Raw genomic sequence first — 115,343 nt, 5'->3', positions numbered from 1 at the left:
TGCAAGAGATTGAATTCTTCATTCTCATATACAATCTTCTTACTCATATTGTACGAGTTGAGCGGTTTACCTCGTAAACTAAAAACCGCCTGGGTATTTACATCTCGGGATTTTGTAATAGACCCTGATGCCGAATCTCCCTCGGTTATAAATAATGTGCTCTCCAGATTGCGCTCCTTCTTACTGTCTGTTAAATGTACGCGGCAATCTCTTAGTTTTTTGTTGTGTAAGCTTGCCTTTTTAGCACGCTCTTTTGCCAGTTTTCTAATTCCGCTTAGCTCGGTACGCTCCCGCTCTGCCTGTAGAATTTTGCGCTGAAGTTTTTCGGCGGTTTCCGGGTTTTTATGCAGATAGTTATCCAGTTTGGTCTTGAGAAAGTCATTGACATAGGTACGTACCGTAGGCAAATCTCCTCCCATATCAGTAGAACCTAATTTGGTTTTGGTCTGTGACTCAAAAACCGGCTCCATGACTTTAATACTTATTGCCGAAACAATAGACTTACGTATATCTGAAGCATCATAATTTTTATTGTAAAACTCACGTATAGTCTTAACCACGGCTTCTCTAAAAGCCGCCTGATGCGTACCTCCTTGTGTGGTATTCTGACCATTCACAAACGAGTGATATTCTTCAGAATACTGCGTGCGGCTGTGGGTAAGCGCTACTTCAATATCGTCACCGCGTAAGTGAATAATTGGATACAGCACATCATTCTCGGCGATACGGTCGCCCAAAAGATCTTTCAGTCCATTTTCTGAATAGAATTTTTCCCCATTAAAAACTATGGTCAATCCCGGATTGAGGTAAACATAGTTTTTAAGCATTCGCGAAACATACTCATTTCTAAATTTGTAATTCTTAAAAATGGTATCATCCGGCACAAAAGTCACTTTAGTACCCTTGCGGCGTGAGGTTTCTTCCAGAAACTCTTGATCTTTTAAAGTACCGCGTTCAAATTCTGCGGAAGCAGATTGCCCGTCACGGGTAGATTCTACTCTAAAATATTCAGAAAGTGCATTTACCGCTTTGGTACCTACACCATTTAATCCCACCGATTTTTTAAAGGCACGAGAATCATACTTACCACCGGTATTCATTTTTGAAACCACATCAACCACCTTCCCTAGCGGGATCCCACGGCCATAATCACGAATGATCACGCGTGTTCCTTGAATACTAACTTCAATGGTTTTACCGGAGCCCATTACAAACTCATCAATTGAGTTGTCTAAAACCTCTTTTAAAAGAATGTAAATTCCATCGTCTGCACTAGATCCATCGCCCAGTTTCCCGATGTACATCCCCGGACGCATACGTATATGTTCTTTCCAGTCAAGGGATCTAATATTGTCCTCGGTGTATTTTGTTTCTTCAGCCATAAAATAAAAGGGATGTCCGCTAATATAGCATTTCACAGAGGTTTTTTAAAGCCTCAAAAGTCATTTTAATTAACAAAGTTTTTAAGAATCTGGATCAAAAAGCTAACTCTTTGAAAGCTAGAGAATAGATTCTCCGTTTAAATCTGTTGTCAAAACTTCGCTCATATAATCAAAAAACGGCAACAACAGCTTAAAGTGTTGTAATAAGGTTTGCTGAAAATCTTCTGCGAGGACTTCGGCATCTGTGTATTGGTGCGTGACAAAAAAGTTTTTATTCTTGATCAGATCAATATTAGGGTCGTCTTTGCTAAAACCTTTTGGAGCTGTTTTTACCTGACTTTCAGTATTAAATCCGCCGTAGACCGACTTAAATTCTTTTTGATTTAAAATAGATCGTATGGGGTCTGCGTCAAACTCAAACTCCTTGCGTATTCTAAGCAAATCAGCCGATTCTGGCTTAAAGAAACCACCTCCGGCAAAACTGGCACCGGGCGCCATCTGAAAATAAAAACTACCTCTTCGCTGCACGCCAGATCTAGAAAAAATAGCTCCTCTGTTGGTTTTATACGGATTTTTATTCTTGCTAAAACGTATATCTCTGTTGATCCTAAATACTTTTGCGCGCTCAATCTCTTCAAAATTGTTCAACTGACTCTTGGTGTCTTCACAAAATTGCTTGAACTGTTTTTCAAGGATTTTATATTCATCCTTATGCGCATCCATCCACTCTTTATGGTTGTTTTCTTTAAGTTCGTTTAAAAACGGAAAATAGGCTGCGGGGAGTTTAGTTGACATTAAAATAGCTTTTACAATGCAGTTAGAATTAATCTAGATTACAGGTCTAAAAGTCGAACTTTCTAAAAAATTATTACTTTAGATTATCGAAATTTTATACCCGATACCCGATCATTTTTGAAATTTAAAATTAACCAATTATGACTTCAAGTAAACCTAATCGTACGTTTTGGATAATCACCACTTTAGCAATTATTTGGAATTTAATGGGCGTTTTTGCCTTTATGGGTCAGACCTTTGTTAGTAGTGCTGCTCTTGCTGAATTACCAGCAGATCAAGCCGAACTTATTCAAAGCACACCGCAATGGCTTAAGGGAATTTTTGCTATTGCGACGATTACCGGTTTTATAGGAAGCTTGCTTTTATTACTGCGCAGAACTTCTGCAGTCACCTTGTTTTTGATTTCTTTGGTGGGGGTTCTGATTCAAATGGGATATTCCTTTTTTGCAACGCCGGCGATTGAAGTCTACGGAATGGTACAAGGTTTACTGATGCCTCTGATCGTGATCTTTATTGCAGTCTACCTTTATTTCTTCAGTAAACGCAGCCTTAAACAAGGCTTTTTAAAGAATTAAAATGGTTACTTACAGCCATTTTTTCCGTTTGAAATAGTACAGCAATCCTAAAAACACAAGGATCATTGCTGCCCATAAATAATAGTACCCGTATTTTAGATGCAACTCGGGGATATATTCAAAATTCATCCCATAAATACCTGCCATAAACGTAAGCGGAATAAAAATACTGGCCATAATAGTCAATACTTTCATCACCTCGTTCATCTTGTTGCTTATGGTGGTCATATACATATCCATCAGGCCCCAGGTCATTTCTCGATAAATATCAATACTATCAGTCACTTGTGTCACGTGATCATACAAGTCGCGTATGTACGTAATCGTGCGTTCATCAATAAGCTGACTGTCTATCTTTTCCAACCTGTTGACCACTTCTCTAAACGGAAAGACAGCTTTTCGCAAACGCAAAACCTCCCGCTTCAACTCTTGAATATCTTGTGTGATATCTTGATCTGCAGCATTAGAAAATAAAATATCTTCTAACGATTCTATGCGATCGCTCATCGTTTCAATTAAAGTGAAATAGTGATCCACTACCGCATCCATAATAGCAAACATCAAATAGTCTGCACCTGCATTGCGCACTCGCCCTTTGGCATTGGCGATGCGCTGTCGCAACGAGTCAAACACATCCCCGTCAGCTTCTTGAAATGTGATCAGGTAATTTTCGCCCAAAACAAGACTAATGTGTTCATTCATAAAAACACCCTCACTGTTATAATAGAGCATTTTAAACACAATAAATAAATAATCTGGGTACTCATCAATCTTGGGCCGTTGGCTGGTATCTACGATATCTTCTAATATAAGCGGATGCAATTTATAGTGATCCCCCAGTTTTTCTATTTGATCAATATCGCTCAGCCCATTGACATTGATCCAGCTAATTTCTTCCGGATGCTTTTTATTGAATGCCTGCGAAACATCATCAACCGTGATATTTTTATGTGTAGAAGGAGAATAATCAATAAGCTCAACCGTCACGTGCTTCTGTTCCTTACTACCCGTATAGGTAAGTGTTCCGGGCACATCGTTTTGTATCTTCTTGTGCGCCAGCTTTATTTTTGGAATTTTAGGGATTCTCGGCTTCTTAATCTTTATTCTCTTTGACATCCATTACAATTTAGTAGGTTAAAAATAGAAAAAGTCCGCCATACGACGGACTTTTAAAATCTGATTATCTAGAAATCAAGGTCAACTTATGCGTGTTGTAAGTCGTGCTTACCTTCATTAATTTCCTCAATTACTTTAGCATTAAATGCCGGTAAATCGTTAGGGTTTCTACTAGTTACTAACGCTTCGTCTACCACAACTTCTTTATCTACCCACAGTGCACCTGCGTTTTCCAGATCTTTTTTGATTGATGAGAATGAAGTTAACGTTCTTCCTTCGACTACATCAGCGCTGATCAATAATTGAGGTGCGTGGCAAATTGCAGCCACAGGTTTATGCTGTTTAAAGAAATCTCTAATAAATACAAGCGCATTTTCATTTCTTCTCAGCTGATCCGGATTAATCACTCCACCCGGCAATACTAAAGCATTATAATCTTTTGCTGAAACTTCGTCTAAGGTCTTATCAACATCATAATCTTTCCCCCAGTCGGTTTCTGCCCACGCTTTAATTGTTCCTTTTTTTTCGCTTACAATATCAACTTGAAAGCCTTCTTTTTTCATTGCTTCTAATGGAGAAGTTAATTCACTTTCTTCAAATCCGTTAGTTGCTAAAATTGCTACCTTTTTCATAGTATATTGTTTTTGTTGGTTATAAAATCAATTCACTTACAAAGATAGCCAGCAGGTATGCGCTGCCGGGTTAAGACCGGGTTAAAGCTTTATTCATAAGGGTTAAGCTTTGTTAAGCTCTGGCAGATTTAACTTAAATTAAGTCAATGTTCCTCAAGATTGATCTCTTGCAGGATAAGACCAGATGCTTGAGCGATGTGTGTAAGTTTATAAGAGATGCTTCCGTCTAGACTCTTCTCAAAAGCCTCCCAGGAAAGAATTCCGCTTCCTAGATCAAAAAGCGCGCCCATCATTAAGCGCACCTGATGTCGCTTAAAACCGGCACCCACAACTTTGAACACATAGGAATGCTTCGGAAAAAAACTAGCTGTGTACAAAGTATTTTCTTCAATAACTGAAGATTCAATCGTCATAAGCGTTTGCGTTTCGGCGGTAGCCTTGTAAGCATAATTTCGATAATCGTGCGTTCCCTGCATTAGGCTTGCACCGCGCTGCATGAGAGAAATATCAAGCGCTCCTTTTACATTTACCATATACGGTGCGCAGAACGGATGATTTTTTTCGCCAAAAGAAAATAGATAAATATACTCTTTGAGTTTGGGAGCTTGAATGATGTTAGTTTGTTTAGGCTTTTCTATCACTTCTAAAAGCCGAATATCCTGCGGAAGGTTGTCATTGAAGACTTTAAAAAAATCATTGACCGCTAAGGGTTCGTCTTGAAGTATGAGTTCTACATAGGTTGCATTAACCGAAACTTTAGCATCTGTCCGACCAGCTGCAATGAATTTAAAGTTATTACGACCCAATACATATTTTAATGTACGTTGCATCATACGTTCTACGGTAAGCAGATCTGGTTGCTTTTGCCAACCGTGATATCTAAAACCGAGATACTGAATTTTAAAAAGGTAGAAGAATTCTTTTTTAAACATAGCCCAAAAATAGAATTTTACTATCATTCCAGACGTTGTGCAAATACATTTCAATACATTTGAATGAATTAAATAGCCTATGATCAATAAAGAGAACATCATAAGTCAGATACGCGCTCATAAGCAAAACGCCAATCTTAATTTCAAATTAAAAACAGATACACATCGTTTTACTAAAGAGCTTTTTGCAACCTTATTCAACTTTCCTAATGATCTTGATGAAGATTTAGATCGATTAGAACGCTTGTTTGAGAATCTAGTTGAGCTTGCCTGCTGGGAAATCGATAAGAAATGCAGCAAGGTTTGGGACGATTATGTGGCCCAGCTACCTGAGATTTTGCGAAAACTAAATCTTGATGCCGAAGCTATTTTTGAAAACGATCCTGCAGCGACGAGTATTGAAGAAGTATATCTGGCCTATCCCGGTTTTCACGCGATAGCTATTTACCGCTTAAGTCATGCACTTCACCAAAAGGGATTTCCTATTGTACCGCGTTTAATGACAGAATATGCGCATCACATCACCGGTGTTGATATCAATCCGGGAGCAGTTATTGGAGAGTACTTTTTTATGGATCACGCCACCGGAATTGTAATTGGAGAAACGGCAGTTATCAAAGATCACGTAAAACTTTATCAAGGGGTTACGCTAGGCGCACTGAGTGTTGCTAAAGATCTGAGCGCTGTAAAAAGGCACCCTACCATTGAGGACAACGTGACCATCTATGCCAATGCCACCATTTTAGGTGGTGATACTGTCATTGGAGCCAATAGTATCATTGGCGGTAATGTGTGGTTAACCAAATCGGTCCCGCCCTACTCTTTAGTTTCGCATAAACCCGAAATCTTGATCAGAGAACTGGAGAAAAAAGAATAGCGGGTATTTAAAAAAACAATTCATGAATTATTCTATAGAACGCCTTATAGGCAATACGCCTCTTGTTGAATCTAAGGTTTTACAGAAAAACCCTAAGGTAAAATTACTTTTTAAGCTCGAAGGGCAAAATCCCGGAGGAAGCGTCAAAGATCGTGCAGCATTTAATATGATAACCGCAGCTATGGAGCGTGGTGAAATCACTAAAGAATCTAAGTTGATCGAAGCTACAAGCGGAAATACAGGTATTGCCTTAGCAATGATCGCCTCAATGTATGGCCTGGATTTAGAAATTGTAATGCCCGAAAATGCAACTAAAGAACGCGTACAAACTATGCGTGCTTATGGTGCCAAGGTCATTCTCACTTCAAAAGATATCGGTATTGAAGGTGCTCGAGATTTCGCCGAAGCAAAAGTAAAAGAAGAAGGTTATTTTATGTTTAACCAGTTTTCTAATCCCGACAACTGGAAGGCGCATTACAAAACTACCGGCCCGGAAATTTGGAATGATACACAAGGTAAGGTAACGCATTTTGTATCTTCTATGGGTACAACGGGAACGATTATGGGAACTTCAACTTATCTAAAAGAGCAAAATAGTGCTGTACAAATTGTAGGCGTACAACCTACCGATGATTCCAGCATTCCCGGAATACGCAAATGGCCGCAAGAATATTTACCTAAAATCTTTGATGCCTCTAAAGTGGATCAAGTTCTTGAAGTTAGCGAAGCAGATGCGCGCGCAATGGCTAAAAGATTAGCTAAGGAAGAAGGTATTTTTAGTGGAATGAGCAGCGGAGGCGCTACAGTTGCGGCACTGCGCTTGTGTGAGCAACTAGAAGAAGGCGTTGTAGTTTCTATTATTTGTGATCGCGGAGACCGCTATTTATCATCAGATTTGTTTGACTAATATTAACCTGCAACATCAATTTCAAGGATTTATAGATACGCCTCAAATCGATCTGTCCTCAGAGATTTTAGGCGTATCTAATTTTGATTTCAAACCTGCTAATTTAGAATTACCCGAAGATTTTGAAATGCCTCAATCTATACGACTTGGTCAGCGTATGGAGTATTTTATGCAGATGTATCTTACCGCCCGTGGTTACAAGGTTCTTGCTCAGAATCTACAAGTCATAGCAAACAAGTTGACCTTAGGCGAACTCGATTTTATCATCGAAAATCAAACCGGTCTACGTATTCATTTAGAAATGGTTTACAAATTTTACCTCTATCGCCCGGAACTCGAAGGCAACTGGATTGAACGATTAATAGGTCCAAACGCAAAAGATGCGCTTACAGAAAAGGTTAAAAAATTAAGCACACATCAGTTCCCGATGCTACAGCATCCAGAAACTGAAAAAATGCTTCACGCCTTAGATATCCTGCCTACTTCATTAAAACAACAATTAAGTTTTAAAGCTCAGGTTTACATTCCGTTAGGGTTGCAGCTGCAACACCTTGAGATATCGCATCAATTGATTGCCGGATACTATTACAATTTAGATCAGCTGTTGCAATTAAAAGATGAAGAAACAACCTTCTATATTCCGTCTAAGAATGATTGGGTTGGTGCTCCCACATCTGTTCAGCGTTTATCATTTGATCATTTCTTTGATTCAGCTAAAATACGATTGACACAATCCCGCTCATTCAAATTTTGGATTTTTAAGTCGGATAGCGTTTTGAACGCTTTTGCTACTTGGTGGTAATTCTATATTTACTTTTTGTTTAACGCATTTTGCCATTTAAAACAGTATGAGTCATTTATACGGTTTACAACAAACTATCATTAAGCAGAGCAAATAATATTAAATTTTAAGCATAAATACTTTATATTTGAAAGTTTTTTCCTACAAATAATAAATTAAATATTTAATTATTATTTAATAAACCACTTTTTATATACTTTTACCCTATTATAAAAGTCACCCAATTGAAACATTTTTACCCAAATCTTCAACTTGTTGCTTTTACAATCTTTTTCCTTTCTATTGTTCCTGTTTTAGGACAAACGACTGGAGTAGGAATTGGTACCACAAATCCAAGGGTCAAATTAGAGGTTGCAGGGGATGCACGCGTACAGAATACTGTAACCATAAGCACTATCAACGATTTAAAAGATGATGATACTAGCACATTCTTAATTCAAGATGGTAATAGTAAGATCAAATCTCTGGATGTTAGCAACCCAACCGGAGCCGCTCTAGGCTATATTCAGATATATGAATTATATGATCCTCAAGAAGATTGGGTTTTTGATTTTGATACTAGAGTAGATGCAAATGAATTTGTGCTTAATACTTTATCAGCATCATACGATCGTGAACTGGATATAAACAGTAATGCAACAATACCCTTTTACAGTGCATTTATTAAAGACGGTACTTGGCATATTACTGCAGATTTTCCTGCTGCAAATAATTTAAACCCAAATGAAAAAGGTACTTGGACTATCACCACACTGATATATTCAAAAGATTTATCAAAACAATTTGGACGCATACCTGTAGCTATGGAAGAAGCTAGTACGCAGTCGGCCACAAATCCCTTTATAGACTAATGTATAAAAAGTTTACATTTTCCTTTGTATTAAGTATTTTCTGTGTTGTACAGTTATTCGCACAAGTGGGAGTGGGGACTACCAATCCGGAATCAGATTTGCATATAGTAGGTTCGATGGCCGTACAAAAACAATTTGAACTAGGTACTTTAGGAACGGTTACTAATACTGATGAAGATTTTAAACTTTTAACAAGGCGCACTGATTCTACAGCTTTAAATGGAGAAATTACCAAACTTAATGTAGATGAGTTAACTGTTGCACCAATCAATGTTTTGAAATATTATTTCCATAATCTAAGTTATGATAATATTGTTGATTTAAATCTAAGTTTTGAAACTTCAAGATATATAGTAGGACTAGCTGATATTCGTTATATAGGAGCGCCAGTAAACAAAAGACTTATAGATGGAGGTGATGATTCTATAGGAACATTTGTTGCTCGAACATTTGAAAGTAATGGCACTTGGCATTTAGAGATTAGAAACCGATTTCTTGATACCACTAATCGGCGAAATGCCGTACATTATGAATGCACTTTTATTATTTATGACACCTCTTTTTATCGCAAACTTCCGGTAATCAGAACTGACCTAGGAGGCAACCGTAATGGTTCGGCCTCAGCAATCCCAGATTTATATTAAAGATGAAATTACTTATAACTTCAATAGTAATTTTTATTTCTTGCTTGACATCTAAAGCACAAGTTGGAATAAATACAAATACTCCACGGGACCTTCTCGATGTAAATGGTGATACCAGAATTGATGGTAAACTTTTTCTAGAGGACCCTGGTAATTCTAATCAAATTCGAGGATCCAAACTCATCATTGAACGTCAAGATTTATCCATTGTTCAGTATGATATTGACATCAGTAAATATGGCCCCATAAATTATGCAGAATTAGTTTTCGAAAACACTTCGAATCGTGGTGTTGAAAATTACAATACTAAAATAAGTATCGAGGACTACGTTGTAACTGTGCAGGGTTACTATTTTATTGAACATGATACTGGTAATACAAGCGTAATCACGGAAAGTTACGCCGGAAATGATGTCGTGGAAGGTTTTCAGGTACATGCTTACAAAAACACTGATGAAGGTACTTGGTTCATTAGAGGCTTTGCTAATAACGGTTTTTTTAGAACCGGAAATACAGATATTACTATCGACCTCCATATGAATCTTATCATTTATAGGAAAGGCTTTATTGCCAAAGATGCGCCTGGAACTTATTCCATTAACATGCAGCAATTCACAAATGCGACATTACTAAAACCTCCAGGCTTCTAATCAAACCATAATCTATTCTGATTTTTCGTGTTCTTCCAGATCTTTTCTCAGATCTAATTTTCTGAATTTAGGTGAAATAATCCCTGTAGCCAAGACAGTGATCAACGTCATACTTCCACCAAAAACTACTGCGGTCACTGTGCCCATCAATTTTGCTGTCAATCCACTTTCAAAAGCACCTAATTCATTTGAACTACCTACAAACATAGAATTTACCGAAGCGACCCTGCCGCGCATATGATCTGGAGTTTTTAGTTGAAGAATGGTTTGTCTGATGATCATTGAGATTCCATCGGTCACCCCGCTCATAAACAGCGCTAGAACAGAAAGCCAAAAGGATGTTGAAAGTCCGAATACAATAATAGAAACACCAAATCCAAAAACTGCAGCTAGTAATTTTATCCCTGCTTTTTTATACAATGGAAAATACGCAGAGGTAAACATTGTGATCAATGCACCCACCGCCGGAGCTGCCCGTAAAATCCCAAATCCTTGTGGACCTACTTTTAAAATATCTTGAGCATAAATGGGCAGCAGCGCTACTGCTCCACCAAACAGAACAGCGATCATATCTAATGTAAGTGCTCCTAAAACAGCTTTGCTATTTCTAACAAAGAGAATGCCTTCTTTAAGACTTTGCATCACCGGCTCCCCAATTTTAGGATTCATTATTGGTTTTTTCTTGATTTGTGACAAGCAGATCAAAGCAAACAGTGAAAAGCCAAAAATCACGCACATAGACCAGTGCACACCTATTAAATGTATGGTAAAACCACCTGCAGCCGGACCAACCACAGCTCCCATCTGCCACACCGAACTACTCCACGTAGCCGCGTTAGGATACACCTTCTTAGGAACAATTAAAGCAAATAAAGAAAAAATAGTAGGGCCCAAAAAGGCACGAACGATACCTCCACAAAACACCAAGAAATAAATAGCATATAATGTTAAAGAGGTGCTTAAATGCTCAGTTACTCGTGGCCAAGTAAGCAAAAACAAACCTATACTAACAAAAGAAAACCCAAAAAGACATTTAAATAAAAGTCCCCGTTTCTCACTCTGATCAACAATATGACCTGCAAACAAAGCTAAGGAGACCGCAGGTATGACTTCCATAAGACCTATAATACCCAGCGAAAGCGCATTTTTTGTAATACTATATACTTGCCATTCGATCACCACAAATTGCATTGACCAGGCAAAAACCATAGCAAAACGTAACATTAAAAAAACATTAAACTCTCTGAACCTTAAGGCTGCATAGGGATCATTTTTTGCCATAGTTTTCTTTTATCCACAACAAAAGTAGTCTACACAATTTTAGAATTGCGTATTCCCGCACTAAAAATTAAATACAGCAACTGCTGCCCGGTAAGCTGGGATCTGAAGCTGCTTTCATCAAAGGTGTAGTTTGCTGATTCTTAACGGTTTTATTATTAGAAACAGAGGTATTATCGAGAGCTATCAGTTTAAAGTAGGGGTCGCCAATTTGCAATGTGAACCAAGTGGTTCCGTGGTCAAGCAAGGCTATTTCAATGGGTAAATCAGACAAGTTTAAGCCTTGTTTTGCTTTATCTAAAAACCCTTGTAAATCGCTCGGGTTTCTTCTGTGATTGTTTTGGGAAGACGCAGTTAAGTGGATCTCGATGACTTCATTTTTTTTAGTGCTTCCATTGGGTAGCATTTGATGTTCCTTTTTAAGACTTACTTTTGACCAATAGAAATGACTTGGAAGTAATTTTCCGTTAGGCAATTCAAAACCAATCTTATAAACTTTTTTGAGTACAGCCTGTAATTCGGATAATTTCATAGCTCTAGATCCATTCAAATTCGCGCTTAATTAAAGTAATTATTTAAAAACGAACTGTTAAGCTAATGCAAATTTTAACAAAAGCGAAAAAGATTTAAAAAAGGATACTTACATTTACGAGTGCTTTGATATCAAGGCCTAACACAGTATTTACGATAAGAACACACATAAAATGAACGCTGAAAAACAGAAACTGAATTTAGAACTAACCGAAACACTTCAAAAATTATTGGTCAAAAATTACGATGCAGAGAAAGGCTTTATTAAGGCTATGCAAGAAATTGAACATACCGAATTGAGAGGGTTTATGCAGCGGCAAGCAGTAAAGCGTAATCATTTTGCAAATCAGTTGGATAAAGAATTACACGCCTTAAACGCACGCCCCGAAGGTGATGGCAGTCTAGCAGCAGATTTGCACAGAATTTGGATCGATGTAAAGAGCATTATAAGCAAAGATGATATTTCTTCGGTTTTAGAAGAATGTATGCGCGGTGAAAAAATGAGTGCCGAAGAATATGAAAATGCTTTGAAGGAGCACGATTTTCCTCAGCATTTGCGCACTGTTTTAAATAATCAGCTTTCTCAAATTTACCATACGATCGAAGATTTGCAACAGTTAGATGATATTGCTAAATTGAGATAGATTTAAGTTAGACTACGTTCGCAATAATCCGTTTCGGTTGAAAATCAATCAAAACGGATTATTTTTTTGTCTTTATTCTTACTTATTGCTTTGAAGTCATTGAAAGATTGCTAGTGAAACCTACTTTCCATTGTCAATTCGATATTTAAAACGCTGTTTTTTATCAACTTAAATGTCAATATGCAGTGGTGTTTTTTTAAATTTAAAAGAATTACAAACTAACACTATCTAAGCATGAGCACATCAAATCTTCACAGGAGAGATTGGTTAAAAAAAATGGCACTTTCTGTAGGTGCAGTAGCGGTAGCGCCCACTGCATTATGGGCTGCAACCGTAGAAGAAGCACAAAAAAACAATCAAAAGTTTTTATACAGAAATACTTCTTTTGACGAATTCACTCCGCCGCGTATGCCAGATCTAAGCACGGTTAAGGCGCGCTTGGTTTGGAATGAAAACCCACACGGTCCATCTAAACTTGCAGCTAAAGCTTTTCAAGAAGCTGTATGGGATGGTAATCATTATTCTTGGTCCACTCTTGGTCAATTGGTCCAGAAAATTGCAGATAAAGAAGGGGTTACTCCTGATAACATTATGATGGGTCCGGGTTCCTCAGATTTACTAGAAAAAACAGCTTTGGTTTATTTTAGAGAAGGCGGAAACGTGGTAAGCGCAGACCCCAGTTATATGTCTCTTGTAAGCGTAGCTAAAGCTTCTGGAGGTTCGTGGAAAGCGGTAAAATTAACCGAAGATTATCAACACGATCTCAAAGCTATGGAGGCGGCGATTGACGTAGATACAAAATTGGTTTACATCACCAATCCTAATAATCCAACAGCTACGCAAACCGATACTGAAGATCTCAAGGATTTTTGTAGACGCGTTTCAAAAAAGGTTCCGGTTTTTATTGATGAGGCTTATCTAGAGCTCGCTCCGGAAGGAATGGACGCAAGTATGGCACCATTAGTTGCTGAAGGTTATAATGTATTTGTAGCCCGTACTTTTTCAAAAATACACGGAATGGCCGGCTTACGTATGGGATATATGTTGGGCAAAAAAGAATCTCTAGAAGCCATCAACGATATCACGCGTGGCGGAATGGGAATCGCGGGACCAACCATTGCTGCTGCTTCAGCAAGTATGGATGATGAAGCCTACCTGACAGACTGTAAAGATAAGATTAAAGAAGCTAGAGATTACACCACCTCCTACTTAGAGTCTCGAGGATTTGATTATATGCCTTCTTCTACAAATTTTGTGATCTTCCCGATCCCTATGGAAGGAGATGCATTTCTTGAAAAGATTTACGATAAAAAAGTGGTCGTTCGGGCGTTTCGTTTTTGGGATCAAAACTGGTGCCGCGTGAGTATGGGAGCCATGGAAGAAATGAAATACTTTACCGATGCGATTGAAGAAATCCTCGTCTAATTATGGATATTAATCTTCAAAAAACCTTACTCTTTCTACTCTTTATAGGAATTGGTATCCTATTAAAAGTAAAACTCAAGAATAAATCTGAGCTAGCCGGCATTAAAGTTATTATACTCAATTTAGCATTACCGGCTACAATTTTCATTGCATTGATTGGTGTCAATATTGAAGCCTCGCTTCTACTTTTGCCCATCATTGCGCTTTTACTCAATGTAGTTCTATTTTTTGCGACGCCTTTAGTCTTTCCTTTATTAGGGATCAAAAAAGGAAGTCCTAATTACAGAACAGGACAATTACTGCTGTCATCACTGGCACCGGGACTAAGTTGTTTTCCTTTTATTTTAGAATACTTGGGAGATAGCTACCTGGCAAAAGCAGCAATGGCCGATTTAGGAAATAAAGTTTTTGTATTACTTGTTCTTTATCTGGTGGCAATGCGCTGGCATTATAAAACACAAGAAATCGAGAACACTTCTAATAGGGCCAAATTTAAAAGCCTTTGTATAGCAATGGTTTCAGAACCTGTTAATCTGTTTATCATCGCAGCTTTGATCTTATTGTCCTTCGGTTTTCATATGAACAATTTGCCTTTTATTGTAAGTGAAAGCTTGAGCAGGCTCAGTTTATTAATGACACCTTTAGTATTGTTATTTATCGGTCTTTCCGTAAAAATTAAAAAAAGACAATTTGCTCAAATTATTTCAATGCTGCTTTTAAGAGCTGGTATTGTTGTGATTCTGGGAATAGCATTAATTACTGCTGTACAAATTAACGTTGCTCAAGATCGGCTGTTATTGTTGGCTTTTGGGCTTAGTGCTTGTAGTTTTTGGCCGTTTGCGCACATCGCTGCAGTAGACGCTCAAGAAAAGCGTGTTTTAAACTTCAAGAAGACGTTTAACCAAAACTTTGCGATCAACATTCTGGCTGTATCCTTCCCACTTTCTGTGGTGCTTATTTTAGGGATTCTTTCTGCCGGAACTTTGTTTGCTTCAATAAAAACTATGGTTTTGCTTGCAGGTATTTTGATTGCAAGCGGATTGATCTATCCGGCGTTTATGCTTGTTGTAAAAAAGAAGACAATCGCTCAAATACAATCTCTGGATACTGAAACCGGCGATTCTTATAAACTGAAGCGTGTAAGTGAAAATTAAAAAGTCTCTTCTAAACAAAAAAAGACCGGCTCAATGCCGGTCTTTCTATTTAAAAATAATTCAATCTTAAGTTGAATCGTTTTGATTATCTGGGATCAAGAATAAGATCTATACGCTCCATTAAATCCTGTAAGTGGTAACGGCTTAAAGCATCACCGGTTCTACCAATTGCGCTGCGTACGCTACGCTTTAAGGTATTTAATTCGGCACGCGCTATCGCTCTAATATCAGATTGACTAACATTAACACTCGTTGCATTACGGCGACCGCTTTGCTCTTCAGTTAGAAGGTATTTTAGGCGTTCTACATAAGCGCGTTGTAAATTACGTCTGTAGGTATCAATTTTCTTACCTGAACGCAATTCGCTGAATATTCCTGAACGTAGGTCGTTCATCATTTCAGTTAGCGTATAAGCTTCCTTGCCGTTTAGCGTTTCGTTTTCGATCATACGACCAAGACGGCCAAAATCTAATACATTTTCTAATGTACGAACCTGTAAACCGCGTATGCGTTCCACATTTCCGTTATTCTCAATTTTATTCAAGATGTTGTTATCAATCATCCATTCTGGAGTTGTGAATAATTGATCTTGTAAAAATTGCATACTTTCTTCCTGACGCTCTTTAGGTACAGGAATAAATACAGCTCCTTCTTGATCATAGGTTTTGTTGTATTGATATACACCACCAATATTATTACTCACGTGACCCATATAACGATTAAACTGCGTTAAAACCTGGCCATACAAGGTTTCAAGATCATCATAATCCTTACCATCTTCTGAAGTCCAGCTGATAAGGTTAGGAATGATACGCTTTAGGTTTTCGATACCATAATTACTCGCTTTTACAGCGTCATCACCTAAATCTTCCGTTTGCGAACTTGGGTCAACAACACTCCATTGTTGTGCTCCAAAACGATATAAAGGATCTCCTGCGTGCTCTAAAATCCACTGATCAAGAATTGGTTTTTCTTCCATCCCTTCTTTATCTAAAATAGGACGATATCCCCACTTGATAGAGTATTTATCGTAAACTCCAATATTAGGCATCATAGAAACGTCACCATCTCCCGGTTGAGCCACGTAGTTAAAACGTGCATAATCCATAATAGATGGTGCAGTCCCGTAATTATCTGTAAAGCTCTTAGAACGTAATGAATCTACAGGATACGCAACGCTACTTCCCATATTATGCGGTAAACCGAGCGTATGTCCAACTTCGTGTGAAGAAACAAAACGAATTAAACGTCCCATAATTTTGTCTTTAAACGCTACTCCTCTAGCTTCAGGGTTTTTAGCAGCAGTTTGAACAAAATACCAGTTACGCAATAACGTCATAACATTGTGATACCAGTTGATGTCTGATTCTAAAATCTCACCACTACGTGGGTCGCTTACGTGAGGCCCATTTGCATTAGGAATTGGCGATGCTAAGTAACGTACTGTTGAGTAACGTACATCTTCAGGAGACCAGTCTGGGTCTTCTTCTTTCGTTGGAGCTTCTTTAGCGATGATAGCATTTTTAAAACCTGCAGCCTCAAAAGCCACCTGCCAATCTTCTATACCTTCCTTGATAAACGGAATCCATTTTTTAGGAGTCGCGCGGTCAATGTAGTAAACGATCTGCTTTTTAGGCTCAACAAGTTCGCCTGCTTTAAACTTAGCCTCGTCTTCCGGTTTAACTTCTAATCTCCATCTATCTAAATAACGCACTGTTTTACTTTCTTGAGCGTCCAGACCATAATCTACCTGCCCGCGAGCAAACCAGCCTACTCTTCGGTCAAAATAACGACGCTCCATAGGAACTTTTGGTAACAAAACCATACTGTTGCTCATCTCTACTGTGATAGAACCTACACTTTCGTTACTTGGCGGATTTCCGGCGTTATAGGTTTTTACGTGGCGTGATTCAATATTTAATGGAAAACTCTTTAAGCTTTCTATATAGCCTCTGCCCTTATCTACGTTACGCACTTTGTATGATTCCCTGTAATAGCCAGGCAATCCTAAAGCTTGCACATCATCAGAAAACAGGTCGTTTACCTGAACAACAGTCGCAGTAGAATCTTTGTTGATGGTTTTTACATCAAAAGAAAATAGAACCGGCTCAAAATTAGAATTGCTCACCGCTTCGTGAATAGGTAAAGAATCTGCGGCAAAAATCTCATGTGAAACTACACGTAACAAAACCTTTTTGTTCTTCTTTTCCCAGCGTAAAACCTGTGTATTGGCTTTTCCTCCACCAAAACCTATTCCGGTTGCGGTTTTAGCGATTCGGGTAACCATTAACATTTCACGATTAAAAAGACTGTCAGGAATTTCGTAGAAATAGTCATCTTCTACTTTGTGAACGGTAAACAAACCTGAGTCTGAGACCGCTTCTTTTGTAATTACTTTGTCATAAGCTTTGAGATCGCTTTTAGACTTTTCTTGTTTTTCTTCGGTGGCTGTACTCGCATTTTTTTTCTTTTGCTTGGTACTCGCACAATTCACCGTCAACATCGCGAGCATAAATGTCGCAATGGGGTAAAGTTTTAATTTCATTATTACATTTTAGAGTTGCGCCAAATTAACACTCCTTAACAACATATGCTGTTAAGAATATCTTAACAAGATTTCTTAAAATGTAGTGAAATTCAGTATTTGTAAGATATTTGGAAATTTTTTAGCGTTTTACACCTTCTGAATAACAAAATTTATAAAGCAAAAGTGCACAAGAATATTCACAGCGTGAAGCTCAGAATTTACAATAATAGGCTAGAATAGCTTTATGTCCATAGTAAAAGACATCTAAGCACTCGCTTGATTTAAAAGCGCTAAGGCATCTTCATCCAATTGAAGTTTTAATGCTTCATCAAAAGCGGTTAAATGATTTTCTTTAGTCGCGCTGACTATAGGAGCAGTGACACCCGGTTGGTGTAGCGTCCACGCAATGCTTAAGGCGGCCGGTGAACAGTCATAACGCTTCGCTAGAGTTTCTAAGGCGTTTAAGACTTCAAAACCTTTTGGAGTGAAGTATTTTTTAACAAAACGCTCGCGTGCTTTTCCTGAAGCTTCTTCCGCCGTTTTATATTTTCCGGTAAGGAAACCGCTCGCTAAGGTAAAATAGCTGGTGACACTCAGGTTTTCTTCTATACAAAATTCTTGATACGCACCTTCAAAACCTTCACGTTCCATTAAATTATAGTGCGGTTGTATAAATTGATATTTGGGTAAGCTTTCCGTTTTTGATAATTCTAGTGCTTCACGCAGTACCGCTAGCGGAAAATTTGAAGCTCCTATTTCACGTACTTTACCCGCATCGATTAGATGTTTATAGGCTGCAAGCGTTTCGCGCTGCTCAACACTGTCATCATATTTATGACTAAAATATACATCTACATAATCAGTTTGTAACCGCTGTAAACTAAGATCTATTTGCTCTTTTATATAACTCGCAGATAAATTATTAGATTCATCGCCTATAGGACTGCCCACCTTGGTTGCAATGATCACTTGATCGCGGTTTTTCCGCTCTTTAAGCCAGGCACCGATCATTGCTTCACTTTCACCTCCAGAATTCCCTTCGCCCCAATAAGAATATACATTTGCAGAATCAATAAAGTTGAGACCGCGTTCTAATAAGGCATCTAACAGGTAAAACGACATTTTTTTATCAGCCGTCCAGCCAAAAACATTTCCTCCAAAAACCAATGAAGGAACTTTAATTTGAGATTGAGATTTTCTTGATGCAGCCATAAGTCTATTTTTACATTTAAATTTACAAAAGCCCGTGAGCCTTGCTTATGCTTTGTGTTTAAAGTATTGTTAATCTGTACGAATCACAGCTGCACATCGTTAAATGATAGTAACTTAGCGAACTAGCTAACCAATTCAATACTTATGAAAAAATTACTTAGAGCCCTTCTTGCAGGATATGGAGCAAAAAAAATTGGCGGCGGTCGTTGTGGATGTATTGGTACCATTGTGGTTTTTATCATTTTATACTGGCTTTTAGGCTTTGTTTTTGACGTTCTTTAAGCACACGCTCCCTAAAAATTGAAAGAGGCTTTACACGATTGTAAAGCTTTTTTTGTGTAGTAAACTGTTGGAATACATCGGGCTTTTAAGCATTTTATAACTTTAAGGAATAAAGAAATGTTCCTAAATTAGATGCTTGATTCATCTTCTATGGCTGTTAACAAAACAGATGCTTACGAGAAAAAAAAGTACAATGATTTTGGTCTTGGCGAGAAAGCTACCTCAGGGCATTATCGGGTGATCAATAAAGATGGTACGTTCAACATCAAAAAGAATAACGTACCGCTTTTAGAAAAGATCAACTTTTTTCATGCGTTGGTTTCTATGTCCTGGAGTAAGTTTTTACTCTTGGTTTTAGCAACATATTTCTGCGTCAATCTGCTTTTTGCAAGTATCTATATCCTCATAGGAATTGAAAACCTTACCGGAATTTACGGCACTACAACACTTGAACAATTTATTGAAGCCTTCTTCTTTAGTGCGCAGACCATCACCACATTAGGATATGGTCAAGTGGCGCCTACCGGCATTTTAGCCAATATTGTGGCAGCCACAGAATCTATGCTTGGTTTATTGGGTTTTGCGTTAGCAACCGGTATGGTATATGGGCGTTTTTCTAAACCTGCCGCAAAACTCAAATACAGCAAAAGTGCAGTGATTGCTCCATATAAAGATATTAATGGTTTTATGTTTAGAGTGGTCAACCCGCACGGCAATCAACTTCTAGAGCTTGAAGCTACCGTTGCTTTGTCTATGCTGCGCGAAAATTCTAATCTACGTAATTTCTTTCCGTTAGAGTTAGAGCGATCTCAAGTGGTCTTTTTACCTGCCGCCTGGACGATCGTGCACCCAATAACAGAAACCAGCCCTTTTTATAGGTTGTCAAAAGAAGAATTAATGATTAAAGATGCAGAGATCATCGTTACGCTTAAAGCTTTTGACGATACCTTCTCGCAATCTGTTTATTCACGAACTTCCTACAAATATTCTGAAATTGAATGGGGTGCTAAATTCACCTATCTCATTACGCATGAAGGCGGAAAAATTTCAATTGATGTAAGCGGCATCGATAATACCGAAGCGGCACAACTCAATCACTATTAAAGTTTTAATAAAGCACCCCGCTAGGCCGTTAGAGATCAATATGTTTGTAAAAAGTGCGCTTTAACTGACTTTATGAGACAATCACTCTATCTATTTATTCTAAAATTACGCAACCTGCTTGCCCAAAAGTTCAAGCAATATGACGCCAAACTACCGTATTTAATTACTGTTTTCATCGCGCTGATCATTGTAGTTTTAGGCGTAAATGTTTTTATTGAATTGACAGATACCCTAGAGTCAGATATGCTAAATGAATGGGATTCTAAAATTACAACATACGTGATTTCACACCGAAACCCAGCGCTCACCAAGTATTTTATGTTTGTGACAGACGTAGGTGATCTTTATGGCTACTTGATAGTTATGGGGCTTTTTGTTGGGATTTCTTACTTCATTTTTAAACGTTGGAAATACGTTGCTCAAACCGCATTGGTCCTTCTTCTCGCTTCTATTTCTAACGTGATTTTAAAGCGCTTTATTGATCGCGCACGGCCAAGTATTGAGCATTTAGTTTCGGTAGAAACGTTGAGTTATCCTAGTGGTCACGCAATGAGCGCCATGGCATTTTATGGGTTCCTGATCTATCTCACCACTCAATTTAAGATCAATAAATGGGCTAAAATAGCGGCTATTACTTTTCTTGCATTCATTCTGCTGAGTATTGGCATAAGTCGAATTTACCTAGGGGTACACTTTCCGTCAGATATTGCAGGCGGATTTATAGCTGGTTTTATCTGGGTAATATTTTGTATCCTTCTTTTTAATGTTATCGAACTTTTCAGAAGAGATCCCAGAACACATTAGTCTAGAACGGGTATCCAATCGCGAAGTTTAAGATAGGATTTTCGAGATCCCAAGACCAACGTGATCCTTCGGCTAAACTCGGATCGTGAAACGGCGCTGCGAGATCTAGTCTGATCACAAAATTCTGAATATCTACACGCATTCCGAAGCCGCCTCCAATACCCAGTTGCTTCATAAAGTCACTTCCAAAAGTATCGCCCTCAAGAGCTTCGTTATCTGTGGTGTTCCAGACGTTACCGGCATCTACAAAAAATGCGCCTTGCAGTAAACTCACGAGTGGAAACCGGTATTCTAAATTGGCCTCTAGTCGCAAATTTCCTGTTTGATCGTAATAGCTAAACGTCTCGCTATCTTCTGGTTGATAAGTCCCCGGACCCAATGAACGTGTTCTAAACGCTCTCACACTATACGGCCCTCCGGAAAAGTATTGTTTGGTATACGGCACCACATCTGAATTTCCGTAAGGAATACCTACTCCGGCAAACAATCGGGTAGCAATGGTTTGCTTTTCGGTGAGTTTAAAGTGGTATCTAAAATCAGCATCTACACGTGCAAATTGGGCATAATCTAAACCGAAGATATTTTGTGGTTTTTCTCCGCTTGCAATTAAACTTAAGCTATTACCGGCTGTTTCAAAATTAGCATTGAGATAAATTTGATGTTGACGTTGAGTATCGATCATTCCGTTGTAAATAAAAGAATAGGTCAAACCGGAGATGAACTGCTGATCAAAACTCGTACGTAAAAATGGATTTTCATCCAAAATCTGTTCAAATTCGTCTGTGGTATTGGCTAAGGAAACATAATTGATCGCCACCGGATTGATCTCGTGCGTAACATATTTATTGGCTTGCCATACATAACCAAATTTTGCTTCAACAGAACCTAAAGTAAACAACTGCGTTCGGTTCAAATAAGAAATCCCCATCTCGATCTTCGTTTTGGGAATATCATACTTGAAATAATTTTTAGAGATTTCAATAGGGAAAAGCATTCGCGGAAAGATCAATTTTCCGCTTAAACCTAATTGTAAACTTGTAGAACCACTATTACTTCCAGAACCACCTGCTTGTACCTCGTAAGCTCCATCAAGAGAAATATTGAGGCTTTCCCCACCTTTAAACAAATTGCGATTAATAAAGGTCAATCCCAACCCCGGACCTGAAAAACCATTTGATTTGGTTACGCCTTTTACCTCTGCCCTAACCGCTCGTTTATTTAATGGGGATAAATAAATATTGGCTTCTAAAAGTCCTAAACTGTCCTCGGCATCGGTATCCATTTCTTGGTAGCGAATGTTCACAAACTTATAGGCACCTATTGACCCCAGACGTCTTCCGGTCGCTTTTGATTTTGACGGACTATATAATTCTCCTTCTTCAATCAAAACAAAGGGGTCTAAACGTTTGGGTTTAAAATAAACTTCGTCCTGAATGAAATTCTTATTTGCAAATTGGGTGGTGTCTAAAGTTGTGCTATCTATATCCACACGATTATTAGGGAAGATATTCACTTTCCCTATTTGATATGGAATAATCGCTTTTGAGGGAACATCTTTCTTTAAACGTAAATACTGATCAAAGCGCTTATTTTTATATTGATTGGTATCGGTCTCAAAAATCAAAAAAGCACCATTAAAGTTATAATAGCCTTCACCTTTTAAATAGGTGTCTATGCGCTCGCGTTCAGCTTTCATAGCACTTAAATTGAACGGCATATCCTTTTTTAAAAGGGTTTCATTCATCGAATTTTGAATCTTAGCATACACCGGAAGCGTATCAGTATCCAATTGATACGTTTTCAGTCGGTAAGGCTTTGTAAGTCGAAGCGAGTAGATTGCTTCGGCCTCTTTACTGCTAGTGTCTCTTACGATCTCAGAACTTACGGTGCTATAGAAAAACCCTTTGTTCTCTAAACGATTAAGCAAAATTTGCTCCATCTCGTAAGTTTCAATATCGGTATCATATACCGGCTCTTTTCCAAATTTTCTATTCAAGAATTTATTTAGAAATCCAGGTTTTTCACGTTGAGCTTTGTAATGGTAGTAAAGTCCCGGGTATCCGCCCAAAAATGAACCTACAGGTTCTGGTCGCAAAGCCGCTTTCAAATCGGTTTTAATAGCATCCAGATTTTCTACCACAGAATCCGGTGTAATATTGACGGTCTCTTTTGTATAAAGATATTTCCCCTCTGGAATATAGCGATCTACCGAACATCCGTAGCACACAAGCATGAGGAATAGCACCGCAAGCAGGTTTTTATTCATTTTCATTAAAACTGTTGACTTACTCATTAGTATCTTCCTCTTCTTCGGTTTTAGCAGGAAACATCGACTGCCATAATTCGGTAAACTTGTTGAACTCACGCGTAAACTGTAGCGAAATACCGTTTACGATGATCTGACCATCAATAATATTTTCAAACTGACTGCTGCGATATCCGCGTAAGCGATAGCGCCCATCTTCGGTTAACAGATATTCTATACTCACGTTGCCTACCACAGGCGCGTTTCCGCTATCAGTATTTCCGCTGCCTTGCAGATCAACAGCGCTCCCCACACTTACCACTACCCGATCGTTAAATAAACTTTTCTGAGCTGCAATATCTAATGTAGTACGATCAGTAGGCGCGCTTCCTTGATAATCCGTATAGCTATCTAAACCAAAATTTAGATTAAAGCCGGTGTCGCCTAATAGTTTATCTGAAAACATATTCAACTGGTCTGAGATCGCGTCGTTTAAGTTGTCACGTGCAATAGCTGCAGTACCACCGCTGCTTCCGTCTGATGAAGAAGTGGGGAAAAAGCGATTAAGTACCAGAAGTGAGAATACCTGTTTATTCAATTCATTCTCCTGTTGATTCAACTGCTGCACACGGCTATACACCTGGCCGCCAACTGCCCCGCGACTACCCTCAGGAATATCTAGATTAAAACTGATAATAGGCTGCATCAGTTCGCCATTGATATTAATATACACCTGAAACGGTACTTCCTGACGGTATTGCATTTGTGTACTGATATCTGCTCCGCTAGTTTGAGAAGCCATCAGTCCGCTGGCCGAAGTTTCTACGCTGTAATAGGCCTTGATGTCAAGATCAGCATCAAAAGGATCGCCTGACCAGGTGATACGGCTGTCAGGAGCGAGTTCAAAACGGCGGTTAACAAGATTGTACAGGCTCATTTCGTAGTGCCCATCTGTCACGTCGTAGCGACCGCTAAGCGTCATTCTTCCGTTAGGATACATATCAAATTCAAAATCCCCGGTACCGCTCACTTGAAAATTATCTCCGGTTTGCTCATCGATCACAAGATTAAAAACCGCACCTTTTTCAATACCAAAATTCGCATCAATTGTAAAGCCCGAAACCGTATACGAGTCTTCCTCATTATTGGTTAAAATCGCATCCGGATTTTCTTTATTCACAAATAGCACAACGCCTTCTTTAGATTCAATTTGCACTTCTGATGGTGGAAGTACATAAGTCACATCAGTATTTGAATTTACGGTGAGATCAAGTGTTACTTTAGGTAAATTAAGATCTCCCGTGATTTGAGCATCAGCGTCAAAAACGGCAGTTCCGTAAACCAAATCAAAATCATCTTTAGTTGAATTGATCGCTTTAAAGTTGGTTGCTTTAAGATCAAGATCGAAAGTTGGATTCACAAAACTTTCGGTTCCAATGCTTCCATTAACAACTATTGGATTAGCATTCTCATCTTCTACTCTAAGATTATTAAAAGTGACTCCCTCATTGTTCAAATTCAGCTCTTCATTTTTGAGAAGGAACGATGCATTGAGTTTGGTCACTTCAAACTTTGCATTATCAAATTGAAAGGCGCCTTCATATCTGGGTTCTGCAGTGGTACCAGCTAATTTCATCGCTCCGCTGATCGTTCCTTCTGCATTTGATAGTTCCCCAAAAGATAATTTTTCAAGCGCAGCCACGTCAAAGCGATTGAGATCCAAGTTAAGATCAATTTGGGCAGCCATTTCATTTGCGGTGTAATTCCCTTTAAGGTCCAGATCTGCCACACCCTCTTTGATCGCCATTTGAAAATCATATCCTGAATTACTTATAGAATTTCCTTGTGCGGTAAGAACCCCCATATTTGTTTCTAGTACTTCAAAGTCTTTAATATTGAGGTCTAAAACCATACCCGGACTGGTATATGGATCTTCAACAGCAAATTGACCGCTAAGTTTACCACGAGCCAACGCAGCATCAGGATTGAGCAAACTCATAATATTAGCGAGTTTAAAATTCTCAAAATTGATCCCCAAATGTTCTTTAGAAATACCTTGTAAATTATTCCCGGCGGTTATGCGCTGGTTGTTGTACGACATTTCAAAATCTTCAAAAATCGTATTGGTCTTGGTTAAAGTCACCGAATTATTCGGGTTGATCTCCCACGGCTTTTTATTCAGAATAAAATCGTCAGGATCGATTTGAATTTTAATATTGTCTTCTTCCAAAGCGATTTTATAAAGCACGTGCACCAGCTTTTCCTTATCATGCATAGAAAGAAAATCAATGTACATTTTACTGTTGGTCACCCTTCCGCCAATGCGTGTATCTTGCATATCTACCGGTCCTGCGATAAGTTCTTTCAGCCCAAAACCAAAGTCCATATTCTCTTTGTTAGACACCATTTTTAGTGCAAGACTGTCTATCGTATAGCCGTTATAATTGATATAAGGCAATTGAATATCTGCATTAAGCGTGCGCTTATATTCATCAAAATCAACCGATATATCAACCGTATCTAACTCTCTAAGATTAGGAATGAATACTTCGCCTAAAATGGGTGCTTGATGCACAGTCCCTGTAATTTTCATCAACACGGGATCCTGAATAGAGTCTAGAACGGGGTTTTTCTGCAAATAGCGTTTAAAGTGATTTTGTACCGAAGTGATCACCTGCTGCGGATTTGCATTAGATTCTAGATCCAGATTGAGAATTCTGTTGCTGATGGCTAACGAAGTCGTATCAGGCTTTACATACGCCGAAATATCAAGATCACCCAACTGATAAGCCCGGTCATCATAAACCGCTACCCCTTCATTGATCTGCGTTTGAATCTCATAATCTTCGGGATCCCCTTTAAAAGTTCCCTGAAGCGTTAAAGCTGCTTTTATATTTTGTTCGGTAAGACCTAAAGCCTGCAAATCAGCTCCTATGAGATCCAGGTTTATTGCAGCTTGAGACGCAACAGAATCTAAAATTACCCGCGCATCTAAGGTCATATTTAGATTTTCATCTTTATAAGCCGTTTTTAAATCCCCGGTTCCTGACTTGAACGCACCGTTGATCCCGAGATCTTTAAAGGTGTAATTATTCAGTTGAATACTGTCAATGGTGGCATTTACTGTGGCATCAAGCGTGTTTATGCTATTCCCGGCACCTTCTGCCTGCAGTTGTAGTTCAACAAAACCCAATTGCTCATTTTGCAGCAACTTGCCTAGATTGACCTGCTGCGCGCTAACGTCGCCCTTAAACTCAAGCGTATCGCCAAAACTGGCATTTCCATCAAGCCTCACAATACCATCTGTAGTGGTTAAAACACTTTTTGTAGCAGCTCGGGTTGTAGTACCTTTTAACGATCCTTGCAAAGTAACTTTTTCCGGAAATTGTACACCTAATGCTTGCTCATCCACAAATCTTCCTAAATCTTGTTTAGCGCTTTTTACTGTGTATACCGGTAGGTTATATGACAAATTCTCTGGAGTAGAAGCGTTGTAAATACTTCCTTGTACTGCAAGACTTGTTTGATTTCCCCAATTAATACGTGTAGGTTTTAGATCAATAGCATCAAGTTTCCCCGAGAGATTTAAGCTTCCGCGTAGTGGTCGTTTACTTAGGGTCGCCAGATACTCATTAGCACGTAATTCCGGTGAAAATTTAAACAGCGTGTTTAAATTTAGGGTCAATTGCGGTATGTTTAATTTAAGCGCTGCGGAACCGGGTTCTTCAATAAACGCATTTAGGCTGCTATAATCCAGTTGAAGCGTTCCTGCTAATGCATTCTGATTAAGTTGAAAAGCGATATTATCCAGATCTAAACGTGTATCGCTTACATGTAGGTCAAACGCCAACTCATCTAAATTCATCCCAGAAACTTCCTTAAAATCTGCACGAGTTACGTGTGCTTCTAAATTCTGGTCTTTCAAGTTTATGCCCTCTAAGTTTAGATTTAAAGCAGAAAGTACTATCGCATTCGGATTGAAACGTCCCGCACTCGGTTGCGCCCCATCAAGCGTATACTGAATTGCATTATTCTCTAAATTTATTTCGCCAACAGCAACTGTAAAAGGCGGCCAGAGTTCCTGAGAGGTTTCCGGTAATGTTTCAGCTGGCGCCTCTTGTTTTACAACAGTTTGTAAAGCCAAGTTTACCACGGAGTTTTTCAGCAGAAAATCTTCAACCTCAATAACTTTGTTTTTGAGATCTATTTGAGGAATATGCGTCTCTAATACTGCAAGCGTGCCATCGGCAGCAATTCCGTCTGGTGTTGAGGCGTAATCAAAGGTTACATCTTCGACCACTAATTCCCCAATACGCAAAATTGGCAAAGGGACTTCAGTAGTATCGGCTGATGGCGCGATGGGTTTTGTTTGTTTATAAACGACTTTAGTATTGGCTAATCGTACATCACCAATATCTAAAAGCATGTCGTCAAGATTGGTTTCTCGCATTTGAACCTCAAGCGCTCCTAAATTGAGATTAGCCTGCATACCGGTAACTTGATCTGCGTAATTTAATTGGATATCCTTAAAGTCAAACGTACCCAGATTTAACTGAAGCGCTGTGGTATCTTGCGCTGTTGGTGTGGGTTGTACACTAGTAGTATCTGTCGCGGCAAAGGCATCTATCAAAAATTGATAATTATAACCAGTTATGGAATCCTTGCGTACAACATTTGCCCTTACTCCTTCCCAAGTGACATCATCCACACTAATGGGACCGCCGGTAATTACAGACCATAAAGGGATTTCTGCTTCTAGATGTTTGCTAAACACCAAAGTATCTCCCTGGGTATCTTCGAGATACAAACCATCTAAAGAAATGTTTCCATTAAAGGTGACAAAAAGCTTATCTATACGAACTTCTGTATTGATTTTATCCTTTACATAATTTACAGCTTTGTCAACGATGATTCCTTGTCCCCACGGACTACGAACAAAAAGCACTAAGAGTATAACCAAAAGCAAAAGCACTCCTATAATTTTTCCTAAGATCTTGAGGATTTTTAAAAGGATTTTCTTGCTTTTTTTGCTCATAAAGTGGGAAATACTTGGGCTAAATTGTTTTAGCTTCAAAAAGCTAAAATACTATTAATACCAGTGTTGACCGTACCTACAAGTATTAAAACCTTGTTATAGTTTTCAGTAGAAGCAGTTAAAACCAATTTGATAACGTTTTAGAATTTTTAAATTCTAGAAAAATTGAAAACTATGAGTACTAAAGAAAAAAGTAAAACAGATTATAATGCAGATCTTACCAAAGAAGATTTAGATCTTTTGAATCAAAAAAATCTACATAAAGATGGCGGTGTTGATGAGCAGCTACGCGATCGTGAAAAACCTGTAGATTTTACCGGCAAAGATCTGGATATCCCAACCGGAGAAGACCGTTCAAATATGAAGGACGAGGAAAACAAATTGTACAGTCAAGGAGGTTCCAGAAACAACAACCTCGAGGAGCAGAAAGGAGAATTATAAAATTGAAAAAAGCGAGTCTATCTTGAGACTCGCTTTTTTAATATATTTTTCAATCGCTTACTCTTCCTTAACGATCATAATGTTAGCTTTCACTCCGGTCAGTAAATTCCATTCGTTAGAGCTAATAACGTTTCCTGAATCATCATAGACCGTAAAAGAAGCGGTGTTGGGTCCTGAAGAGCCTTGATTCAAAGCTTTAAAAGATATTCGGTTGAATCCCCTTTTTAAAGGAAGATAAAAACTAGACCAGGTCTCGGTTAACCAAATACTAGGAACAACAACTTCGTCGTTCATTAATACAGCCACGCGGTCCCCATCTACAAATTGATAATCTCTACATACAATTTTCACTTGCTGTGCGCCACTGTGAAAAGTTCCCAGATCTTGATCTGATTGATGTGCAGGTGTATCAGATTTATCGCTTTTTCTATTTGCTTCACGCTCATTCATCATATCTGTATAGCGCTGCCCGCTATCAGCAAAATCTTCTCGCTTAAGCATATAAAATTCGGCAGATTCCGGTGCACGCAGTTGCGGGCGCTCGGTAAGCTTTCCGTCAGGACCTATACTTAAACCACCTCGTGAAAGCGGGATATCTGGTTGAGCTTCTGAATCTAATGGAACCGGCGTGGGTGTTCCTGCAGTATCTACCACAGCCGGAATTTTAAAAGAACCTTTTCGGCTATCTATCTGCGCTTGAACCATAGAAAATGACAATACAAACGCACCGACCAAAATATATTTTAATCGAAAAGGGGTATTAAAGCGAAGTTCGTTGCTCATCAAGTTCAAAACGTTGTTATTCTTAAATACGTATTTATGCTGAATGTGTTGCAAATAGATTTACAAAGTTACAGCTATTCTAAAGAACAGAAATCGTGCCAACTGCATTTTTAGACGCATTTCAATCCTTAAATAATTCGTAATTATTCGTATCTTCAGTGGGTAAATAATCAGTTTTAGCTATGATAAATTATAGATATACAAAATATCACATTTTCAGAGGGAGTTTACTCCTACTCCTAATGTTTTTAATTCAGCCTTATTTAGGGTTAAAAGTCTATGCGCAGGATACACAGAAAATTGTGGAATATAAAGGGACAGTAGTTGATGCACAAACCGGAGACGCGTTGCCTTTTGTAAATCTTGAAATTGCTGGTACCAACATTGCCACCGTGACCAATAGCGAGGGAAATTTTTCTCTAAAACTTGACGAGGCTATGCCCAACGCAAAAGTTGCGATCACTTACCCCGGTTATAAGAAGCTTTTGGTCATCTTAAAAGATCTCGCAAAAACAAATAATGAAATAGCTTTGAGCGCACAACGCTTTGAATTGGATGAAGTCAGCATCAGCCGACCAAAAGATGCGTATACTTTAGTAGCTAAAGTTTTTTCAAATCGAAATCAAAATTATTTAGATACCGAAACCTATATGACTGCTTTTTACAGAGAAGCGATCAATAAGCGCAACCGAAGCGCATCACTCGCCGAAGCTGTAGTTGCGATTAAAAAACGCCCATATACCAATGCAGGTTCAGACTTGGTGGGCGTCTATAAAGCGCGAAAAAGTACCAATTACAATCGTTTAGATACCTTGGCGATTAAATTACAAGGCGGACCGCTCAATGCGCTTTATGCCGATCTGATCAAATATCCTGAATATTTTATGACGCCTGCAACCTTATCTAATTACGACTTTTCATTTGGCGAACCACTTATCAATGATAGCAAAATGGTTTATGTGGTAAACTTTAAACAGAAAGAAAACATATTAGATCCGTTATATTATGGCAAACTCTACATTGAAGCAGAAACATTTGCGCTAACCAATGCGATCTATAATATGAATGTGGAAAATCGCAAACGTGCATCAGAACTTTTTGTAAAGAAAAAACCCAACCGTGTAAAGGTTTATCCTTCCGAAATTAGTTATCGGGTAGATTATCGCAATACAGATGGTAAATGGTATTATAGTTATAGTAATGTACAGTTGGAATTTGTGGTAAACTGGAAACGCAAACTTTTTAATAACAAGTATCGAATAAAAAGTGAGATGCTTATAACCGATTGGGAAGAAGAATTAGGCGCACAAAACATTACCAATAAAACTAAATTTAAGAGCAATACGATTCTAGCTGATGAGGTTTCAGGATTTAGAGATCCTGATTTTTGGGGATCTTACAACGTGATTGAACCTGAGAAATCCATTCAACAGGCTATTGATAAAATACAGCGACAAATACGTAGAGAATAACTGATAAGAAAACATACGTAACAAATAGAAGCTTATTCTAAAGTAAGTCTCTGCTATTGATATCTGTAAATGGCCTTTTAAAAAATAGGCACAATAATTGATAAGTTTTCAAATATTCACTTAAAAACTTATCATTATGCGAAATTCTACTTCCATTCATGCAGGATCAATGGCAGATATTGCCTTTTTAATGCTCATTTTTTTTCTTACCACCACGACCATCAATACGGATCAAGGTCTTGATCAAACGCTACCGGAAGATTGTAAGACCGAAGACTGCGCAACCAAACTGCTAGAGCGAAACATTTTTGAAATTCACTTAAACGATCAGGGTACCTGCTTAATTCAAAATAAAATTTCGTCTAAAGAAGAACTCGCAAATCAACTTATTGATTTCGTTGGAAACCAAAGCGGTAGTACGATCGCTCCAGAAAATCCAGCAGAGGCGGTAATTCGGCTTGAGGTTTCTCGTACCAATTCCTATAAAGATTATGTATCAATAATGGATGAAATTAAAGCGGCCTACTTACACATGCGAACGCAGTACAGTCTAGAAAAATTCAGTAAAAATTTTAGTGATTTGAATGCAATTGAGCGTAAGCTCGTGCTGAAGCATTATCCTCTTCAACTTTCTGAAGCAACCAAGTAGTTAAAGTCCGGCACCGAGTAAGCTATCTTTTTTGAGCTCTTTTGCTATAACTTTTGAGAACTGGCTAAGGTTATACGGTTTGGTGATCACGTCATTCATTCCGCTTTCCTTAGCTTTTTGTTTGATATAATTAGCTTCGGCAGCCGTAAGCGCAATAATCGGAATGGTTTTGTCAAACACCCTGATCTCTTTTGTAGTTTCATAACCATTCATACCCGGCATATTGATATCCATCAATATTAGGTCGAAATGATGCTTACGCACGCGCTCTAAGGCTTCTTCGCCGTTTTGAGCCTCAAATACCTGAGCATTTTGCTTTTCTAGAACACGGCGCGTAACCATTCGGTTGATCTTATTATCATCTACGATAAGAATACGCTGATTGGTTAAATCGGTTAAAACTTCCTCCTCTTCAGCTTCTCCTTTTTTACGCTTTCCTATAACTTCTAAAAGCGTTGCTTCCTTAAAGGTAATGGTAAAGCTAAACGTACTTCCCTTGCCCGGTGCACTTACAAGATGAATATCTGAGCCCATTTTGAGCAATAATTTTCGTACGATAGGTAGGCCAAGACCCGTTCCTTTATTCACGGTGTTTACGTGATCAATCTGACTAAATTCATCAAAGATCGATTTGTGCATCGCTGCCGGAATTCCAATACCATTGTCCTCTACTTCAAAATAAATGGCGTGTTTGCCATTAGCCAAATGATTACTGCGCAAGCGTAATGCAATAACACCCTTCGGCGTAAACTTTACTGCATTGCCAAGAATATTGAGTAGTATTTGTGAAATACGTCGTGAATCTCCTACCACATAATTTGGAATAGAAGAATCAACATCACAAATGATTTTACAATCAGAATTTTTAAGACTATTCTGATCAAAACTATTGGCCAATTCTTCTGCAAGCAATTTAAGATTGAAAGGCTTCTCAATAAATTTAAAACTTTCATCTTCTAACTTTGAAAGGTCTAAAAGGTCATTTATGATCTCAAGCAAGTGGTCTGCACTAAATTTTAGCGAACCTATTTCTTCCTTATATTCTTTAAAAGCTTCACTTTTTTCTAGCAACGCCACAATACCCGTAACACCATAAAGCGGAGTTCGCATCTCGTGACTTAAATTGGAAAAGAATTTGGTCTTTGCTCGTTCACTCCTTTCGGCACTTTCTTTAGCCTGCTTAAGGTGTTTATTATTGACTTTAAGATTGCGAATTAACCCCAAACGTAATTTCTCGCTATAAAATAGATACGCTAAAAAGAGCACCATTAAACCGATTATCGATCCCAATAAAACCGACTGGGTTTTCTTTCGCTTAAGGTCTTGATCCAAAATCTCTTGTTTTAATTCGGCATCATTGCGCTCTCGTCTGAGTTCTTCAGCTTCTAAACGCGCTTGTGCCAGCTGAACCGTCTCTTTGGTTTTAGTGAGCTCTTTATTCTGATAGTAATCAAAGTACTTTTGATGCACCTCGTACGCTGCTTCGGGCCGATTATTTTCAGCTAAAAATTGAGCGTATTTGTTATAAAAATTAAGGGCCAGATAAGACATTTCAAAGCGCTCTATAATATCATAAGCACTTTGATAATAGCTCAAAGCTTTATTATTAAAGTCTAATCCTCTGTAGTAATCACCCCATAAAATATCTAGATAAGCCTTAGGATCATCGTACCTTAAAGTATCTGATTTATAGGATTTTTGAGCCTCTTTAAGATAAGGATACATCATCGTGTAGTTTTCCTCATCTCTATAAATTTCAGCAATATTTAAAGCCGCATCATTAAATTGATCGCTATTAAGCCTACGCTGAATCACTAAAGATTCCTTATACAATTTAAGCGCATCGCTTCTTCGGTCTGGAAAATAGGATAAACTGGCAGCGAGATTGTTTAATCCCCAAGATATCAGCGTATCATTTTTAGAAAGCTTCGCATAATGCAATGCTTTTTCTGCATAATCAAGCGCAGGAATAGTATCACTTAACTGATCGTATGTAAGACTGAGATAATTATAACCGTGAAAAAGAAAACCATTTTCACCCTTTTTAGAAGCTTGATTAATTAAAGTAGATGCAACTTCAATAACACGATCATATTCGTGTTGCTTATTAAGTTGACGCAACTCACGCAACTGCTTCTGGAGAGGAAGCTTTTGAGTTGAGTCTACATCATGAGCCACAATAGCCGGACGTACAATGCTAAAGCAGAACAAGAAAGCAACAAATATAAAAGTTGGGTGTAGGTTTTTCAATTACATCATTTAAGTAACCAGGGCAAAAGTACAATTTTTATCGATTAAAAACACTTTTAAAAACAATTTTAATTCTTCAACTATCTAATTTCCATTAGTTAAGTATAAAAATTACACTATAAGGGTTTTTGGTTTCAATTAGTAAGAATTAAGCTACTTTAAGATAGCGTGTACTCCTACAATTACAGAGAAATTACCAGAATTAATTGGTCTATATTTGCACTCATAAAAATTGCCAGTAATGAATATCGTTCTGAATCCTACTTATTTTCCTGATATAATTACCACTGCTGCCCTGGTACAAGCAACTGAGGTTCGTTTAGAGGTTTGCGACAATTATCAAAAACAGAGTTATCGTAATCGCATGTATATAAGTACTTCTAACGGCACGCTACTTTTAAATATCCCAATCAAGCATACTAAGACTGAAGGGCATAAAAAGACCACAGACGCATTGATAGAAAACAACTTTTTATGGCAGCGTCAACACTGGCGTTCTATTGTTATCGCCTATCGTACTTCTCCCTTTTTTGAATTCTATGAAGATGATCTTTATCCTATTTTTCACACACCTTATGAGAATCTGCTGGAACTAAACAAAGCTACAATAGCGTGTATTTTAGAAATGCTTGATATTGAAATAGATTTTACCACCACCGCAGAATATAAGAAGGAATTTAATGATCAGACTGATTTACGCTTTTTAGCAAACGCAAAGCGCAAAAACCGATTAGTTATTCCTGAATATCGTCAGGTATTTAGTGAAGAAAATGGTTTTACGCCGCATTTGACGGTTCTTGACCTTATATTTAACTTAGGTCCTGAAGCGTTACCCTATCTTCAAAGTCTGGACTTAAAGTTCTAAAATAGCCATTATAGGAAAGTGATCTGAATAGGTCACGTCAAAATTCTCAAATGCACGCACCTTAAATTCCGGATCTGAAAGTATAAAATCTATACGCAGCGGTATAATATCAAAAATAAAGGTTTGGCCAAAACCGCTTCCCTGCTCTGCAAAAGCATCGGTTTTTTCTCCGTTTATCTTATTATAGGTATACGAGAAAACGGTGTTGTTAAAATCTCCCGCAACGATCTTTTTGTAAGGGCAAGCTGCTTGATGCTCCAGAAACAATTCCACTTGATCTTCCTGCTTTTTAAAAGCCCTACCCAGACGTCCAACCAATGATTTTGTATTTTCTTGCTCGAGGGCTCCTAATTCAGGTGTGAGCGCCAAAGATTGCATATGCATATTGTAGATACGTAGGGTATCTTGCTTTTTTACAATATCCACAAAAATGGCATTGTTAAAAGTACTTTCAAAATCCAACGAACCTTGATTGATTATCTTATACTTTGAATAAATAGCCTGAAGACTACTTCGGGTATTTGCATTAACACCAAAATAGTGATACGGATAATTTAAATCAGGTGCGCCGTGATTTGAAAATTCCTGATAGCATACGATATCAGGATTTGCTTGTGAAACAAGTGCTTCGTTTCCCGCCTGAATCGTATCTCTGCTGAAAGACTCACTTCTGAAAACATGCGCATTATACGTTAGAAGACTGATTTGATGTTCTGAAGATTCAAGCTCCGCCGGAAGGGTTCCCGACTCAATTTTATACAATGTGGTGTTATGCAACATCCACAATCCCAAAACCAAAATAGACAGTAGCATTTGTCTTTTAAAAAGCAGCAACCAATATACTGCAAAAGCTAAATTAACGGCAATAAGCACCGGTATAATGAGTGTAAGCACTGCTATAGGTGGAAAAATCTTTGGTGGATAATACGGAAGTAAATAACCTACTAGAAGAAGTAACGCAAAGACACTGTTAATGAGAAAAACAAATTTATTCCAGAGGTTTAAGTTTTTCATCAATTGTCTTTTCCGGCCTTAAATAAGAAATCTTTTTCTGCTTTAGAGAGGCTATCATAACCACTTTTGCTTATTTTATCAAGAATAGCATCTATTTGGGCTTGCTGTTCATTTTTTGAAACCCGAGAGCCCGAACGATACGTGCGTTTTTGTGCATTGGTCTGATTCTTATAAACCGTTTTCATATTGGCTTTTTTAGCCGACTTAGGCTTCGATTTAAACAGATTTACAACACGGTCAGCTAGACGCTCCCACCAGAGACCAATGTCATTACCTTTACTCAATTGCTGTGCATACACATAGCCAAAAATAGCTCCACCCACGTGTGCCAATAGTCCGCCTGCGTTACCTGAACTTGGTATTTGGATCAAATCTGTAAGTACCACAAAAACACCGATATGCCATAGTTTGACATTGAAAAATATCACACGGACTTCAGTATTTGGAGTATATGCGGCAATAAAGATCATTATGGCTCTTACCGCTGCGCTTGCACCTACGAGATACGCACTTGAAGTAATTAAAACCGGAAACAAATTATAAGCCAATACAAAGAGCACACCTCCGGCCAATGCGCCTAACAAATAAATAGTTAGAAAACGCTTTTCAGTAAAAAGATTGAGCACAATCTGACCAAACCAATACAGGATAAGCATATTCCAGAAAATATGCCAAAAACCTGCGTGCAAAAAGGCATACGTTAACAAAGACCACGGCTGAATGAGCAATCGGCTTAAGTCTGTAGGTAAACTAAACCATTGACTAAAAATAGATCCTGAATTCAGCATCCATTCTAAAAGCATAAAACCTATCCAGACCAACACGTTGATCACGATAAGTTTTACGACAATATTAGCCGTTTTGTATTGATAACTTAAGCTTGGTCCTGCCATAGATTAATACCAGCGTTTATCGTTAAAACTATTTTTTTTCCAATACCACATCATTATAAATCCAAATATCGCTCCACCAATATGCGCAAAATTGGCAATGTTTGCACCAAATATTGAAAAACCGGTCACTCCCGAAAACAAATCGAGCAAGATCAATCCCGGGATAAAAAACTTAGCTTTTATTGGAATTGGTAAGAAAATTAAGAATAATTCAGCATTAGGTAATAACATTCCAAAGGCCACTAAAACACCATAAATTGCTCCTGAAGCACCCACCGCCGAAGTCGAAAATGCTTCGATCATTCCTCTCACTTTGTCCGGCTCATTAATATTAGGATAACTGTACTGACCAGATTGTTGAATACTCGTAAATGCTTTATTTACGGTATCACTAATTTCTGAAGGCGTTAAGCCTGCATTGATCAAAGCCTCATACCCCGCTTGATAATGGTAATAGCCCACAAGTGTATGAATCAAAGCTGCACCCAATCCTGCTGAAAAATAAAAGAAAATAAACTTATTACGTCCCAAGGATTGTTCAACCGGCCCACCAAAAGCCCAAAGCGCATACATATTAAATAGAATATGAAAAATACTACTCTGATCGTGCATAAACATATGCGTAACCGGCTGCCAGAAATGGAAATTAGGATTTTCAGGGAACCACAGTCCAAACAGTTGCACTGCGTTAGGTATTAAAAACTGTGACCCCAGAAAAAAGATCACATTGATGATTAAAAGTACTTTTACAGTTTCGGTTATTCTACCCATTAATCTGGTTTGAAATGTTTAAACGCTCACAAGCGCTTTTAATTATGCGTTAAATTTACGATCCAGCTCGTCTATTGTAAGCGTAATAAACGTTTTTTTAAGAAAAGGAGATAAGGTTGGCTCTGTACACGCAAAAAGTTTATTTACTAAATGCTCTCTAGAAAGCTCATCTAACTTTTCACCGGTTTTCACCGCCATACTTTTTGCCATACTCTTGGCAAGCACATCCGTCTGGCTAAAACCGGTATCCGGAACCTCTTGTTCCACGTCGCTTAAAAGTTGCTCTAACACTATAGAAACCTCACTTTCTTGAATACTCGCAGGAATTCCTGAAACTTCTAAAACGCCGGCCTCAGGCATACTTAAGGCGAAGCCTGTATTTTCTAAAGAATCTTTCAATTCTTTTAAAATATCAATTTCTGAAGCTGAAAAATCTAAACGCAGCGGAAACAACAACTGCTGACTTACCGATTCTTTTACGGTAATATTCCGAAGGAATTCTTCATACAATACCCGCTGATGCGCTCGACTCTGGTCTATGAGCATCATCCCACTTTTAATCGCGCTTACAATATATTTATTGTGTAATTGATAGGTGTTTGCCGAATCACTTTCGGTCTCCTTAGCCTCACTAAAGCCTTTACTTTCCTGTTCTACAAAAAGCGATTCGGCCTCCGGCTCGTTTTCAATTTCAACGTGACTAAAATTGCTGGTGTCGTTTTTTCTATCAAGTCCGGCATACAAATTTTCCCAGCCGGCAGCACTTTTCTTTTCGTAAGTTGGCGCACTGCTAAAACCGCTCGTCTTCACTTTCTGCTCTTGCTCAAATGGATTAAAATGACGATCCACTTCGACTTTAGGCACTTGAGCTTCCTTGTTCTTGTACGAGTATGGTGTATCCATATTTGACTCTCGATTAAAATCAAGAATCGGCGCGATATTAAACTGCCCCAGACTGTGCTTAACGGCAGCTCTTAAAAGAGTATAGATCGCTTGCTCATCTTCAAACTTCACCTCAGTTTTAGTAGGGTGAATATTGATATCAATGGTTTTAGGATTTACTTTTAAATAGATAAAATAACTCGCACGAGCGCGATCAGGAAGCAAACCATCAAACGCCGCACTAACCGAATGGTTAAGATAAGGATGCTTAATAAAGCGATCGTTTACAAAGAAAAACTGCTCTCCTTTGGTTTTTTTTGAAAACTCAGGTTTAATGATAAACCCGTCGATATTTACAATTTCTGTTTCTTCAGAAACAGGAACCAATTTCTCATTTGTTTTAGGGCCGAAAACTCCCACGATACGCTGACGCTTATTCGTTTTAGGAAGGTTGAAGAGTTCGCTATCATTGTGATACAGCACAAATGCAATCGCCTCGTGTGCCAAGGCTACGCGCTGAAATTCGTCAATCACATGCCGTAATTCAACAGCATCTGATTTTAAAAAATTCCGCCTTGCGGGAATATTAAAAAACAAATTTTTTACCGCTATCGAAGTTCCTTTAGGCGCTGCACAGACCTCTTGATTTTTTATCGTACTTCCTTCAATCTCAATACGCGTTCCTACCTCTTCATCTTCGGGCTTGGTTTTGAGATCTACGTGTGCTACCGCAGCGATGGAAGCTAAGGCTTCCCCTCTAAACCCTTTAGTGCTTAACGCAAAGAGATCATCTGCAGCAATGATTTTTGAAGTAGCATGACGCTCAAAACTCAAACGAGCATCTGTGGGACTCATACCCTTTCCGTCGTCAATGACCTGTATTAAGGTTCTTCCGGCATCTTTAACCACTAATTTAATGGTGGTTGCCCCTGCATCTATGGCGTTTTCTAATAACTCTTTTACCACCGAGGCCGGCCGCTGCACTACTTCTCCAGCAGCAATCTGGTTGGCAACGTGATCAGGTAAAAGTTTTATGATATCAGACATCTGGTAGTTTTACATAAACACCCATAAACGTTCAGCAAAATAAAGCTGACGGAAATGGGTGTGGAAAATTTTTAATCGATACGGTTTATGGGAAGCAACAACTAGCCAAAAAATATACTTAGATCAAAGTCGATGATGTATAAAAAGAGAAATACAAGAACCATTAAGATGATCAACGTAATCTTGTTTGCCCGTTCATCTTTATTGTATTTAAAGTCGTCCAAGGCCGTAGTGAACTTTTTCTTAAGACCTTTATTCTCTAAGGTAGCCTTACGGTACTGATCAAATTTTGACTCTAATTTAAACGGACTCCCTTCTCCCTCGTAATAGCGAGGACTGTAGCTGTATTTCTTGTTTTTGCGTGTTTTTAAAACTCCCATAATTCCTAAATTTCAAAGTTACAATAAAAGGAAAGCGTATAAAAACAACTTTCTCTTAGATGTGAAATACAAAAAGCATTCCAACTAAGAATATAGAGAATTCTTTTTAAAAACGGGCGTCTTTGCGCAGTTGCGCCATTTTGATCGCAGCCACAGCAGCCTCAACTCCTTTATTTCCGTGCTGACCACCACTACGGTCTACAGCCTGCTGCATCGTGTTATCAGTAAGTACGCAGAAAATCACAGGAATATCACTTTGAATATTGAGATCTTTGATCCCTTGCGTTACGCCTTCACAAACAAAATCAAAATGCTTGGTCTGCCCTTGAATCACGCTTCCAACTGCGATAACAGCATCAAGCATATCGTAACTCTGTTGCATTTTTTTGCAACCATAGATCAATTCAAAACTTCCGGGAACATTCCATCTTACGATGTTTTCCTTTTTTACACCGCAGTCTATAAACGTGTCAAAAGCACCTTGAAAAAGACCTTCGGTGATTTTATCATTCCATTCTGAAACAACAATCCCAAACCGAAAATCTTTCGCATTTGGGATTGTTGCTTTATCGTAAACAGACAAGTCTGTTGTAGCCATATTTATATTTTTAATTATTCAGCACCTGCAACGCCTAACAAAAGAGGTACTTCACCAGCTTCTGCAGATTCGCTATAATCTTCTTCAATTCTATTTAAGAAAGAAACAGCTTTATCATTTTCATCTAAAGAAATAGCAACCTTTGCTGCTTTTAATAAGAAACGCGGTGCAACAAAGTTATTTTCACTTTTAGATGCTGCTTCTTCATAATAAGACAAGGCTTCTTCAGGTTGATCAAGCTGCATAAATGCATCACCGATCGCTCCTTTAGCTAGAGGCGCTAACATCGCATCTTCGCTTTCAAAAGCATCTAATTGATCTATTGCCTCTTGATACTTATTTGTATTCAGATACGCCATCCCCGCATAATAATGTGCAAGGTTCCCTGCTTTTGTGCTTCCGTAGTTATCAATAATATCTAAGAATCCATATTTACCTTCACCTCCAGAAAGCGCAAGATTGAAAAGAGAATCTTTTGCTACGCTACCTTCTACAGCTTCGTTAAAATAGTTTTGTGCTTGATACATCTCGTTTGACGCTTCAAGTTCTTTAGGCTCTTGAATGAATTTTTCAAACGCCAAGTAACCTAAAACGGCAACAACGATAACAGCAATACCAATAAAAATTGGCTTCTGGTTATTTTCTACCCAAGCTTCGGTTTTTGAAGCACCTTCATCTAGTGATTCAAAAACTTCTGCAGTTGTGCTTTCTTCTTGCACATGCTCCTCTACTTCTTCTTTAGTCTTGGGTTTATAACCTCTTTTTTGATATGTTGCCATACTTTAACTTTTGTTGGGCGCAAAAATAAAATTTTTATTGAATATTAATAGCGTATTGTTTTGTTATTTTTCAATAATTTGCAAGCGCTACCACACCAGAACAAACCTTTATTTATCAAGGGTTTAGCGCGTTTCAAACCTCATTTTTGACTATGATTCTTAAAGCCTTATCGCTTATTAACTATAAAAATTTTGAATCTGCATCCTTTACATTAGATGCTAAAATTAACTGTTTTGTGGGTAATAATGGCGTAGGAAAAACTAATGTGCTTGATGCGATTTACCATTTAAGCTTTGGCAAAAGCTATTTTAATCCAATTACTACTCAGAATATTAATCACCAAGCTGATTTTTTTGTGATCGACGGTATTTATGACAAAAACGATCGGGATGAAAAAGTAATCGTAAGTGCCAAGCGTGGGCAAAAAAAAGTGATCAAACGCAACGGCAAGATCTATGAGCGATTTTCAGACCATATTGGTTTTTTACCTTTAGTGATAATTTCGCCTGCAGATCGGGATTTGATCATCGAAGGAAGTGAAACCCGCCGGAAATTTATGGATGGTGTGATCTCTCAAAGTGATAAAGCCTATTTAGATACTCTTATAAAGTATAACAAAACACTTTCTCAACGGAATGCGTTACTCAAATACTTTAACGCTAATCATACGTTCAATGCTGATACACTTTCTATTTACAATCAACAAATGCACGAATTGGGAACGGTGCTGCACAAAAAGCGCACGAAGTTCTTAGAAGACTTTACTCCCATATTTAAAAAGCGATATGCAGCAATAAGCGGAGATAAAGAGGCGGTAAAACTGAAATACAAAAGTCAGCTTAACGATGCTCCTTTAAGTCAATTATTTGAAGAAAACCTCAAGAAAGACCGTGCCTTACAATATACAAGTGTAGGCACACACCGCGACGATCTGAGTTTTAAAATTGAAAGCCATCCTATTAAGAAATTTGGTAGTCAGGGCCAGCAAAAATCATATCTCATTGCATTAAAACTAGCACAATTTGATTTTATCAAAGCACAAAGCAATACGACCCCAATCTTATTACTAGATGATATTTTTGATAAATTAGACGAAAGCAGGGTGACGCAAATTATCGACTTGGTTAATGATGATAATTTTGGCCAACTCTTTATAAGTGATACGCACGCTGATCGTACTGAAGCTATTGTAAAAGAAATTCATCAAACCTATAAACTTTTTAAACTTTGAAGAAAATCGGATTCTTTATACTTGTAATACTTACTTTAATTTCCTGTGAAAAAAACGATCCTAAGGCGCAATTGCAACATCTGAATGGCTATTGGGAAATTGAAAAGGTTGAAACGCCGTATGGCGAGGATAGAGGCTACAAATTTAACGAGCGCGTAGACTATATTGAGATTGAGGATTCTGTAGGATTTAGGACCAAAGTGCTTCCGCGTATTGACGGGACTTTTGTAAACAGTGAAACACAAGAAAAAATAACAGTTAGAATAATAGATGACTCCCTACGTTTAAACTACAGCACCCCTTTTGCTGAATGGACAGAGACGGTTCTGGAAGCAAACGGCGAACGTCTTAAAGTTAAAAACGATCGCGGAATGATCTATTCTTATAAAAAATTTGAAAAAATAAATATTACCGATTAATGGCACAACGTGACGCAGATCCTAAATCTATAAAAGATGTACTTGGAGCATTTGTTGAAACTAATAAACTACAAAAAGGCTTTGATAAAGTCAATGTCGCCGATGCGTGGCGCGATGTGATGGGCCCGGCAATAGCAAAATACACCACACAGATCAAGCTGGATAACGACCGACTCATAGTGCAATTAAGTTCGTCTGTATTGCGCGAAGAACTGAGTTATGGGAAAGAAAAAATTATGCGCAATCTTAATGAAGAATTGGGCAAAGAAATTATTACAAAACTTGTTTTAAGGTAGTTCTAGACCATAAAAAAAGCGGCTCACTGAGCCACTTTTTTTATTGACACCGCCAAAGAGATTAACCTATCTAGGCTTGCCTAAAATTTGAAATTTATTACTAGCAATAGCTCAAGTGCTCTGCCTTGAGTAAATATTTCAAATTCTAATTGTATTAGAACATCTCTCTTCCTGAAAAGTGAAATGCACCTTCAATTGCTGCATTTTCATCGCTGTCACTTCCGTGAACTGCGTTTTCTCCTACAGACTTAGCATACATTTTTCTGATTGTTCCTTCTGCAGCATCAGCAGGGTTAGTAGCACCTATAAGGGTTCTAAAATCTTCAACTGCATTTTCTTTTTCTAAGATAGCCGCAACAATAGGACCTCTGCTCATAAACTCAACAAGCTCTCCGTAAAAAGGACGCTCACTGTGTACTGCGTAGAATTCTTGCGCATCTGCTACAGTCATTTGAGTTAATTTTAAAGCTACGATACGAAATCCTGAAGCTGTAATTTTTTCTAGTATTGCTCCAATGTGTCCATCTTCAACAGCATCGGGCTTAATCATGGTAAACGTTCTGTTTGTTGCCATTTTTTGTGTTTTAATAATTTCGCTAAAGCGGAATTTTCTGTTTTTAAAATCGCTGCAAAAGTAATTCTTTTAATTACAATAGCTAAAGGCTTAACGATTATTAATAGTCTTGTTGTAATTCACCTAAGATTTCACCCCCTACTCCTATGATTTTCATAGCAATACGATTCGATTCTAAGTCAATATTTACCATTCCATAACTGCGGGTGCTTACTACGTTACCTACGCGATACCTATTAGGTTCCCCATCATATTCAGTATACGAGTGCGTAAGTCCGCTAGATGTAAAGTCGATCAAAGGGTAATCCAGACCTTTAACTTTTTTCCTTGAGAATTCAGAAATATGACGGTCACCACTCAAAACCAAAACAGCCTGCGCCTTTGATTTATTCAAGGCCTTTTCAAAACGTTTCACCTCTTTAGGCAGATTTCCCCAAGTTTCAAAACCATGTTGAGCGCTCAGCAGCTGAATGCTACTCATTATAATAGTAAAATCTGTGGGCTCAGCGAGCTCCTCCTTAAACCACTCCCATTGCGTTTCACCTAAAATGGTTCCTCTTTTAATTTTTCGATACCGCTTTTCGGGATTGATTGAAGGTGCTAAGTCGGTTCTAAAATACCGAGTATCAAGTACAATAATTTTGATGGTTTTACCGGCCTTAACAAAGGTTCTGGCGGCATATACGCCTTCTCTCCTACGCGCAGGAGCATCTTTAGCAGTTCCTATAAAATCTAAGAACAACTGCTGACTTTGCTGCTTTTTAGCATAGGCTGCTCCACCATCATTAATGCCATAATCGTGATCATCCCACGTGCCCATAACCGGTAGCTCTTCAATAAAATTGCGGTACGCGGTATTGGCTAATTGTTCAGCATACATTGCTTTCATTTTATCCATATCTTCAGTATCTGCATAGATCACATCGCCGCCCCAAATAAAAAGGTCAGCGTTGCGAGCCGTCATATCTTCCCAAAACGGATTAGGCAAATCAACCTTATTACACGAACCAAATAGAATTTTAAAATTAGTGCTCGTTTGTGCCAAAAGCGCGCTGTACAAATTGAAGCACAGTATCAAAGCAAAAAATGCTTTTATTTTCAATCTCATAATATTTGTGTTTGGCCCAAAAATAAGGCATCTCACATTAAGCCTAGATGAAGAAATTGTATATTCGCCTCCTATGAAAGCATCAGAATTAGCTGTTCTTAAAGAGCTATTGGCTACGCCAAAAAAAATTGTGATTGTTCCCCATAAAAATCCAGACGGTGATGCTATGGGATCTACACTGGCACTCTATCAATATTTAGTAAAAACAGGACACAAAGCACACGTGGTCTCGCCTAACGATTATCCTAAATTTTTAAAATGGCTCCCGTACGAGGATACGGTAGTCAAATTTGATCTTCAGAATAAAAAGGCGGTACGCCTCATCAACGAGGCTGACCTTATATTCACATTAGATTTCAATGCGCTTTCACGAGTTGCCGAAATGGAACCTGCCTTACAAAACGCAAGTGCCCAATTTGTAATGATCGATCATCATCAGCAACCTGATGATTATGCTGTTGTTACTTATAGTGATACCAGTGTTTGCGCTACCTGCCAGATGGTTTACCATACCTTTGAGATGCTTGAAGTGACTGATCTGATCGATGCTGATATGGCCACGTGTTTATACACAGGAATTATGACCGATACAGGCTCGTTTAGATTTCGTTCTACCACGGCTACAACGCATCAGGTGATCGCTGCTCTTATCGCTAAAGGCGCAGATAATGCATTGATCCACGAGAAGATATATGACGCCAATAATTTCTCCCGAATGCAATTGCTGGGAACTGCTTTGACAAACCTGCATCGTCTTGAAGAATACCGTGCGGCCTATATCACGTTGTCGCAAGAAGAACTCGACGCGCACGATTTTCAAAAAGGAGATACCGAAGGTTTTGTAAACTACGGCTTGTCGCTTGAAAACACGGTGTTAGCATTAATCTTTATCGAAAATAAGCAAGAGGGAATAATTAAGATCTCTTTACGTTCTAAAGGTGATTTCTCAGTGAATTTAATGGCACGTGAACATTTTGAAGGTGGTGGGCATACCAATGCCGCCGGTGGTAAAAGTGATCGCTCATTAGAAGATACTGTTGCTTATTTTATTAGTATATTACCTCAATACAAAGAAGCTCTTAATGAATAGATCAATATGCGCACTACTGCTGATTCTTTTTGTGATCAGTTGTAAAACTCCAGAAGCCAGGAGACCGGTAAGTCATTCTTCAGGCTCCTATATTGACGCTTCTATTGCGCGCAACAAAAAATTGAACAAAGCAGAAGAAACGGCTATCAAAGAGTTGATGGCTCAAAATCCTGAAGTTGAATATTTCGCTTCTGATAAAGGCTTTTGGTATTATTACAACACCAGAGATACCACCGCTTTGCCCACTGCGCAAACCGGAGATTTGGTAACTTTTGATTATGAGATCAATGCACTTAACGGTGCTTCTATTGTTTCTAAGGCAGAATTAGGCACGCAGACTTACCAAATAGAACAAAGCAATCAAGAACTTATTTCAGGCCTTAAAGACGGTTTAAAGCTTATGAAAGAAGGTGAGACTGTGACTTTTTTGCTTCCATCGCATAAAGCTTTTGGGTACTATGGTTTTGAAGATAGAATAGGTTCAAACCTTCCTATTCAAACCACTGTTACCCTAAATGATATTAAACCCGGAAATTCTGAAAATTAATTATGAGAAAAGCCCTTCTTTTTACATTCTTAATTCTTTTTGCGCTTGTTTCTTGTTCTGATGAGCAATACCCAGATCTTGATAACGGTTTGTATGCCGAAATCAAAACCAATAAAGGTACTATGGTCGTTCAGCTTTTTTATGATCAGGTGCCGGCAGCAGTGGCTAACTTTGTATCTCTTGCTGAAGGAAACAATCCGCTTGCTGATTCTATTTACAAAGGGAAACCCTATTATGATGGCATCAAGTTTCACCGAATCATTAAAGATTTTATGATTCAAGGCGGAGATCCCAACGGAACCGGTAGTGGCGGTCCCGGATACAAATTTCACGACGAATTTAGTCCTGAACTTAAACACGATACCATCGGAGTTTTATCTATGGCCAACTCGGGCTACGGTACCAACGGAAGTCAGTTTTTTATCACAGACGCCCCTACTCCACACCTTGATGGTTATGATGCTGAAAATAATCTTAAGAATTGCGAGAATCCTCAAATAGGCTGTCATACGGTATTTGGACAACTTGTACTTGGTTTTGATGTTTTAAAAGCGATCACCGAAGTTGAAATGAAAGATGCGCGCCGCGGAAAACCTATGCGTCCCGTCACGATGGAATCGGTACGTATCATTCGGAAAGGGAAAGACGCGAGACACTTTGAAGCTCCTGAAGTTTTTACGGAAGAAATTGATAAACGCGCCAAAGAACTTGCCGAAGCCGCACGAGCTAAGGAGCAATTAAAAGAAGAACAACGCGCCCTTTTTGAAGAACAGCGTCAACAGGCGGATACCTTAGAAAGTGGACTAGCGATCTTTATTTCCGAAAAAGGAAGTGATGAAAAACCCAAACGTTCGCAAATGGTCAAAGTAAATTATGCAGGGTATTTTGAGGATGGCGAACTCTTTGACAGCAGTATGAAAGCTTACGCTGAAAAATGGGATATGCAAACTCGCCCTAAAGAAGAAATGTACGGTCCTACTGAAATTCCGTATGGTCCAGAAGCTCAGATGATCGCCGGTTTTAAAGAGGGTGTGCAACAGCTCAACTACGGGGACAAAGCCACATTGTTTATTCCTTATTATTTGGGCTATGGTGAACGCGGCTACCGTATTATTCCGCCAAGAACCAATCTGGTGTTTGAGATCGAGTTGGTTGATGATCGCGAAACTGAAACTGAATAAAGAAAAACCGCCTGAATTGGCGGTTTTTTATGGATACTATCCATAATTATCACATCGCAAAACCGTTCACTTTCCCTCCAAATGTTAATACAAGAGGTGCTTTCTGTTAAGCTCTTCTAAAAAACCAGCTTCTTTTCCTTAAATGCGATGAATTGGCAACACCTTTGCCTATACTTGTTTGTTCATATAAAAAGAAACAACAATGATTACATTCAAAAAGAATATTATAACTCTAGCATTAACCGGAGCGCTTGTAGGTGGTCTAAGTACCGCTGCAAAAGCACAACAATTACCGGCTGCTGCTACTGCTCAAGCGCAAACCACAATTAGTACCGCTGAGCTTACTAAATTTGCTGATGCATTTCAAGAAGTACAGGTAGAAAACCAAGCTGCACAACAGGAAATGATGGGCATTATAAAAACTGAAGGTTTAGATGTGCAACGTTTTACCGAAATTCAAAAAGCACAAATGAATCCGGAAACTGAGGTAGAAGCAACAGATGAAGAGTTGAAAAAACACGCTGCTGTAGTTGCCGAATTAAAAAAGATGCAACCTGCATTAGAGACTAAAATGGCCGGCATCATTGAAGAGCACGGACTAACTTTAGATCGTTACAAAGCTGTAGCAATGGCACTTCAACAGGATAAAGAACTTCAGAAGAAGTTTCAAGGAATTATGATGAAGAAACAAACAGAAGGATAAATTCTGAACTGTATAAAATGAAAAGGGAGCTGAAATTCAGCTCCCTTTTTTTATCTCAAAATTTCCGACTAATTCTTCACCGGAATATCTTTTAAAATTTCCTGCACAAACACCCAGAATTTCTGTACTGAAGAAATACTTGCACGTTCATCAGGCGAGTGCGCTCCGCGTATGGTAGGACCAAAAGAAATCATATCCATCTCCGGATAATTTTGCCCTAAAATTCCACATTCTAAGCCGGCGTGACAGGCGGCAACGTGAGGAGCTTCGTTATTTAAATTTGTGTATTTTTCAACCAAAACCTTTAAAATCGGACTGTCCATATTAGGCTTCCACCCCGGATATTCTCCTGACAATTCCACCTCGCATCCTATAAGTTCAAATACGCTACGAATGGTATTGGCAAGATCTGTACGCGAAGATTCTACAGACGATCGCGTCAAACATAAAACTTCTATTTTTCCATCCTTTACATTTACGCGCGCTACATTATTTGATGTTTCTACCAGACCCTCAATATCAGGACTCATACGGTAAACACCGTTCCAGGCCGCTCGTAAAGCTTTTAACAAACCTTCTTGAACACCAAGATTCATAACGGTTTGGGGTAACTCTTGAGCTTCTAAAGTAACAGTTAAATTAGGTTCTAAGGTTTTATATTCCTCTTTAAGGGTTTCGGTAAATTCTGCAATATCTGCTTTAAACGCTTCGGTATGAATTTCATCAATACAAAATACAGCGATGCTTTCCCTAGGGATTGCATTACGCAGCCCACCACCGTTTATTTCAGTAATCTGCAATCCATAGTTCTCAAAACCGTCAAGCAAAAACCGATTCATAAATTTATTGGCATTGCCCAGACCTTTAATGATATCCATCCCAGAGTGGCCGCCTTGCAATCCATCAACCGTTAATTTAAAAGCTGTTTTTCCTTTGGCAACCTTTTCTTCGCTATACGTTCGCGTAGCGGTAATATCAACTCCTCCGGCACAACCTACGCCAATTTCGTCATCTTCTTCGGTATCTAAATTGAGTAAAATATCACCTTGCAATACACCCGCTTTAAGGCCCATCGCTCCGGTCATTCCAGTTTCTTCATCAATCGTGAATAACGCTTCAAGCGCAGGGTGTGGGATATCGGTGCTTTCTAAAATAGCCATAATAGTCGCAACACCTAAACCATTGTCGGCACCTAGTGTAGTACCTTCAGCCTTAACCCAATCACCTTCTACTTTCATCTTGATTCCTTCGGTATCAAAATCAAACTGCGTCGCATTATTTTTTTGATGCACCATATCAAGATGCGATTGCATCACCACCGTCTGCCGACCTTCAAGTCCGGCTGTAGCAGGCTTTCTGATGATCACATTTCCCACTTCGTCAACAAGGGTTTCCAAGTTCAATCCTTCGCCAAAAGACTGCATAAATGCGATCACACGAGCCTCTTTTTTGGACGCTCGGGGCACGGCATTAAGGTCTGCAAACTTCTGCCAGACTGCCTGTGGCTCTAGCTGGCGTATATCTTTATTTGTCATAATAATCTGTTTTTGCAAAGGTACAGGATAAGCATTCTTCCGCTTTTAAATTCTGCTGGTTTTTAAGCTAAGTTTTAAACGTTAATCTTGGTTAAATCCTTTAGCAGCGCGTAAACTCTAATTAACTTTTACCAACTAAAATTTATACCGATGAAAAAATTAGATGAACGAAGCATAAAAGAGCGCTTAGACAAATTAGATGGTTGGGATTATAAAGATAATGCCATTCATACCTCTTTTGAATTTGAGAATTTTAAAGAAGCCTTTGCGACAATGACCCGCATCGCTTTTGAAGCAGAATTACAACAGCATCACCCAGAATGGACAAACGTTTACAACACTTTAAACATATCGCTTTCTACCCACGATGCCGGCGGACTCACAGAAAAAGATTTTAAGCTTGCGCACACTATTGAAGCATTGTTAGGCAATTGAGCAATTTGGTGCGTTTCAAGGTTGATTTTAAATCTATAAATAGACTTTTGGAAATGCTGAATTTTGTTAAATTTACCGCCTTTAAAAATCCGAATTATGGGAAGAGCATTTGAGTTTAGAAAAGCTCGTAAGATGAAGCGCTGGAGCGCAATGGCAAAAGCCTTTACACGAATAGGAAAAGATATTGTAATGGCCGTGAAAGAAGGCGGTCCTGATCCTGATTCGAACTCTCGTTTGCGTGCCGTTATACAGAATGCTAAGAGTGTGAATATGCCTAAAGACAATATCGAGCGCGCAATCAAACGCGCTAGCGATAAAAGTCTAGGGGATTATAAGGAAGTGCTTTTTGAAGGATACGCGCCTCACGGAATTGCCATTCTTATTGAGACGGCTACTGATAACAACAACCGTACGGTAGCAAACATCCGCTCGTATTTTAATAAGTGCAACGGAAACTTGGGAACTTCAGGTTCGGTTGAGTTTATGTTTGATCATACGTGTAACTTTAGAATTAACGCGGAAGGTGTTGATGCTGAAGAACTCGAACTAGAATTGATAGATTACGGTGCTGAAGAAGTTTTTGAAGACGAAGACGGAATCATCATTTACGGTCCTTTTGGAAGCTTTGGAGCGTTACAGGCCTATCTTGAAGAAGCTGGTCACGAAATCCTTTCTAGTGGCTTTGAACGCATTCCTCAGGTAACAAAGACCCTTACGCCCGAAGAGGCAGAAGACGTTGAGAAGCTTTTAGAAAAAATTGAAGAAGACGATGACGTACAAAACGTATATCATTCAATGGATGAAAGCTCTTCAGGAAGTGATGAATAAAAAGATTTCAATTTGAACGAATAAAAAAAGGAGCCAATGGGCTCCTTTTTTTATCTCTTTATTTCGCGGTTTTTATTTCGCAATATTCACCGCTCGAGTTTCTCTGATCACAGTAATCTTAACCTGACCCGGATAGGTCATATCAGTTTGAATTTTCTGCGAAATTTCAAAAGACAAGGCTGATGCTTTCTCGTCATTTACTTTTTCACTTTCAACGATTACACGTAACTCTCTACCCGCTTGAATCGCGTAAGCCTTCTTAACTCCAGCAAATCCAAAAGCGATATCCTCAAGGTCTTTTAAACGCTGAATGTACGAATCTAACACCTGACGTCTCGCTCCAGGTCGGGCTCCACTGATCGCATCACACACCTGAACAATAGGCGCTAGCAACGTTTTCATTTCGATCTCATCATGGTGGGCTCCAATAGCATTGCACACATCAGGTTTCTCACCGTATTTCTCAGCCCACTCCATACCTAATAGTGCGTGCGGCATTTCACTTTCGGTTTCCGGAACTTTACCTATATCGTGCAAGAGTCCGGCGCGTTTAGCGAGTTTAGGATTGACACCTAATTCTGCGGCCATCGTAGCACAAAGTTTTGCTACTTCCCTACTGTGCTGTAATAAGTTTTGCCCGTAAGAAGAACGGTATTTCATTCTACCCACAGCTTTGATCAATTCCGGATGTAATCCGTGAATACCTAAATCAATTACCGTACGCTTACCTACTTCAACAATTTCTTGCTCAATTTGTTTAGTGGTTTTCTTAACCACTTCTTCAATACGTGCCGGGTGAATACGACCGTCGGTCACTAATTTGTGTAAAGAAAGTCTCGCAACTTCTCGACGCACGCTATCAAAACAAGAAAGTATGATCGCCTCTGGAGTATCATCAACAATAATCTCAACACCGGTAGCCGCTTCGATCGCGCGAATGTTTCGGCCTTCACGACCAATAATTCTACCTTTTACATCATCACTTTCTAAGTTGAATACAGAAACACAGTTTTCTACTGCTTCTTCAGTACCAATACGCTGAATGGTGTTAATGATGACTTTTTTAGCATCTTGCTCTGCGGTAAGCTTAGCTTCTTCCATAGCATTCTGAATGAACGCCATCGCATCACTTTTGGCCTGGTCTTTAAGCGACTCCACCAATTGCTCTTTAGCATCATCTGCAGAAAGTCCGGAAATCACCTCCAGCTGCTGTACCTTACTTGCGTGTAGTTTGTCTATATCTGCCTGACGTTTATCAAGATATTCTAAGCGGTCGTCATAGTCTTTTACCTTAGCCTCAATCTCTTTGTTCAGCTTTTTATTTTTGGCAAGTTCGCTGCTCACTTGAGACTCCTTATCCCGAGTACGTTTTTCAGCATCGTTTATTTTCTTATCGCGAGAAAGAATCACTTTTTCGTGCTCAGATTTAAGCTCGATAAATTTTTCTTTAGCTTGAAGGATCTTATCTTTCTTGATAGACTCTCCTTCATTTTTAGCCTCCTTTACAATATTAGCCGCTTCTTTTTTTGCGTTGCTAACGATTTGCGAGGCATTATTTTTCTCTAGCAATTTTGCTAGTAAAAATCCCAGTGTGCCTGCTATTAAGATGACACCTACGATTATTAGTACAGTATTTCCCATTGAGTTAGTATATATAAAAAAAGCCTACATTGGAAGTGTTTTGAGTAAACTCCTTAAAATAAATCATAGGACTAACGAGCTGATCAAGAATCCGTTCAAAGACGGCGCGCTTTTACAACTCAGACTCATCCCTCTTAAAGAATATAGTGTTGAGTTTACCAAAAAATATAACCAATGTAGGCAGTAAGTATTCTATTTTAAAGAACGTTAGGATAGCTGACTTTTAACGAGCAACTCTAAATTTTTAAGTTGTTCGATGGCTTCAGAATGTTGTCCTGCGCCGTCCATATCCTGTTGTATAGCTTTTGAAGCGAATTGCAAGGCACACATGGCCAATACATCTTGCTTATCTCTAACAGCATAACTTTGCTCAAACTTTTTAATCATAGCCTCAATTTCCTTTGCCGCTTTACGTAAGCCTTCTTCCTGTTGAGGTTTTATAGTTAAAGGATAAACCCGGTCTGCTATAGACAATTTAATTTTTAAATAATCAGACATGAGATCCTTTTAAGTCTAATCTGCAAGTTGCGCAATACATGCGTCAAGTTCTCGCATCATAGCATTTATTTTGAGCTTGGTTTCCCGTTTATATTCGTTACTGCCCAGCATTGCATTAGCAGCTTTGAGTGTACTGTACTTTGCTTCCCAGTTAGCAAGAACTTCATTTAATTCTTGTTGTTCTAGCTTGAGTTTCTGATTTTCAGCCTCTAAAAGCTCGTGATTACGTTGAAGCTTTTGGTAGCGATGCACCAATTTGCTCATAACATTTTGCAATGCATCAACACGCTCCAACAGTTCACTCATAACCTATTTTTAACAATGCTTAGTCACACAAAGTTAACATTCGCGCACTAATATCCCAATACAATCTATTTTATTTTTAATAGGTATATAGCTGACAATAATGTTTAGGTATTTAAATTTTTGGCTTTGAAGTATTTAGATATTCAAGACTTAAACTAAAGATTTAATCCTTGAATCAAGACACATTCAAGCTTAAAAATTGCTGTATTACCGGTACAATATTCTACCATAAGGATGCGCTAATCACTTAAAGTTCGCTTCAAATAATTATCTTAGCTTTTCTATGAAAAAATCACTTTTATTCTTTTTTGGTATCGCGGCAAATGTAATGTTTGCTCAAAACGAATTTCCGCAGGATGCTTTCATTAAACCTTTAAAAATTCCTACGGTTTTTGCGGGAACTTTTGGAGAACTCAGAAGTAATCATTTTCATAGTGGTCTTGATATTAAAACCCAACACCGAACCGGTCTTGAAGTGGTCGCCAGCGCCTCAGGGTATGTGAGCCGCATTAAGGTTTCACATTATGGTTATGGCAAAGCTTTATACATCACACATCCTAATGGTTATACCACTGTTTATGGGCACCTGAGCAAATACGGTCCTGCGATTGATGCTTATGTCAAACAAAAGCAATACGAAGCTGAAAATTATGAGGTCGAATTATTTCCGAATCCTGATGAGCTTGTGGTCACGCAGGGTGAATTAGTAGCTTATAGCGGAAACACTGGCGGTAGCGGCGGCCCACACTTGCATTTTGAGATTCGCGATAAAAATGAGCGCCCCTTGAATGCGCAACTTTTTGGCATTCAAGCGCCCGATCACCAAGACCCTATTCTTAAAGATCTAGTGGTATATACCTTGTCTGATTCCAGCCACGTAAATCAATCTCAAAAACGTCAGGAATTGCGCTTTACCAAACAACCTGACGGCACTTTTTTAGCTGAAAAAATACGTGCTTATGGTCAGATTGGTTTTGCCTTAGGAACCATCGATCAGCAAGACGGAGCTAATAATAGCAACGGGATCTATTCCATTGAAACCAGCTTTAACGGCGAAAAGTATTTGGAAGTAAAAATGGACCAATTCTCCTTTGCTGAAACACGATACCTTAACCGAATGATTGATTACGAACTTTATGAAGGTGACCGCAAACGGGTGCAAAAACTTTTTATAGAACGCAACAACCCCTTGAGCATTTTTACTTACGAGAAGAACAAAGGCGTGATCGATCTTACCCAAAACGGAAATGCTTCGGTGTATACTATTAAAGTTAAAGATATTCAAGGTAATACATCAACGCTTGTGGTTCCCATTACCATTGCTAAAGAGCCCATTCTTACGCCTAAAGAAATCAAAACAACTCCATATTTCGTGGAAGCCGACACCTACAAGAATTTTGAAGTTGGTGATTGGGAGGTTTTTATTCCAGAAGGTGCGTTCTATGATGATTACTACTTAGATATTACTGCGAATACCGACGCACTACATCTGGATGAAGATCTAATTCCGGTACATAAATACATACGCCTGGCTTATGATGTTTCTGCCTTTGCCCGTCAGAATCGTGAGAAACTTTATATAGGGCGTGTCAATTACCGCGGACTACTACGCTATGAAGGAGCACGCCTGGAAGACGACCATCTCACCGCCTCTATAAACGCATTAGGTGATTTTAAGGTCGGCATAGATACCAAACCTCCTAAAATTCAGTCTTTAGATTTTTCTGACGGAAAATGGATTTCTAATTTAAACGAAATCAATTTTAAAATTACAGATGAAGATACCGGTATCAAAAGTTACCGGGCGACCATCAATGGTAAATTTGCTTTGATGGAATATGAATACAAAAAGAATCAGCTTACCTATTCTTTTGGCGATGGCATAAGTGTGAGCGGCGCCAACGAATTCAAACTGACCGTCACCGATAATGTGGGCAACAGCACAACTTTTGAAGCAACCTTCTACCGAAAATAATCTATTGAGAACCACTACCCTTTTTTGCGTGCTTTGTGTGTTGCTATCCGTTTCCGGGATGGCTCAGCAAGCGATCGTACGCGGAGTAGTTTTTAATGAACAGCAAGTTCCTCAAAGCGGCGTTAACATAACGTGGTCTGGTGGCGGTACCCAAACGGACGAATCGGGTTTTTATACTTTGAGCATTCCTGCGGAAAAAACAATTCAACTTAACTTTTCTCATATCGCTTATAAAGCGATCAAGGCGCAATTCAATCTGAAAGAAAACGAAATGGTTGAATTCAATCCTGTTTTGAATGCTAAGGTCGAACAAATAAGTGATGTGGTGATCACTGCCAATACTACTGATCAACTCAGCGGAATCACCATTCTTACTCCCGAAACGGTACGTAAAATTCCAGGTGCAAATCCCGGTGTAGAAAATTTACTTCAGGCACTGCCCGGCGTGAGCAGCAACAACGAACTGAGCACGCAGTACGCGGTGCGTGGCGGGAACTATGACGAAAACCTTGTTTATATTAATGATATTGAAGTGTATCGCCCTTTTCTGATTCGCTCAGGACAACAAGAAGGATTAAGCATTATCAACCCCGATCTGGTGCGCGATATAGATTTTAGTGCAGGAGGTTTTCAGGCCAAATATGGCGACAAGCTTTCATCAGTACTCGATATTACCTATAAACGACCGGTAGAATTTGCAGCTTCGGCAGATGTCAGTCTTCTTGGCGCCAGTATTTCCGCAGAAGGAATTAGCAAGAATAAAAAGTTTACCGCTATTGGCGGTGCGCGATATTGGGACAATAGTTTGCTGGTTGACGCTAAACAAACACAAACCAATTATAGACCCAGATTTACCGACCTACAAACGTATCTGACCTATACATTTAACCCAAAATTTAGTATTGATTTTTTGGGAACGGTAGCCGTGAACAGCTATAATTATGAGCCACAAACCCGGCAGACCAACTTTGGTACGCTTGCAGATCCTGTTGCTTTAGTTGTGGTTTACAATGGTCAGGAACAGGATCGTTATGAAACCTATTGTGGAGCGCTCTCCACCACCTATCAACCTAACGAACAGTTAGACTTAAAATTCACCGCCTCTGCATATCACACCCAAGAACAAGAACATTATGACATCGCTGCACAATACGCTTTGGGAACGCCTAATACCACAATTGGCAGCGCAAATGCAGGCGAAGTGGATTTTACCCGAGCCATAGGTGCACAACTCACCCACGCCCGCAATAATCTGGATGCGCTCATTGTCAACCTACAGCACAAAGGCCAATATATTAAAGATGAACATCAGCTGGATTGGGGATTAAAATATGCACACGAAAATATAAGAGACCGCTTGCAAGAATACGAGATCATTGACTCTGCCGGGTTTTCTAAGAGACCGCCGTTAGAAGAATTTGTCAATGAGCAACCTTATGAACCCTTTGATGCTCCTCTGTCGCCATTTACGTCCAGAAGGGCTCAAAACAGCGTGAGCATCGATCGCGTGATGGGCTATTTACAATATTCTAAACGAATTAATTGGTCTTCTGCAAAGGCTTGGTTTAATGCCGGTATTCGTAGTCAATTCTGGACGGTGAGTGGTTTAGGTATTGCTTCAACTTCACAGCAAGTGGTTAGCCCGCGGGGGCAATTCAGTTTAAAACCGAATTGGAAAAGCGATATGCTTTTTAGACTTGCAGCAGGAATTTACCACCAGCCTCCCTTCTACCGCGAACTGCGTAATGATCAAGGACAGGTAGTTCCTGATGTTGAAGCACAGCGCAGTGTGCATCTGGTGCTAGGAAACGACTGGAGTTTTGATATGTGGGGACGTCCTTTTACGCTGACCTCTGAAGCTTATTTTAAAAGTTTAGACAACGTAAATACGTATACCTTAGAAAATGTGCGCATCCGGTATCGGGCAGCAAATGATGCGGAAGCTTATGCGTATGGATTAGATTTTCGGCTATCGGGTGAATTTGTTCCGGGAACCGACAGCTGGATCAGTCTCGGACTTTTAAAAACTGAAGAAAACATTCAAGATCGGGGCTATATCGCAAGACCTACCGATCAGCGTTTTAAAGTGGCTTTTCTGTTTCAAGACTACGTGCCGCGTATTCCGGATATGAAATTGTATTTAAAAATGGTGTATCAAACCGGTTTGCCGGGAGGTTCTCCAAGTTATGCAGATCCTTACCTGTACCAAACCCGCTTGCCCTTTTACTTCAGGTCTGATGTTGGTTTTTTATATACCATCATTAATTCAGAGCGGAGTTCGTTACGTAACAGCCTTATAAAAGAGCTGAGTACGGGAATTGAGATCTTCAACATTTTTGACCGTCAGAACAGCATCACGAACACTTTTGTACGAGATGCTGCCACGCGCCAGCAATACGCTGTACCTAATTACTTGACGCCTCGGGTTTTTAATATTCGGTTGAGCGCGCGTTTTTAAGCGATAAAATCTTTTAACGTAGCCACGACATAATCAACCTCTTCTTTGGTGTTTTCGTGGGAAAATGAAAAACGTATACTGGGTTTTTTCAACTTATCTTCTGTTAAGAAGGCGTTGAGCACGTGACTGCCTTGGTCGCTTCCACTCTGGCAAGCACTACCTTTTGAACACGCAATTCCTTTTAAATCCAATTGAAATAAAAGCATCAAGGCTTTATCTTCCGGTACCGGAAGACACACATTAAGCAAAGTGTACGTACTTTTTGTACCGTCGTGACAATTTCCATTAAAATGCACATCAGGAATGTGTGTTTCTAATTGCTCTTTAAAATACCATTTGATCTCCTCAATATAAGCACGCTCCTCTGCCAGATTTTCCTGTGCTTTAATTAGTGCGGTTTCCATACCAGCGATATTGTGTACCGGCTCAGTTCCTGCGCGGCTTCCACGCTCCTGACCACCACCAAAGATCAAAGATTTTACTTTAGAATTTTTCCGAAGAAAAGCAAAACCTACGCCTTTTGGTCCGTGAAATTTATGTGCGGCTGCAGCGATAAAATCTACAGGTATTTCACTTAAATTAAGATCAAAATGCCCCACAGACTGCACCATATCACTGTGAAATAACGTATTATGTTCTTTAGCCAGTTTAGCCACCGCCTCAAGATCTAGCATATTACCGATCTCATTATTTATGTGCATTAGGCTTACTAATGTTTTCTCCTCACTGCCGGCAAGCAGCTCTGTAAGATGATCAAGATCTACGCTTCCGCACTCTTTGATGCGCACCATAGAAACCTTAATGTCATAAGCGAGTTGTAGATGCTCAACCACGTGAATTACCGCGTGGTGCTCGATAGGACTTGTGATAATGTGGCGTACCCCAAGATCGCGCACAGCGCTGTTGATGATCAAGTTATCAGCTTCGGTACCACCAGAAGTAAAAACGATCTCACCCGGAGTTACGTGCAGATAATTAGCAATGGTTTTACGCGCTTGCTCTATGATTGACTTTGCTTTGCGCCCAACAGCGTGAGTAGATGAAGGATTGCCCGGCACTTCACGCATCACTTCGATCATACGCTCTAATACTTCGGGACGAATAGCGGTGGTTGCCGCATTATCAAAATAAACCTGTGACATTTTTACAATTTAGAGGCACAAAATTAAATAGAATAAAATTATTTAGTCCGCTTAACCGTTAGTAAAATGCATTTCTGTTATTTTTGCCCAAAATCGTGTATTGCTCTTATGAAAAAGATACTGCTTCTCTTTAGTTTGATCGCCTTAAATTCTTGTGACGACGGTGATATTATCGTTTCTTCTTTTGATTTTTCTGAACAAGATGTCGATTATTGTTCTACTGTAGATGATACCGAATCAGAGACCGTAAATTATATCTTTTATAAGATCAACTCTGACACTAACGAGGCGATCGCTTTTAGAATAAGTACAGACGAACCTATTTTAACCGAATTGAGCAACGAAACGGCCTATACTTTTAACTTAGGAAGCAGCTCTGACACGTTTGTCTCGTACCGCATCTTTAATAATCCCGTGACTTCAGACTATTTCTGTAATGAAGTACCACCTTCTCAACCCAGCGTTACCGAAGAATACATCAGTGCAGAAGGAACCGTTACCATTGTAACCGAAGGTGAGTATGATGATGACGATGATATCGATGCCGAGTTTGAAATGACTTTAAACGGGGAGACTGATCTTGACGGCGACGGAATCCCAAACTATTATGATTTTGACGATGATGGTGATAATGTACCCACCAATCAAGAAGGTGTGGTGTTAAATGAGGACGGCTCAATTGATATGGAAGGTTCACTGGACACCGACGGTGACGGCATCCCTAACTTTATGGATCCTGATGACGACGGCGATGGTGTACTTACCATAAATGAAGATGTTGACCGTGATCTGAATCCTAACAATGATGTAACTGATGTATCTATTGGCCCTGATTATTTAAATGATAACATCGCCATAGATTATAATGTAAATGCATTTAGAGAGCATACGTATAACCTAAACAATATCACACTCACCATCAACTTGACAGATCTTGTCTTTATTTCTCAAAACGGAGAAGCAACCATCAGACAGGAAGAATTGTTATTTGGAGAATATAGCGCTCCAAGTGAAAAAACGCAAGTAACACCTGAGTTTCCTGAGTAGATAAAAGTGTTAGTTTTATAAAAACAAAAGCCGAGTGTTACTGCTCGGCTTTCTTTTTTTAAATGATCCTGAATTGAAAATTAATCCAGTTCTTCAGCGATTTTATCGTAATAGGCTTGTGTTACCACTTCCGTCCAGGTTGTGGGTTGCTCGCCTCCGTATAATGCCAAATAGGTTACGTCGCTATTCTTTGTTGAAGAATGCCAGTGTTCGATATCTTTTTCACACTTGATGATATCACCCTCCTTAAGGACTACTGCATTATTACCTCTTTCTTGATAATATGCTTCTCCATCAACAATGATCAACACTTGAGGCGAACTATGCTTATGCCAGTCTAAAGTAGAATTAGCCTTAAAGGTCGCTTTGGTTATGTTATAGCCCAATTCTGCATCACCGGCAATGATCCCGTTGAGCCAAGCTTCGCCAATATAGTGCGTATTAGGCGCTTTTACACCTGATGTTAAATAGGATGAAACTTGATATTCCTGATCTTGCCCAAAAACCGCAAGTGAAAAAAGAACGAAAAGAATAGTTATTGAATTTTTCATTTTGAACGTGTTTTAAGAGGGTATTGATTCTTTGTTTGAATGGTCTCAACTATTGCCTGTTGCGAGCGTTGGGGCTCGTATTTGTCGGTTTAATTGCTTTATTACCTAGTTTCAAAAATTACAATTTTTCGGTAATACTCGTTATTGGCGATGAGCCATTGTTAGGCAAAGTTTAATTAATCCAGGCTTCAATTTTATTTACAAGACTTTCCTTAAGATTATCTAAATCTGAATAAATAATATGAGGATAGTGATTTGTATCGAAATGGGTATCTCCAAAATCCTCTTTTTCACATAAATATATTACCGGCCTTTTTAGACCTAAGGCATATCCAGCCTCGAAATAAACTCCGTGCTTATGTTGAGTAAAATCAGCCACTAAGAATTTACATTTTTTAATTTCTGCGATTAATGCATCATTGATAGTTACATCAGCATCATAATGTATTTCATCAATTAGAATAGGAAGATATCCAGCATTCGAAACTGCAATTTTAATAGCTTCTCTTGTATCATTTAAGCTATCTGAAAATGACATAGCAATAAAATATCTATTCGATTTATTTCCACTTTCATAAATGTCGATAACCTTAGAAAGTCCTTCATATGTTAGGTGAATATAGCCCAAGTCGGAACCATCCATAGTATGTCTAGCCTTCCCTTCTATAAAACCTTTAAGTTTCAAGGTAAATAGGTAGAAAGTCAATTCTTGATAATTTTTAAAATAGAGCTTTTTGGCTAATAGGTCTTTGGATTTTTCGGGAAATTTTATAATCGCCCCTTCATAATCCTGTAAGGAATGCAAATACGAAAGAAGATTTTCCATTTTCTCATCCGGTGTATTGGGTATAATACTTTCTCGTATAATTTTTTCTAATTTCTTGTTATCAAGAACTGGACTATCACTCAAACCATATTCTTTTGGAAATTTATCGTTCAAAATTAAACCCTGTAATAAATGTTTGTTCGATTCCACAAACCTAGAATTTTTATGGTCCCAATGAAATCTAAATAATATTCTTCTACCAGAGTATTCAATTATGTACTCTGCTAAATCATAACTTGAAGGATAATTAGTAGTTTCTAAATCGGTAATATGACATTTTACTGGAGGATTATTCATTCCCATTTTATGTTGAATTAGACTTTTAAATGCTGCGCAGCTTGTATCAAAACTAAATATATCAATATCCCCTCAAAATTTACGGGATATCTCCACTTTTTGCTGGCGATTTGGGATTTTTGTTAGCGGTATAATACCCTATATGATTACAATCTAAAGCAGCTTATACAAGCTAGCTTTTAAGCGCTTTTCGTTTAAACCAAATAGCTTCGCCAGGTCGTTTTTGAGCGAGTTGGCAAATACCAAATGCGCTCAACTGTAAAACTCTGGGATAGCCTCCAGAAACCTGACAGTCACGCATCAATGCGATAAGGGTTCCGTTTGGGGTAAGTTGCACCGTTCCCGGTAAAACCGGCCCTGTAGTGATGCCTTTCAGCGTATTATCAAAAGTTTCTTTAAATGGGATCGCCATCCGGTTGCTCTTAGAACTCAGCGTAAATAACCTCTCAAAAAGCTGCTGTTGCTCCTCGGTGCTCAACAACGCAAACTCCGGGCCGGGATAGGCTTCAATTGCGGGATCCCAAAGTTGGGTATCTTCAAAGTTTACACGAGATAATGCTTTCGTGGTTACTACTTCATCAGTAATGGCCAGAAACGCCCCTTTTTCAAGCTTAGCAGCCATTGTAATGCCGGGATACTGACTTCGGCTACCCAATACCAATTCGGTTTGAAAACTTCCGGAAACGGCAAGATAAGCACGTAAGCCCTTATGGAGTCTTCCAAATTTGAGCACGTCACCTTTTTGTACGCGATAGCGTTTGGCTAAGCTTATGGCTTGGTCGTTGAGTAAAATATCAAATTGTGCTCCGCAAACCGCAATGTAGGTTTCGCTGCTAAACTCCAATACCGGACCGGTCATCAGGATTTCGAGCACAGCAGCATTAGGATCATTATTCAGTAACAAATTGGCTTTTCCGGCAGAGAACGAGTCCATCACCCCGCTTTGCGGCACGCCATACTGCGCAACGCCATGTCTTCCGGTATCTTGAAGGGTGGTATAAAAACCTGGTCGAACTACGTGTATGTTAGCCATGAGTTGAAGTTAAATGATAGGTTCCTGCTTGAACTTCCTGTTGAATTTCGTCATACTTTAACTTAGAAACCGAATAGAACTGAATGCGATCTCCCGACGCAAACGGACAGGGTGGTTCGCTTTTAGGATCGAATAAAGCTACCGGACAATTTCCGATAATTTGCCATCCTGCCGGACTGCTGTTTGGGTAAATTCCGGTTTGGTTTTCAGCGATGCCCACAGCCCCTTTTAAAACCGATGCGCGCGGCTCAGATTTTCGTGGCATTTTGAGGCGCTCGTGCATTCCGCCGAGATATAAAAATCCGGGTAAGAAGCCTATAAAATAAAGCGTGTATTCCGGAGCAGTATGCAAGCTGATGACTTCGTCAATCGTCAAGGATTTTTCCTTTGCCAACAACTCAAGGTCGAGACCAAATTCAGCATCATAACATACCGGTACCCGATACAATTTTGAAGTGACAGCCTCGAGTGGAATATTATGAAAATCAAGCGTTTTTAAGCGCTCAAAATCGCTATAAACAGATTCTATTGAAATAACATAATTTATTAATATTGAGTTGTATGTATTTGTTATTTCAACTTTATGTTTAACTATATTTGATGCGATGTATTTTTTTATTGAAAGCAGAAATTTCAAGTTTTCAGGCGAAATTTTAAAGTCCCATTGCAGGAGTATCGCCTGTTCTCCAAGTCTGTTTATGCTGGGTTTTACGTGCACGATACGGTAGTTTTTTTAATCTGATTGTCGTCTAATTTTTGATTCAAAAGCTGAAGCAATTCCACTGCTTTTGGCGTGTCGCCGTGAACACAAATGGTATCAATTTTTACTTTCAAAATACCACCGTCAAGAGTCTTAATTTCGTTGTGTTGAACCATACGTAAAACGTGGTTGATCAAGGTATTTTCATCGGTGATCACCGCGTGGTCTTTTTGACGAGAGACTAAGCTTCCGTCAGGTTCGTAATTACGATCGGCAAAAGCTTCAAAAAGCAACTTCAGTTTTCCTGTTGCCACACGGGCCATTTCAGAATCAAAAGGTACATACACCGGGATTTCAGGATAGGCTTCAGCCAAAACTTCCGTCAGAAATTCAGCATATTCCTTTTTTTGAGCGCACAAATTATACAAGGCGCCGTGTGCTTTGATATGATGCAAGGGCACTTGATGTTTCAAACACGCTTGATTCACTCTGGCAATTTGTTCTAAAACGGAGTCTTTGAGTCTTTTAAATGAAAGCTGCATTTCCTTCCGTCCAAAATGCTCCCGATCAGGAAAAGAAGGGTGCGCTCCTACTCCAACCTTGTGCTGTTTTGCAAGCTGAACCACTTGGTCTATAGTTTCTAGATCGCCGGCGTGACCGCCGCAAGCGAGGTTGCACGAACTGATAAGCGGCATCAAGGCGGCTTCATTGCCGATGCCTTCGCCTAAATCACAGTTAAGATCGATACTTGTTCTCATATAAGTCCAAAAACGCTTAGAATTGCACGCGCTCCTAATATAAGGGTTACGATCAAGATGCACACGCTTATTACATTTTTCAACTTGGAGTTTTGGTAGCTTCCTAAAAGCGTACTGCGATTGGCCAACCAGATCAAGATTCCAGCAATTACCGGTAAAAGAATGCCGTTTGCCACCTGCGCAAACTGAATGATCTCAATAGGTTTGATCCCAAAAGTTGCAACACCCACGCCGAGTACTAAAACGAGTATCCAAACCAATCTGAAGTTTCGTGATTTGAGATCACCTCCCAGATTGAGGCATCCTTGTGCTACATAAGCTGCCGCAAGCGGTGCTGTGATCGCTGAAGTAATCCCTGCGGCAAAGAGTCCTAATCCTATACAATATCGCGCAGCGCTACCGTAAAGCGGCTCTAAGCTTAGTGCGAGTCCGCTGGCGCCATCTACTTCTTGTCCGCTTAAAGCTGCTGCAGCAATGATCACGCTCATAGATACGAGTCCGCCTAAGATCACTGCAACAATCGTATCTTTTTTTGCTGCGGAAAGTTCAGATCTATCTTTCCATTTTTGATTGACTAAAGACGCATGTAAAAACAAATTGTACGGTACAACAGTGGTTCCTACCAAAGCAACGATCATTAGAATACTTCCGTCAGGAAATTGCGGAATCAGAGCACCTTTGAGCACCGTTAGCAGTTGAGGACCTGTGAGTATCGCCGTGATCACAAAAGATAAGCTCATCAAGATTACCAGAAGCAAAAAGACTTTTTCAAGCACTTTGTAATTGCCAATATATAATAAAATGAAAGCTATAGCTCCTATAAGTAAACTGTATCCGTTTATAGTATTTCCCGCAACTTCAATAATACCCGTGCTTCCTAAAGCCTGAAGTCCTAAAACGCCACCGCTTATATTTCCACCTTCATAGGCCGCATTACCCACAACTATGGCTGCTAAAACAAGGCCTAAAACCGATTTTCTAAGAATACCTGCGGGCAGTTCATCACGCAGTACTTGTGATAGACCCTTTTGCGAAACTAGACCAATACGGGAAGCGGTTTCCTGTAGAATAATGGTCGCAATGATGGATAAGGTCATCGCCCACAACAGGCTAAAACCAAACTGAATACCTGCAAGTGTACAAACGGTCACCGTACCCGGACCGATAAATGCCGCTGCCACTAAGGCGCCGGGGCCAATGTTCTTAAAAGGATTTCGCATAGATCTTGTAAAATCTTAAATATAAAAACATCTGTTTTGATTTCGGCACAAACCTTTGGCTAAAGTGAAAACCCTAATACTAGGCTAGCAGGAAAAGAAATTGAATACTCCTCTTAACTTCAACGATAATTTTGTTAACAGATGTCTGGCTAAAATTGAAGAAAATCTTTGATGCAGGACAAAATAAAACCCGCTAAAGCTTAGCCTTAGCGGGTTCTAATTAAAGTATGTATTGAAGTTTTACTTCTTTATTTCTTCAAGTTTCACTTCGTTGCCTTCTTTATCAAGAAGCATTACTTCGTCAAAGCCCATTTCTTTAAATTGCTGATACTGCGTTGCTGCATCCCCAACAACCAAATACGCCATTTTAGACTCATCAAGATATTTATTAGCTAAAGCTTTATGCTGCTCTAAAGTCATATTCTTGATCGTTGCTTCTTCATTCTCAATATAGTTAGGATCTAGATCGTAAGCACTACGCTCTTGTAACATACCTAAAAGCGAACCTTGAGTTTCAAAACGTCGTGCATTTGATTTGATCAAAGCGTTTTTAGTAAACTCAAGATCTTCGGGTGAAATACCGTCTTTATATTTCTGAATTTCATCTCTAAAGATCGAAACTGATTCACCAGTGGTGTTGGTTCGTACAGAAGAAGATGCTGTAAACGTACCGGGAATTTTACTTCCGCTAAAACCAGAACGCGCACCATAGGTATACCCTTTTTCTTCACGTAAAACCAGATTTACATTACCGCTAAACGATCCTCCTAATTTGTAATTCATCACCTCTGCAGGATAAAAATCTTTATCCGTACGTGGCATAGAGATGTATCCAATATTGATTACCGACTGCTTTGCGTTAGGAACATCCACAAAATAAAGCGATGCTTTGTCTCTGTTGTTTTCTACAGGGAATTCAGGAATCGTCACTTCTTTAGCCGCCCAGTTCTCTTTAAGACCTTCTAAGGAAGCCAAAGCCTGACTTTCACTAATATCTCCCACTACGTGGAAACGACTTACACTAGGTGAAAAATAGTTGTTGTAGTAGTCTTTTAGATCTTGCATTGTGATCGCCTCAACAGACTCCACGGTTCCTGAAGTAGAATACGCCAATGGATGGTTCTCTCCGTACAAACGTTTGCTGTACACGCGGTTTGCAATCACATTAGGATTTGCGTCAGAACGCTTGATACCATTGATCGTACTTGTTTTGATACGCGCAAATTCTTTCTCATCCCAACGTGGCTCTAGAAGAATTTCCTGAACCAAAGCCATCGTGGCATCAAAATTACGCGCTAGCGTATTTCCTCTTAATACTATAGATTCGTCAGTGGTGTACATATTTATGCTCGCTCCAAGACGGTCAATAGCTTCTTCTAATTCTAGCGGAGTTTTGGTTGCTGTACCTTCCATAAGAATGTCGCTCATTAAATTAGCCACTCCATTTATATTTAGATCATCTAATAAATGACCACCTTCGATCACTAGGCTGAAGTTTACTAGCGGAAGTTCGTCTTGAACGATACCATAAACTTCCATTTCGTTTGGTAACTCTGCAGTCCAGCTATCAGGAATATTAAGTTTTGGAGTTTCACCCATTGCAGGTGCAACCGAACGATCAAACTTAGAAGGTGTTTTCTCGATCTCAACATCTGCATCAACAATCTCGGTCTCCACATTTTCGGTGATCTCTTCTTCAACAACTTCTGCTTTTTCTGAATTCTCAGCGATCAGCTCCATTTGTCCTTTTGGTACAAAACTGGTCATTACATACGGTTTGCCTTTTACGTATTTTTCATAAACACGCATTACATCTTCTGCAGTAACCGCTTTGATGTTCTCAATATCATCCTCGATAAATCCGGGATCTCCGGTAAATACATCGTACTGCGCCAGTTGAAAGGATTTACCTAAAACACTACTGATTCCATTATAAAAATCAGTTTCTAAACCGGCTTTAATGCGCTCGATATCTTCGGCCTTCACGCCTTCTTTTTCAAACAGCGCAAATGCTTTGTTGATTCCGGTTTCTACACTGTCCAGGTCAACACCGGAATTTGCAGTTACCGAAATTCTAAATTTTCCTGCGATTTGATCAGAGCCATTCCACGCGTATGGTTGGGAAGCCAACTCCATATCTTCAACCAGCACGCGGTATAATGGTGCCTTTTTTCCGTCTGAAAGAATTTCGCCTAAAAAGTCTAAAGCATACGCATCATCAGTGTATTGCTCAACTGTAGGCCAAACCATATTTAACTGCGGTGCGGTCGCAAAATTATCTTCGTGATAAAAACGCTTGGTCTCATCTAAAGTCACGTTCTGAACAGGTAAAGGCTCTACTTCTTGACGTTTTTTAATTTCACCGAAATACTTTTCTACTAACTCTTTGGCTTTGCCTTCTTCAAAATCTCCGGCAATAACTAGTGTAGCATTGTTAGGACCGTAGAATTTATCGTAGAATTCTTTTACATCTTCTACCGTAGCGTTTTGAAGATCTTCAAGTTCACCAATGACCTGCCAGCTGTATGGGTGTCCATCTGGGAATAAATTCTTGTCAATCACCCAACTGGTGTGCCCGTACGGATTGTTATCCACACGTTGACGTTTTTCATTCTGAACCACTTCTTGCTGATTCGCAAAAGCCGACTCGGTAACGGTATTGATCAGGAAGCCCATACGGTCAGACTCTAGCCACAACACGGTTTCTAATGCGTTATTAGGCACCACTTCGTAATACACCGTACCATCTTGCCAAGTACCACCATTTAAAGTACCCCCGGCATCTTGAATGGTTTTAAAGAATTGATCTTGCGGAACGTTTTCTGATTCTTGAAAAAGCATATGCTCAAATAAGTGTGCAAAACCCGTGCGCCCTTTTTTCTCGCGGTTAGATCCTACGCCATACTGAATGGCTACAGATACAATAGGATCACTTTTGTCTTGATGAAGTACTACGTTTAACCCATTCTCGAGCTCGTACTTCTCATAATCGATTGATAGTTTGGCCTCTGCGACGTCGTTATCTCCTGCTTTTTTGTCGTCACAAGAAATAAAGGTTGCCACAAACAATGACAGCAACAGTGCCATTGGTGTCCATCTTGTTTTAATCATAGATGTTCGTTTTTTGATTAATAAAATTGATTAGCATTCCTAAAACTGTTAGAAAAGACGCAATATTTTAGCCTAAGTTACAAAACTATTAGGGTTTATTTAACGAAATCAAAAAACTGATGCATTTTATTGAATGACTAAGTTTGTTTGAGCGCTTATCCCAACCATCCATCACGATCTAAGCTTCGATACTGAATGGCTTCTGTGATATGATGGGCTTGTATCTGTTCTGAAGCTTCTAAGTCGGCAATAGTACGGGACACTTTAAGAATACGATCATACGCACGTGCCGAAAGATTGAGCTTTTCCATTGCGTTTTTCAATAGGTTTTTTGAAGTTTCATCTAAAGCGCAGTGCTGTCTGATTTGTTTAACGCCCATCTGCGCGTTGTAATTGATGGTTTCTATTTCGGCAAATCGGCTGGTTTGTAATTTGCGTGCTTCGGTGACACGTTTTCTGATCGCCACACTACTTTCCGCTTTGCGTTCTTCAGAAAGTTTATCAAAAGGTACAGGTGTCACTTCAATATGAATATCAATACGATCTAATAAAGGCCCGGAGACTTTACTCAAATAGCGTTGCATCTCGGCTGGCGTACTGCTCACCGGAGCACTGGGATCGTTAAAATAACCACCCGGACTGGGATTCATACTGGCGACCAACATAAAACTACTGGGATAGGTTACTGTAAATTTCGCACGTGAGATTGTGACTTCGCGATCTTCTAGCGGTTGGCGCATCACTTCAAGAACGGTGCGTTTAAATTCGGGTAATTCATCTAAAAAAAGCACCCCATTATGCGCCAGGGAGATCTCTCCCGGTTGTGGATACGCCCCACCGCCCACGAGGGCGACGTCTGAAATCGTGTGATGCGGACTTCTAAAAGGTCGTTGTGCCATCAAGCCCACGTGTTCCCGCATTCTACCCGAAACACTGTGAATTTTAGTCGTTTCGAGTGCTTCTCGCAAAGTCATTGGCGGTAAAATAGAAGGCAAACGCTTTGCAAGCATGGTCTTACCCGCCCCTGGTGGACCGATTAAAATAATATTATGACCACCGGCTGCGGCGATCTCCATACAACGCTTAATAGACTCCTGCCCTTTTACATCACTAAAATCAAATTCAGGATGTTCTAAGGCGTTGAAAAATTCGTTACGCGTGTCAACAATTGTGCGTTCTAAAGGCGCATCATTATCAAAATGATCGATCACCTGTGCAATGGAATCAATCCCATAAACCTCCAGGTCTTTAACTATCGCCGCTTCCTTAGCATTCTGACTGGGCAGTAAAAACTTTTTAAACCCTTCTTCCTGCGCTTTGATCGCAATAGGCAAAGCACCACGTATGGGCTGCAAACTTCCGTCTAACGAGAGTTCGCCCATAATGATGTATTCTTCTAAATTCTCTGCTTTTATTTGTCCGCTTGCCGCCAGAATACCAATTGCGAGTGTAAGGTCATAAGCGCTTCCTTCCTTGCGGAGATCAGCAGGCGCCATATTAAGCGTGATTTTCTTTCCGGGAATTTTAAAACCGTTATTCTGAAGTGCCGCAGCAATGCGGTAATTGCTTTCTCTAATCGCGTTATCGGGCAGTCCTACCAAGTGATAGCCAATGCCTTTGTCAATATTTACCTCAATTGTAATTGTAGAAGCTTCAACGCCAAAAACCGCTGAACCATAAACCTTTGTAAGCATAATTTTTAAGTTGGTTTTCTAAAGAAACAATATTATTTCCAACTTTTGAAATTAGCTTACTGATTTTTAATGGTTTATGTCAATCTGTCTAATCTAATTTCTATTAAGCACACCTTCAGCCCACTTACGTGCCGGTTTCCCGAAGCATTCGATCAAGTCATCTACACCCACCACACTACCTTTGGCTAGCCGGCCTAACAACGCTATATTTTGGTGCGTATTTCCGCCTTTACTAATAATGCGACCATCTTCTAACGTATGTAATCCCAATTTATAGCTCACCGCATCCACGCGTTTATCAGTTCTGAGATGCGCTATTAAAGGACTACTCACTTTGGCTAATTGCGGCGCATCGATTACCGAATTAACCATCACCTGAACCACGATAGTTTTCCCATCCTTGCGCAATTGCCAACCTTTAGGTACTAAGTTAATCTCAGGATCTGCTACAAAATCAAGATTTAAAACTCCGGCTTTTACCAAAGCTATGAGTTGCTGTAAACTTTTGACCGGTGGACCATAAGAATAGCGTTTACTGGCCTCAATGTACTTTACCACATCAACCATTGCGTCATCACCAAGATTCATATACGTGTAATCGTGATACAAAACTCCTAAAGCAAAACGCCACACCTGACCTAAACAATAATCCAAGCTAATTTTGGTTTTGCCGTAAGCCATATGTAAGTACAATAGCATCGCCTCGAGCGTATCTTTTTTAGTGCTTACCAATAAAGTATGCTCGGTGTCCGGTTTTTTGATCACTTGTAGGGTCAATTCAGTCAGGTCATCAGCAGATAAATCTGTGGCTTTCGCTTTGCTTCCCAGTCTCTTGTAAACGGAACTGGTGATCTGCGCGATAGCTTCTATGAGGAAGGAAGCATCATTGATAGTTGAGGCATTCGCTTCAGCTTGTTCGACCGCCTGTATGAGAAGTTTAAATTCTTCTTCGGAAGGTTCAAACCATGAATCAATTTCACCCGAAAATGGTTTAGGAACCGGTGGCAAACCGTTTAAGGAAAAAGCCACCAATTCACGTGGCGCTTCCTCTGAAGGAATATAGTTAAGCTCAACAGAATCAGCAATAGGTACAAAACTTCCGCCAAAACCTATACTCAATGCTCTCACCTGATCTACCATAGACAAGCCAAAACCACGTAGCGCGATTTTAGTTTCAGGAGTTATTGCATCGGTTTCTAAAGCACCCACGGGATAAGGGTCTTTATACAGTTTTAGGTTATTTTGTTTGGCGTGAGTATCCCATAATTGCAGCTGCTCAGAGTCGTACGTAGGCTGATGACCAATGGTAAGTACAATTTCATCAACCATATGCTGTTGAGCGTCCTTAGTAATAATAATTCCGCTTTGCTCGTTAGCATCAATTTGCACTATTTCAGCGGAAAACAATTCAGCTTTATTTTGACCTTTCAGAGCGTCGTAGATGGTCAGAAATCGTTCATATAAATAAATACCCAACATAGAACGCGCAGGGAAATGATCTTTTGATACGTTTGCCGGAGCATCCTTTCTATCAGTCAACCAATCTGCATAACCTGGAAATTCAGGAATAAAAATATCATCAACACTTATTGATGGTCTACCTGCCAGATCGTTTGATAAATTACGCTCATGAATGTTTGACAAATTGGTCTCTACTTGGTCAGGCGTCCAGATTTGTCCCGCCCCGGGATAGGGCGAAGCTTCAAACAATTTGACGTGTAAGTCAAGGCTTGATTTGCTATTACTTTTGACTAAAAAAAGACTTTCAAGCGCGGCCAGCCCACGCGGACCAACTCCTACAATACCTATCGTATATGGTTTTGACACAGATTTTTTGTTTTAAAGCTTAATGCCTAAAATTAAAACTATAAATCTTAGTATTCCGTTAAGCCTGAAACATAAGCCCTTAAGCTTATCATAAAGTTGCTATTCTATTTTAAAAACAAAGGATTGAAGCGGTTTGATGTCTACGCGAATCGTTCCTGCTTGATTTTGAACTTGAAGCGCAGCTTGCTCTTCATTATAAAGTTGATCTGTTGCTTTATACGTCCCGTCGTTGAGGTACCATTGTTTAATAATATCCTGTGGTATTTGCAATTCAAAACCAAACGTATCTTTAGCATCAAAGTTGGTGACAATGATGAGTTTATCAGTATCAGACCAGCGCACAAAGGAATGCACCCGATCATTGTACCATTCGGTATGCTGACGATTATGCCAGTGAATATCTGCATACCCTCCCATTATCGCCGAATTTTCTAAACTGAAATTCAGCAAGCGTTTATAAAAATCTCGAAGCTCTTTTTCTTCAGGAGTAGACTGCCCGCCGTCAAAGTTTTTGTCATTGACCCAACGCACTACACTAGGTACGCTTCCGTAGTCAAAAATTGAAGTCCGTGTAGGATCGCCAAAGCCCAGGTCTTCAAGTGCCGGCTCACCCAATTCCTGACCAAAATAGATCATTGTTGGAGCCGTACTGATCAACGCCGAAACAACCATCGCAGGTTTACCTTTTGCTGCATCTCCCGCAAAAGCATCACTAGCTATGCGCTGCTCGTCGTGGTTTTCCAGAAAGTGCAGCATATTATGTTCAATATCTTCCTGATACTTCAGGATTGGTGCAAAATGGTCTGTGCTTCCGTGGCCTTGCATCACGTGTTTTATCGTATCATAAAGCTCCACTTTGTCGTATAGATAATCCATTTTTCCTTTAAATATATACTCGCGATACAACTGTGGATTATACACTTCGGCCATTAAAAAAGCATCAGGACGCTCCATTTTAATAGCAGCATTCATATAACTCCAGAATTCTACAGGAACCATTTCGGCCATATCATAACGGAATCCGTCTACACCTTTATCCAGCCAAAACAAGGCAATCTCTTTAAACTGTTTCCAAGAAGCCGGAACGTCTTTATCTTTCCAAAAATCAAAATGCTTCTGATGATCCCAATGTCCGGCATCTTCTGGCAACAAATCAAAGTCTTTATGTCCTTCCGGACTCACGCCGTAGTTTATTTTAACGGTCTCGTACCAATCATTTTGCGCAGGTTGCGCATCTCTTGCTCCATTACCTGTCCATTTTGCTGGAGACTCTGTAAACTGTGCATCCGCACTTGCCGACTTTTCGCCTAAAGGCACATATCCATTTTCCCATTGCGGCACTATAAAATCGGTTCCCGGGATGTAGTAAAAGTTATTATTCTTGGCATATGCCACCGAAGTATCATCATTCGCCCCAAAAGGCACAGTATATTCCGGAGTGTTTAAACTTTCATATTTGCGTGCCACGTGATTGGGGACGATATCTATGATCACTTTTAAATCTGCTTGATGCGTACGATTTATGAGTGCTTCAAACTCTTCAAGCCTATTTGCAGGATTTACAGCCATATCAGGATCAACCTGATAATAATCTTTTACCGCATAGGGTGAGCCGGCTCTGCCTTTTACAACATCAGGATCATCGTTAGAAATACCGAATTGTGTATAATCAGTGATTACAGCGTGATGCGGAACTCCAGTGTACCAAATATGAGTTACGCCAAGCTCTTTAATCTCACTTAAAGCTTTGGCGGTAAAATCTTCAAACTTCCCTACACCATTTTCTTCGATGGTACCCCAAGGTTTATTGGTTGTGTTCGTATTGCCAAATAATCTGGTAAAAACGTGATAAACTACTTTTTTCTTTGGGTCTGTATTCTGCATAGGCTCTTTTATGTGATTAGACTTGTTCTGTGCACAGCTTGTTAGAAGTATTCCAAGGCTAATTAAAAGGATATTTTTGATCATCCAACTAATTTAAAGTTATAATTAGAAAACAAATTTTATAAGATTTAAAACTAACATAAATTTAATTGCTCGCCTAAATCGATTAACCTGATTTCAGCGGTAAAAAAGGGGATATTTCCCCCTTTTGTCACAAGTATATTATAGATACTTTTATCTCGTATTAATAATTAAAGATTAATACCGTTTATAATCTAATTATTAGGGGAATTAAATTTTAAACGCATTAATGATTTAGGGGTGAAAGGCACTCTGCGCGAGCAGGGTGTTTTTCTTTTTTACACCATTTGTAAAAAATCGAAAAATTATAAAACGATTTAGTTATATTTTAACAGAAAGAGTTGCAAATTAATTTTGTAGCTTTACGATGTCATTGACAATTTAGGGGTGAAAGGCACTTTGCGCGAGCAAGGTGTTTTTCTTTTTTAGGCCTATTTCTACGCTGTAAATTTTGCTATTCAACACCTTAGGGCGCAAAACAATTTCTTGTACAAATCCCCTATTCTATTTGATTCTTCTCTCTTTTCCTGAAAGATAAGTTGAAGCGGTCCCTGCGGATGAAAATCCTTTTTCTGAAGATTAAAAAAATGAGGTAGCCTAACCAGCTGAAAATAGCTACTAAAAACAACCACAACCACAGCTCTTTTACCGATTTGAACTTTTTATAGCGCAACTCGAGTAACACAAGGATTACAAAAAGAATTCTCAGATAAACCAAAGGGTAATTTTTATATGCGTGTAATCACTACTGCAAGACTACAGCTTTTGATACGCATTTTAAGCATCATGCTTCTTAAAATAAAAAAGCGCTCAAATCGTTTACCCGATCTGAGCGCTTTTGCAACAAGTTTAGTATTTGAATTACTTTAAAACCTTAAACTGAATTTCTGAATCTCCAAAAACAGTATGCGTCTGCTTTTGAAAATCTTCAGCATCGGCTTTGTAGATATTAGGTACAAAAGTTTGTGGATTGCGATCGATTAGCGGAAACCACGTACTCTGAATTTGAATTTGCATTTTATGTCCTTTTAAAAACGTATGGTTTACCCCTTGTAAGGTTAGATCTACTTCGGTTTTTTGATTAGGTTCAAAAGCTTTAGGTTCACTAAAACTCTCACGGAAACGTCCACGCATTACTTCACTACGCACCATCATCTGGTAATTATCCATTTTTAAGTAGTCTTGAGTTTCAGGGTAATCTTCTGCTCCTGCAGGATACACATCTACCAGTTTTACTACCCAATCTGCATCAGAACCTGTGGTAGCCACCTGAAGTTTAGCTAGTATTTCACCGGTGATCGTCATATCATCCTCTAAAACTTCGGTTTCGTAAACCAAAACGTCTGGTCTGCGCGCTGCAAATCGCTGATCGTCGGTCATGTATTTTCTGGGTGTGAATACCATTTTAATGTCTTCCGAATACGGAACCGGTTTAGAAGGGTCACTTACAAAAGCATTTTCAAAATCTGCCGAAGCGCTCTCAGTAAGTTTTTGATCTGCTCCTAAATAAAAACTTTTAGTTTCTGCTGCTTTTGGAGGCCATTCCGCATAGCTATCCCACTCACGTGAACCACTATCATACATAGAAGCTTCAGGGAAGTCAATCGCTCCTTTACCGTCATTTTTCAGGAAATGATTGAAAAATACCGTCTCGTAATTTTGTTGAAAATCTCTAGAAAGATTATCTCCAAAATATACATTCCCTATAGCTTGGCGCTCACTTGAACGCGCCCAATCTCCGTGACTCCAAGGCCCGTAAACCAAGATGTTATAGTTATCACTGGTCTCCTCAATCTTTCTGTAGGTGTTGAAAGGTCCATAAAGATCTTCGGCGTCAAATAGTCCGCCTACAACCATTACGGCAGGCTTGATATCATTTAAATGCTGAATGATTCCGCGGCTTCTCCAGAATTCATCATAATTAGGATGGTCTTTAATTTGCTGCCAGAATACATTATCTTCTTTGTAATACGCATCTAAATTGGTCAACGGACCTGCATCTAAGAAAAACTGATATTGATCTTGCGTAGGAAGATCAGGAAACGCGTACCAAGGTTTGGTTACCGGCTGGTCTTTCATATAGCCGAAAAGCGAAATCGCTCTCCAATAGCTTTCTAGAAACGCTCCGTTATGATGAAAGTCATCAAAAAAGAAATCTGAAATACACGCTTGTGGAGAAACTGCTTTTAATGCAGGATGCTCACTAAGCAAAGAATATGTCGCATAAAAACCTGGGTACGAAATCCCCCAAGTTCCTACATTTCCATTATTGTTGTCTACATTCTTTACAAGCCAATCGATCGTGTCATAAGTATCGCTAGCTTCATCAACTTGTTTTCCTTTTTTATTCGGAATATACGCGCGCATATTGTCGTAAACGCCCTCACTATTCCAACGGCCACGCACATCTTGCTGTACAAAGATGTTACCTTCTTCAACCATAAACTTATTAGGTCCTATTCTGCCTTTATAGTTTTCTTCACCATACGGCGCACAGCTGTAGGGCGTACGCATCATCAAAATAGGATACTCTTGTGACTTATCTTTTGGCGAATAAATTGTCGTATGCAAAAGCACGCCATCACGCATTTTTATTTTGACTTCTTTCTTGTCGTAATGCTCGCGCACATATTCTTCGGTTTGTGCTTGTATGCAGCTCACGAAAAGCAAAAGCACCGCAAATACTAGATTTTTGACTTTTTTCATTTAGTAGTGTTTATTTAATCATTGAATTTAGAGATTCCATCTTCGAGCCAGGCTTCAAATTCATCTACATCTGGCGTGTAGCCCACAGGCGTGTTAAGTTCGTCTTCATTATGGTTTAGCAACACATAATAGGGCTGCGCGTTAATCTGATATTTTTCAATCTGAAAATCGCTCCATTTATTTCCTACGGTTTGAATGCGTTTGCCGGTAACTTCACTTACATATTGTTCAGCTTCGGGCAGTTCTTCCTTTAGATCTACAAATAACGAAATAAGGACCACATCGTTCTGTAGTTTCCCAAGGATTTGAGGTTCGCCCCAAACGCGCTCTTCCATCTTGCGGCAATTAACACAGGCTTTGCCGGTAAAATCTATTAGTACCGGTTTATTTTCAGCTTTGGCGTAGGCCATTCCTGCATCATAATCAGTAAAAGTCACCAATTGATACGGCCCAAGTTCGGCTTCTTCCGGTAATTCTCCTTCGGTTAAACCTGCAACACTACCTTTAGAATAACCTACACCGTATGGCGATTCACTATAATTTAATGGCGGCGGAAATCCGCTGATCAATTTCAATGGTGCACCCCACAAGCCGGGGATTAAGTATAACGTAAACGAAAGCACAAAAAGCCCTAAAATCAACCTTCCGGAAGAAATATGTGTCAACGGACTATCGTGCGATAATCTGATTTTTCCGAAAAGATAAAACGCCATTGCACCAAAAATAGCAATCCAAATCGCTAAGAATACTTCGCGCTCTAATATATGTGCCTGCAAAACCAAATCAGCATTGGATAAAAATTTAAAAGCTAAGGCGAGCTCCAAAAAGCCCAAAACCACTTTTACTGAATTGAGCCAGCCTCCCGATTTGGGTAAAGAATTCATCAACCCAGGAAACAATGCAAACAACGCAAAAGGGATCGCGATAGCCAATGAAAAACCTAGCATTCCTAAAATGGGCGCCAGACCACCTTCTGAAGCGGCTTGTACTAATAAGGTTCCTACAATGGGGCCGGTACAACTGAAGCTTACAATGGCTAAAGCCAAGGCCATAAAAAAGATACCTATAATTCCGCCGCGATCCGCTTTGCGGTCTACGGCGTTAGCCCAAGAATTGGGTAACATAATTTCAAAAGCACCAAAGAACGAAACTGCAAAAACTACGAGAAGTAAAAAGAATATCAAGTTGAACCAAACGTTGGTTGATAAAGCGTTTAAGGCATCTGCGCCAAAAATCCCGGTGACCAATGATCCAAGCAATACATAGATTACCACGATGAAAATTCCGTATAAAATGGCATTTCTACGACCCACTGCCAGATTCTTACTCTGCTTTGTAAAAAAGCTTACCGTCATAGGAATCATTGGGAATACACAAGGTGTGAGCAGTGCCAAAAATCCGCTAGCGAAGGCAACGAAAAAGATGGTCCATAGATCTTGTTTTTCTTCTTTTTTTACAACCTCTTTAACCGGTTCAATCTTTTCTACTTCTTCCTGAACGTTACCATACTCCTGAAAATCATTAAAGTCTTTAAAAACCTTTCCATTCTCTTTAACGAGGTCAAAAACTATGTATTTTTCTTCGTTGATACACACTTCTTTACACACCTGATATTTCAAGATCAGCTTGACATATTCAGTGGTTTCTTCAGCTTTTATCTTTTGGGATAGCTGCGCGGTTTCTGAGAAAAAGGTTTCATCTACCTCAAAGATCTCACTGTAAGCTGTTGTGGTCTCACTTTCTACCGTGGGTCCTTCTAAGGAATAAGCTTTACCGGCTTCGAGGAACTCTAATTCTAAAGGTAAAGATCCGCCGGGATCTGTGAACTGCGAATACACATGCCATTCGGGCTCAATGCTCGCATTTAACAACAGGGTATATTCTGATTCACTTGTTTTATCTACTTGAGCCATCCATTGCGCCGGATTTTGTGCTCCGGCTGAAGGTCCAAAAGCTTGTGCATTTCCTGTGAGCGAGATCAATAGCGTTACAAGAAGAAAGCCGTATTTAATCATAGTATGCGGTAATTTTTAAAAATTGAGAAGTATTAGGGGTTACTTTGTAGCGATCGTCAGTTCGTGCTCCTACGACCCAGATGATGTCTTGGTCGTTACACAGAAGCCAAACTGACTCTTTATCAAGAGTCGAATATTTTAAGTCTTTAAAGAATTTACTAAGCTTCTTTTTCCCTTTTAAGCCAAATGGATAAAACCAATCGCCTTCCTCCCATTTTCTTAATTTAAGCGGAAAATCTAATTGGTCTTTATCAAAAATAGCTTCGGTAGCCGTAGTTTTTGAAAATTGATCTACAGCTTCTTTTTTGATCTTTAGATTGTCAAGAACAAGGCTTGCGTCTTGCTCATTCCATAAAACAACTTCGTGTTTTTTTTTATGTTCTGTAAGTAGTAGCACCTCACGATCTCTTATAAGTCGGTGATTTTTTGCGGAAACATATTTACCGGGTTCAGCATCTAGCAAATCATAAATATCATCCCAAGCCGTAAATTCAAAATCCTTAAGTAATTGATACAAGACCGCCTTGGTATTTGGCGTCTGCTTCAACTTCTGAATGCTTAATTCATAGCCCTTAAAAGACTGATTTACGATCTGAGAAAACAGCATTGCCGTGTAATCTTCAAGTAGCAGTGCAACTTCTTTTAAATGCTGTTGACTCTTCTGAAACTGATTTAAAAATTGGGGGGCTGCTTCTTCTATCGCAGGAATAGCGTGATGTCTTAAATGATTGCGCAAATATTTATCTGAAGCATTGCTACTATCTTCTCGCCACTTGATCTCATTGGCCTCTGCATACGCTAGAATCTCTTCTCTGCTGAACGGTAACAAGGGACGAATTAATTGCTCATTATGCGCAGTAATGCCAGTGAGCCCATCTATTCCTGAACCTCGACTTAGGTTGATGAGAAAAGTCTCAAGATCATCTTTCGCATGGTGCGCAGTGGCGATATACGCTAACCCGAATGTTTGACAAAGCTCTTCAAACCAATGATACCGTAATTCGCGTGCTGCCATTTGAATGGAAACCTTTTGATCTTTAGCATAGGCTTCGGTATTAAAATTTTGAAGATGCAACTTAACTTGTAATGCTTCGGCTAGTTTTTCAACAAAAATTGCATCTGCATCGCTCTCGCTTCCGCGCAGCTTAAAATTGCAATGCGCCATCTCAAAATCAACATCACAAGCTTTTAATAAATAGGCCAAAACCACACTGTCTAATCCCCCGCTTATCGCTAACAAAACCGAAGTTTGTTTCAATCCATTAAACTGAGATTCTATATGCTGATTAAACCTTTTGATCATAAAAACACTTGGTGTTCTCGCTATACGCTTTTAAAATTTCAAACCAAATCAGCGACGTTGCCCAGCCTTTAGTTGGACGTAAAAGTAAAATGTTTTACTAGTACGCTTTTTCTAGACGTTTGCGCTCTTGATTATCGAGTAAATATACAATTTAAGGCCTGTTTTGCAGCAAAGCTCAGCGCAAGTTTATTTAGTTTCTATTTAACATGGAATGGAAGCCAAAGCGGTTATTTGATACGCTTAAAATTGTATTTTTAATCCTGACGCTTTGTAACAAGAGTTACGAGTACATCAAAAGCTACGGTCTATATTTGCCGATATTAAACCTCGAGGCAAGGCCGAAGGCACACAATGAAATTAGTTTTTAACATTGAACTACGTCTCAAGGCAGTATCGCTTTGGCTGTGGTTCTAAAATTTAATATTTGAAGAAATTCTTCCCCATATTTGACTGGTTACCAAACTACAAAAAAAGTTATCTGTCTGGTGATGTTTCAGCAGGAATAACCGTTGGAATTATGTTGATTCCGCAGGGAATGGCATACGCGATGATCGCCGGTTTACCTCCGGTTTTTGGGCTCTATGCTGCTCTTTTACCTCAAGTCATTTATGCTTTAATGGGGACTTCGCGTCAAATTGCCATCGGTCCTGTGGCGATGGATTCGCTGATTATTGCTTCCGGATTGGGAGCGCTTTCGCTTAGTGGGCTTGATGAATACATTGCGATGGCCATCTTTCTTGCGCTATTTGTTGGGATCATTCAGATCTTGATGGGATTTTTAAAAATGGGCTTTCTCGTCAATTTTTTGTCTAAGCCGGTGATCAGTGGTTTTACTTCTGCGGCTGCATTAATTATTGGTATCACGCAACTTAAACATTTACTGGGTATCAGCGTCACCAGTAACAGGACCTTGCCAATTATAAAGCAAACGTTGGGACAACTTGATCAGATCAATCCGGTTGCAGTGGTTGTTGGCCTTACAGGAATTGGCATTATGCTCTTGATCAAACGTATTAATAGTCAGATTCCGGCTGCTATTGTGGTGGTGGTTTTTGGGATCGCTCTGGCCTACTTTACCCCCCTTACAAATTATGGTTTACTATTAGTGGGTAAAATTCCGCAAGGACTACCCGGCTTTGATATTCCCACAGTGCCTTGGGAAGATCTTGGTCAGCTTTTTACACTTGCCCTTGCGATGTCTCTTATTGCTTTTATGGAAGTTGTTTCCATTGGTAAAGCCTTAGAAGAAAAAGTCAAATCCAATACGATAAAGCCTAATCAAGAACTTATCGCATTAGGAACCGGGAATATAATCGGTTCGCTGTTTCAATGTTATCCCACAACCGCGGGTTTTAGCCGAACCGCTGTAAACTTTCAAGCCGGTGCAAAAACAGGTGTTGCGGCATTCATAAGTGCAAGTCTTGTTGCACTCACATTGCTTTTTCTCACTCCGGTGTTTTACTATTTGCCCAATGCAATTTTGGCTTCGATCATTATGCTTGCGATCACCAGTCTGATCGATTTAAAATATCCTAAGGAGCTCTATAAAAACCAAAAGGATGAGTTTTTTTTATTAGTGACTACATTTATCATTACGCTGTTTGTAGGTATTCAAGAAGGAATCATTCTTGGCGTTTTATTTTCATTGCTGCTGATGGTTTATCGAACTTCAAAACCACATATGGCTGTTTTGGGTCAAATAAAAGGCACTACTTATTTTAAGAATATCAACCGTTTTGCAACTGATATTATTGACCGAAAAGACATCTTAGTCGTTCGTTTTGATGCGCAGTTATTCTTCGGAAATAAAGATTATTTCTATAAGGAGTTGAAGAAACACATCAAAGCTAAAGGACCTGATCTAAAAACGATTATCATTAATGCCGAAGCGATCAATTACATTGATAGTAGTGCGATCTACATTTTAAAATTTGTGATCTTAGAACTGCGTCAAAAAGAAATCACGCTGATGATCGCCGCTGCCACAGGTCCTACACGAGATATTCTATTTAAAACCGGAGTAACCGAATTATTAGGTGCCGAAAACTTGTTTGTTCGTGTTGTGGAAGCTGTAGAATTTATTGATGGCATACATCCGCGTACCGAAATTGAAGATCGCGTTTCCCGACAAAAATTCTAACTAATTAAACTTATAGGTACCGGCCAGAATCGCAAACCGGTGTGGTTCATTTCCTTTTATTTCACCTTCGGTATAATTCCATTTTAGACCTATAGCATAGCGTTTCTGTGAAAAAAATACACCAACGTGTCCGTTTAAAATCCTGTGATTTACCAGGTTTTGCGGAACTACTTTTTCGCCTTGCCCATTAGCGTTTTCGATGGTCGCATTAAATGCTGAAAAATTCATATTAAAACCGGCTTCAAGAAAAATTTCGGTTTCACCATTACCTAGCAAACTCTGTTGCCGTGCCACAGAACGCCCAATTGCATTAAACTGCCCAAACCTAAAATAAAGACCTTGCTCAAAAAAGGTAAAGATATTTCCTGCGGAAATTCGGCTTAAACTGTACAGGTTGAGCCATTTTTCAGTAAAAATATCCTGAGCATAATTAGCCCTCAAATTAAAACCAAACTGATTCGGGATCTGGTCTTCCCATTGATCAACAAAAATATCCTTAGAAAATTTTTGATGAATAAAATTCTGAATATCGCCGGCGTGAACAGCTGGTCCTAAAATCCCCAGATCAACTTTTAATTGTAAAAACACGTTTTCAAATCCGTAGTTATTCGCAAAATCTAAATAGCCCCAACCGGCATAGGGCTGTCTGGTTTTTACAATTTGATAGGTACGCGCATAATCTGGAGTGTATGCTTGGATATGCGCCGCTATATAATGACTGAATGCCTTTTTATTCGGAAAAAGCTGAGTGATTAAGTTCGTTTGTTTCGGTCGCCAACCAAAGCCTAAATGAATTCCGTACGTATAATGCCAATCTGTACGTGTGCCAAAAATCGTAAAATCGTTATCGTGACCTGCCAGCACTTCGTATTTATAGGCGGTGTCTTGCTGTGCTTTCAGTAGAAAAGGAGTCATAAAAAGCCACAGGGCAATACCGATTTTTACAATCTTCATTGGTCTAAACTAAACAGTTTTAAATTTAAACATAACCGCTTTCATAGGAATGTCAAGATTTGATTAAATTTAAAAAGCACGAGTCCATTCTATAAAACTATGTCACAAGCAGCAGCTCTGGCGCAAAGACTACAAGAAGTAATTCTTGATGGTACCTGGATCGCCAACACAAATTTTAAAAAGGAATTGAATACGACCTCATTGGCGCAGGTTTCCATACCTATTAGATCGTACAATACTGTCGAGGTTCTTGCACAGCACATTCATTATTACATCGCAGGTGTAAAGCAGGTTTTTCTTAGAGGTGAACTTAGCATCAGCGACCGATTTAGTTTTGATTTTGAGCCTTTACAAAGTGATCAGGAGTGGCAAAATTTTTTAGCCCTTTTCTGGAAAAATACCGAAGAATTGATCGCATTAATCCAACCCCTTAGCGATGCCCAACTAGACGCTATTTTTGTGAAAGAAGCATACGGAACTTATAAACGCAATATTGAGGCGCTTATTGAACACAGCTATTATCATCTGGGACAGATCGTACTACTGCTAAAAACCGAAGCATCAACGTAATTTTACAGCCTTGAAACCGACCTATCCTACGTGGAAAAATATCTAAAGATCATACAGGATTCTTTTACGGGTTATTTTAATTACCTGATAGAAGAGATCACAAATCCCGGGTGGACCAACTATTTCTACTGGCTGCTTGGATTGTCTTTACTTGTTTTTGCATTTGAGATCATAATTCCCTGGCGTAAAAAACAGCCTATTTTCAGAAAAGGTTTTTGGCTTGATGCGTTTTATATGATCTTCAATTTCTTTTTGTTCTCTTTGATTGGTTATAACGCGCTTTCTAATGTAGGTGTTGAACTCTTCAATGACTTTTTAGGACTTTTTGGAATAGATAATCTGGTGGCGATCGAGGTTCAGGACTTTCCGGTGTGGGCGCAACTTTTAATCATGTTTATCATCGCTGATTTTATCCAATGGAATGTACACCGAATGCTGCATCGTGTGCCGTGGTTATGGAAATTTCATCAAGTGCACCACAGCGTAAAAGAAATGGGTTTTGCTGCTCAGTTTCGATTCCATTTTGTTGAAACTCTAGTTTATAAAAGCGCGCAGTATATTCCGCTGGCAATGATAGGTTTTGGGATCGAACAATTTTTTGTGGTGCATATGTTTTCGGTGTTTATCGGGCATTTAAACCACGCCAATCTCGATTGGAGTTACGGTCCGCTGGGTTATGTGTTGAATAATCCGCGTATGCACATTTGGCATCACGCTAAGGCACTCCCACCGGAGCATAAGTACGGAATGAATTTCGGTTTGAGTTTGAGCATTTGGGACTATCTTTTTGGTACCGCATACGTTCCTAAAAGCGGAAAAGATATAGAGATAGGTTTTGACGGCGATGAGCGCTTTCCACACGATTTTACGGGACAACTCACCTACCCTTTTAAAGAGCATTCTCAAAAGTAGATCTACTCCAATTCTTCGACCATTGGATGGTACGAATTTTCAAAATTTATGAAAGACTTTTAACAAGAAAACCTAGTGTTTCCGCCGGTCCAAACCAAGATTGGGTTGTAATTTTATAGCAGGAAAAAGCAGCGTACCGCTTTTGCTAAAATTCTCCAATACCTGCTCTCATGGATGTAGAACTTCTCGCCCGAATACAATTTGCCTTTACAGTAGCTTTTCACTATATCTATCCGCCTTTAAGCATAGGAATAGGCCTTTTAATGGTGGTTTTTGAAAGTTTATATGTTAGAACAAAAAAGGAAGATTATCATATTCTCGCAAAATTTTGGACTAAAATCTTTGCGCTCACCTTTGGAATCGGTGTCGTTACGGGTATCGTAATGGAATTTGAATTTGGTACCAATTGGGCCACCTATTCGCGTTATGTAGGAGATGTTTTTGGTAGCGCCCTCGCTGCCGAAGGTATTTTTGCCTTTGCTCTTGAAAGTGGTTTTCTTGGCGTTTTACTTTTTGGCTGGAACCGCGTTAAACCTTGGGTTCACTTGGTTTCAACAATCGGCGTATTTCTAGGTTCTATGTTTTCTGCAATATGGATCGTAGTCGCAAACAGTTGGCAACAAACGCCGGCAGGATATCACATTGTAGGAGAAGGTATGCAAGCCCGTGCAGAGATCACTGATTTTTGGGCAATGGTTTTCAATCCGTCGAGTGTAGAACGTATTTGGCACGTTTGGCTGGGCGCTTTTCTAGCGGGAGTATTTTTAATTCTTAGTGTGCACGCCTATTATATCTTAAGAGGACGTTACGTGAGCATTTCAAAAAAAGCATTTAAGATCACACTTATCATTGCTACTATAACTTCGCTCGCTCAACTTGTAGCAGGGCACGCTTCGGCGGAAGTTGTAGCAGAACATCAACCGGCAAAATTAGCTGCACTAGAAGGACATTATGACGAAAGCGCTGCGGCTGATATGTATTTGTTCGGTTGGGTAGATCAGGAGAAGCAAGAAGTGACTGGTTTAGCGATTCCCGGCGGACTTTCTTTTTTATTAGATCAGGATTTTGAAGCTCCAGTAACCGGTTTAAATGCTTTCCCCGCAGATGAGCGCCCTTCTCAGGTAAATGCTGTTTTTCAGTTTTATCACCTTATGGTTGCCATCGGTATGTTTTTGATCGCGCTTACCTTATATGCTTCGTTTTTACTGTGGAAAAAGAAATTATTTACTAAAAAATGGTTGCTGTGGGTTTTTGTATTTACTGCACTGCTTCCGCAGATCGCCAATCAAGTAGGCTGGTTTTCAGCAGAAATGGGAAGGCAACCTTGGGTTGTGTACGGTTTGTTGCGTACCAATGAAGCTTTTTCACAGGCAGTCACAGCAAATCAAGTATTATTTTCGCTCATTCTATTTTTTGCGGTGTACGCCCTACTCTTTTTACTTTTTGTATATCTGCTGAATAAAAAAATAAAACACGGACCTTATGAAGAGGCTAATGACGAGGATGACGATCGACCGTTAACTAAAGAGATCAGCGAAGTAGTAACAGGATAACAGAATAGTATGGAAACAATTTTAGGTATAGATTATCCCACCTGGTGGTTTTTAGTAATTGGTGGTTTATTCTCAGGCTATGCGATTTTAGATGGTTTTGATTTTGGCGCCGGGGCTTGGCATTTATTCTTTAAAAAGGAGTTGAATCGCCGTATCGCGCTTAATGCCGTTGGTCCTGTTTGGGATGGTAATGAAGTTTGGCTAGTGATTGGCGGCGGAGCCTTATTTGCTGGGTTCCCAGTGATGTATGCTACACTTTTTTCTTCATTGTATATCCCGTTTATGCTGTTTTTGATCTTTATTATTTTCAGAGCAATTTCCATTGAATTTAGAGGAAAAGAAGAAATGCTTTGGTGGCGAAGACTTTGGGATGTGAGTTACAGCATTTCAAGTATTATGCTTGCATTTTTGTTAGGCGTTGTTTTAGGAAATGTGCTGCAAGGTTTTGCTATAGGTGAAAATTATCAATACACAGGATCAGGCTTTTTTGAATTTTTGAATCCGTACGCGATAATGACCGGTGTGACGACACTCGCCCTATTTATGGCGCACGGAGCGATTTATCTTTTACTAAAAACCGAAGGCGCAATGTTTGATCAGCTTACAAATCTGCTGCAAAAAGGAATGATCTTTTTTATGGTAAGCTTTGCGATCACTACACTTTACACGCTGCTTTACATTCCGCATTTGTCTGATGATTTTAAAAGTGCTCCTATCCTATTTGCCGTTCCTGTGCTCACCTTTTTGAGTATTGCTAACGTACCGCGTTTGGCGAGTAAAAAGAATTATAAACTGGCATTTTTCTTTTCGTCACTCACCATAAGTTTATTACTAGTATTGGTTGCCGTAGAGCTGTATCCCAACCTCCTTTTTTCAACTGTTGATCCTAAATACAGTCTGGATGTTTATGAAGCTGCATCTTCTGAGCGCTCTCTGGGAATTATGCTCTTATTTGTAGCAATCGGTGGTCCGTTGGTTCTAGGATATACCTTTTTCGTTTACCGAACTTTTAGAGGAAAAGTTAAATTAGACGATCACAGTTATTAAACACATCTGAATAAGAATTAAGCGGATTTTAAAGCATAAAAAAAAAGCCCCTAGTAAAGGGGCTCTTTGCTGCTCAAGGTATAAAACACACTTACAATTAACCTTTAAACAGTGTCTTGTTAATTTTTGGTTTCGAGTACTAGGGTAACTACCGCTTTTTTGGGAATCTCAAATCCGTTTTTGGTTTGTAGTGGCGTCAATTCAAGATTTGCCTCTGCTGAAGTCACGTAACTTTTTGCGTCATACGATTCGGTATAGTTGCTCAGCCTAATTGCTTTATTTGTATTGCTGTCGTTTACAAAAACAAGAACGGTTTTATCTTTTTCCGGACTTCTAAAAGCAGAATATAAAAAGTTCTCATTCAGCGTGTTTGTTTCAAGATCTTCAATGCGAATGCGTGTATAGCCGGGACGAACAAACCTGCTGTAATTACCAAGCGTCCATAGCATTTTACTCTCTAGAACCTCACCGTCATTTTTATTTTTATCAATGTAAATCAAACCATCTTTATAATCATACGGTGAAATAGCCGTCCACCAATGCCAGGCACTCGCATTAGCCACAACAAGATCGGTATTGATTACTTTGGCCATATACAGCGCCGAAGTCATCCCAAGATCTCTGCCGTTACCTTCGATCTCACCGGCATTATCGCCAAGAATACAATATTCACTCATCCAGAAATGAAGATCAGGAATTTTATTTACCGCGTTAAAAAGTGTTTTGCGCTGTTTTACCAGACTTTCAAAAGGCGAAGTCGTAAAATAACTATGCGCAGAAACCGACCTGCTCAGGTACTCAAGATCGCCTACATATTCGCTTGAATTCTCATCAAAGAAGGTTTGGATCACATCTGCTCTACCTGTTTTGTTTCCATTTTCAAAAAGATAATTGAGTTGTGCCGTTTCTGGAATATCAATCAAGGTATGCTGTAGCTTACGCGATTTTAGCTCTTGATTGAGTGCCACAACCAAATCTTTAATCTGATTGTTCCAAAAAGGAGTACCCTCCTGACTACCATCGGCCCAATCCCATTGCGGTTCATTTACAGGACTGATGTAATCAACTTCAAGTCCCATAGTATCAAATCCTTCGGTCACATCTACCAGGTATTTAGCAAAGGCTTGGGTGTTAGTTGCAGCTAGATTACTTTCTTTTTTATTGCTGGTATATGCCTTTCCGTTATTGGTGAATTCAACCGGCGGACTGTTAGAAAAAAGAAGTAACTGCTCAACACCACGCTCTTTTGCCGCTTTAGCAAACCAAACTTGTCCGCTTTGTTTAGTCCAATCATAGGCGCCATTTTCCGTAAGAAAACTTTCAGCTCTGCGCCATTCATCGCGAATCCCGCTAGACTTTCCTTGTTCTGCGCTTCCGGCTCCTAAATTCAATCTCCATAAGCTAAGACCTATTCCTTTTGGATTTCCCTCTTGATCCATTTGAGTACTGAATAAGAGATCAGCTATTTGCTCGCGTTTATGTATAGGCCAATTTTTCCCCACAAATTGTACAGACCAGGCATCTGAAGCACCAAAATTGTCAATCTTTTGAAAAGTCTCTTTAGGATTCAGATGAAGCTCTATAGCTTCTTCAATAGGTCCCGTAGCTTGATCACTCTTTTTAAGCTTGAAACTTGCAAAGGCAATAATTCCGCCTAGCGCGAAAACAAAAAGTACTATTTTAACAAATTTAAGCTTCAAAACAGGTTTTTAAATTTTAATATCCATTCGGTATTCAAAAGTGATTTTAACTACTACTTTTGTTGCATACAATTTTCACTATTTCGATTGAGTAAGATGCGGTATAAATTGGTTGAAAGTGCGGTGCTAATTGTTCAACATAGATAAACACTGGGATGAGGCATCCCTTTTTTTTACCTTGTTTAAAGTTTACACACACAAATATGATTTTTGCATGAGAGCAGCTTTACTAAGTGTTCTGATTTTTTTAGGTTTTCAACTTTCTGTATTCGCGCAAAAGGACGCTCAAGAATATAGTGATCTGTATTTCTATCAAATAAACTCCAGCGATGGTCTGTCTAATAATGTCATCAATGATATCACTCAGGATTCCTTAGGCTTTTTATGGATCGCAACCTATGACGGTTTGAATAGATATGACGGGACGCAGTTTTTAAAATTCCGAAAGAATATTGCAGATGAAAAAACCGGAGTCTCTAATAATTACATTCAAGAATTACAGCTTTTAGATAACAACAGGTTGCTTATTGCAACCGATGCAGGTCTTAATATTTATGACTTGACCACAGAAACTTTTAAAGTGCTTACCACCACCGACGGTTTATTGAACAATAGCGTGAGTGCTTTGACTTTAAATGAGCAAAAGCAACCTATCATTGGCACTTACCGTGGTGGAATTCAATACCTGTCATCTCTAGCATTTAAAACCCTAGGTTTGAGTAAAGATGGTGAAGCCTTATCTTCTAACGAAATCTCGTCAATCGCAGCACAAGGTGATTCTGTACTGTGGGTAGGAACCTACGATAAAGGACTCAACAAAATCACCCGTAAGCAAGGAATATACACTTCTGAAGTGATCGATATCCCACAATTAAAAAACGCTACAGTTTATCAAGTATATATTGATAAAGCACAAAATCTCTGGGGCGCGACCAATAAGGGTCTAGTCGTGATCACTCCTACTGGAGACTATAAATTTTTAAATAAAGGAAACACTTCAACCTCAGGTTTGAGTGATAGTGATATCTTGTCTATCGTTGATGATCAACACGGAAATCTTTTTGTAGGAACGCGGTATGGCGGTTTGAATATTTTAAACAAGCGATCATTGTTAACTGAAAATATTCCTCTGGATATCCAATGGTATCAGCCAACTAACGACGGGGCTAGTGTTTTTGACAGATCTGTTACCAGTCTTTTTATCGACAAAGATCAAGGCATGTGGATAGGTACGCCTACAGGATTAAACTACACGAATTTAAAGGGTGAATTTGCCAAAACCATAAGTGAGAATGGCAGTTACCCCTATGCAATTAGTGACGATCGCGTGAGTGCTATCGCTGTAAAATCTAATACGCAAGTCTGGGTAGGTACAGATGGCGAAGGTCTGGATCTGTATGATCTCAATACGGGAAAGCTTAAAACCTTTAGTTCGTCGAGTAATTCTGCCAATCCACTTTCCGGAAATAGTATTCTCGCGTTGTTGCCAGATGGTGATGAACATATATGGGTAGGAACCTATCAAAAAGGATTGAATTATCTCAATCATAAAACCGGAGAGTCGACGTATTTTCTTCAAGGAAGCCAGCAAGACGGTAACGATGTGCGCACCTTATTCAGAAGTAAAAATGGTACCCTTTGGGTTGGAACAAATCGCGGCGGACTTTTTAAATATGATGATTCTCTAGAAGACTTCATTTATGTTTCTGATTTAGAAAAGCTAGACATTCGGGACATTGAAGAACAGGATGGGTATTTATGGCTAGCGACTTTTGGTTCAGGCCTTATTAGGTATAATCCATCTGATGGAAGCGCTATTTATTACAACAGCGATAATATCAAGAACCTAAACACCAATATTTTTTTCACTTTAGAAATTGTAGACGATTCAACCATTCTTTTAGGAACGCGTTATAACGGTCTTAAAATCTTTGATCCCAAAAATGAAACAGTTAAAAGCTACAGTGAAAATGATGGCTTGAGCAACAACACTATAAACAGCTTGTTGCTTCAGCAAGATCAATTTGTATGGATTGGCACCTACACCGGTATTGATCGTTTTGATCTGAAAAACAATGTGTTCAAAAACTTTACAGCGCTACGCAATGTGCAAAATGAAGGTGTTGGGCCTATAGCTTCTACAACTGACGGAAAAGTTTTTGTGGGTGGATTAAAAGGTCTTCAAATTATTGATGTAAGCGAACTTGAACGCTTAGAAGGTGATCAAAACATTGTCTTTAAACAGCTCAATGTACTGAACAAAGTAATTACACCCGAAGAAAATTCGGTTTTACAAAAAGCGATTACCTACCAAGATGCGTTAGAATTTGACTATTTTCAGAACGCCTTTTCTATTCATTTTACCGCATTAAAGTACCCATTGGGGAATACGCTTTCATATTCGTATAAACTTGAAAACTACAACGACTTCTGGATAGACACACAAGAGGGAATAGCCAACTTTACAGGAGTTCCTCCCGGTGATTATATCCTTAAAGTAAAAACCGAATCAAGCTCTGGTAAAGAAATACTCAAAACGCTGGCAATAACCATACATCCTCCTTTTTGGAAAACACCGCTGGCCTATGTTATCTATATTTTAGCACTTGTGCTTATCATTTATCTTATCTCGCGCTATTTTTCTGAACGTTTAAAACTCAAAAACAGATTAATTCTAGAGCAACAGCAGCGGCAATTAGAGCACGAACTCAACGAAGAACGTTTGCGTTTTTTTACAGCTTTTTCGCACGAATTAAAAACACCGCTCACGTTGATTCTTGCTCCGCTTGATAATTTGATTACAGATGCCAACAATCGCAGCCTCAAAAAACAATTGAATATCATTAACCGAAACGCAAAAAAATTATCTGCTGCGATCAACAAATTGTTAGAGTTTAGAAAGTCTGAAGAAGGCTTGAGCAGACTTAATTTGAGCGATCATAATCTTTCGGCGAATCTTAAGAAATGGGTAAAAAACTATGCTCCTCTGGCAATTGATAAAAACATCACAATCCGTACGTTTATTGAAGAGTCTGAACAACGTTATCTTTTTGATATCGAAAAACTCAAGGTCATTATAAACAATTTGCTGTCTAACGCTATAAAATATTGTGATGATGATGGTAGCATTGAAGTTCATTTATACATCAACAAGTATACGATAGATATTTCTGTAAGTGATAATGGTGCAGGGATTGCCCCACAAGAATTAGAAGAAATTTTTAGCTGGTACTATCGTTCTGAAACTGCAACTCAAAAAAGCGGAACCGGCATTGGCCTTGCACTTTCCAAGCGCTTTGCTGAATTGCATAACGGAAGTCTAAAAGTAACCAGTACACCCCACGTAAAAACAACCTTTATGGTTGAAATTCCTAAGTTAATTCCGGAAGCAGAAACTATTTCTACGGCAACACCAAAAGAGGAAAATTCAGTAGAGACCAAAGATTTACACTTAGCTACGGAAATTGTAAATGCTGAAAAAGATAACACCAAGTCTATTGCTTCCGCTGAAAACAGGGCTTTAGTTATGGTGATCGATGATAATCCTGATATTCTTAACTTTTTAGATGAAATTTTAAAAGGAGATTATGATCTCGTCTTTGCGAATAATGGTGAAGAAGGTATCAAAAAGGCGCAAAAATTTGTTCCTGACCTTATTATTTCAGATATCATGATGCCCAAAAAAACCGGGATTGATCTTTGCCGTGCATTGAAAAATGATCTTGCGACAAGTCATATTCCTATTATTCTACTTACGGCAAAAGGTAATCTGGAAAGCTTAAAGACGGGGTATGAAGAAGGCGCTGATGATTACATCTCTAAACCCTTTCAGCCTCAATTATTAAAAACGAGGATCTCAAACCTTTTACGGAATCGCGAGGCTGTTCAGCGCTTTTTGCAAACCAAAGAAAAGAAGCAGCAGCCAGAAGAAAGCAATTCCCCAGCACTGAACAAGGAAAAAGAATTTTTAGCAAAACTAGATGCGATCATTCATGCGAATATTGGCAGTGAAAACGAGAATGTTTTTGATATCGCCAAAGAGCTTGGAATGAGCCGAACCTCACTTTACCGAAAATTGAAATCAATCACGGGTTACAGTATCAATGAATATACGCGTAATTTAAAACTGGAAAAAGCCGCTGACTTGATCGAGAATCAAGAATACTCTGTTTCTCAAGCGGCTTATGAAGTTGGTTTTAACAGTCCAAAATATTTTAGAAAGATCTTTAAGGAAATGTATGGCAAATTGCCTTCTGAGTTTAAGTCTTAATTATTTTCTGGAAAGCGATGCAAACTAGCTGAATCATTATTACGAGTAACCAAAAGTTTTTTTGTACCCGAGGCAAAATGCAGTGTATTAAGGTCGCGAATATCACCTCGCAAATTTAATTGTGCAGTTTCTTCAAGTGAAAACCACTTTCCATTTTTAAACTGTAGTAAGCTACCAAAAGAAGCATCCATCTGTCCTAAGCTTATTTTGAATGGAAAGAAATTACCCGCTGCCAAGACTTCTTTTATACCATCATTATTAAAGTCTTCTATAATAAAATCTTGCACTACTGAAGTTTGTGCTGCTTTGGGTAAAGGCTGCAAATCAAATGAACCTTTACCTGTATTTACTAATACTGAAGAACGCAATTCTTTAATATCAAGAACAAATCGGGGTTTGATTTGTGCTACTTCGAGTAATTCTTCTGTGGTGGTTTTAGCATAATCTTCATAGTACGGAAAGTGTTTTTTCAATCCGGGAGCTTGAGCAATGAGTTCGTCACGACCGGCTAGTGGATAATTCCTATGCTGAATGTAATACGATAAGATAGGATCAATTCGGCCATTATTATCAATATCCTGAATATAGTAGCGCATAGGTTCTTCTACCGAAGCTTTCAATTGCGAATTGAGCCCCATATTCCCCAATAAATAATCTGTGTCTCCATCATTATCAAAATCAAATGGAACAATCGATGTCCACCAACCTGTGCTGTTATTTAAGTTGTAATCATCACTTTTTGACAGATTTCCATTGGTATTAAGAAGGATCGTAACCGGCATCCACTCTCCTACCACAATAAGGTCTGGTAAATCATCTTCATTAAGATCATCCCAAACCGCATCAGTAACCATCCCTAGGTTTTCTATATCATAATTGCGTTTTTCTTTAAAGGCAACCATATGCTTGTCGCTCGTATTTTCAAGCAACATACTTATAGGACTCATTGGGTAATTCTTTCCGCTTATTCTGCCTCCTACAAATAGGTCCAGATCTCCATCATTGTCAAAATCCGCAGCTTTTACAGTTCCTCCGCTGAAACGCATATCGGGTAGAGCATCTTTGGCTTCAGAAAATTTTGCATCGCCATCATTAAGATACAACCGATCTTGATAGAAATCATTTCCGTTAAATTCTTCATTTCCTCCGCTCACCACATACAAGTCTAAGTCACCATCTCCATCAGCGTCAAAGAACAGGGATGCTAAATCTTCTTGTGTTATTGCTTGAGGATCAAGCCAGGGTTGATTGTCATTAAAGATCTCCACCGTACCGTCTGGTTTTCCCAGATATAATACTCCTGGTTGATCTTTTGCAGCTTCAAAATAGATATCGTCGTTACCATCATTATTGAGGTCTGCGACACTGGCATTCCCGCCCAGCATGGAGGCTCTATAGAGAATTAAATTCTCACTATTAAAGTCTTGGTACGAATTTTCCTGATGGGTATAGCTTAGCTTAGATACCGCAGTTACATCTTTTAAAATGGTCTTCGATTCTTCAGAAACGGAATCAATATTTGCACGTGCATCCTTCTCATCAATAACTAGTGTTTGATCTACTTTTTCATTTTTAAGCCCTGAAATTTTTCCTCCGGGCCATATTATTTTAAGTTCCTGAATGAGCTGAATATCTCCTAAACCAATGGTCAACACCGGTTCTACCGAAGCTTGATACCCTCTGCCGTAATAGGCCTCTTGAAAAATGCTTGTGGTATCATTCAATTGAAGCAAAATTTTTGCTCCTAGAGCTTTAGTATTTTTTGAAGTCCCCTTAAGCACGATCTTCAAATAATGATGTTTTCGATTTTCGGCAGTATTCTCATATAAATCTATTGGAGCGTTGAGATTATTCACGATCAAATCGAGGTCACCGTCATTATCAAAATCGGCATAAGCTGCGGCATTAGAAACCGTTTTCTTTTCAAAACCCCAAGCTGCCGTCTTATTTTCAAAATGCGCTTCACCCTTATTTTGATAGATATAATTAGAAACTTTGGTCGAGGACATTTTACTCACCAAAAGTCCAATATCTACATTGGTATTATTTTGCTGTGCTTGACTAATCGCCTCATTTACGGTATAATTGGTAAAATCGAGATTACTGAAGTCTCTCAAATAGCCGTTAGTAATAAAAATATCTTTAAGACCGTCATTATCAAAATCGGCTAATAAGGGAGCCCAGCTCCAATCGGTATTTGAAATGCCGGAGAGTTGTGCCTGTTCGCTAAAAGCTAAACTTGAATCTGCCGCGACACTTCTGTTTAATTGAAGCGTATTCCGCATATATTGATGATGGTAACCGCTGTCAACAAGAGTGCGTTCTCTATTGAATTGATCAGGACCTTTAAGCACTTTCTGTCGGTAATTGTCTTCTGGCAACATATCAAGAACCAAAACATCAGGCTTTTGATCATTGTTTAAATCGGCAATATCAGAACCCATCGAAAATTTTGATAAATGCCCGAATGCTGACTTTGAAACTTCTTTAAAGCTTCCATCCTGATTATTGATATAGCAAAAATCCTGCTCTACATAATCATTCGTCACATAGATATCAGGATAGCCGTCATTGTTTAAATCGCTAATAGATGCGCTGAGTCCGAAATTTATTCCGGTTCCCTTAATACCTGCTTCTTCTGAAACCTCAACAAATGAGTTTCCTCTATTTTCAAAGAGTTTGTTTCCATAATAGGGATGTCTGATATTTCTCAGCGTTTTGACATTTAATAGCGTGTTGTAAAATTTATTGGCGTGATTGAGTAGAAACATATCTAAGTCTCCATCTAAATCATAGTCTAAAAAATAAGCTTGCGTGCTAAAGGTTCCAGATGCATCTAAGCCATACTCTTTCGCCATTTCTCTAAAAACCGGAATACCTTCTGCGTTATTTCCATGATTGATAAATAAAGCGTTAGACCTTCCTTTGTATTCCTTTATAATAGGCTCTGTATGACCTTCCCCTTTTGCATTTCCGGAGTAGGATAAATAAATATCCATCAATCCGTCACCATTTACATCAGCTGCGGTAACGCCTGTTTTCCAGCCTTCTTCTTCATTAAGTTGAGCTGAATTTGTTACTTCTTTAAATTGCCACTGGCCAAGATTGAGAAACAATTTATTCTTGACTTGATTTCCTGAAAGATATACATCGGCGTATCCATCGTTATTAAAGTCTGCAACAGCAACGCCGCCACCGTTATAGAAATATTCGTAAGTCATCACATTTTGCTCATCGCTCTCTGTGAGTGTGTTTTCAAAATTCAGACCTGCTTTTTGAACATCAATTTCAGTAAAAAGCTTTTTTTCTTCACAAGATAACAGAAGAAAGCAAGTGCAAAAAATTCCAAAAAAGAAATTATACCGTGTCATGACCAGAGGAATTTTGTATCAATATACTATTGATATTTAAGGTGCTAGAAAGTTTATTCTTGTTGCTTACTTTAAGCTGATTTTTTTCTTGAATAATTGTTCGATCAAAATTTCTAATTTACAACTCTATACATATAACAGAGTAGCTGCATCATTCAGTGATTTGAATAAAATTAAATACTATATAATTAAAAAAGAGGCATCCAGGATGCCTCTTTTGAATTTGATTTATTTATTCGGCTACTATGATATCCCAAGATCTGATATTACAAAATCTTCCGGGAGTTTCACCCCATTGTGTTGTGATTTGACCAATGGTTATGGTCATCGCTTCATCTACTGTAAAATTCAGACTGTAGGTGTACTCTGTACCCAACGCACTATTAATTCGCTTTTGGGCTAAAACACTGTCTGAGGTAAGCACATCTGCAACATCAGGTAATGTTTCGCCTTCTGCAACAACAAAGAAGGAACCTCCTGCATCGTCTAGGCTATGGTTTGTATCCCTAATCAGCACATTAAGTGTATAGGATGCAGGCTCAACCATCACACTTTGGTAGATCTTACCGTTAGTAATTGCGGGAGCTCCCCATCCTGATTCAATATTAAAAATATTGCCGTTCCATTCATCCCAGCCACCTTGACCATTATGAATTTTTACAGGGTCTGTCGTGGTCCAATCTTCTAAAATCCCCCATCTACCAGCTGTTGATACTGCCTTAAATGGAATTGCAGCATTAAGAATAACCGGTTTAGAAATGGGCGTAAAAGATATGTACTCAGTATAGAAAGTGTCAATTGCCGTTTCTTCTGGAATAAATACCGTACGGTACTTATAGGTAGACTGAGGTTTATAATCTAAAATTGATTTGAAGTCCTCTTCAATAGCCACAAAGGTTGTCACTTGGTTATCAGAAGTATTGGTGTAAATAATCTCTGTGCCGATGACTCCTGTTGTCAAATCCATCGATGCATATTCTATAGATAAACTATCCTCAATCAAATTATTTGCTACAACAGGGCGATTAAATAAGGTGTTCTGATAACGCTCGCCATAAACAACACCTGTAATATTTGAAGCCAGCGATTTATTACCTTGATCATCATAGGTACGCAACTCAAAATTATAGATATTTTCTTCTATTCCATCAATTATCACTTCAAGAGTATCAATACCCTCTGATCGAGTAACTGGTACTGCAACAGAGTCTCTTTTATCATTCCAAAATACTCAAAATTGTGTGATTTTAGGGTCTGCATTTATAATACCCTGTATCATTATTCTATTGTTACCAGAAAAGGTTTTCAACGAATCAATCTTCTCTGTATAACTAATTTCTCCACCTGCTGTAAACTCTTTGTAGTCGTCATATTCTTCGCTCGTACACGACCAATATAATGAGAGTATGCCAGCAAATGCAAACAGTATATATTTATAAATATTCTTCATTTTTCTGATTTTAAAAGTTAGAATTACCATAAACCTGTAGTTCTGAGATTCCCATAGAGTATGTTCCTGCCCAATTATCTATCATATGTATTCTTATGTATCTCACAGGCTCTGCATTTGGGTCAATATCCCAACTAAATCCACTATTAGCAGCTTCAAAATCTTCACTAGTGCTTTGTCCATAAGGCAAGCCAGAAGGTTTGACTTGTTCATAAGAACCTAATAAAGTCCATTTATCTAAATCTCCCGTTGGTTCAAGCTCTGCAGAACCATAAATTTCAAATTCTTTCATACACACGTTATAGTAGTATTCTCTACCTCCATTGTAATATTCAGGGTAATCCCAGATTACAATACGACTTAGCTTTGTTAATTTTCCAATATCAAAACTTGTAATATGTGTGTCTTCTAGAAAGTTACCTTGTGTTAGATAACAACGTGGCCAATTAAGTATATCATTATCCCACATCCCACTTTTAGGGGTCGAATTGTGACCTGGTGCATCGTTAGGTAATCGTAAATCTCCATAATTTGATTTTGGGATGGCTTCTTCAAAAAGAGGTGTTATCGTCCTTTCTAAAGTATCTGTATAGTTAAGCCAGCGATCACGAATAGTAAATGCAAAATCTTTAGCAATAGTATCTAAACCACGTATTCTGCTTTTAATATCATTTGTAGAAGTATAGATACTGTTAGGACTCGCTACATAGTCACCATCTTCATTTTTATTTAGTACCAAAATAGCTAAGTCCATTCTCTCCGGGTTTTCAGCGTTGATGTAAATTCCACCGAAAGCTTCTCCTACATCCAAGCTATTATAAACATCAAAAATGGGAGAAGGTAATGGATTTACGGTTATACTCACTGGATCTGACTCTACCTCACTACGATTTACAGCTACCACATCAACATTTATATCATCATTTCCGGTGAAACCTTCTAACAGCATAGCGTTTGAGTAATATGAAGATTTAACTTCCATCTCTCGACCTGTGGGTAATGTATAATTTGCTTTTATATAGAGTAAATCTTGATCTTTCGGTAAAGTATATGTAAGCCGCGCTTTACCTGGTAAATTTTCTACCTTAATATTAGTTACTTGCTGTGGAGCTATACTGTTAGACTCCAAAGGTATTTGTTCTACTTCTTCAGAACAACTACATAAAAGCGCCAGCACAAAGGCAAAGGCAATCTTTTTTAAAATAATCGTTTTCATATTGCTAATTTTTAATTTTACCAACCTGGATTTTGAACCAGATTTGTGTTTCTTATTAAAGAAGTTTCACTTAGTGGCCAGAAATAATCTCTGGGAGATACAAAACTTTGCAGATGAATGGTGCGCACTTGATAGTATGACGCCTCATCATCACCAAATACATTCCAACCTTGAACATCGTCATTGAATTCTTCGACCGCTCTTTTCCATCTTAGTAAATCCCAATAGCGTTGACCTTCAAATGCTAATTCAATCATACGCTCTTGTTGAATAATACTTCTTAAACCATCTTGTGATAGCGGCTTGTTAGGATTGACCGAATGATTAGCCCACGACTCTACAACTCCATCTAGACCTGCTCTATCTCTAATGAGGTCTAAATAGTTGTAAACATCTGAACTTGGACCTTGGGTTTCATTAAGAGCCTCTGCATACAAGAGGTATAACTCTGCCAAACGCATCTCTGGCCAAGCATAGTTTTCAAAACTACCGCCATCATTGCTAAAGGTCATTCTCCAATTAACTAATTTCTTACAATAGTACCCTGTCTCATTAAAAAAGAAAGGATGATCACTTCCTGAATAATCACCAAATTTTCCTTCAATATGCCATTTAGTTTCATCTCCTAGAGCATCGCGTTTATACCAAGTACTGCCATCAAAACCTAAATCTGCATAAAATCGAGGTTCTCTATCAAAATTTAATCTTGAAGTTCGATATCCCTCTTCAATGTTAAAACGTTCTTCTGGAGTAGCCTCTCTTAATTCTCTAATATCATTAAAATCGTAATTACGATCTTCTGTAATTGGTACACCATTATCTGTATAAAACAGTTTTGCCATTGTTATTGTTGGCGATAATACCTTACGCGCTACACGCGTATTATGACCTACCTCTAGTGGTGCCATGGCACTTGCTTGTAGTCCATCTTCACCAAGAGTAAGACTTTGTGTGTTTGGCCATATAATTTCTATACTCTCTGGGTCTGTAATAGCATTTCGTATACTCAATTTAGTGACGGTAGTATCTGTTAAATCAAACCCTGTCACTGACTCATTAAATTCAAAAAGCCTCAAGCCTGATGCTTCCGCAGCATCTATTGCATCTTTAGCTGCGTCTGCAGCGAGTTGCCACTTGTTAGGCTCATAGGTGTTATTATAAAGAGGTGTTCCATCTTTATTTACTACAACAGCTAAATCCTCATTACCATTATAAAGAGGACTCGCTGCCGTAACCAATACTCTTGCTTTTAATGATCTTGCTGTAACTGAAGTAATTCTCCCCAATTCTGTATTGATATCCGCAATTACAGGAGGAAGTACTGCTGCTGCCTCGTCTAACAATTCAACTATATATGCTATAGCTTCATCATATGGGGCTCTTGTAACATCAAACTCTTCGGTGGGAGCATCTATTGAAATATTCTCTCTCATAACAGGTATTGCTCCATAGAATTTTGTCAAATAAAAATGATAATACGCCTTGAGGAATTTAGCTTCAGCTATCCATCGTTCTCGTTCTGATTGAGTAATATCAGGTACGTTATTTTCATCAGACATATTCTCTATAAAAATATTACAGTGCCTTATTCCATCCCAGATCTCTGGTCCGTCGTATGGAGCTCCTGCTTGATATTCTCCTTGCCACACATTAAAATACGGGTTTGAAACGCGCTGTCTTCCAAGAGCTATTTCTAAGGCAAAATAATCCCCATTTTCACGATTGTCAGGGACCCACATTTCATCCCCTGCTAAAAATCCTGCATTTCTACGAGGGTCTCCTAAACGTGGCATATAGGAATAACAAGTAAATAAGTACTTCTCAGCCTCTTGTCTCAGATTAAAAACCTTGTCAACGGTTGCTAATCCATCAGGTACTACGTCTAGATAATCATCTTGGCAAGAATATGTACTGTTCAACAAGACCAGCAATAATAACGCCCCGATTCCCTGCTTAATTAATTTTTTAAATATTATAGTCTTCATCTATTAAAATCTTAAATTAAAAGTCAAATTGAACCCCTAGATTGTAGGTAGATTGAATAGGGTAACCCAAACCGTTACTACCCATCTCTGGATCCCATAGGTCAAAACTGCTCCATACAGCTAGGTTTATTCCACTTGCATAAATACGTAGAGATCGTATACCTAAGGCGTCTACCAGCTTCTCTGATGCTCTATAGCCAATCTCTAAATTTTTAAGTCTTAGAAAATCATTGTTTTGTAGCCACCAAGACGAACTTTGCACATTATTTTCAACAATATTCGGACTCAAACGTGGCCAAAAAGCATAAGAATCACGATTATCTTCAGACCAATAACTTTCTGCAATTAGTCTTAGTAATCCATTTTGTTGTCCGGTTTCATTTCCTGTTCCTAATACGAAAGGAGAAATATCAGTAGGGCTTATTTGAAAGGATGATCGTGCTGATCCTTGAAAGAAAACACTTAGGTCAAAGTCTTTATATCCTACTGTTCCTCCAAAACCATAAATAATTTCAGGAGTTGTTGGTAAGCCAATTGGCACACGATCTAAAGAGGTTATGACTCCATCTCCATTAACATCTCTATACTTAATATCTCCTCCGGTATAATTACCAAATTGCGTAGGCGAATTGTTAACCTCTTCTTGATCTGTAAACAAACGCTCTGCTATATAACCATACATCTGGCTTGCATTATTACCAACTTGTGATAAATAGCTAAGATTATCTGGATAATTAAGCTCATTTGTCTGTTTTACTTCATTTGTAGCATAGGTGAGCGTTGCTCGTGCCTGTGTCCACCATTCTTGATTAATCTGTCTATTATAATCCAATGATAAATCTACACCTTTAGATTCTAACTCAGCAAAATTAACCTGCGGTTGTGCGGTTAGCCCAATAACGTCTCCAATTTCTGTACGACGCTGTAAAATATTTGACCTGTTTTGCTTGTAAATTTCTGCTGTAAAGTTTAAATCACGCCATAACCCGATATCGATACCTAGATTATATTGTTCTGAAACTTCCCACCCAATTGCTGCATTTGCATATCTATCAATTGAAATACCAGGTCTATAAAAATTATAATCTTGTCCAAATGTGGCTCCGAAACCTCCATTATTTGTATTTACACTCGACAGGTAAAAGAATCTGTCCTCATCAAGATTTCCTATTTCATCATTCCCAGCCTTTCCATAAGTAAATCGCAGCTTAAGATTACTGATAGTTTCTTTTAAGTTAGAAAAATAATCCTCATTTGAAATTACATAACTCACTCCAAAAGAAGGGAAAAAACCATATCTATTGCTTCGATCGAAACGCTCAGAACCATTATAACCGAAACTGAATTCACCTATATAGCGTTTATCAAATGCATAGGTAAATCGCCCCGAAAATGTATGGTTTCTATATTGTAATGATTCTTGCAGACTACTAAATTCAGTTGTTTCATAACTTTGTAATACATTGATTAAAAAACCAGAAACCGCATGTTTTTCAGCAAATACTCTGTCGTAATTCAGCGTGAATTGATTGTAAATTCTAGAGTTGGATTCATTATTTTCTCCTGAAAGATTTAAAAATTCAGTACCAGGGGTTCCTATAGAAGATTGTGTACCATCATTAATAACACTAAGTAAAACACCATCATTAAGTGGGTTTCTAGAAGCTTGATAAAAGAAGGGATTGTATGATCTACTAATCGAATAAGTATTATATCTACGTATATAATTCATAGTTCCTATTTTTAACCCTTCGGTAATAAAGTCTAATTTTTGATCAATAGCAATTTGAGCTTGTACTGTAGAGTTTTTAGTAGTTCTATATCCTTTAACCATTTCGGCATAGGGATTTGTATACAAGGCATTGCTTGCCAGAGATAAAGGTGAATTACCAAAAAGCGGATGCTCGGCTAATGGGTATAATTCTGATGGAAAAATTGATGTGAATGCAACTGGATTAGCATTAACTGTAGAAGCGATAATATCACCCCCATTAGATATTGGACCATTATAGTCGTCAAACTGACCATATATATTGACTGTTGCAAGAGTAGTAGGAGTTAAATCAATATCTAGTTTACTTCGTAATGAATAGTTCTGTAGTTTAATATTACTATTAAAATTATTTATTGGATTCACATCTAAAATTCCATTATCAATATTATAGGTGCCTGAAACATAATATCGTGCACGTTCAGACCCTCCACTTGCACTTATATTGAAACTTTGATTTATGGTATACTCTTTTAGTATCTGATCAATCCAATTATTGCTAGGGTATAAATACGGATTATCTCCTGCTGCAGTACGGTCAATTTTAATTTGAGAATACGGTAAAATGGCAAGAGGGTCACGAGTAAGCGCAGCCTCATTTGCTAGTTGCATATATGTGATGTTATCTGCAAATTCAAAATTTCTTGTGTTAGTAGAAATACGAGAAGCAGCACGTGCACTAAACTTTGCTTTACCTGCCTTACCGCTTTTTGTAGTGATTAAGATAACTCCGTTTGCCCCTCTAGCTCCATAAACTGAAGCTGCGGCAGCATCTTTAAGTACAGAAAATGTATCAATATCATCAGGTTGTAGACGTGCAAGATCTGTTGATGTAGACTCTATGTTATCTATTAAAATTAATGGATTGCGCTTACCTGAACCAAAGGTACTTAAACCACGTATAAAGAAATCTGAATTGTCTGCTCCTGGTTCTCCCGACCTTTGAAAGGATACCATCCCAGGAACCCTCCCAGCAATCATATTAGTTAGGTTATTTGTAGGCCCTTTAAGCTCTGCAGGATTAATTGTGGCTATTGAACTCACCTGACTTTCTTTCAGCTGTTTTCCTCCGAATGCAATTACCACTGTCTCTTCTAGCGACTCTGAACTTAAGTTTAGAGAGACGTTAATACTTTCTTGATCACTAACGAGGACTTCTTTAGTTTCAAAACCCACAAAGGAAAATACCAAGGTTGATCCTGGTGAAACGCGTATAGAATAGTTCCCGTCAAAATCAGTAGAAGTACCGTTTTGAGTTCCCTTTTCCACAACCGTTACACCTATTAATGGTTGGTTGCTATCACTACCGTCATAAACAGTACCTGTTATGATTTGTTGTGGTAGCTCATCTAAACTATGCGCCTTAAATTGGGCCCCAAATCCAAGCGCAAGTAGGAGCACAAGACACCTTAAAAAGTGTTTCACTCGTATTAATTGTTGTATCATAATCTGTTGATGTAATGTTTTTCTATAAAAATTAATTCTGTTTGATTAAAATGACATATTCGTTATTTGCTTAAGTTTTTTTAGGTTTCTCATATGTTTGTTTTTGGTTACTAATCTGCTTTGTGGTTATCTGAAATATATTTTAGTTGATCTAAACTCCATTCATCCTGCCATTCCATTGCTGGTTGCCCTTGTTTGACGACAAGCGGTAGCCAGATATATCTACCATCACTATGTTTCTTAGGATTCCATCTATCCCCCATATATATATAAATACCTTCTGCTCTATTTATGGGCAATACATAGGTGCTTTGAGAAAAAAATGTCACATCTGCATTTTTTCCTTTAGCTGGATTTGCTAGCTTTTCCCAAGGCCCAAACATGGACTTAGCTTTAAAAGACCGGGCTTTGTTGGGCTTCCATCCTGTAAGTCCTGAAGTTATCATGTAATAGGTTTCCTTATGTTTAAAAACAGCAGGAGCTTCATTCTGGCCTCCAGGTTTGACTCTTACCCATTCCTTTGAGAATCCTAAATAATCATCAGTGAGCTTAGAAATATGTAAGGTTTGATTCTCTTCTGAACTACTAATGTGGTACGCTGTATCATCATCATCTACAAACACTGTCATATCTCGCGACATTTGCCCTTTTTTAAAATCTCGACGTACATACAGGCCATCCACAAGGGCCTGATGCCATTCCTCCGTCCACCATTCAAGATGCTGCTCTTCAAGATTTTCTTGGGTTTGTGATAACTCAAAATTCTGAGGCCATGATTTTTGATTGGGCCTAAATGATTGAATATATTTAAAGGGGCCTGTGGGTGATTGACTTGTGGCTACCGCAGTACGGGCGGCAGCATAACCTTGTCCCTTAAGCTCCAAATGAAACCACATAACAAATAATTTTGTTTTCTTATTAAAAATGACTTTAGGACGCTCTATAACTGACCCAATCGTAATTTCTGAATTGGGATCTGTACTTACTTCTAATGCCACCCCCTCATTAGACCAATTGATTAAATCTTTTGACTTATATACGCGAACCCCAACTTCAGCTAGACTATTTGCCCCTTTATGTTCACCATACCAATAATAATTCTCGTTATGGTATAAAATACCACCACCATGTGCATTGATATGATTACCATCATTATCTGGCCAAAGTTTGCCTGGAAAAAAACTACTGTGGTCGTTTTTTTGACCGTAGACAGATGCACTTAGAATTACCGCAGCAATTAATTGGAAGACTTTAATATAATTAGTAAACATGTCTGGAATGTTATATTCTGTTAAACGTTTGGATTATATTTACGCAGCGAAATCGAAATAGTTAATCATATTCTATTGCAATTTTCATTAATTCAAAGATTGATCAAGGGGGACAAACTATCTTTTTATAGGGGGGTATTTATTCAATAGTTAAAAAAAAACCTATTTATATATCTAATTATTAATTTTTAGCGAATTTTAACAAAAATTAAATAATACTATGTGCGTGTTAAGCAGAAATAGCACTCTAGTTATTAAATGGTTCTTTTTAATATGCTTTTATAATTTGAGTTATACTCAAATTAAATATGATCTTAGAAATGAAACTTTAAAGGAGCAACTCACATTCTACCATCTAGATACCCAAAACGGACTATCAAACAATACCGTTAAAACAATTGAACAAGACGAGTTAGGTTTTATTTGGATTGGCACATCTGACGGTTTGAATAGGTATGATGGGAACGAATTCAAAATTTTTAGGAAAGAGAATTCAAATATTCGCAATAATTACATTCAAAACATTTCATTTGAAAATTCTGGGGAGCTTAAACTTGCAACCGATGGTGGACTGGTTACTTACAATCCGAAAAATGAAAGATTTTATTCCTTAAACGATTTCAATCCTCATTTAAAATTAAGCATCAATTCTTATATAGATATCTCAGAAAATAGCTATGCAATAGGCGTTTACGGTCAAGGTATTTTTACTTTTAATGATACTGAAGAAACAACTTTTTTAAATTCAGAAACTTCTGATCTATCATCGAATAAAATATCCTGTATGGTAAAACAGGGATCAAAAGGTGCTTGGATAGGAACTTTTGATGAAGGCCTCAATTATTTTGACTTTCAAGCAAATAAGATTACACCAATTCCTTTAGTAATTGATGATGAGAAAGTTGAAGAAATCAACACCTTATATTTAGATGAAAATCAAATTTTATGGATAGGTAGCAGTCAAGGCTTGATCGCTAGGTCTTACAATGGAAAACTTTACACCCTTAAAGAAGGCTCTACCAAACAAACTTTGACAGATGACCAAATTCTAGCAATTGAGAAAGATGACTATGGAAAGTTATGGGTAGGTACTTACTCAGGTGGTATTAATAGATTTGATATTAAAGCTTTTCTATCTAAAAGCCCTTCATTTAGCATAGATACCTATCAACCTCAAGATGATGGAACCAGCATAACAAATGCTAGCATCAATGCTCTTAAAAAAGACAGAAATGGATATTTATGGATAGGTACAAATGCTGGGATAGATTTTGTAGATCCAAAAGGTGAGCCCGTAAAATTACTTAAGAATAATCTTAAGGGTGGTGCAAGACTTATTCATAATAGAATTACAGGATTAGAAGAATTAAAATCTGGCTTGATTTTAATAGCTACAGATGGAGGAGGCTTAGATTCTTTTAATCCTGACACTGGTATATACAGTGATGCTGACTTTATAGATTCAGATAAATTAAGAACAAAACATCTAAATTGTTTATTTGAGGACAACCAAGAAAAATTGTGGATAGGTACCTATCAAAAAGGACTACATCAATATGACCCGAGAAATAATACTTGGAGTTACTATTTAAATGGATCTAAAGCTGATGGAAATGATGTTCGTTGTATTGCCCAAGATTCTAAAAATCAAATATGGGTAGGAACTAATCGTGGCGGTCTTTTTAAATACGATTCTAGTAAAAAGAAGTTTGTTTATGTAAAGGCTTTAGATCAAATTACAGAAAGAATGGATATAAGAGCCATTGATTTTGATTCTAATGGTGTATTATGGCTGGCAACCTACGGCAACGGAATTGTTAAATTCAATCCTGATAACAATGAGGTATTCTCTTATTTTCATGGAAATCTTGATGGACTTACTAATAATGTCATATTTAGCATCAAAGTGCTTTCTGACGATACTATCGCAGCAGGTCAGAAATATGGAGGTTTAATTTTATTTAAAGATGGAGATTCCTCGGGTACAACCTATACAGAATCTCAAGGCCTTAGCAACAACACTATAAACAGTATAATTAATTATAATTCTCAAAAATTGTTCTTAGGCACCTACAAAGGTCTAAGTGAATTTAACCTTGGCAACAAACAGGTTAAAAGCTTAAACTCCCTTTATAATATTCAAAAAAGTGAATATAATGTTGGTGCCGCACTTATTAGTAAAAAGGGGTATCTATATTTTGGAGGTAACAAAGGAGTTAACATATTTAGCCCTGAGGATCTAAAAAATCAAAATGAAGCAAACACAATTATTATAAAAGACTTAAAAGTACATAATGAAGATGTAAATGTTAGCCTTGATAATCCTAAGGCTATTCTTGACCAATCTATCATATATAAAGATCAAATAAAACTTCAGTACAATCAGAATAATTTTTCACTAGATTTTACTAGTTTAAATTTTCCCTTCGCTGCGTCTTTGAACTATTCTTATATTTTAGAAGGCTATTATGATCAGTATACTCACTTAAAAAATTCTAATAGAATTAATTTTAGTAATATTCCTCCGGGGAATTATACGCTCAAAATCAAAGCAGAAAATCAAGCAAACAGCACACGCTTTAAAGAATTATCAATAATAATTTTACCTCCATTTTGGCAGACATTGCCTGCTTATATATTCTATATAGTTACATTAATTATATTCATTTGGGGTGGTTTAAAATATTACGCAGAGCGCTTAAAACTTAAAAACTCACTTCTTTTTGAGCAGAAACAAAGACAACTGGAACACGAATTAAATGAAGAGCGTATTAGGTTTTACACTGGAATTTCACACGAGCTTAAAACCCCCCTCACTTTGATTTTGGCCCCGTTAGAATCGCTTATAGACAATGTGATTCACAAAAAGCAACAGAAAAGTTTAAGACTCATAAAAAAAAATGCAGAACATTTATTGCAATTTATAAATAAGCTATTAGAATTTAGAAAAAGTGAAGAAGGTCTAAGTACTCTTCACTTACATAGTTATGACTTAAATAAAAATCTGTCTCATTGGCTTGAATCGTACAAGCATCTTCTCAAGAAAAAGAATATTAATTTAATATTTAATAAACCTGAGGCACCTGTATTGGTGGTCTGCGATCTCGAGAAAATTCACATTATCATTAATAATCTTATTACTAATGCTATTAAATACAGCAATATTAATAGTAAAATATATGTAAAACTGTGTTCTAATGCTTCAGATGTTACTATTGAAGTTGCAGATATTGGAGCGGGAATTGACGAAACTGAAATACACCAAATTTTTGAGTGGTATTATCAAGCACACTCCAAAATTAGAAAAGGTGGTAGTGGTATAGGTTTAGCCCTTTCTAAACGCTTTGCTCAACTTCATAATGGTAATCTTTATGTGAGAAGTACTCCTCAAAAAGGAAGCACATTTACCCTCAGTTTTCCGCTTAGTCAGCCAAAGCAAAGTGAAGGATCACAGTCGCAGCCAAAAAATACAATTGAGGACAATCTTGCAAATATACAGGCTACAATCTATGAAGAGTTAACTGTAAACGATGTCATTATAGGTGTAGAAAAAGAGAGAAAGCTTGCCTTATTGATTGATGACAACCCAGATATCTTAGCACTATTAGATAGTATTCTTGCTACAGATTATGATCTTATTCATGCGCAAAATGGACAGGAAGGAATTTCACGTGCTATTAAATACATACCCGATATAATAATTAGCGATGTAATGATGCCTCAAAAAAATGGAATTGACCTATGCCGAGAGTTAAAAGAACAAAGAGCAACCTCACATATCCCAATTATTCTGCTTTCAGCTAAAAGTAATTTTGACATTATTGAAACAGGTTACAGCAAGGGCGCGGATGATTATATGGTTAAGCCCTTTAATATTAAAGTTCTAAAAGCACGTATTGCTAATTTAATTGCTTCAAGAACCTCACTTTTACAAAAATATGAGACTCATGATGCAATTAACGCTAATGTAGATGCTGACGAACTTAAAGTATTAGATTCTGAAAAGGCATTTCTGAAAGAGTTCAAAGAAATTGTTCATCAAAATATACAACAGGATATTAAAACAATCGATACCATTTCTGAACAAATGAATATGAGTAGATCGTCATTATACCGAAAGATTAAAGCAATTACTGGAAAAAATATCAATGAATATGTTCGTAATATTAAAGTTGAACACGCCGCTTACCTGATTGAAAAAAAGAATTTTAATATTACTGAAGCAGCGTATGAGGTTGGTTATTTAGATCCTAAGTATTTCCGAAAAATTTTTAAGCAACGTTATGGGAAGACTCCATCTGCATTTAAATCAAATTGAGTTTAGTTTTGTTTATAAAGATAGATTGCTACCTAAAGACTAAATGACCAACAGCAAAATAAGATTATACTTGAAGGACAGAAACAGGTTCCTTTAGTAAAAGCTTTTACTAATGGAACCTGTTTCTTAAAAATTGCCAAATTTTGTCTAAATCCAGCTATTTTTCAAAGCTGAAATTTGCCTAATTGATAAACTTATGCAGTGCTTGAGGGATTGAATCTTCCCCACTACTCATTTCAATTATTTTACCGAAGGTGTTCTTATTGTTGAGGACTTCTAAAACTGTTTCGGCAACTGCTTGTCTGGGTATTTTTGAATTGACCTTTTCAGGATCTGTGCTCATCATCACGTTGCCGGCTTCTTCGTCATCAGTCAAAGTGACAGGGCGTAGGATGGTAAAGTCGAGATCACTTCTTTGTAATTCTTTGTCGGCGTAGTGTTTTGCAATATAATACGGCTTCATCCCTTCTACTTTACCCCAAAACGAGCGATCATCAGAATGCGAAGCTCCAACCATCACATATCGCTTAACGCCTGTTTGAGAAGCTGCGTGTATAGTTTTAATCGCTCCGTCAAGATCTATTTCCATCGTTTTATCTGCTCCTGTGCTTCCTCCCGAACCTGCTGTAAACACTACCGCATCGTAGTTGTTGATTACTTTCTCAAGAGCTTCGGGGGTGTTCTCCAAACTTTCTACCACAGTAGGTACATTCATTTTTTCAAAAAGAGGTTTTTGTTCTTCCTTCCTTATAAAAGCTGTGGGTTCAAAATCGGTAGAAGCCTGCATTAGCTTAGCAATGCGTTGTCCTACTTTGCCGTGTGCCCCTATTATTAACGTTTTCATAGTTTTACTTTTTTTAGTTTTTCAGAATATAAAATTCCAATACTGAATATCTCCTAAAGTTCTATTAAACTTTAGGAGATGGAAATAGCAGTTATAGATTTGCTTTAAAACCTATAGGTTTTCGTTAAAGAAAGTTTCTAGTTTATCAAACGGAATAAAATCTTTATCACCACCATCATAAAGATCTGTATGTACTGCATCATCAATGATCATTAGTTCTTTTGGTTCTTGAGCAGCTTTATAAGCATCCTCACTAAAATAACGGGAATGCGCTTCAGAGCCGGCAATAATTAAGATGGGTCTAGGTGCAATTTCTTCAATATACGTAAGAATAGGCATATTCATAAAGGAAATAGAATTGGTCGCGGTCCAAGAACCGTTTGAATTGATCGATCTTGGATGAAAACCTCTATCAGTCTTGTAAAAATCAAAATAGTCCTTTACAAACTGTGGTTCGTCTCCGTTAATTTCACTTGGTAAACCTTGCGGTGCCATTGCTCTTTTTCCATTTTTAGCATCTTCCCAGCGTTGTAAACTCATTTGTTCTAATTGTGCTGCACGCTGTTCTGAAGTTGTGCTATCAAAATACCCTTTTGCATTTACGCGAGACATATCGTACATACTCGTAGTTGCGACTGCTTTTACGCGTTTGTCAGCAGCGACTGCGTTTAGAGCAAATCCTCCGAAACCGCAAATCCCAATGATACCAATCTTATCCCGATTGATTCCTTCCTGCACTCCCAAGAAATCTACTGCCGCGCTGAAATCTTCGGTATTAATATCTGGCGAAGCTGTGTTGCGCGGTTCTCCACCGCTTTCTCCGGTATATGACGGATCAAAAGTAAGTACCGCATAGCCACGTTTTGCTAATTCATTTGCATACAAACCCGAAGCCTGCTCCTTAACCGCACCAAACGGACCGCTAATTGCTAAGGCAGATAATTGCTTATCAGTGCTATTTTTAGGCAGATAAAGATCTCCTGCTAAGGTAATTCCGTATCGGTTTTTAAAGCGTACCGAAGTGCGGGTCACTTCCTCATTCAATTCAAAAATATAATCTTCTTCTGTTCTCATAGTATCTCGTTTGTGTTCTTGATTTAATTCGTTTTCTGTAGCAGCAATTTTATGTTCGCTTCTATTTTGATTATCAACTATCCCTAATACCGAAAGGATCAGGACTGTAATTAGATTTATAGTTTTCATTTAGTTTTCTTGTTATTCTAAGTCTTTAATTTTCTTCGCAGGAACTCCGGCATAAACGCTTTTTGGCTCTACATTTTTATTCACCACAGCACCGGCAGCGATTACTGCGTGCTCACCGATAGTAACTCCGGGTAACACCGTTACGTTGGCCCCAAGCCAAGCACCCTTTTTTATGGTTACTTTCTGTGGAATAAGTGTATTTCTAGTACTCGTTGCGATGGGATGATTTTCAGAGGTAATATTTACTCGAGGTCCAATCATAACATCATCTTCAATAACGATTCCTCCCAAATCCAAAAAACTACACGCGTGATTGATAAACACATTTCTTCCCAGTTGTATATGACGCCCAAAATTTGTGTAAAACGGTGTAAATACCGTGGTATCTTTTGAGACTACAGTTCCTATAATTTCACTTAAATAATGCCGGGCTTCATCTAAATCTTGTGCGTTATTGAGTTTAAGATTTAAACGCATTGTTGTTTCTACGGAAGCGCCAATAAGACCATAATCAGGGTCATTCATTGCAACTTCTTCATTAGCGCGTAATCGGTCAAAAATTGTTTTCATCTTCATTTAATCTTAGCTTACTTCTTATACTGGTCATCAGTCACCTTTTCGAGCCAGTCGACCACTTTATCATCAACTTCCTCCTGAATTGCCAGATGACTCATCGCCTTTTGAGGAGAAGCGCCGTGCCAGTGTTTTTCTTCTGGTTCAAAGTAGATGACATCTCCCGGAAAAACTTCAACAATAGCTTCACCTTCTTTTTGAATCCAACCCATACCTGATGTGATAATCAGCGTCTGCCCAGCAGGATGGGTGTGCCAAGCTGTTCTAGCCCCCGCCTCAAAAGTCACCATTGCCGCAGCAGCTTTTGTTCTGGGTTGTTGACTAAATTGCATCTCTACTCGTACTGATCCTGTAAAATAGGCCTCAGGGCCCGGAGCAGAGTGGATCTCTTGATTTCTTGTAATTTTCATAGCAGTTAGTTTAAGAGGTTGTATTATTTAATATAGACTGAATCTGTTACCGTCTCCATCCAGTTTACGATTCCTTTTTCGGTGTTCGGGACGATGTACATTTGCTGAAGTCCAGTGTTTTCGGTAGCTCCGTGCCAGTGGCGTGTATTTGGTGAACATTTAACAACATCTCCTTTTTGGATCACTTGCTTAGGCTGACCTTCTATCTGATGATACCCTTTTCCGTCAGTAATGATTAAAATTTGTCCGCCGGGATGCGTATGCCAATTACTTCGGCTTCCGGGTTCAAAATAGACGTTGCCAATTGCTGTGGTATAGGTAGAGTCTGGAGCGACTAAGCTTGTATTGTAGGCATTCCCTGTGAAGTTTTGATCAGGTACCTTCTCTCCTTTTGAGAAAATGAATTCTGTTTGAGTTGTTGTTTGAGAAGTGTCTTTATGAGGCTTACGGTCATTGCAGGCTACACTAAGCAATGCGGCTATAACAGCAGTCGCAGCCAGGTTGAATACGGGTTTTGCAGTCATTGGTTTTACGGTTAAAATTGAGCTACAAAATTATAGACCGTAACCTACCATCAGCTAACGATAATCAAATGATAGCTTAAGAATTTCAACACATTCTATTAAAGTGTTGTTAAGACCTCTTCATTAGCTAAGTCAAATTTAAGAATGCGCTGCCCTAAAAGCTCCCGGATTGGTTTGCGTGGCTTTTTTGAAGAAATTATTGAAGTATGATGGGTAATCGAATCCTAATGCATAGGCGATGTCGCTCACATTCCAATCTGTATGTAAAAGCAAGGCTTTAGCCTCATTTGCAATGCGATTATTAATGTGCGTAGTCGTTGAATGTCCCGTAACCTCACGTACTGCCTTGTTCAAATAATTAACGTGTACCGAAAGCGCTTCGGCAAAATCTTTAGCGGTACGCATTTTAAGCGGTTGTGCCATTCCCTCAATAGGAAATTGTCGTTCTAGCAATTCGATAAAAACATTAGCTAGACGCGTCAAAGCATTAACGGGCTGATGCAAATTTTGAGAAGGCTCTAGCTTTAAAGCCTCGTGAATCAAAAGATTAATGTAATTTCTGATCAAATCATCTTTAAGGCTATAATCTGTTTTTTGTTCTTCGATCATCTTCTTAAAGATGGTATTCAAAAATAAACGTTGCTCTTCTGAGATTTTTAAAACCGGAGTTCCATCTAGCTTGAACAAGGGAGATTGCTGTAAGCTTTCTGAACGATAAGAGGTTGCTAAAAATGCTTCGGAAAACAAACATGTGTAGCCGGTGTAAGTCGTTGAAATTGTTTCCCAAGAATAAGGAATGTGGGGATTGCCGAAAAATAACACGGTTCCTTTATGATTAAAACTACGATCAGAATAATGAATTTTACTTTCGCCGGTGGTCAAACAGATTTTATAGAAATCCTTTCGACTATAAATGCGCGTTGCATTGCTATCGGATTCGATTTGAAATACATTAAAACCTTTCAGCTTTAATTCTGTGTTAAATTCAGAAACCGAACGTGTATTTTTCATTCGCCAAAATTAAGATTTTCAAAACAAATGTGGAATTTTAAAAATCAGAACAGATAATACGAGTAGAGGTAGCTTACTGACTACCTTTATAAAAAACCCATTATTGTAAGTGAATTTGGTGGAGTTGCTCTGAAAGGGTAACAAGGTCTAAAGTGATTTCGCTAATAGTGGAACATCTTCGCCCTCTTTTTTAAGTGATTTACACGGATTTGCTACCCAGTAATACAATTTCGGAAGCTTCTACTTCAGTAACATAGCGCTTAAGCCCAGCAGTATCGGTATAGCTTCTGGATTTCAGTTTTCCGGTTAATGCCAGTTCTTTGCCCTTGGGTGCATAATTCTCAATAAGCTCGGCCGTTTTGCCCCACGCCACAATGGTGTGCCACTGGGTATCCTGTGTTTTTTCGCCTTTGGCATTTTTGTAAAATTCATTGGTCGCCAGTGAAAAGCGCACCACTTTTTTACCGCTTTCTAGGGTCGTTAGTGTAGGCTCTTGCCCTACGTTTCCGATTAACTGAACTTGATTTCTTAGTGTACTCATAACTCTAAAATTTA

91 protein-coding genes, 1 other RNA gene and 1 pseudogene (1 of these 93 running past the window's edge) are annotated in these 115,343 nt (G+C 38.7%); 36 read left to right on the top strand and 57 right to left on the bottom strand.

The window, feature by feature from the left end; genetic code table 11:
* Both BUA96_RS07710 and BUA96_RS07705 read right to left on the bottom strand, forming a co-directional pair.
* On the bottom strand, positions 1-1,382 hold the 5' portion of the coding sequence (locus BUA96_RS07710) for a DNA topoisomerase IV subunit B (RefSeq protein WP_072982842.1). It extends 475 nt beyond the left edge of the window; only the first 1,382 of its 1,857 coding nucleotides appear in the window; the start codon lies at positions 1,380-1,382; its stop codon lies beyond the left edge, outside the window.
* A gap of 117 nt (positions 1,383-1,499) precedes the next feature.
* Positions 1,500-2,177 (bottom strand): DUF2461 domain-containing protein, encoded by a 678-nt coding sequence (locus BUA96_RS07705; protein ID WP_072981995.1) that lies wholly within the window; start codon positions 2,175-2,177, stop codon positions 1,500-1,502.
* 140 nt (positions 2,178-2,317) lie between these two features.
* Here BUA96_RS07705 and BUA96_RS07700 point away from each other — a divergent pair, with 140 nt between their 5' ends.
* The gene (locus BUA96_RS07700; protein WP_072981993.1) at positions 2,318-2,752 is read left to right on the top strand and encodes a hypothetical protein; all 435 of its coding nucleotides are present in this window, start codon (positions 2,318-2,320) and stop codon (positions 2,750-2,752) included.
* A gap of 9 nt (positions 2,753-2,761) precedes the next feature.
* On the opposite strand, the gene corA is transcribed toward BUA96_RS07700, so the two are convergent.
* The 3 genes from corA to BUA96_RS07685 form a co-directional block, all read right to left on the bottom strand.
* On the bottom strand, positions 2,762-3,868 hold the full coding sequence (gene corA / locus BUA96_RS07695) for a magnesium/cobalt transporter CorA (protein ID WP_072981992.1): 1,107 nt from the start codon (positions 3,866-3,868) through the stop codon (positions 2,762-2,764).
* A gap of 86 nt (positions 3,869-3,954) precedes the next feature.
* Positions 3,955-4,500 (bottom strand): type 1 glutamine amidotransferase domain-containing protein, encoded by a 546-nt coding sequence (locus tag BUA96_RS07690; protein WP_072981990.1) that lies wholly within the window; start codon positions 4,498-4,500, stop codon positions 3,955-3,957.
* A gap of 143 nt (positions 4,501-4,643) precedes the next feature.
* Complete coding sequence (locus tag BUA96_RS07685) at positions 4,644-5,432, bottom strand: tRNA pseudouridine synthase A (RefSeq protein WP_072982840.1); 789 nt, start codon at positions 5,430-5,432, stop codon at positions 4,644-4,646.
* Between the two features lie 79 nt (positions 5,433-5,511).
* Here BUA96_RS07685 and epsC point away from each other — a divergent pair, with 79 nt between their 5' ends.
* The 6 genes from epsC to BUA96_RS07655 all read left to right on the top strand — a co-directional run bounded on the left by epsC (position 5,512) and on the right by BUA96_RS07655 (position 10,163).
* Positions 5,512-6,309 (top strand): serine O-acetyltransferase EpsC, encoded by a 798-nt coding sequence (epsC, locus tag BUA96_RS07680; protein ID WP_072981988.1) that lies wholly within the window; start codon positions 5,512-5,514, stop codon positions 6,307-6,309.
* A gap of 22 nt (positions 6,310-6,331) precedes the next feature.
* The gene (gene cysM, locus BUA96_RS07675; RefSeq protein WP_072981987.1) at positions 6,332-7,216 is read left to right on the top strand and encodes a cysteine synthase CysM; all 885 of its coding nucleotides are present in this window, start codon (positions 6,332-6,334) and stop codon (positions 7,214-7,216) included.
* Positions 7,209-8,018, top strand: a complete 810-nt coding sequence (locus BUA96_RS07670) for a DUF1853 family protein (RefSeq protein ID WP_072981984.1) — start codon at positions 7,209-7,211, stop codon at positions 8,016-8,018. The genes cysM and BUA96_RS07670 overlap by 8 nt, the downstream gene beginning before the upstream one ends.
* Before the next feature lie 224 nt (positions 8,019-8,242).
* Positions 8,243-8,869, top strand: coding sequence for a hypothetical protein (locus tag BUA96_RS07665; protein ID WP_072981982.1), 627 nt, complete (start codon positions 8,243-8,245; stop codon positions 8,867-8,869).
* On the top strand, positions 8,869-9,513 hold the full coding sequence (locus tag BUA96_RS07660) for a hypothetical protein (protein WP_072981980.1): 645 nt from the start codon (positions 8,869-8,871) through the stop codon (positions 9,511-9,513). The genes BUA96_RS07665 and BUA96_RS07660 overlap by 1 nt, the downstream gene beginning before the upstream one ends.
* Positions 9,514-9,515: 2 nt before the next feature.
* On the top strand, positions 9,516-10,163 hold the full coding sequence (locus BUA96_RS07655; protein ID WP_072981978.1) for a hypothetical protein: 648 nt from the start codon (positions 9,516-9,518) through the stop codon (positions 10,161-10,163).
* Positions 10,164-10,175: 12 nt separating this feature from the next.
* Here the strand turns inward: BUA96_RS07655 and BUA96_RS07650 are convergent, their stop codons facing one another.
* Together BUA96_RS07650 and BUA96_RS07645 are read right to left on the bottom strand one after the other, a co-directional pair.
* Positions 10,176-11,444, bottom strand: a complete 1,269-nt coding sequence (locus tag BUA96_RS07650) for an MFS transporter (protein ID WP_072981976.1) — start codon at positions 11,442-11,444, stop codon at positions 10,176-10,178.
* 67 nt (positions 11,445-11,511) lie between these two features.
* A complete protein-coding gene (locus BUA96_RS07645; RefSeq protein WP_072981974.1) occupies positions 11,512-11,973 on the bottom strand; it encodes a DUF6428 family protein in 462 nt (153 codons plus the stop codon).
* Between the two features lie 172 nt (positions 11,974-12,145).
* Between BUA96_RS07645 and BUA96_RS07640 the strand changes: the two genes are divergently transcribed.
* The 3 genes from BUA96_RS07640 to BUA96_RS07630 all read left to right on the top strand — a co-directional run bounded on the left by BUA96_RS07640 (position 12,146) and on the right by BUA96_RS07630 (position 15,195).
* Positions 12,146-12,616, top strand: coding sequence for a ferritin-like domain-containing protein (locus BUA96_RS07640; RefSeq protein WP_072981972.1), 471 nt, complete (start codon positions 12,146-12,148; stop codon positions 12,614-12,616).
* A 234-nt stretch (positions 12,617-12,850) separates the two neighbouring features.
* Complete coding sequence (locus tag BUA96_RS07635; RefSeq protein WP_072981970.1) at positions 12,851-14,041, top strand: pyridoxal phosphate-dependent aminotransferase; 1,191 nt, start codon at positions 12,851-12,853, stop codon at positions 14,039-14,041.
* Between the two features lie 2 nt (positions 14,042-14,043).
* Positions 14,044-15,195 (top strand): AEC family transporter, encoded by a 1,152-nt coding sequence (locus BUA96_RS07630; protein WP_072981968.1) that lies wholly within the window; start codon positions 14,044-14,046, stop codon positions 15,193-15,195.
* 85 nt (positions 15,196-15,280) lie between these two features.
* Here the strand turns inward: BUA96_RS07630 and BUA96_RS07625 are convergent, their stop codons facing one another.
* Positions 15,281-17,740, bottom strand: a complete 2,460-nt coding sequence (locus BUA96_RS07625) for a zinc-dependent metalloprotease (protein WP_072981966.1) — start codon at positions 17,738-17,740, stop codon at positions 15,281-15,283.
* Positions 17,741-17,986: 246 nt separating this feature from the next.
* Positions 17,987-18,934: an aldo/keto reductase gene (locus BUA96_RS07620; RefSeq protein WP_072981964.1), complete on the bottom strand. Its 948-nt coding sequence runs from the start codon at positions 18,932-18,934 to the stop codon at positions 17,987-17,989.
* Between the two features lie 144 nt (positions 18,935-19,078).
* Between BUA96_RS07620 and BUA96_RS17275 the strand changes: the two genes are divergently transcribed.
* The 3 genes from BUA96_RS17275 to BUA96_RS07610 all read left to right on the top strand — a co-directional run bounded on the left by BUA96_RS17275 (position 19,079) and on the right by BUA96_RS07610 (position 21,124).
* Entirely contained in the window at positions 19,079-19,216 is a 138-nt protein-coding gene (locus BUA96_RS17275) for a hypothetical protein (RefSeq protein ID WP_164916919.1), read from the top strand.
* 150 nt (positions 19,217-19,366) lie between these two features.
* Positions 19,367-20,320, top strand: a complete 954-nt coding sequence (locus BUA96_RS07615; RefSeq protein WP_072982838.1) for an ion channel — start codon at positions 19,367-19,369, stop codon at positions 20,318-20,320.
* A gap of 72 nt (positions 20,321-20,392) precedes the next feature.
* Entirely contained in the window at positions 20,393-21,124 is a 732-nt protein-coding gene (locus BUA96_RS07610) for a phosphatase PAP2 family protein (RefSeq protein ID WP_072981962.1), read from the top strand.
* A gap of 1 nt (position 21,125) precedes the next feature.
* Here BUA96_RS07610 and tamL read toward each other — a convergent pair whose 3' ends face one another.
* Positions 21,126-23,396 carry a translocation and assembly module lipoprotein TamL gene (gene tamL / locus BUA96_RS07605; RefSeq protein WP_072982837.1) on the bottom strand — a complete coding sequence of 757 codons (2,271 nt, stop codon included), beginning with the start codon at positions 23,394-23,396 and terminating at the stop codon, positions 21,126-21,128.
* Between the two features lie 13 nt (positions 23,397-23,409).
* The gene (locus tag BUA96_RS07600) at positions 23,410-28,404 is read right to left on the bottom strand and encodes a translocation/assembly module TamB domain-containing protein (RefSeq protein ID WP_072981960.1); all 4,995 of its coding nucleotides are present in this window, start codon (positions 28,402-28,404) and stop codon (positions 23,410-23,412) included.
* Between the two features lie 174 nt (positions 28,405-28,578).
* On the opposite strand from BUA96_RS07600, the gene BUA96_RS07595 reads away from it, so the two are divergent.
* On the top strand, positions 28,579-28,845 hold the full coding sequence (locus tag BUA96_RS07595; protein WP_072981959.1) for a hypothetical protein: 267 nt from the start codon (positions 28,579-28,581) through the stop codon (positions 28,843-28,845).
* Positions 28,846-28,902: 57 nt separating this feature from the next.
* On the opposite strand, the gene BUA96_RS07590 is transcribed toward BUA96_RS07595, so the two are convergent.
* Entirely contained in the window at positions 28,903-29,628 is a 726-nt protein-coding gene (locus BUA96_RS07590) for a hypothetical protein (RefSeq protein WP_072981957.1), read from the bottom strand.
* Positions 29,629-29,810: 182 nt separating this feature from the next.
* Between BUA96_RS07590 and BUA96_RS07585 the strand changes: the two genes are divergently transcribed.
* Entirely contained in the window at positions 29,811-31,100 is a 1,290-nt protein-coding gene (locus BUA96_RS07585) for a carboxypeptidase-like regulatory domain-containing protein (protein WP_072981955.1), read from the top strand.
* 136 nt (positions 31,101-31,236) lie between these two features.
* Complete coding sequence (locus tag BUA96_RS07580) at positions 31,237-31,749, top strand: ExbD/TolR family protein (protein WP_072981953.1); 513 nt, start codon at positions 31,237-31,239, stop codon at positions 31,747-31,749.
* Here BUA96_RS07580 and BUA96_RS07575 read toward each other — a convergent pair whose 3' ends face one another.
* A complete protein-coding gene (locus BUA96_RS07575) occupies positions 31,750-33,999 on the bottom strand; it encodes a response regulator (RefSeq protein WP_072981951.1) in 2,250 nt (749 codons plus the stop codon).
* A gap of 241 nt (positions 34,000-34,240) precedes the next feature.
* On the opposite strand from BUA96_RS07575, the gene BUA96_RS07570 reads away from it, so the two are divergent.
* Complete coding sequence (locus tag BUA96_RS07570; protein WP_072981949.1) at positions 34,241-34,864, top strand: WbqC family protein; 624 nt, start codon at positions 34,241-34,243, stop codon at positions 34,862-34,864.
* On the opposite strand, the gene BUA96_RS07565 is transcribed toward BUA96_RS07570, so the two are convergent.
* The 7 genes from BUA96_RS07565 to BUA96_RS07535 all read right to left on the bottom strand — a co-directional run bounded on the left by BUA96_RS07565 (position 34,853) and on the right by BUA96_RS07535 (position 41,228).
* On the bottom strand, positions 34,853-35,878 hold the full coding sequence (locus BUA96_RS07565) for an endonuclease/exonuclease/phosphatase family protein (RefSeq protein ID WP_072981948.1): 1,026 nt from the start codon (positions 35,876-35,878) through the stop codon (positions 34,853-34,855). The genes BUA96_RS07570 and BUA96_RS07565 overlap by 12 nt on opposite strands.
* Positions 35,878-36,771, bottom strand: coding sequence for a rhomboid family protein (locus BUA96_RS07560; RefSeq protein WP_072981947.1), 894 nt, complete (start codon positions 36,769-36,771; stop codon positions 35,878-35,880). The genes BUA96_RS07565 and BUA96_RS07560 overlap by 1 nt, the downstream gene beginning before the upstream one ends.
* 3 nt (positions 36,772-36,774) lie before the next feature.
* Entirely contained in the window at positions 36,775-37,542 is a 768-nt protein-coding gene (locus tag BUA96_RS07555; protein WP_072981946.1) for a rhomboid family intramembrane serine protease, read from the bottom strand.
* 42 nt (positions 37,543-37,584) lie between these two features.
* Entirely contained in the window at positions 37,585-39,471 is a 1,887-nt protein-coding gene (gene mutL, locus BUA96_RS07550; RefSeq protein WP_072981944.1) for a DNA mismatch repair endonuclease MutL, read from the bottom strand.
* Positions 39,472-39,572: 101 nt separating this feature from the next.
* Complete coding sequence (locus BUA96_RS07545) at positions 39,573-39,851, bottom strand: riboflavin synthase subunit beta (protein WP_072981942.1); 279 nt, start codon at positions 39,849-39,851, stop codon at positions 39,573-39,575.
* 106 nt (positions 39,852-39,957) lie between these two features.
* On the bottom strand, positions 39,958-40,449 hold the full coding sequence (gene ribH / locus BUA96_RS07540; RefSeq protein ID WP_072981941.1) for a 6,7-dimethyl-8-ribityllumazine synthase: 492 nt from the start codon (positions 40,447-40,449) through the stop codon (positions 39,958-39,960).
* 14 nt (positions 40,450-40,463) lie between these two features.
* Positions 40,464-41,228: a tetratricopeptide repeat protein gene (locus BUA96_RS07535; protein ID WP_072981939.1), complete on the bottom strand. Its 765-nt coding sequence runs from the start codon at positions 41,226-41,228 to the stop codon at positions 40,464-40,466.
* Positions 41,229-41,380: 152 nt separating this feature from the next.
* On the opposite strand from BUA96_RS07535, the gene recF reads away from it, so the two are divergent.
* From recF to BUA96_RS07520, 3 genes are read left to right on the top strand one after another with little or no spacing between them, the layout of a single operon-like run.
* Entirely contained in the window at positions 41,381-42,460 is a 1,080-nt protein-coding gene (recF, locus tag BUA96_RS07530; RefSeq protein ID WP_072981937.1) for a DNA replication/repair protein RecF, read from the top strand.
* Positions 42,457-42,879, top strand: a complete 423-nt coding sequence (locus tag BUA96_RS07525) for a lipocalin family protein (RefSeq protein WP_072981935.1) — start codon at positions 42,457-42,459, stop codon at positions 42,877-42,879. The genes recF and BUA96_RS07525 overlap by 4 nt, the downstream gene beginning before the upstream one ends.
* A complete protein-coding gene (locus tag BUA96_RS07520; RefSeq protein WP_072981934.1) occupies positions 42,879-43,175 on the top strand; it encodes a DciA family protein in 297 nt (98 codons plus the stop codon). The genes BUA96_RS07525 and BUA96_RS07520 overlap by 1 nt, the downstream gene beginning before the upstream one ends.
* A gap of 154 nt (positions 43,176-43,329) precedes the next feature.
* On the opposite strand, the gene BUA96_RS07515 is transcribed toward BUA96_RS07520, so the two are convergent.
* Entirely contained in the window at positions 43,330-43,749 is a 420-nt protein-coding gene (locus BUA96_RS07515) for a nucleoside-diphosphate kinase (RefSeq protein ID WP_072981932.1), read from the bottom strand.
* Positions 43,750-43,849: 100 nt separating this feature from the next.
* On the bottom strand, positions 43,850-44,857 hold the full coding sequence (locus BUA96_RS07510) for an alkaline phosphatase D family protein (RefSeq protein ID WP_072981930.1): 1,008 nt from the start codon (positions 44,855-44,857) through the stop codon (positions 43,850-43,852).
* A 73-nt stretch (positions 44,858-44,930) separates the two neighbouring features.
* Between BUA96_RS07510 and BUA96_RS07505 the strand changes: the two genes are divergently transcribed.
* The 4 genes from BUA96_RS07505 (at position 44,931) to BUA96_RS07490 (ending at position 48,378) form a co-directional block, all read left to right on the top strand.
* Positions 44,931-45,947 (top strand): DHH family phosphoesterase, encoded by a 1,017-nt coding sequence (locus tag BUA96_RS07505; protein WP_072981928.1) that lies wholly within the window; start codon positions 44,931-44,933, stop codon positions 45,945-45,947.
* Entirely contained in the window at positions 45,940-46,494 is a 555-nt protein-coding gene (gene gldI, locus BUA96_RS07500) for a gliding motility-associated peptidyl-prolyl isomerase GldI (RefSeq protein WP_072981926.1), read from the top strand. The genes BUA96_RS07505 and gldI overlap by 8 nt, the downstream gene beginning before the upstream one ends.
* Positions 46,495-46,496: 2 nt before the next feature.
* Entirely contained in the window at positions 46,497-47,675 is a 1,179-nt protein-coding gene (locus BUA96_RS07495; RefSeq protein ID WP_072981924.1) for a peptidylprolyl isomerase, read from the top strand.
* Between the two features lie 202 nt (positions 47,676-47,877).
* Entirely contained in the window at positions 47,878-48,378 is a 501-nt protein-coding gene (locus BUA96_RS07490) for a DUF4168 domain-containing protein (protein ID WP_072981922.1), read from the top strand.
* Positions 48,379-48,446: 68 nt separating this feature from the next.
* On the opposite strand, the gene BUA96_RS07485 is transcribed toward BUA96_RS07490, so the two are convergent.
* Positions 48,447-49,913 carry an aminoacyl-histidine dipeptidase gene (locus BUA96_RS07485; protein WP_072981920.1) on the bottom strand — a complete coding sequence of 489 codons (1,467 nt, stop codon included), beginning with the start codon at positions 49,911-49,913 and terminating at the stop codon, positions 48,447-48,449.
* A 150-nt stretch (positions 49,914-50,063) separates the two neighbouring features.
* Here BUA96_RS07485 and BUA96_RS07480 point away from each other — a divergent pair, with 150 nt between their 5' ends.
* Together BUA96_RS07480 and BUA96_RS07475 are read left to right on the top strand one after the other, a co-directional pair.
* Positions 50,064-50,348: a 4a-hydroxytetrahydrobiopterin dehydratase gene (locus BUA96_RS07480; RefSeq protein ID WP_072981919.1), complete on the top strand. Its 285-nt coding sequence runs from the start codon at positions 50,064-50,066 to the stop codon at positions 50,346-50,348.
* A 96-nt stretch (positions 50,349-50,444) separates the two neighbouring features.
* Entirely contained in the window at positions 50,445-51,176 is a 732-nt protein-coding gene (locus tag BUA96_RS07475; RefSeq protein ID WP_072981917.1) for a YebC/PmpR family DNA-binding transcriptional regulator, read from the top strand.
* A gap of 72 nt (positions 51,177-51,248) precedes the next feature.
* On the opposite strand, the gene rny is transcribed toward BUA96_RS07475, so the two are convergent.
* The 4 genes from rny to BUA96_RS07455 form a co-directional block, all read right to left on the bottom strand.
* On the bottom strand, positions 51,249-52,817 hold the full coding sequence (gene rny / locus BUA96_RS07470; protein ID WP_072981915.1) for a ribonuclease Y: 1,569 nt from the start codon (positions 52,815-52,817) through the stop codon (positions 51,249-51,251).
* 46 nt (positions 52,818-52,863) lie between these two features.
* A non-coding RNA gene (ssrS, locus tag BUA96_RS07465) (6S RNA) lies at positions 52,864-52,972 on the bottom strand.
* A 52-nt stretch (positions 52,973-53,024) separates the two neighbouring features.
* Positions 53,025-53,315: a cell division protein ZapA gene (locus tag BUA96_RS07460; RefSeq protein ID WP_072981913.1), complete on the bottom strand. Its 291-nt coding sequence runs from the start codon at positions 53,313-53,315 to the stop codon at positions 53,025-53,027.
* Positions 53,316-53,330: 15 nt separating this feature from the next.
* Positions 53,331-53,621 (bottom strand): hypothetical protein, encoded by a 291-nt coding sequence (locus BUA96_RS07455; RefSeq protein WP_072981911.1) that lies wholly within the window; start codon positions 53,619-53,621, stop codon positions 53,331-53,333.
* Positions 53,622-53,904: 283 nt separating this feature from the next.
* Between BUA96_RS07455 and BUA96_RS07450 the strand changes: the two genes are divergently transcribed.
* Positions 53,905-55,596 (top strand): M23 family metallopeptidase, encoded by a 1,692-nt coding sequence (locus BUA96_RS07450; protein WP_072981909.1) that lies wholly within the window; start codon positions 53,905-53,907, stop codon positions 55,594-55,596.
* Entirely contained in the window at positions 55,550-58,054 is a 2,505-nt protein-coding gene (locus BUA96_RS07445) for a TonB-dependent receptor (protein ID WP_084673094.1), read from the top strand. The genes BUA96_RS07450 and BUA96_RS07445 overlap by 47 nt, the downstream gene beginning before the upstream one ends.
* Here BUA96_RS07445 and BUA96_RS07440 read toward each other — a convergent pair.
* On the bottom strand, positions 58,051-59,196 hold the full coding sequence (locus BUA96_RS07440) for a cysteine desulfurase family protein (protein WP_072981907.1): 1,146 nt from the start codon (positions 59,194-59,196) through the stop codon (positions 58,051-58,053). The genes BUA96_RS07445 and BUA96_RS07440 overlap by 4 nt on opposite strands.
* 108 nt (positions 59,197-59,304) lie before the next feature.
* Here BUA96_RS07440 and BUA96_RS07435 point away from each other — a divergent pair, with 108 nt between their 5' ends.
* Complete coding sequence (locus BUA96_RS07435) at positions 59,305-60,243, top strand: hypothetical protein (RefSeq protein WP_072981905.1); 939 nt, start codon at positions 59,305-59,307, stop codon at positions 60,241-60,243.
* A gap of 80 nt (positions 60,244-60,323) precedes the next feature.
* Here the strand turns inward: BUA96_RS07435 and BUA96_RS07430 are convergent, their stop codons facing one another.
* From BUA96_RS07430 to tilS, 13 genes are all read right to left on the bottom strand, one after another.
* The gene (locus tag BUA96_RS07430) at positions 60,324-60,794 is read right to left on the bottom strand and encodes a cupin domain-containing protein (RefSeq protein ID WP_072981903.1); all 471 of its coding nucleotides are present in this window, start codon (positions 60,792-60,794) and stop codon (positions 60,324-60,326) included.
* A 172-nt stretch (positions 60,795-60,966) separates the two neighbouring features.
* A complete protein-coding gene (locus BUA96_RS07425) occupies positions 60,967-61,917 on the bottom strand; it encodes a TIR domain-containing protein (RefSeq protein WP_128755666.1) in 951 nt (316 codons plus the stop codon).
* A 172-nt stretch (positions 61,918-62,089) separates the two neighbouring features.
* Positions 62,090-62,950 carry a 5-oxoprolinase subunit C family protein gene (locus tag BUA96_RS07420; RefSeq protein ID WP_072981899.1) on the bottom strand — a complete coding sequence of 287 codons (861 nt, stop codon included), beginning with the start codon at positions 62,948-62,950 and terminating at the stop codon, positions 62,090-62,092.
* Positions 62,943-63,668 carry a 5-oxoprolinase subunit PxpB gene (pxpB, locus tag BUA96_RS07415; RefSeq protein WP_084673093.1) on the bottom strand — a complete coding sequence of 242 codons (726 nt, stop codon included), beginning with the start codon at positions 63,666-63,668 and terminating at the stop codon, positions 62,943-62,945. Before pxpB ends, BUA96_RS07420 begins: the two co-directional genes overlap by 8 nt.
* Positions 63,659-64,408: a 5-oxoprolinase subunit PxpA gene (pxpA, locus tag BUA96_RS07410; protein WP_072981895.1), complete on the bottom strand. Its 750-nt coding sequence runs from the start codon at positions 64,406-64,408 to the stop codon at positions 63,659-63,661. Before pxpA ends, pxpB begins: the two co-directional genes overlap by 10 nt.
* Positions 64,405-65,628: an Nramp family divalent metal transporter gene (locus BUA96_RS07405; protein ID WP_072981893.1), complete on the bottom strand. Its 1,224-nt coding sequence runs from the start codon at positions 65,626-65,628 to the stop codon at positions 64,405-64,407. The genes pxpA and BUA96_RS07405 overlap by 4 nt, the downstream gene beginning before the upstream one ends.
* A gap of 240 nt (positions 65,629-65,868) precedes the next feature.
* A complete protein-coding gene (locus BUA96_RS07400; RefSeq protein WP_072981891.1) occupies positions 65,869-68,739 on the bottom strand; it encodes a M16 family metallopeptidase in 2,871 nt (956 codons plus the stop codon).
* 155 nt (positions 68,740-68,894) lie between these two features.
* Positions 68,895-70,433: a YifB family Mg chelatase-like AAA ATPase gene (locus BUA96_RS07395; protein WP_072981889.1), complete on the bottom strand. Its 1,539-nt coding sequence runs from the start codon at positions 70,431-70,433 to the stop codon at positions 68,895-68,897.
* Between the two features lie 93 nt (positions 70,434-70,526).
* Complete coding sequence (locus tag BUA96_RS07390) at positions 70,527-72,260, bottom strand: FAD/NAD(P)-binding protein (protein WP_072981886.1); 1,734 nt, start codon at positions 72,258-72,260, stop codon at positions 70,527-70,529.
* 99 nt (positions 72,261-72,359) lie between these two features.
* Positions 72,360-74,228, bottom strand: coding sequence for an alpha-amylase family protein (locus tag BUA96_RS07385; RefSeq protein WP_072981884.1), 1,869 nt, complete (start codon positions 74,226-74,228; stop codon positions 72,360-72,362).
* Positions 74,229-75,086: 858 nt separating this feature from the next.
* Positions 75,087-76,931 carry a CocE/NonD family hydrolase gene (locus tag BUA96_RS07380; RefSeq protein ID WP_072981882.1) on the bottom strand — a complete coding sequence of 615 codons (1,845 nt, stop codon included), beginning with the start codon at positions 76,929-76,931 and terminating at the stop codon, positions 75,087-75,089.
* A 14-nt stretch (positions 76,932-76,945) separates the two neighbouring features.
* Positions 76,946-78,946 carry a protein-disulfide reductase DsbD family protein gene (locus tag BUA96_RS07375; RefSeq protein ID WP_072981881.1) on the bottom strand — a complete coding sequence of 667 codons (2,001 nt, stop codon included), beginning with the start codon at positions 78,944-78,946 and terminating at the stop codon, positions 76,946-76,948.
* A complete protein-coding gene (gene tilS / locus BUA96_RS07370) occupies positions 78,939-80,249 on the bottom strand; it encodes a tRNA lysidine(34) synthetase TilS (protein WP_072981879.1) in 1,311 nt (436 codons plus the stop codon). Before tilS ends, BUA96_RS07375 begins: the two co-directional genes overlap by 8 nt.
* 424 nt (positions 80,250-80,673) lie before the next feature.
* Between tilS and BUA96_RS07365 the strand changes: the two genes are divergently transcribed.
* Positions 80,674-82,389: a SulP family inorganic anion transporter gene (locus BUA96_RS07365; protein WP_072981877.1), complete on the top strand. Its 1,716-nt coding sequence runs from the start codon at positions 80,674-80,676 to the stop codon at positions 82,387-82,389.
* Here BUA96_RS07365 and BUA96_RS07360 read toward each other — a convergent pair whose 3' ends face one another.
* Complete coding sequence (locus tag BUA96_RS07360; RefSeq protein WP_072981875.1) at positions 82,390-83,343, bottom strand: lipid A-modifier LpxR family protein; 954 nt, start codon at positions 83,341-83,343, stop codon at positions 82,390-82,392.
* Positions 83,344-83,442: 99 nt separating this feature from the next.
* On the opposite strand from BUA96_RS07360, the gene BUA96_RS07355 reads away from it, so the two are divergent.
* The 4 genes from BUA96_RS07355 (at position 83,443) to cydB (ending at position 87,425) form a co-directional block, all read left to right on the top strand.
* Positions 83,443-83,913 carry a DUF1572 family protein gene (locus tag BUA96_RS07355; protein ID WP_072981873.1) on the top strand — a complete coding sequence of 157 codons (471 nt, stop codon included), beginning with the start codon at positions 83,443-83,445 and terminating at the stop codon, positions 83,911-83,913.
* A 30-nt stretch (positions 83,914-83,943) separates the two neighbouring features.
* Entirely contained in the window at positions 83,944-84,825 is an 882-nt protein-coding gene (locus tag BUA96_RS07350; RefSeq protein ID WP_072981872.1) for a sterol desaturase family protein, read from the top strand.
* 170 nt (positions 84,826-84,995) lie between these two features.
* The gene (locus BUA96_RS07345; protein WP_072981870.1) at positions 84,996-86,378 is read left to right on the top strand and encodes a cytochrome ubiquinol oxidase subunit I; all 1,383 of its coding nucleotides are present in this window, start codon (positions 84,996-84,998) and stop codon (positions 86,376-86,378) included.
* Between the two features lie 9 nt (positions 86,379-86,387).
* Positions 86,388-87,425 (top strand): cytochrome d ubiquinol oxidase subunit II, encoded by a 1,038-nt coding sequence (gene cydB / locus BUA96_RS07340; protein ID WP_072981868.1) that lies wholly within the window; start codon positions 86,388-86,390, stop codon positions 87,423-87,425.
* Positions 87,426-87,544: 119 nt separating this feature from the next.
* Here the strand turns inward: cydB and BUA96_RS07335 are convergent, their stop codons facing one another.
* The gene (locus BUA96_RS07335) at positions 87,545-89,125 is read right to left on the bottom strand and encodes a glycoside hydrolase (RefSeq protein ID WP_072981866.1); all 1,581 of its coding nucleotides are present in this window, start codon (positions 89,123-89,125) and stop codon (positions 87,545-87,547) included.
* Positions 89,126-89,339: 214 nt separating this feature from the next.
* On the opposite strand from BUA96_RS07335, the gene BUA96_RS07330 reads away from it, so the two are divergent.
* Positions 89,340-93,395, top strand: coding sequence for a two-component regulator propeller domain-containing protein (locus BUA96_RS07330; RefSeq protein ID WP_072981864.1), 4,056 nt, complete (start codon positions 89,340-89,342; stop codon positions 93,393-93,395).
* On the opposite strand, the gene BUA96_RS07325 is transcribed toward BUA96_RS07330, so the two are convergent.
* From BUA96_RS07325 to BUA96_RS07300, 7 genes and pseudogenes are all read right to left on the bottom strand, one after another.
* The gene (locus BUA96_RS07325; RefSeq protein ID WP_072981863.1) at positions 93,392-96,766 is read right to left on the bottom strand and encodes a VCBS repeat-containing protein; all 3,375 of its coding nucleotides are present in this window, start codon (positions 96,764-96,766) and stop codon (positions 93,392-93,394) included. The two genes, BUA96_RS07330 and BUA96_RS07325, sit on opposite strands and share 4 nt — an antisense overlap.
* Before the next feature lie 232 nt (positions 96,767-96,998).
* Positions 96,999-97,496: a DUF5013 domain-containing protein gene (locus BUA96_RS17395; RefSeq protein ID WP_262490507.1), complete on the bottom strand. Its 498-nt coding sequence runs from the start codon at positions 97,494-97,496 to the stop codon at positions 96,999-97,001.
* A gap of 69 nt (positions 97,497-97,565) precedes the next feature.
* A pseudogene (locus BUA96_RS17390) lies at positions 97,566-98,216 on the bottom strand (DUF4998 domain-containing protein); the annotation flags it as partial.
* Between the two features lie 10 nt (positions 98,217-98,226).
* A complete protein-coding gene (locus BUA96_RS07315) occupies positions 98,227-99,432 on the bottom strand; it encodes a DUF4959 domain-containing protein (protein WP_072981861.1) in 1,206 nt (401 codons plus the stop codon).
* A 17-nt stretch (positions 99,433-99,449) separates the two neighbouring features.
* A complete protein-coding gene (locus tag BUA96_RS07310; RefSeq protein ID WP_072981859.1) occupies positions 99,450-101,417 on the bottom strand; it encodes a RagB/SusD family nutrient uptake outer membrane protein in 1,968 nt (655 codons plus the stop codon).
* A 16-nt stretch (positions 101,418-101,433) separates the two neighbouring features.
* A complete protein-coding gene (locus BUA96_RS07305; RefSeq protein ID WP_084673092.1) occupies positions 101,434-104,634 on the bottom strand; it encodes a SusC/RagA family TonB-linked outer membrane protein in 3,201 nt (1,066 codons plus the stop codon).
* Between the two features lie 110 nt (positions 104,635-104,744).
* Complete coding sequence (locus tag BUA96_RS07300) at positions 104,745-105,905, bottom strand: glycoside hydrolase family 43 protein (protein WP_072981857.1); 1,161 nt, start codon at positions 105,903-105,905, stop codon at positions 104,745-104,747.
* Positions 105,906-106,191: 286 nt separating this feature from the next.
* On the opposite strand from BUA96_RS07300, the gene BUA96_RS07295 reads away from it, so the two are divergent.
* Positions 106,192-110,223 (top strand): hybrid sensor histidine kinase/response regulator transcription factor, encoded by a 4,032-nt coding sequence (locus BUA96_RS07295; protein ID WP_233430627.1) that lies wholly within the window; start codon positions 106,192-106,194, stop codon positions 110,221-110,223.
* A gap of 181 nt (positions 110,224-110,404) precedes the next feature.
* On the opposite strand, the gene BUA96_RS07290 is transcribed toward BUA96_RS07295, so the two are convergent.
* The 7 genes from BUA96_RS07290 to BUA96_RS07260 all read right to left on the bottom strand — a co-directional run bounded on the left by BUA96_RS07290 (position 110,405) and on the right by BUA96_RS07260 (position 115,329).
* On the bottom strand, positions 110,405-111,067 hold the full coding sequence (locus BUA96_RS07290) for an SDR family oxidoreductase (RefSeq protein ID WP_072981853.1): 663 nt from the start codon (positions 111,065-111,067) through the stop codon (positions 110,405-110,407).
* A 111-nt stretch (positions 111,068-111,178) separates the two neighbouring features.
* Entirely contained in the window at positions 111,179-112,270 is a 1,092-nt protein-coding gene (locus tag BUA96_RS07285) for an alpha/beta hydrolase (RefSeq protein WP_072981851.1), read from the bottom strand.
* A 12-nt stretch (positions 112,271-112,282) separates the two neighbouring features.
* A complete protein-coding gene (locus tag BUA96_RS07280; protein WP_233430626.1) occupies positions 112,283-112,840 on the bottom strand; it encodes an acyltransferase in 558 nt (185 codons plus the stop codon).
* Between the two features lie 17 nt (positions 112,841-112,857).
* Positions 112,858-113,253: a (R)-mandelonitrile lyase gene (locus BUA96_RS07275; protein WP_072981847.1), complete on the bottom strand. Its 396-nt coding sequence runs from the start codon at positions 113,251-113,253 to the stop codon at positions 112,858-112,860.
* A 23-nt stretch (positions 113,254-113,276) separates the two neighbouring features.
* The gene (locus BUA96_RS07270; protein ID WP_072981845.1) at positions 113,277-113,777 is read right to left on the bottom strand and encodes a cupin domain-containing protein; all 501 of its coding nucleotides are present in this window, start codon (positions 113,775-113,777) and stop codon (positions 113,277-113,279) included.
* Between the two features lie 138 nt (positions 113,778-113,915).
* On the bottom strand, positions 113,916-114,788 hold the full coding sequence (locus BUA96_RS07265) for a helix-turn-helix domain-containing protein (RefSeq protein ID WP_072981843.1): 873 nt from the start codon (positions 114,786-114,788) through the stop codon (positions 113,916-113,918).
* A 199-nt stretch (positions 114,789-114,987) separates the two neighbouring features.
* Entirely contained in the window at positions 114,988-115,329 is a 342-nt protein-coding gene (locus BUA96_RS07260; protein ID WP_072982832.1) for a single-stranded DNA-binding protein, read from the bottom strand.
* Positions 115,330-115,343: the final 14 nt, after the last annotated feature.

This window comes from Leeuwenhoekiella palythoae, assembly GCF_900130045.1.
Lineage (GTDB): Bacteria > Bacteroidota > Bacteroidia > Flavobacteriales > Flavobacteriaceae > Leeuwenhoekiella > Leeuwenhoekiella palythoae.
This window is presented reverse-complemented; position numbering and strand designations above follow the sequence as displayed.

Excerpts from the sequence above, each read along its gene's own strand:
- cysM (WP_072981987.1), top strand. The coding sequence starts at position 6,332 with ATGAATTATTCTATAGAACGCCTTATAGGCAATACGCCTCTTGTTGAA.
- epsC (WP_072981988.1), top strand. The coding sequence starts at position 5,512 with ATGATCAATAAAGAGAACATCATAAGTCAGATACGCGCTCATAAGCAA.
- rny (WP_072981915.1), bottom strand. The coding sequence starts at position 52,817 with ATGGGAAATACTGTACTAATAATCGTAGGTGTCATCTTAATAGCAGGC.
- recF (WP_072981937.1), top strand. The coding sequence starts at position 41,381 with ATGATTCTTAAAGCCTTATCGCTTATTAACTATAAAAATTTTGAATCT.
- ribH (WP_072981941.1), bottom strand. The coding sequence starts at position 40,449 with ATGGCTACAACAGACTTGTCTGTTTACGATAAAGCAACAATCCCAAAT.
- BUA96_RS07285 (WP_072981851.1), bottom strand. The coding sequence starts at position 112,270 with ATGAAAACTATAAATCTAATTACAGTCCTGATCCTTTCGGTATTAGGG.
- BUA96_RS07345 (WP_072981870.1), top strand. The coding sequence starts at position 84,996 with ATGGATGTAGAACTTCTCGCCCGAATACAATTTGCCTTTACAGTAGCT.
- BUA96_RS07315 (WP_072981861.1), bottom strand. The coding sequence starts at position 99,432 with ATGAAAACGATTATTTTAAAAAAGATTGCCTTTGCCTTTGTGCTGGCG.
- BUA96_RS07310 (WP_072981859.1), bottom strand. The coding sequence starts at position 101,417 with ATGAAGACTATAATATTTAAAAAATTAATTAAGCAGGGAATCGGGGCG.
- BUA96_RS07610 (WP_072981962.1), top strand. The coding sequence starts at position 20,393 with ATGAGACAATCACTCTATCTATTTATTCTAAAATTACGCAACCTGCTT.
- tilS (WP_072981879.1), bottom strand. The coding sequence starts at position 80,249 with ATGATCAAAAGGTTTAATCAGCATATAGAATCTCAGTTTAATGGATTG.
- BUA96_RS07505 (WP_072981928.1), top strand. The coding sequence starts at position 44,931 with ATGAAAGCATCAGAATTAGCTGTTCTTAAAGAGCTATTGGCTACGCCA.
- BUA96_RS07395 (WP_072981889.1), bottom strand. The coding sequence starts at position 70,433 with ATGCTTACAAAGGTTTATGGTTCAGCGGTTTTTGGCGTTGAAGCTTCT.
- BUA96_RS07570 (WP_072981949.1), top strand. The coding sequence starts at position 34,241 with ATGAATATCGTTCTGAATCCTACTTATTTTCCTGATATAATTACCACT.
- BUA96_RS07435 (WP_072981905.1), top strand. The coding sequence starts at position 59,305 with ATGAAAAAGATACTGCTTCTCTTTAGTTTGATCGCCTTAAATTCTTGT.
- BUA96_RS07425 (WP_128755666.1), bottom strand. The coding sequence starts at position 61,917 with ATGAATAATCCTCCAGTAAAATGTCATATTACCGATTTAGAAACTACT.
- BUA96_RS07360 (WP_072981875.1), bottom strand. The coding sequence starts at position 83,343 with ATGAAGATTGTAAAAATCGGTATTGCCCTGTGGCTTTTTATGACTCCT.
- gldI (WP_072981926.1), top strand. The coding sequence starts at position 45,940 with ATGAATAGATCAATATGCGCACTACTGCTGATTCTTTTTGTGATCAGT.
- BUA96_RS07480 (WP_072981919.1), top strand. The coding sequence starts at position 50,064 with ATGAAAAAATTAGATGAACGAAGCATAAAAGAGCGCTTAGACAAATTA.
- BUA96_RS07700 (WP_072981993.1), top strand. The coding sequence starts at position 2,318 with ATGACTTCAAGTAAACCTAATCGTACGTTTTGGATAATCACCACTTTA.
- BUA96_RS07645 (WP_072981974.1), bottom strand. The coding sequence starts at position 11,973 with ATGAAATTATCCGAATTACAGGCTGTACTCAAAAAAGTTTATAAGATT.
- BUA96_RS07325 (WP_072981863.1), bottom strand. The coding sequence starts at position 96,766 with ATGACACGGTATAATTTCTTTTTTGGAATTTTTTGCACTTGCTTTCTT.
- BUA96_RS07635 (WP_072981970.1), top strand. The coding sequence starts at position 12,851 with ATGAGCACATCAAATCTTCACAGGAGAGATTGGTTAAAAAAAATGGCA.
- BUA96_RS07430 (WP_072981903.1), bottom strand. The coding sequence starts at position 60,794 with ATGAAAAATTCAATAACTATTCTTTTCGTTCTTTTTTCACTTGCGGTT.
- corA (WP_072981992.1), bottom strand. The coding sequence starts at position 3,868 with ATGTCAAAGAGAATAAAGATTAAGAAGCCGAGAATCCCTAAAATTCCA.
- BUA96_RS07405 (WP_072981893.1), bottom strand. The coding sequence starts at position 65,628 with ATGCGAAATCCTTTTAAGAACATTGGCCCCGGCGCCTTAGTGGCAGCG.
- BUA96_RS07515 (WP_072981932.1), bottom strand. The coding sequence starts at position 43,749 with ATGGCAACAAACAGAACGTTTACCATGATTAAGCCCGATGCTGTTGAA.
- BUA96_RS07565 (WP_072981948.1), bottom strand. The coding sequence starts at position 35,878 with ATGAAAAACTTAAACCTCTGGAATAAATTTGTTTTTCTCATTAACAGT.
- BUA96_RS07705 (WP_072981995.1), bottom strand. The coding sequence starts at position 2,177 with ATGTCAACTAAACTCCCCGCAGCCTATTTTCCGTTTTTAAACGAACTT.
- BUA96_RS07520 (WP_072981934.1), top strand. The coding sequence starts at position 42,879 with ATGGCACAACGTGACGCAGATCCTAAATCTATAAAAGATGTACTTGGA.
- BUA96_RS07640 (WP_072981972.1), top strand. The coding sequence starts at position 12,146 with ATGAACGCTGAAAAACAGAAACTGAATTTAGAACTAACCGAAACACTT.
- BUA96_RS07490 (WP_072981922.1), top strand. The coding sequence starts at position 47,878 with ATGATTACATTCAAAAAGAATATTATAACTCTAGCATTAACCGGAGCG.
- BUA96_RS07460 (WP_072981913.1), bottom strand. The coding sequence starts at position 53,315 with ATGTCTGATTATTTAAAAATTAAATTGTCTATAGCAGACCGGGTTTAT.
- BUA96_RS07580 (WP_072981953.1), top strand. The coding sequence starts at position 31,237 with ATGCGAAATTCTACTTCCATTCATGCAGGATCAATGGCAGATATTGCC.
- BUA96_RS07545 (WP_072981942.1), bottom strand. The coding sequence starts at position 39,851 with ATGGGAGTTTTAAAAACACGCAAAAACAAGAAATACAGCTACAGTCCT.
- BUA96_RS07590 (WP_072981957.1), bottom strand. The coding sequence starts at position 29,628 with ATGAGCAACGAACTTCGCTTTAATACCCCTTTTCGATTAAAATATATT.
- BUA96_RS07385 (WP_072981884.1), bottom strand. The coding sequence starts at position 74,228 with ATGATCAAAAATATCCTTTTAATTAGCCTTGGAATACTTCTAACAAGC.
- BUA96_RS07615 (WP_072982838.1), top strand. The coding sequence starts at position 19,367 with ATGGCTGTTAACAAAACAGATGCTTACGAGAAAAAAAAGTACAATGAT.
- BUA96_RS07330 (WP_072981864.1), top strand. The coding sequence starts at position 89,340 with ATGAGAGCAGCTTTACTAAGTGTTCTGATTTTTTTAGGTTTTCAACTT.
- BUA96_RS07535 (WP_072981939.1), bottom strand. The coding sequence starts at position 41,228 with ATGGCAACATATCAAAAAAGAGGTTATAAACCCAAGACTAAAGAAGAA.
- BUA96_RS07355 (WP_072981873.1), top strand. The coding sequence starts at position 83,443 with ATGTCACAAGCAGCAGCTCTGGCGCAAAGACTACAAGAAGTAATTCTT.
- BUA96_RS07280 (WP_233430626.1), bottom strand. The coding sequence starts at position 112,840 with ATGAAAACAATTTTTGACCGATTACGCGCTAATGAAGAAGTTGCAATG.
- BUA96_RS07630 (WP_072981968.1), top strand. The coding sequence starts at position 14,044 with ATGGATATTAATCTTCAAAAAACCTTACTCTTTCTACTCTTTATAGGA.
- BUA96_RS07510 (WP_072981930.1), bottom strand. The coding sequence starts at position 44,857 with ATGAGATTGAAAATAAAAGCATTTTTTGCTTTGATACTGTGCTTCAAT.
- BUA96_RS07375 (WP_072981881.1), bottom strand. The coding sequence starts at position 78,946 with ATGATTAAATACGGCTTTCTTCTTGTAACGCTATTGATCTCGCTCACA.
- BUA96_RS07560 (WP_072981947.1), bottom strand. The coding sequence starts at position 36,771 with ATGGCAGGACCAAGCTTAAGTTATCAATACAAAACGGCTAATATTGTC.
- BUA96_RS07305 (WP_084673092.1), bottom strand. The coding sequence starts at position 104,634 with ATGATACAACAATTAATACGAGTGAAACACTTTTTAAGGTGTCTTGTG.
- BUA96_RS07685 (WP_072982840.1), bottom strand. The coding sequence starts at position 5,432 with ATGTTTAAAAAAGAATTCTTCTACCTTTTTAAAATTCAGTATCTCGGT.
- BUA96_RS07265 (WP_072981843.1), bottom strand. The coding sequence starts at position 114,788 with ATGAAAAATACACGTTCGGTTTCTGAATTTAACACAGAATTAAAGCTG.
- BUA96_RS07270 (WP_072981845.1), bottom strand. The coding sequence starts at position 113,777 with ATGACTGCAAAACCCGTATTCAACCTGGCTGCGACTGCTGTTATAGCC.
- BUA96_RS07440 (WP_072981907.1), bottom strand. The coding sequence starts at position 59,196 with ATGTCACAGGTTTATTTTGATAATGCGGCAACCACCGCTATTCGTCCC.
- BUA96_RS07555 (WP_072981946.1), bottom strand. The coding sequence starts at position 37,542 with ATGGGTAGAATAACCGAAACTGTAAAAGTACTTTTAATCATCAATGTG.
- BUA96_RS07420 (WP_072981899.1), bottom strand. The coding sequence starts at position 62,950 with ATGGCTAACATACACGTAGTTCGACCAGGTTTTTATACCACCCTTCAA.
- BUA96_RS07475 (WP_072981917.1), top strand. The coding sequence starts at position 50,445 with ATGGGAAGAGCATTTGAGTTTAGAAAAGCTCGTAAGATGAAGCGCTGG.
- BUA96_RS07585 (WP_072981955.1), top strand. The coding sequence starts at position 29,811 with ATGATAAATTATAGATATACAAAATATCACATTTTCAGAGGGAGTTTA.
- tamL (WP_072982837.1), bottom strand. The coding sequence starts at position 23,396 with ATGAAAATGAATAAAAACCTGCTTGCGGTGCTATTCCTCATGCTTGTG.
- pxpA (WP_072981895.1), bottom strand. The coding sequence starts at position 64,408 with ATGAGAACAAGTATCGATCTTAACTGTGATTTAGGCGAAGGCATCGGC.
- BUA96_RS07660 (WP_072981980.1), top strand. The coding sequence starts at position 8,869 with ATGTATAAAAAGTTTACATTTTCCTTTGTATTAAGTATTTTCTGTGTT.
- BUA96_RS07485 (WP_072981920.1), bottom strand. The coding sequence starts at position 49,913 with ATGACAAATAAAGATATACGCCAGCTAGAGCCACAGGCAGTCTGGCAG.
- BUA96_RS07260 (WP_072982832.1), bottom strand. The coding sequence starts at position 115,329 with ATGAGTACACTAAGAAATCAAGTTCAGTTAATCGGAAACGTAGGGCAA.
- BUA96_RS07625 (WP_072981966.1), bottom strand. The coding sequence starts at position 17,740 with ATGAAATTAAAACTTTACCCCATTGCGACATTTATGCTCGCGATGTTG.
- BUA96_RS07650 (WP_072981976.1), bottom strand. The coding sequence starts at position 11,444 with ATGGCAAAAAATGATCCCTATGCAGCCTTAAGGTTCAGAGAGTTTAAT.
- BUA96_RS07690 (WP_072981990.1), bottom strand. The coding sequence starts at position 4,500 with ATGAAAAAGGTAGCAATTTTAGCAACTAACGGATTTGAAGAAAGTGAA.
- BUA96_RS07595 (WP_072981959.1), top strand. The coding sequence starts at position 28,579 with ATGAGTACTAAAGAAAAAAGTAAAACAGATTATAATGCAGATCTTACC.
- BUA96_RS07275 (WP_072981847.1), bottom strand. The coding sequence starts at position 113,253 with ATGAAAATTACAAGAAATCAAGAGATCCACTCTGCTCCGGGCCCTGAG.
- BUA96_RS07450 (WP_072981909.1), top strand. The coding sequence starts at position 53,905 with ATGAAAAAATCACTTTTATTCTTTTTTGGTATCGCGGCAAATGTAATG.
- BUA96_RS07655 (WP_072981978.1), top strand. The coding sequence starts at position 9,516 with ATGAAATTACTTATAACTTCAATAGTAATTTTTATTTCTTGCTTGACA.
- BUA96_RS17275 (WP_164916919.1), top strand. The coding sequence starts at position 19,079 with ATGAAAAAATTACTTAGAGCCCTTCTTGCAGGATATGGAGCAAAAAAA.
- BUA96_RS07380 (WP_072981882.1), bottom strand. The coding sequence starts at position 76,931 with ATGAAAAAAGTCAAAAATCTAGTATTTGCGGTGCTTTTGCTTTTCGTG.
- BUA96_RS07600 (WP_072981960.1), bottom strand. The coding sequence starts at position 28,404 with ATGAGCAAAAAAAGCAAGAAAATCCTTTTAAAAATCCTCAAGATCTTA.
- BUA96_RS07495 (WP_072981924.1), top strand. The coding sequence starts at position 46,497 with ATGAGAAAAGCCCTTCTTTTTACATTCTTAATTCTTTTTGCGCTTGTT.
- cydB (WP_072981868.1), top strand. The coding sequence starts at position 86,388 with ATGGAAACAATTTTAGGTATAGATTATCCCACCTGGTGGTTTTTAGTA.
- BUA96_RS07455 (WP_072981911.1), bottom strand. The coding sequence starts at position 53,621 with ATGAGTGAACTGTTGGAGCGTGTTGATGCATTGCAAAATGTTATGAGC.
- BUA96_RS07620 (WP_072981964.1), bottom strand. The coding sequence starts at position 18,934 with ATGGCTGCATCAAGAAAATCTCAATCTCAAATTAAAGTTCCTTCATTG.
- BUA96_RS07290 (WP_072981853.1), bottom strand. The coding sequence starts at position 111,067 with ATGAAAACGTTAATAATAGGGGCACACGGCAAAGTAGGACAACGCATT.
- BUA96_RS07300 (WP_072981857.1), bottom strand. The coding sequence starts at position 105,905 with ATGTTTACTAATTATATTAAAGTCTTCCAATTAATTGCTGCGGTAATT.
- mutL (WP_072981944.1), bottom strand. The coding sequence starts at position 39,471 with ATGTCTGATATCATAAAACTTTTACCTGATCACGTTGCCAACCAGATT.
- BUA96_RS07445 (WP_084673094.1), top strand. The coding sequence starts at position 55,550 with ATGTGGGCAACAGCACAACTTTTGAAGCAACCTTCTACCGAAAATAAT.
- BUA96_RS07400 (WP_072981891.1), bottom strand. The coding sequence starts at position 68,739 with ATGATTAAAACAAGATGGACACCAATGGCACTGTTGCTGTCATTGTTT.